Source organism: Streptomyces sp. NPDC047049, assembly GCF_040643995.1.
Taxonomy (GTDB): Bacteria; Actinomycetota; Actinomycetes; order Streptomycetales; family Streptomycetaceae; genus Streptomyces; species Streptomyces mooreae.
In genome coordinates, this window is sequence record NZ_JBEYVM010000011.1 from 1 (window position 1) to 112044 (window position 112044).

Annotated in this window: 111 protein-coding genes, 2 rRNA genes and 1 pseudogene (1 of these 114 only partly in view); 77 read left to right on the plus strand and 37 right to left on the minus strand. The window is 69.7% G+C overall.

Annotated elements, in window-relative coordinates; genetic code table 11:
* The 10 genes from ABZ851_RS23160 to ABZ851_RS23205 form a co-directional block, all read left to right on the plus strand.
* Window positions 1–74, plus strand: a 23S ribosomal RNA gene (locus ABZ851_RS23160); the annotation flags it as partial.
* A 74-nt stretch (window positions 75–148) separates the two neighbouring features.
* Window positions 149–265 (plus strand): 5S ribosomal RNA (gene rrf, locus ABZ851_RS23165).
* 77 nt (window positions 266–342) lie between these two features.
* Window positions 343–1044, plus strand: coding sequence for an HAD family hydrolase (locus ABZ851_RS23170; protein ID WP_361130729.1), 702 nt, complete (start codon window positions 343–345; stop codon window positions 1042–1044).
* Window positions 1045–1145: 101 nt separating this feature from the next.
* Window positions 1146–2384, plus strand: a complete 1239-nt coding sequence (locus tag ABZ851_RS23175; protein WP_361130732.1) for an MFS transporter — start codon at window positions 1146–1148, stop codon at window positions 2382–2384.
* Entirely contained in the window at window positions 2353–3528 is a 1176-nt protein-coding gene (locus tag ABZ851_RS23180; protein ID WP_361130735.1) for an acetoin utilization protein AcuC, read from the plus strand. Before ABZ851_RS23175 ends, ABZ851_RS23180 begins: the two co-directional genes overlap by 32 nt.
* A gap of 185 nt (window positions 3529–3713) precedes the next feature.
* Window positions 3714–4529 (plus strand): phosphatase, encoded by an 816-nt coding sequence (locus ABZ851_RS23185; RefSeq protein ID WP_361130738.1) that lies wholly within the window; start codon window positions 3714–3716, stop codon window positions 4527–4529.
* A gap of 128 nt (window positions 4530–4657) precedes the next feature.
* On the plus strand, window positions 4658–4867 hold the full coding sequence (locus tag ABZ851_RS23190; protein ID WP_006604741.1) for a helix-turn-helix domain-containing protein: 210 nt from the start codon (window positions 4658–4660) through the stop codon (window positions 4865–4867).
* A 119-nt stretch (window positions 4868–4986) separates the two neighbouring features.
* A complete protein-coding gene (locus tag ABZ851_RS23195) occupies window positions 4987–5085 on the plus strand; it encodes an AURKAIP1/COX24 domain-containing protein (RefSeq protein ID WP_003948845.1) in 99 nt (32 codons plus the stop codon).
* Window positions 5086–5284: 199 nt separating this feature from the next.
* Window positions 5285–6334, plus strand: a complete 1050-nt coding sequence (locus tag ABZ851_RS23200; RefSeq protein ID WP_328386011.1) for an NAD-dependent epimerase/dehydratase family protein — start codon at window positions 5285–5287, stop codon at window positions 6332–6334.
* A gap of 14 nt (window positions 6335–6348) precedes the next feature.
* Complete coding sequence (locus ABZ851_RS23205; RefSeq protein WP_361130743.1) at window positions 6349–7344, plus strand: lysophospholipid acyltransferase family protein; 996 nt, start codon at window positions 6349–6351, stop codon at window positions 7342–7344.
* Between the two features lie 51 nt (window positions 7345–7395).
* Here ABZ851_RS23205 and ABZ851_RS23210 read toward each other — a convergent pair whose 3' ends face one another.
* The 4 genes from ABZ851_RS23210 to ABZ851_RS23225 all read right to left on the minus strand — a co-directional run bounded on the left by ABZ851_RS23210 (window position 7396) and on the right by ABZ851_RS23225 (window position 11856).
* Complete coding sequence (locus ABZ851_RS23210; RefSeq protein WP_361130746.1) at window positions 7396–8610, minus strand: DUF5667 domain-containing protein; 1215 nt, start codon at window positions 8608–8610, stop codon at window positions 7396–7398.
* A gap of 284 nt (window positions 8611–8894) precedes the next feature.
* On the minus strand, window positions 8895–9680 hold the full coding sequence (locus tag ABZ851_RS23215) for an ECF subfamily RNA polymerase sigma factor, BldN family (RefSeq protein WP_088798525.1): 786 nt from the start codon (window positions 9678–9680) through the stop codon (window positions 8895–8897).
* 330 nt (window positions 9681–10010) lie between these two features.
* Window positions 10011–10994, minus strand: coding sequence for an HAD-IB family hydrolase (locus ABZ851_RS23220; protein ID WP_088798524.1), 984 nt, complete (start codon window positions 10992–10994; stop codon window positions 10011–10013).
* A gap of 574 nt (window positions 10995–11568) precedes the next feature.
* Window positions 11569–11856: a glutaredoxin family protein gene (locus ABZ851_RS23225; RefSeq protein ID WP_361130750.1), complete on the minus strand. Its 288-nt coding sequence runs from the start codon at window positions 11854–11856 to the stop codon at window positions 11569–11571.
* Between the two features lie 503 nt (window positions 11857–12359).
* On the opposite strand from ABZ851_RS23225, the gene ABZ851_RS23230 reads away from it, so the two are divergent.
* From ABZ851_RS23230 to ABZ851_RS23245, 4 genes are read left to right on the plus strand one after another with little or no spacing between them, the layout of a single operon-like run.
* The gene (locus ABZ851_RS23230; protein WP_088798522.1) at window positions 12360–13133 is read left to right on the plus strand and encodes a redox-sensing transcriptional repressor Rex; all 774 of its coding nucleotides are present in this window, start codon (window positions 12360–12362) and stop codon (window positions 13131–13133) included.
* On the plus strand, window positions 13130–14497 hold the full coding sequence (locus ABZ851_RS23235; protein ID WP_361130754.1) for a glutamyl-tRNA reductase: 1368 nt from the start codon (window positions 13130–13132) through the stop codon (window positions 14495–14497). The genes ABZ851_RS23230 and ABZ851_RS23235 overlap by 4 nt, the downstream gene beginning before the upstream one ends.
* The gene (hemC, locus tag ABZ851_RS23240) at window positions 14494–15522 is read left to right on the plus strand and encodes a hydroxymethylbilane synthase (RefSeq protein WP_361130757.1); all 1029 of its coding nucleotides are present in this window, start codon (window positions 14494–14496) and stop codon (window positions 15520–15522) included. Before ABZ851_RS23235 ends, hemC begins: the two co-directional genes overlap by 4 nt.
* Window positions 15519–17168, plus strand: a complete 1650-nt coding sequence (locus ABZ851_RS23245; protein WP_361130760.1) for a bifunctional uroporphyrinogen-III C-methyltransferase/uroporphyrinogen-III synthase — start codon at window positions 15519–15521, stop codon at window positions 17166–17168. Before hemC ends, ABZ851_RS23245 begins: the two co-directional genes overlap by 4 nt.
* A gap of 92 nt (window positions 17169–17260) precedes the next feature.
* Here ABZ851_RS23245 and ABZ851_RS23250 read toward each other — a convergent pair whose 3' ends face one another.
* The gene (locus ABZ851_RS23250; RefSeq protein WP_361130762.1) at window positions 17261–18052 is read right to left on the minus strand and encodes an alpha/beta fold hydrolase; all 792 of its coding nucleotides are present in this window, start codon (window positions 18050–18052) and stop codon (window positions 17261–17263) included.
* A gap of 98 nt (window positions 18053–18150) precedes the next feature.
* Between ABZ851_RS23250 and ABZ851_RS23255 the strand changes: the two genes are divergently transcribed.
* Both ABZ851_RS23255 and ABZ851_RS23260 read left to right on the plus strand, forming a co-directional pair.
* Entirely contained in the window at window positions 18151–19098 is a 948-nt protein-coding gene (locus ABZ851_RS23255; protein WP_361130765.1) for a MerR family transcriptional regulator, read from the plus strand.
* Between the two features lie 81 nt (window positions 19099–19179).
* A complete protein-coding gene (locus tag ABZ851_RS23260; RefSeq protein WP_361130768.1) occupies window positions 19180–19554 on the plus strand; it encodes a nuclear transport factor 2 family protein in 375 nt (124 codons plus the stop codon).
* Between the two features lie 80 nt (window positions 19555–19634).
* On the opposite strand, the gene ABZ851_RS23265 is transcribed toward ABZ851_RS23260, so the two are convergent.
* Window positions 19635–20474, minus strand: coding sequence for a Scr1 family TA system antitoxin-like transcriptional regulator (locus tag ABZ851_RS23265; protein WP_361130771.1), 840 nt, complete (start codon window positions 20472–20474; stop codon window positions 19635–19637).
* A 158-nt stretch (window positions 20475–20632) separates the two neighbouring features.
* Between ABZ851_RS23265 and ABZ851_RS23270 the strand changes: the two genes are divergently transcribed.
* From ABZ851_RS23270 to ABZ851_RS23285, 4 genes are all read left to right on the plus strand, one after another.
* Complete coding sequence (locus ABZ851_RS23270; RefSeq protein ID WP_361130774.1) at window positions 20633–21088, plus strand: ATP-binding protein; 456 nt, start codon at window positions 20633–20635, stop codon at window positions 21086–21088.
* A 272-nt stretch (window positions 21089–21360) separates the two neighbouring features.
* Complete coding sequence (locus ABZ851_RS23275) at window positions 21361–22296, plus strand: helix-turn-helix domain-containing protein (RefSeq protein WP_361130777.1); 936 nt, start codon at window positions 21361–21363, stop codon at window positions 22294–22296.
* 78 nt (window positions 22297–22374) lie between these two features.
* A complete protein-coding gene (gene hemB, locus ABZ851_RS23280) occupies window positions 22375–23364 on the plus strand; it encodes a porphobilinogen synthase (RefSeq protein WP_361130780.1) in 990 nt (329 codons plus the stop codon).
* Window positions 23365–23536: 172 nt separating this feature from the next.
* Window positions 23537–23722 carry a CsbD family protein gene (locus ABZ851_RS23285; protein ID WP_244413963.1) on the plus strand — a complete coding sequence of 62 codons (186 nt, stop codon included), beginning with the start codon at window positions 23537–23539 and terminating at the stop codon, window positions 23720–23722.
* A 79-nt stretch (window positions 23723–23801) separates the two neighbouring features.
* Here ABZ851_RS23285 and bla read toward each other — a convergent pair whose 3' ends face one another.
* Complete coding sequence (gene bla / locus ABZ851_RS23290) at window positions 23802–24761, minus strand: class A beta-lactamase (RefSeq protein WP_361130783.1); 960 nt, start codon at window positions 24759–24761, stop codon at window positions 23802–23804.
* A 195-nt stretch (window positions 24762–24956) separates the two neighbouring features.
* Complete coding sequence (gene argS, locus ABZ851_RS23295; protein WP_361130786.1) at window positions 24957–26720, minus strand: arginine--tRNA ligase; 1764 nt, start codon at window positions 26718–26720, stop codon at window positions 24957–24959.
* Between the two features lie 195 nt (window positions 26721–26915).
* Here argS and lysS point away from each other — a divergent pair, with 195 nt between their 5' ends.
* Window positions 26916–28640: a lysine--tRNA ligase gene (gene lysS / locus ABZ851_RS23300; protein WP_361130789.1), complete on the plus strand. Its 1725-nt coding sequence runs from the start codon at window positions 26916–26918 to the stop codon at window positions 28638–28640.
* 227 nt (window positions 28641–28867) lie between these two features.
* Window positions 28868–29095 (plus strand): hypothetical protein, encoded by a 228-nt coding sequence (locus ABZ851_RS23305; protein ID WP_361130792.1) that lies wholly within the window; start codon window positions 28868–28870, stop codon window positions 29093–29095.
* 38 nt (window positions 29096–29133) lie between these two features.
* Here the strand turns inward: ABZ851_RS23305 and ABZ851_RS23310 are convergent, their stop codons facing one another.
* The 3 genes from ABZ851_RS23310 to ABZ851_RS23320 form a co-directional block, all read right to left on the minus strand.
* Window positions 29134–30423, minus strand: coding sequence for a DUF2637 domain-containing protein (locus tag ABZ851_RS23310; protein WP_361130795.1), 1290 nt, complete (start codon window positions 30421–30423; stop codon window positions 29134–29136).
* Window positions 30424–30577: 154 nt separating this feature from the next.
* Window positions 30578–31285, minus strand: coding sequence for a DUF3558 family protein (locus ABZ851_RS23315; RefSeq protein WP_361130798.1), 708 nt, complete (start codon window positions 31283–31285; stop codon window positions 30578–30580).
* 226 nt (window positions 31286–31511) lie between these two features.
* The gene (locus ABZ851_RS23320; protein WP_361130801.1) at window positions 31512–32462 is read right to left on the minus strand and encodes a hypothetical protein; all 951 of its coding nucleotides are present in this window, start codon (window positions 32460–32462) and stop codon (window positions 31512–31514) included.
* A gap of 162 nt (window positions 32463–32624) precedes the next feature.
* Here ABZ851_RS23320 and ABZ851_RS23325 point away from each other — a divergent pair, with 162 nt between their 5' ends.
* Entirely contained in the window at window positions 32625–33818 is a 1194-nt protein-coding gene (locus ABZ851_RS23325) for an RtcB family protein (protein ID WP_361130804.1), read from the plus strand.
* 658 nt (window positions 33819–34476) lie between these two features.
* Complete coding sequence (locus tag ABZ851_RS23330) at window positions 34477–35430, plus strand: hypothetical protein (RefSeq protein WP_361130807.1); 954 nt, start codon at window positions 34477–34479, stop codon at window positions 35428–35430.
* A gap of 131 nt (window positions 35431–35561) precedes the next feature.
* Here ABZ851_RS23330 and ABZ851_RS23335 read toward each other — a convergent pair whose 3' ends face one another.
* Window positions 35562–36920, minus strand: coding sequence for a serine hydrolase domain-containing protein (locus ABZ851_RS23335; protein ID WP_361130809.1), 1359 nt, complete (start codon window positions 36918–36920; stop codon window positions 35562–35564).
* Between the two features lie 400 nt (window positions 36921–37320).
* Between ABZ851_RS23335 and ABZ851_RS23340 the strand changes: the two genes are divergently transcribed.
* Together ABZ851_RS23340 and ABZ851_RS23345 are read left to right on the plus strand one after the other, a co-directional pair.
* Window positions 37321–37686, plus strand: a complete 366-nt coding sequence (locus ABZ851_RS23340) for a hypothetical protein (RefSeq protein ID WP_361130812.1) — start codon at window positions 37321–37323, stop codon at window positions 37684–37686.
* A gap of 692 nt (window positions 37687–38378) precedes the next feature.
* A complete protein-coding gene (locus ABZ851_RS23345) occupies window positions 38379–38591 on the plus strand; it encodes a type A2 lantipeptide (protein WP_361130815.1) in 213 nt (70 codons plus the stop codon).
* Between the two features lie 354 nt (window positions 38592–38945).
* Here the strand turns inward: ABZ851_RS23345 and ABZ851_RS23350 are convergent, their stop codons facing one another.
* Window positions 38946–39704, minus strand: coding sequence for an SDR family oxidoreductase (locus ABZ851_RS23350; protein ID WP_361130818.1), 759 nt, complete (start codon window positions 39702–39704; stop codon window positions 38946–38948).
* Between the two features lie 92 nt (window positions 39705–39796).
* Window positions 39797–40132 carry a YnfA family protein gene (locus ABZ851_RS23355; RefSeq protein ID WP_361130821.1) on the minus strand — a complete coding sequence of 112 codons (336 nt, stop codon included), beginning with the start codon at window positions 40130–40132 and terminating at the stop codon, window positions 39797–39799.
* 224 nt (window positions 40133–40356) lie between these two features.
* On the opposite strand from ABZ851_RS23355, the gene ABZ851_RS23360 reads away from it, so the two are divergent.
* Complete coding sequence (locus tag ABZ851_RS23360; RefSeq protein ID WP_361130824.1) at window positions 40357–41097, plus strand: AAA family ATPase; 741 nt, start codon at window positions 40357–40359, stop codon at window positions 41095–41097.
* Here ABZ851_RS23360 and ABZ851_RS23365 read toward each other — a convergent pair.
* Window positions 41054–42676 (minus strand): FAD-dependent monooxygenase, encoded by a 1623-nt coding sequence (locus tag ABZ851_RS23365; protein ID WP_361131151.1) that lies wholly within the window; start codon window positions 42674–42676, stop codon window positions 41054–41056. The two genes, ABZ851_RS23360 and ABZ851_RS23365, sit on opposite strands and share 44 nt — an antisense overlap.
* A gap of 204 nt (window positions 42677–42880) precedes the next feature.
* Here ABZ851_RS23365 and ABZ851_RS23370 point away from each other — a divergent pair, with 204 nt between their 5' ends.
* Complete coding sequence (locus ABZ851_RS23370) at window positions 42881–43522, plus strand: TetR family transcriptional regulator (protein WP_361130826.1); 642 nt, start codon at window positions 42881–42883, stop codon at window positions 43520–43522.
* Between the two features lie 90 nt (window positions 43523–43612).
* Here the strand turns inward: ABZ851_RS23370 and ABZ851_RS23375 are convergent, their stop codons facing one another.
* Window positions 43613–44464 (minus strand): helix-turn-helix domain-containing protein, encoded by an 852-nt coding sequence (locus ABZ851_RS23375; protein WP_361130829.1) that lies wholly within the window; start codon window positions 44462–44464, stop codon window positions 43613–43615.
* Window positions 44465–44576: 112 nt separating this feature from the next.
* On the opposite strand from ABZ851_RS23375, the gene ABZ851_RS23380 reads away from it, so the two are divergent.
* From ABZ851_RS23380 to ABZ851_RS23390, 3 genes are all read left to right on the plus strand, one after another.
* Complete coding sequence (locus ABZ851_RS23380; protein ID WP_361130831.1) at window positions 44577–45248, plus strand: TIGR03086 family metal-binding protein; 672 nt, start codon at window positions 44577–44579, stop codon at window positions 45246–45248.
* 213 nt (window positions 45249–45461) lie between these two features.
* Complete coding sequence (locus ABZ851_RS23385) at window positions 45462–45953, plus strand: cupin domain-containing protein (protein WP_361131154.1); 492 nt, start codon at window positions 45462–45464, stop codon at window positions 45951–45953.
* A 115-nt stretch (window positions 45954–46068) separates the two neighbouring features.
* Window positions 46069–46929 (plus strand): SDR family NAD(P)-dependent oxidoreductase, encoded by an 861-nt coding sequence (locus ABZ851_RS23390; RefSeq protein WP_361130834.1) that lies wholly within the window; start codon window positions 46069–46071, stop codon window positions 46927–46929.
* A 57-nt stretch (window positions 46930–46986) separates the two neighbouring features.
* Here the strand turns inward: ABZ851_RS23390 and ABZ851_RS23395 are convergent, their stop codons facing one another.
* Window positions 46987–47577 (minus strand): hypothetical protein, encoded by a 591-nt coding sequence (locus tag ABZ851_RS23395; protein WP_088798496.1) that lies wholly within the window; start codon window positions 47575–47577, stop codon window positions 46987–46989.
* Between the two features lie 306 nt (window positions 47578–47883).
* On the opposite strand from ABZ851_RS23395, the gene hemL reads away from it, so the two are divergent.
* The 7 genes from hemL (at window position 47884) to ccsB (ending at window position 55678) form a co-directional block, all read left to right on the plus strand.
* The gene (hemL, locus tag ABZ851_RS23400; RefSeq protein ID WP_361130837.1) at window positions 47884–49209 is read left to right on the plus strand and encodes a glutamate-1-semialdehyde 2,1-aminomutase; all 1326 of its coding nucleotides are present in this window, start codon (window positions 47884–47886) and stop codon (window positions 49207–49209) included.
* A 58-nt stretch (window positions 49210–49267) separates the two neighbouring features.
* The gene (locus ABZ851_RS23405; protein WP_361130840.1) at window positions 49268–49948 is read left to right on the plus strand and encodes a histidine phosphatase family protein; all 681 of its coding nucleotides are present in this window, start codon (window positions 49268–49270) and stop codon (window positions 49946–49948) included.
* A gap of 146 nt (window positions 49949–50094) precedes the next feature.
* Window positions 50095–51324 carry a hypothetical protein gene (locus ABZ851_RS23410; protein ID WP_361130843.1) on the plus strand — a complete coding sequence of 410 codons (1230 nt, stop codon included), beginning with the start codon at window positions 50095–50097 and terminating at the stop codon, window positions 51322–51324.
* Between the two features lie 76 nt (window positions 51325–51400).
* The gene (locus ABZ851_RS23415) at window positions 51401–52015 is read left to right on the plus strand and encodes a TlpA disulfide reductase family protein (RefSeq protein ID WP_361130846.1); all 615 of its coding nucleotides are present in this window, start codon (window positions 51401–51403) and stop codon (window positions 52013–52015) included.
* Between the two features lie 4 nt (window positions 52016–52019).
* The gene (locus ABZ851_RS23420) at window positions 52020–52781 is read left to right on the plus strand and encodes a cytochrome c biogenesis protein CcdA (RefSeq protein WP_088798491.1); all 762 of its coding nucleotides are present in this window, start codon (window positions 52020–52022) and stop codon (window positions 52779–52781) included.
* A gap of 3 nt (window positions 52782–52784) precedes the next feature.
* A complete protein-coding gene (locus ABZ851_RS23425; protein ID WP_361130850.1) occupies window positions 52785–54593 on the plus strand; it encodes a cytochrome c biogenesis protein ResB in 1809 nt (602 codons plus the stop codon).
* On the plus strand, window positions 54590–55678 hold the full coding sequence (gene ccsB, locus ABZ851_RS23430; protein WP_361130853.1) for a c-type cytochrome biogenesis protein CcsB: 1089 nt from the start codon (window positions 54590–54592) through the stop codon (window positions 55676–55678). The genes ABZ851_RS23425 and ccsB overlap by 4 nt, the downstream gene beginning before the upstream one ends.
* Before the next feature lie 149 nt (window positions 55679–55827).
* On the opposite strand, the gene ABZ851_RS23435 is transcribed toward ccsB, so the two are convergent.
* The 3 genes from ABZ851_RS23435 to ABZ851_RS23445 form a co-directional block, all read right to left on the minus strand.
* A complete protein-coding gene (locus ABZ851_RS23435) occupies window positions 55828–57255 on the minus strand; it encodes an alkaline phosphatase family protein (RefSeq protein ID WP_361130856.1) in 1428 nt (475 codons plus the stop codon).
* 214 nt (window positions 57256–57469) lie between these two features.
* The gene (locus tag ABZ851_RS23440; protein WP_361130859.1) at window positions 57470–57967 is read right to left on the minus strand and encodes a DUF4291 domain-containing protein; all 498 of its coding nucleotides are present in this window, start codon (window positions 57965–57967) and stop codon (window positions 57470–57472) included.
* Entirely contained in the window at window positions 57928–58575 is a 648-nt protein-coding gene (locus tag ABZ851_RS23445) for a hypothetical protein (RefSeq protein WP_361131157.1), read from the minus strand. Before ABZ851_RS23445 ends, ABZ851_RS23440 begins: the two co-directional genes overlap by 40 nt.
* Window positions 58576–58799: 224 nt before the next feature.
* On the opposite strand from ABZ851_RS23445, the gene ABZ851_RS23450 reads away from it, so the two are divergent.
* Window positions 58800–59720, plus strand: coding sequence for an aminoglycoside phosphotransferase family protein (locus ABZ851_RS23450; RefSeq protein WP_361131159.1), 921 nt, complete (start codon window positions 58800–58802; stop codon window positions 59718–59720).
* 6 nt (window positions 59721–59726) lie between these two features.
* On the opposite strand, the gene ABZ851_RS23455 is transcribed toward ABZ851_RS23450, so the two are convergent.
* The gene (locus ABZ851_RS23455) at window positions 59727–61100 is read right to left on the minus strand and encodes a sporulation protein (protein WP_361130862.1); all 1374 of its coding nucleotides are present in this window, start codon (window positions 61098–61100) and stop codon (window positions 59727–59729) included.
* 235 nt (window positions 61101–61335) lie between these two features.
* Here ABZ851_RS23455 and ABZ851_RS23460 point away from each other — a divergent pair, with 235 nt between their 5' ends.
* From ABZ851_RS23460 to ABZ851_RS23480, 5 genes are all read left to right on the plus strand, one after another.
* Entirely contained in the window at window positions 61336–61632 is a 297-nt protein-coding gene (locus ABZ851_RS23460; protein ID WP_361130865.1) for a hypothetical protein, read from the plus strand.
* Complete coding sequence (locus ABZ851_RS23465; RefSeq protein ID WP_361131162.1) at window positions 61626–61967, plus strand: hypothetical protein; 342 nt, start codon at window positions 61626–61628, stop codon at window positions 61965–61967. The genes ABZ851_RS23460 and ABZ851_RS23465 overlap by 7 nt, the downstream gene beginning before the upstream one ends.
* A 733-nt stretch (window positions 61968–62700) precedes the next feature.
* On the plus strand, window positions 62701–63135 hold the full coding sequence (locus ABZ851_RS23470) for a hypothetical protein (protein ID WP_361130868.1): 435 nt from the start codon (window positions 62701–62703) through the stop codon (window positions 63133–63135).
* A 569-nt stretch (window positions 63136–63704) separates the two neighbouring features.
* Window positions 63705–64424, plus strand: a complete 720-nt coding sequence (locus tag ABZ851_RS23475; protein WP_361130871.1) for a DUF6232 family protein — start codon at window positions 63705–63707, stop codon at window positions 64422–64424.
* Window positions 64424–64786, plus strand: a complete 363-nt coding sequence (locus ABZ851_RS23480; protein ID WP_311626098.1) for a hypothetical protein — start codon at window positions 64424–64426, stop codon at window positions 64784–64786. Before ABZ851_RS23475 ends, ABZ851_RS23480 begins: the two co-directional genes overlap by 1 nt.
* Window positions 64787–64868: 82 nt before the next feature.
* Here ABZ851_RS23480 and ABZ851_RS23485 read toward each other — a convergent pair whose 3' ends face one another.
* Both ABZ851_RS23485 and ABZ851_RS23490 read right to left on the minus strand, forming a co-directional pair.
* Window positions 64869–65447, minus strand: coding sequence for a nucleoside deaminase (locus ABZ851_RS23485; RefSeq protein ID WP_361130874.1), 579 nt, complete (start codon window positions 65445–65447; stop codon window positions 64869–64871).
* A 27-nt stretch (window positions 65448–65474) separates the two neighbouring features.
* Window positions 65475–65927, minus strand: coding sequence for a PLD nuclease N-terminal domain-containing protein (locus ABZ851_RS23490; protein ID WP_361130876.1), 453 nt, complete (start codon window positions 65925–65927; stop codon window positions 65475–65477).
* 87 nt (window positions 65928–66014) lie between these two features.
* On the opposite strand from ABZ851_RS23490, the gene ABZ851_RS23495 reads away from it, so the two are divergent.
* Window positions 66015–67469: a menaquinone biosynthesis decarboxylase gene (locus ABZ851_RS23495; protein ID WP_361130879.1), complete on the plus strand. Its 1455-nt coding sequence runs from the start codon at window positions 66015–66017 to the stop codon at window positions 67467–67469.
* A complete protein-coding gene (gene mqnP / locus ABZ851_RS23500; protein ID WP_361130882.1) occupies window positions 67466–68368 on the plus strand; it encodes a menaquinone biosynthesis prenyltransferase MqnP in 903 nt (300 codons plus the stop codon). The genes ABZ851_RS23495 and mqnP overlap by 4 nt, the downstream gene beginning before the upstream one ends.
* 19 nt (window positions 68369–68387) lie before the next feature.
* Here the strand turns inward: mqnP and ABZ851_RS23505 are convergent, their stop codons facing one another.
* Entirely contained in the window at window positions 68388–69056 is a 669-nt protein-coding gene (locus tag ABZ851_RS23505; protein ID WP_361130885.1) for a DUF4870 domain-containing protein, read from the minus strand.
* A gap of 119 nt (window positions 69057–69175) precedes the next feature.
* The gene (locus ABZ851_RS23510) at window positions 69176–69772 is read right to left on the minus strand and encodes a rhomboid family intramembrane serine protease (protein ID WP_361130888.1); all 597 of its coding nucleotides are present in this window, start codon (window positions 69770–69772) and stop codon (window positions 69176–69178) included.
* Window positions 69773–69888: 116 nt separating this feature from the next.
* Here ABZ851_RS23510 and ABZ851_RS23515 point away from each other — a divergent pair, with 116 nt between their 5' ends.
* The gene (locus ABZ851_RS23515) at window positions 69889–70617 is read left to right on the plus strand and encodes a UbiX family flavin prenyltransferase (protein WP_361130891.1); all 729 of its coding nucleotides are present in this window, start codon (window positions 69889–69891) and stop codon (window positions 70615–70617) included.
* On the opposite strand, the gene ABZ851_RS23520 is transcribed toward ABZ851_RS23515, so the two are convergent.
* Window positions 70614–70745: a hypothetical protein gene (locus ABZ851_RS23520; RefSeq protein ID WP_256331844.1), complete on the minus strand. Its 132-nt coding sequence runs from the start codon at window positions 70743–70745 to the stop codon at window positions 70614–70616. The genes ABZ851_RS23515 and ABZ851_RS23520 overlap by 4 nt on opposite strands.
* Window positions 70746–70873: 128 nt before the next feature.
* Here ABZ851_RS23520 and ABZ851_RS23525 point away from each other — a divergent pair, with 128 nt between their 5' ends.
* The 7 genes and pseudogenes from ABZ851_RS23525 to ABZ851_RS23555 all read left to right on the plus strand — a co-directional run.
* Window positions 70874–71332 (plus strand): Lrp/AsnC family transcriptional regulator, encoded by a 459-nt coding sequence (locus ABZ851_RS23525; protein ID WP_042155701.1) that lies wholly within the window; start codon window positions 70874–70876, stop codon window positions 71330–71332.
* Between the two features lie 246 nt (window positions 71333–71578).
* Window positions 71579–72742: an aminofutalosine synthase MqnE gene (mqnE, locus tag ABZ851_RS23530; RefSeq protein ID WP_088798476.1), complete on the plus strand. Its 1164-nt coding sequence runs from the start codon at window positions 71579–71581 to the stop codon at window positions 72740–72742.
* 43 nt (window positions 72743–72785) lie between these two features.
* Window positions 72786–73310, plus strand: a complete 525-nt coding sequence (locus ABZ851_RS23535; protein ID WP_361130894.1) for a GNAT family N-acetyltransferase — start codon at window positions 72786–72788, stop codon at window positions 73308–73310.
* A gap of 159 nt (window positions 73311–73469) precedes the next feature.
* Window positions 73470–73760, plus strand: a complete 291-nt coding sequence (locus ABZ851_RS23540; RefSeq protein ID WP_361130897.1) for a DUF4229 domain-containing protein — start codon at window positions 73470–73472, stop codon at window positions 73758–73760.
* Between the two features lie 463 nt (window positions 73761–74223).
* Window positions 74224–75579: a dicarboxylate/amino acid:cation symporter gene (locus ABZ851_RS23545; protein WP_361130900.1), complete on the plus strand. Its 1356-nt coding sequence runs from the start codon at window positions 74224–74226 to the stop codon at window positions 75577–75579.
* A gap of 423 nt (window positions 75580–76002) precedes the next feature.
* The gene (locus ABZ851_RS23550; RefSeq protein WP_361130903.1) at window positions 76003–77706 is read left to right on the plus strand and encodes a helix-turn-helix domain-containing protein; all 1704 of its coding nucleotides are present in this window, start codon (window positions 76003–76005) and stop codon (window positions 77704–77706) included.
* A 294-nt stretch (window positions 77707–78000) separates the two neighbouring features.
* Window positions 78001–78300 (plus strand): annotated as a pseudogene (locus ABZ851_RS23555) (aminoglycoside phosphotransferase family protein); the annotation flags it as partial.
* Between the two features lie 126 nt (window positions 78301–78426).
* On the opposite strand, the gene ABZ851_RS23560 reads toward ABZ851_RS23555, so the two are convergent.
* From ABZ851_RS23560 to ABZ851_RS23575, 4 genes are all read right to left on the minus strand, one after another.
* Complete coding sequence (locus tag ABZ851_RS23560; RefSeq protein WP_361130906.1) at window positions 78427–79023, minus strand: hypothetical protein; 597 nt, start codon at window positions 79021–79023, stop codon at window positions 78427–78429.
* Window positions 79016–81283, minus strand: a complete 2268-nt coding sequence (locus ABZ851_RS23565; RefSeq protein WP_361130909.1) for a hypothetical protein — start codon at window positions 81281–81283, stop codon at window positions 79016–79018. Before ABZ851_RS23565 ends, ABZ851_RS23560 begins: the two co-directional genes overlap by 8 nt.
* Window positions 81284–81351: 68 nt before the next feature.
* Window positions 81352–81696: a hypothetical protein gene (locus ABZ851_RS23570; protein ID WP_361130912.1), complete on the minus strand. Its 345-nt coding sequence runs from the start codon at window positions 81694–81696 to the stop codon at window positions 81352–81354.
* 425 nt (window positions 81697–82121) lie between these two features.
* Entirely contained in the window at window positions 82122–83000 is an 879-nt protein-coding gene (locus tag ABZ851_RS23575) for an alpha/beta hydrolase (protein WP_361130915.1), read from the minus strand.
* 224 nt (window positions 83001–83224) lie between these two features.
* On the opposite strand from ABZ851_RS23575, the gene ABZ851_RS23580 reads away from it, so the two are divergent.
* Window positions 83225–83929: a TetR/AcrR family transcriptional regulator gene (locus tag ABZ851_RS23580; protein WP_361130918.1), complete on the plus strand. Its 705-nt coding sequence runs from the start codon at window positions 83225–83227 to the stop codon at window positions 83927–83929.
* A gap of 566 nt (window positions 83930–84495) precedes the next feature.
* Window positions 84496–86427, plus strand: coding sequence for an AMP-binding protein (locus tag ABZ851_RS23585; protein WP_361130921.1), 1932 nt, complete (start codon window positions 84496–84498; stop codon window positions 86425–86427).
* Between the two features lie 99 nt (window positions 86428–86526).
* Here the strand turns inward: ABZ851_RS23585 and ABZ851_RS23590 are convergent, their stop codons facing one another.
* On the minus strand, window positions 86527–86907 hold the full coding sequence (locus tag ABZ851_RS23590; RefSeq protein ID WP_361130924.1) for an ATP-binding protein: 381 nt from the start codon (window positions 86905–86907) through the stop codon (window positions 86527–86529).
* Window positions 86904–87122, minus strand: a complete 219-nt coding sequence (locus tag ABZ851_RS23595; protein ID WP_361130927.1) for a hypothetical protein — start codon at window positions 87120–87122, stop codon at window positions 86904–86906. Before ABZ851_RS23595 ends, ABZ851_RS23590 begins: the two co-directional genes overlap by 4 nt.
* A 116-nt stretch (window positions 87123–87238) precedes the next feature.
* On the opposite strand from ABZ851_RS23595, the gene ABZ851_RS23600 reads away from it, so the two are divergent.
* Entirely contained in the window at window positions 87239–88090 is an 852-nt protein-coding gene (locus ABZ851_RS23600) for a helix-turn-helix transcriptional regulator (RefSeq protein ID WP_361130930.1), read from the plus strand.
* Entirely contained in the window at window positions 88071–88292 is a 222-nt protein-coding gene (locus ABZ851_RS23605) for a DUF397 domain-containing protein (protein WP_361130933.1), read from the plus strand. Before ABZ851_RS23600 ends, ABZ851_RS23605 begins: the two co-directional genes overlap by 20 nt.
* Window positions 88293–88304: 12 nt before the next feature.
* Here the strand turns inward: ABZ851_RS23605 and ABZ851_RS23610 are convergent, their stop codons facing one another.
* The 3 genes from ABZ851_RS23610 to ABZ851_RS23620 form a co-directional block, all read right to left on the minus strand.
* Window positions 88305–88616 carry a hypothetical protein gene (locus ABZ851_RS23610; protein ID WP_361130936.1) on the minus strand — a complete coding sequence of 104 codons (312 nt, stop codon included), beginning with the start codon at window positions 88614–88616 and terminating at the stop codon, window positions 88305–88307.
* 17 nt (window positions 88617–88633) lie between these two features.
* Window positions 88634–88771 (minus strand): hypothetical protein, encoded by a 138-nt coding sequence (locus ABZ851_RS23615; protein ID WP_176956267.1) that lies wholly within the window; start codon window positions 88769–88771, stop codon window positions 88634–88636.
* Window positions 88772–89174: 403 nt separating this feature from the next.
* The gene (locus ABZ851_RS23620) at window positions 89175–89378 is read right to left on the minus strand and encodes a cold-shock protein (RefSeq protein ID WP_003984261.1); all 204 of its coding nucleotides are present in this window, start codon (window positions 89376–89378) and stop codon (window positions 89175–89177) included.
* A 249-nt stretch (window positions 89379–89627) separates the two neighbouring features.
* On the opposite strand from ABZ851_RS23620, the gene ABZ851_RS23625 reads away from it, so the two are divergent.
* From ABZ851_RS23625 to ABZ851_RS23640, 4 genes are all read left to right on the plus strand, one after another.
* Complete coding sequence (locus tag ABZ851_RS23625; protein WP_361130939.1) at window positions 89628–90521, plus strand: menaquinone biosynthesis protein; 894 nt, start codon at window positions 89628–89630, stop codon at window positions 90519–90521.
* A 121-nt stretch (window positions 90522–90642) separates the two neighbouring features.
* A complete protein-coding gene (gene mqnC, locus ABZ851_RS23630) occupies window positions 90643–91842 on the plus strand; it encodes a cyclic dehypoxanthinyl futalosine synthase (protein ID WP_093492387.1) in 1200 nt (399 codons plus the stop codon).
* A 38-nt stretch (window positions 91843–91880) separates the two neighbouring features.
* The gene (locus ABZ851_RS23635) at window positions 91881–92480 is read left to right on the plus strand and encodes a hypothetical protein (RefSeq protein WP_361130942.1); all 600 of its coding nucleotides are present in this window, start codon (window positions 91881–91883) and stop codon (window positions 92478–92480) included.
* 130 nt (window positions 92481–92610) lie between these two features.
* A complete protein-coding gene (locus ABZ851_RS23640; protein ID WP_336049276.1) occupies window positions 92611–93312 on the plus strand; it encodes a demethylmenaquinone methyltransferase in 702 nt (233 codons plus the stop codon).
* Window positions 93313–93426: 114 nt separating this feature from the next.
* On the opposite strand, the gene ABZ851_RS23645 is transcribed toward ABZ851_RS23640, so the two are convergent.
* Entirely contained in the window at window positions 93427–93936 is a 510-nt protein-coding gene (locus ABZ851_RS23645) for a GNAT family N-acetyltransferase (protein WP_336049346.1), read from the minus strand.
* Window positions 93937–94014: 78 nt separating this feature from the next.
* Here ABZ851_RS23645 and ABZ851_RS23650 point away from each other — a divergent pair, with 78 nt between their 5' ends.
* Window positions 94015–95379, plus strand: coding sequence for a geranylgeranyl reductase family protein (locus ABZ851_RS23650; protein WP_107421131.1), 1365 nt, complete (start codon window positions 94015–94017; stop codon window positions 95377–95379).
* A 243-nt stretch (window positions 95380–95622) separates the two neighbouring features.
* On the opposite strand, the gene ABZ851_RS23655 is transcribed toward ABZ851_RS23650, so the two are convergent.
* Window positions 95623–96420, minus strand: coding sequence for an NlpC/P60 family protein (locus ABZ851_RS23655; protein ID WP_361130945.1), 798 nt, complete (start codon window positions 96418–96420; stop codon window positions 95623–95625).
* Window positions 96421–97145: 725 nt separating this feature from the next.
* Here ABZ851_RS23655 and ABZ851_RS23660 point away from each other — a divergent pair.
* The 14 genes in view from ABZ851_RS23660 to nuoN are tightly spaced (at most 35 nt apart) and all read left to right on the plus strand, a layout consistent with a single transcriptional unit that may run on beyond the window.
* Window positions 97146–97505 carry an NADH-quinone oxidoreductase subunit A gene (locus tag ABZ851_RS23660; protein WP_336049279.1) on the plus strand — a complete coding sequence of 120 codons (360 nt, stop codon included), beginning with the start codon at window positions 97146–97148 and terminating at the stop codon, window positions 97503–97505.
* 9 nt (window positions 97506–97514) lie between these two features.
* On the plus strand, window positions 97515–98069 hold the full coding sequence (locus tag ABZ851_RS23665) for an NADH-quinone oxidoreductase subunit B family protein (protein ID WP_336049280.1): 555 nt from the start codon (window positions 97515–97517) through the stop codon (window positions 98067–98069).
* Window positions 98066–98833, plus strand: coding sequence for an NADH-quinone oxidoreductase subunit C (locus ABZ851_RS23670; RefSeq protein WP_361130949.1), 768 nt, complete (start codon window positions 98066–98068; stop codon window positions 98831–98833). Before ABZ851_RS23665 ends, ABZ851_RS23670 begins: the two co-directional genes overlap by 4 nt.
* A complete protein-coding gene (locus ABZ851_RS23675) occupies window positions 98833–100209 on the plus strand; it encodes an NADH-quinone oxidoreductase subunit D (RefSeq protein WP_361130952.1) in 1377 nt (458 codons plus the stop codon). Before ABZ851_RS23670 ends, ABZ851_RS23675 begins: the two co-directional genes overlap by 1 nt.
* A gap of 35 nt (window positions 100210–100244) precedes the next feature.
* On the plus strand, window positions 100245–101102 hold the full coding sequence (nuoE, locus tag ABZ851_RS23680; protein WP_361131166.1) for an NADH-quinone oxidoreductase subunit NuoE: 858 nt from the start codon (window positions 100245–100247) through the stop codon (window positions 101100–101102).
* Window positions 101102–102484, plus strand: coding sequence for an NADH-quinone oxidoreductase subunit NuoF (gene nuoF / locus ABZ851_RS23685; protein ID WP_361130955.1), 1383 nt, complete (start codon window positions 101102–101104; stop codon window positions 102482–102484). Before nuoE ends, nuoF begins: the two co-directional genes overlap by 1 nt.
* Window positions 102481–105015 carry an NADH-quinone oxidoreductase subunit G gene (locus tag ABZ851_RS23690; RefSeq protein ID WP_361130958.1) on the plus strand — a complete coding sequence of 845 codons (2535 nt, stop codon included), beginning with the start codon at window positions 102481–102483 and terminating at the stop codon, window positions 105013–105015. Before nuoF ends, ABZ851_RS23690 begins: the two co-directional genes overlap by 4 nt.
* Window positions 105015–106397, plus strand: a complete 1383-nt coding sequence (gene nuoH / locus ABZ851_RS23695) for an NADH-quinone oxidoreductase subunit NuoH (protein WP_361131169.1) — start codon at window positions 105015–105017, stop codon at window positions 106395–106397. Before ABZ851_RS23690 ends, nuoH begins: the two co-directional genes overlap by 1 nt.
* Window positions 106390–106980 carry an NADH-quinone oxidoreductase subunit NuoI gene (gene nuoI, locus ABZ851_RS23700; protein WP_361130961.1) on the plus strand — a complete coding sequence of 197 codons (591 nt, stop codon included), beginning with the start codon at window positions 106390–106392 and terminating at the stop codon, window positions 106978–106980. Before nuoH ends, nuoI begins: the two co-directional genes overlap by 8 nt.
* Entirely contained in the window at window positions 106977–107846 is an 870-nt protein-coding gene (locus ABZ851_RS23705) for an NADH-quinone oxidoreductase subunit J (RefSeq protein WP_361130964.1), read from the plus strand. Before nuoI ends, ABZ851_RS23705 begins: the two co-directional genes overlap by 4 nt.
* Window positions 107843–108142: an NADH-quinone oxidoreductase subunit NuoK gene (nuoK, locus tag ABZ851_RS23710; RefSeq protein WP_018090964.1), complete on the plus strand. Its 300-nt coding sequence runs from the start codon at window positions 107843–107845 to the stop codon at window positions 108140–108142. Before ABZ851_RS23705 ends, nuoK begins: the two co-directional genes overlap by 4 nt.
* 13 nt (window positions 108143–108155) lie before the next feature.
* Window positions 108156–110039: an NADH-quinone oxidoreductase subunit L gene (nuoL, locus tag ABZ851_RS23715; protein WP_361130967.1), complete on the plus strand. Its 1884-nt coding sequence runs from the start codon at window positions 108156–108158 to the stop codon at window positions 110037–110039.
* Between the two features lie 3 nt (window positions 110040–110042).
* Window positions 110043–111701, plus strand: a complete 1659-nt coding sequence (locus tag ABZ851_RS23720; protein WP_361130970.1) for an NADH-quinone oxidoreductase subunit M — start codon at window positions 110043–110045, stop codon at window positions 111699–111701.
* Window positions 111698–112044: the start of an NADH-quinone oxidoreductase subunit NuoN gene (gene nuoN / locus ABZ851_RS23725; RefSeq protein WP_361130973.1), read on the plus strand. The gene runs 1306 nt beyond the window's last position; the window shows 347 of its 1653 coding nt (coding positions 1–347); the start codon lies at window positions 111698–111700; its stop codon lies off the right edge, out of view. The genes ABZ851_RS23720 and nuoN overlap by 4 nt, the downstream gene beginning before the upstream one ends.

A 112044-nucleotide genomic window follows, 5' to 3' on the forward strand; every position in this document is an offset into this window, starting at 1 on the left:
GGTTGATAGGCCAGATATGGAAGCCCGGTAACGGGTGGAGTTGACTGGTACTAATAGGCCGAGGGCTTGTCCTCAGTTGCTCGCGTCCACTGTGTAGGTTCTGAAGTAACGACCTGTGTCATGTCCGGGTTGGTTAACTTCATAGTGTTTCGGTGGTCATTGCGTTAGGGAAACGCCCGGTTACATTCCGAACCCGGAAGCTAAGCCTTTCAGCGCCGATGGTACTGCAGGGGGGACCCTGTGGGAGAGTAGGACGCCGCCGAACAATCATTGTGGGAAAGCCCCGCACCTCATGGTGCGGGGCTTTTCTGCGTTTACGGGCCGCTCGGTACGCTCAGGACCATGCGCTATGACCTGGTCATTTTCGATAACGATGGCGTTCTGGTGGACAGTGAGCCGATCGCTAATCAGATCCTGGCCGCCTACCTCACCGAGCTGGGCCATCCGACGACCTATGAAGAGTCGCTGCGTGACTTCATGGGCGGTGCGAAGCACCGCATTCACGAGACGGTGCTGGAGCGGTCGGGAAAGCGGCTGCCGGCCGGATTCGACGCGACCTTTGATGCGCGGGTCTTCGAGGAATTCCGCGGGGGGCTGGCGCCCGTGGCGGGTGTGGCCGAGGTGCTGGACAAGCTGGCTGCCGACGGGGTGCCGTACTGCGTCGGGTCGTCGGGGAGCCATGAGCGTATCCGGGTCGCGTTGACGGAGACCGGGCTGTTCGAGCGCTTTGCCGAGGGGCGGACCGGTGGAGACAGTGCGGCCGGGCGCATTTTCTCCTCGGAGGATGTGGGGCGGGGGAAGCCGACGCCGGATCTCTTTCTGCATGCGGCGCGGGAGATGGGTGTGGCACCGGAGCGGTGTGCGGTGGTCGAGGACAGTCCGCTGGGGGTGCGGGCCGCGATCGCCGCGGGGATGGACGTGTACGGCTTCACGGCGATGACGCCGGCGGGGAAGCTGACGGAGGCCGGGGCCACCACGCTGTTCGGCGATATGGCGGAGCTGCCGGCGCTGTTGCAGGAGAGCCGGAGAGCGGTGCAGCGGTAGAGCAGCGGAGCCGGAGAGGCCCCGGCGCTCGGCGAGCCCGCCGAAATTGGTGCGGAGATCCATCTACCCAGTGGTAGGGGGGAGTCCTAGGCTGAGCGGCCATGACGGTCCCCCGGGTACCAGGAGCGCGGTTACGGCACGGCAGGGTCTCGCTCGCCCTCAGCTTCTTCGTCCAGGGGGCGGTCTTCGCTCTCCTCGTGACCCGTATCCCCGCGATCCAGGAGCGCTACGGGATTTCGGACGGTCTGCTGCCGGCCTTCCTCGCGGCGGTGCCGGTCCTCGCGGGGGCCGGCAGCTTCGTTGCCGAGCAGGTGGTGAAGCGGCTACGGGCCGGCCGGGTCCTGCGGTGCGTGCAGCCCGTGGTGTGTCTGGCGCTGCTGGCGGTCGGGTCGGTCGGGTCGATGGCGCAGGCCGCCGTGGCGCTGGGGGTCTTCGGGCTGTCCGTGGGGGCCCTGGACGCCTCGATGAACATGCTCGGGGTGAGTCTGCAGCGGGCGTACGGGCGGAGCATCATGCTCGGGTTCCACGCGGCGTACAGCCTGGGCGGCATTGCGGGTGCCTCGCTGGCCTGGGCGGGCGCGCACTGGAAGCTGTCGCTTGCGCTGCTGTACGGGCCGGTGGTGGCGGTGCTGGTGCCGCTGGCGCTGCTCGTGGGCCGCTGGTTCGTGGACCGGGACCGCCAGGATCCGGTGGCGGGCGGGGCGGGGCCGGCGGCGGCCGTTGCGCCCGTCGCGATGCGGGTGTTGTTGCCGCTGTGTCTGGTGATGGCGTGTGCGTATATCGGGGACTCGACCGTCTCCAATTGGAGCGCCAAGTATCTGCAGGACGTCCTGGGGAGCTCGGAGCAGCTGGCCACCGTCCCGTACAACGTCTATATGGTCACCACGCTGCTCGGGCGGGCGGTCGGGGATCTGGGTGTGCGGCGGTTCGGGGCGGTCGCGGTGGTGCGGACCGGGGCGGTGGTCGCGGCGGGCGGTTTCGCGGTGGTGGCGGCGGCTCCGGGGGCCTGGGCCGGGATGGCGGGGTTCACGCTGCTGGGGTTCGGGCTGTGTGTGATCGTGCCCCAGACGTTCGCGGCGGCGGGGCGGTACGCCGGTGAGCAGCACGGCCCCGGGGCCTCGGACCTGGCCGTCGCGCGGCTGAACATTTTCAACTATGCGGGCTTCCTGATCGGCTCTCCGCTGGTCGGGGCGCTCGGTGATTCCTGGAGCTATCGGGGGGCGATGCTGGTACCGATGGCCCTGGTGCTGGTGACGTTGGTGTATGCCCGATCGTTCGGGACGCCGAAGGCCCGATACGGTGACCGATATGAGCGGCCGCGCACAGCTGATGTGGGATGAGGCAGTAACGGGCTACGACTTCGGGTCCGGGCACCCGATGGACCCGGTCCGGCTCGCGCTGACCATGCGTTTGGTGGAGGCGTACGAGCTGGACCGCGGGCCGCTGGAGGTGGTCGCGGCCAAGCCTGCCGGGGACTCCACCCTGCGGCTGGTGCATCGCGAGGACTACATCGGAGCGGTCCGCAGAGCCTCGGCGGACCCTGCTGCCGCGGATCTCTCATACGGGCTGGGAACGGCGGACGATCCGGCGTTCGCGGGGATGCATGAGGCGTCCGCGCTGATCGCGGGCCAGTCGGTGGGGGCGGCGGAGGCCGTCTGGCGCGGCGACGCGGCGCATGCGGTGAACTTCGCCGGCGGGCTGCACCACGCGATGCCGGGTGGGGCGGCCGGATTCTGTATCTACAACGACGCGGCGCTAGCGGTCGCCCGGCTGCTGGAGCTGGGCGTCGAGCGGGTCGCGTACGTCGATGTGGACGTGCACCACGGCGACGGGGTGCAGGTGGCCTTCTGGGACGACCCGCGGGTGCTGACGATCTCGCTGCACGAGCATCCGCGGACGCTCTTCCCGCAGACCGGCTGGCCGGAGGAGACCGGCGGCGCGGACGCGGAGGGCAGCGCGGTGAATGTGGCGCTGCCGGCCGGGACCGGGGACGCGGGGTGGCTGCGGGCCTTTCATGCGGTGGTGCCGGAGCTGCTGGGGGCCTTCCGGCCGCAGGTGCTCGTGACGCAGCACGGCGCCGACACCCACTTCGAGGATCCGCTGGCGCACCTCGCGGTGAGCCTGGACGCGCAGCGCGTGGCGGCGGAGGCCTGTCACGACCTGGCGCACCGGTACGCGGACGGCCGCTGGGTCGCGCTCGGCGGGGGCGGCTATGCGGTGGTGGACGTGGTGCCGCGCAGCTGGACGCATCTGGCCGCGATCGCGGCGGGCCGGCCGATCGAGCCGACCTCCATGGTTCCGGAGGCGTGGCGGCACGAAGTGTTCCGCAGGACGCGGCAGTTGGCGCCACAGCGGATGACGGACGGCCGTACGCCGCAGTGGCGGGACTTCACCGACGACGGCTATGACCCGGCCGACCGGCTGGACCAGGCGGTGCTGGCGACCCGTCGGGCGGTGTTCCCGGCGCATGGGCTGCTTCCGTAGGTCCCTGTAGGGGCGAGGTCCTGCCCTGTGGGCGCGAGGCTCTGTGGTCCCGCCTGTCGCGCTGTTGCGGCTCCGGAGAGGCACGGCGCGGTGCCCTGCGGCCGTACCGGTGCCGTGCCCCCAAAGGTGTGACTACCCGTCGGTCAGGGCATCCGTGGGCCGACCAACCGGACAGTATGGGACGCGTGTTGGGCACCGGGGCGCTGCGGGCGCACCTGATCGAGGCCAGGCTCGCGGGGACGATCGCGACCCGGCGGGAGAAGAGTCTGGCGCGCTACCGGCTCTTCGCGGCGCGCGATCCCCGGGCGCTGCTGGGGCTGGATCCCGAAGGGGACTGGCCGGTCGGTGAAGTGCTGAGACTGATGGGGCGGAAGTGCGGGGTTTCGGTCGATCTCGCACATACTTCCGGACCGGATGAGATCGATCCCGACCGCACCCTCGCGGCGCTGGACCGGTTCGCCGAACGGGTCGGAGAGGCGGCCGGCCGCCGGGCGCCGGTGCTGCTCGGTACCGGCCATCCGGACCGGCTGGTGGGGTTCTACGCCGCCCTCGCAGACGCTCTCTCGTCGGCGGGCTGCCCCGTTCTCACCCCGGCGTATGGCGCTCGTGTCGACATAGCGACCCGGTTCGGCGTACGTACCTGCACACTCGACTACGTACGGGGAGTCGCGGTGATGCGAGAAACCGGCGTGCGGGGCGCGCCGGGGACGGGGGGCGTACACACCCATTCACCGCTCCCGGTACGGACCGCTCTGGCAGCCCTGGGGGGCATCGCCGGGCCGCCGCCGAGTCTGGTGATCGGGGACCACGGATGGGCCTGCGGGGCAGGTCAGCTGGGCATCGAGGCGATCGGGCCGGCGGATGCGGACGATCCGGCGCTGTTCGTCGGCGAGGCCGAGGGACGGGTGTCGGTGGCGGTGCCGCTCGACGATGGCGTGCCGAGCGCGCACTACCAGCCTCTGGCGCGCTATGTGCTTAATCGTGCATATCTGTCCCGATAGGGGGCTGTTCGCTGCTCCTCTTCCCCACTCGCATCACCCGCCCCTAATCTGGGGAGTGAGCGCATAGCGACGAAGAGTCACCGGAGGGGAAGCCGGTGACCGTCTTATGCGGAAGGTGCAGGTGTGGCATGGCTGCAGACCAGAGGCCTCTGAACGAGGTCGTGTTCCTGACAGTGGCGGAAGTCGCCACGGTGATGCGGGTGTCGAAGATGACCGTGTACCGCTTGGTGCACAGTGGCCATCTGCCCGCGATTCGGGTGGGGAGGTCTTTCCGGGTTCCGGAGCAAGCGGTTCACGACTATCTCCGGGAGTCCTTTGTGGGGGTGGAATCAGCCTGACGAGACCTCGCCGACCCTCGGATTACGCCGTACGCCCGTCGCCGGGTAGGCTGGCCCGATGTAGGTAGTGTGGGCTCGGACGCCCCGCACCGAGTGATTCGAAGTGAGCGAGGGTAGTCGTGGGCTCTGTTATCAAGAAGCGGCGCAAGCGGATGGCTAAGAAGAAGCACCGCAAGCTGCTCAAGCGCACCCGTGTTCAGCGTCGTAACAAGAAGTAAGCGACGCTGATCGCGAATTCGCAGCCCCCCATCGCCTTGGTGCGATCGGGGGCTGCGGTGCGTTGTGGGCCGTATGGACGGTGGTCGGACGGAAATGTGGCCACGGGCATCCCGCGGACATCACCGCGCAACACCTACCCGATAGCGTGGCCTGCACAGCTCGGCCACGGCGGTCGCGGCGGGTAAGGAAGGGCTGATCTTGGGCAAGGTCGTGCTCGTCACGGGAGTCGCACGGCAGCTGGGCGGCCGGTTCGTCCGCCGCATCCAGCGCGATCCCGACGTCGACCGGGTGATCGGGGTCGACGCCGTGGCCCCGGAACACCATCTGGGCGGCGCCGAATTCCTCAAAGCCGATATCCGGCACCCGGCCATTGCCAGGGTCCTGGCCGAGACGGGCGTCGACACCGTCGTCCACATGGATATCAACGGCACGCCGTTGAGCAAGCGCGGCGGCCGCGCCTCGGTGAAGGAAACCAACGTCATCGGGACGATGCAGCTGCTCGGCGCCTGCCAGAAAGCCCCGAATGTGCAGCGCCTGGTCATCAAGTCCAGCACCAGCGTCTATGGCTCCGCGCCCCGCGACCCCGCCGTCTTCACCGAGACCACCACGCCGAAGTCGCTGCCCAGCGGCGGCTTCGCCAAGGACGTCGTCGAGGTCGAGGGGTATGTCCGCGGCTTCGCCCGGCGCCGGCCCGATGTGGCGGTGTGCGTGCTGCGCTTCGCCAACATCCTCGGGCCATGCGCGGATTCCCCGCTCGCCGAGTACTTCTCGCTGCCGGTGTGGCCCACCGTCCTCGGCTACGACCCGCGGCTGCAGTTCGTCCACGAGGGTGACGCCATCGAGGTGCTGCGGATCGCCGCCGCCGCGCCGCGCCGCGGGACGCTCAACAGCGGCACCTTCAACATCGCCGGGGACGGCGTCCTGCTGCTGTCGCAGACCTCCCGGCGGCTGGGGCGGCCCACCGTGCCGCTGCTGCTGCCGACCGTAACCTGGGCCGGTACGGCGCTGCGGTCCATCGGCATCTCGGACTTCTCGCCGGAACAGATCCGGCTGCTCACGCACGGCAGGGTCGTGGAAACGACGCAGATGCGCGAGACACTGGGGTTCCATCCGAAGTACACGACGGCGGAGACCTTCGCGGAATTCGCCCGCAGCCGTGGACCCGGGCTGCTGCCGCCCGAGTCCCTCGCCCGCACCGTCGACCGGCTCGCCGAGGCGCTGCCGGCCCGCGGTGGCCCGACCCAGTGAGGAGTTCATCCACGATGGCGGACGCCAAGGTCATCCCCTTCGGCGAGGAGCCCCGGGCGCGCAGGAAGGCCAGGAGAGCCGGGCGCACCGGGCAGGGTACGGCGCTGGCGCCGGTGCCGGAGGCCCGGACCGAGCACCCTCCGGCGGCGGTGCCGCGGCCGAACCCCGGGCGGTCCCTGGACGAGCGGATCGCGGGCGGCCTGGCCTTCCTGCGCCGGCGGATCACCGGCGACTACGAGGTCGACGACTTCGGGTACGACGAGGAGCTGACCGACCAGGTCCTGATGTCGTTGCTGCGGCCCTTCTACGAGAAGTACTTCCGGGTCGAGGTGAAGGGTGTCGAGAACATCCCCTCCGACGGCGGGGCGCTGATCGTCGCCAATCACTCCGGGACGCTGCCCCTGGACGGTCTGATGCTGCAGGTCGGGGTGCACGACAACCACCCGGCGCAGCGTCATCTGCGGCTGCTGGCGGCCGATTTGGTGTTCGTCCTGCCGGTGATAAACGAGCTGGCGCGCAAGGCCGGGCACACCCTGGCCTGTGCGGAGGACGCCCAGCGGCTGCTGGAGCGCGGCGAGATCGTCGGGGTGATGCCGGAGGGCTTCAAGGGCATCGGCAAGCCCTTCTCGGACCGCTACAAGCTGCAGCGGTTCGGGCGCGGCGGCTTCGTCTCGACGGCGCTGAAGGCCGGGGCGCCGATCGTCCCGTGCTCGATCGTGGGCGCCGAGGAGATCTACCCGATGATCGGGAACGCCAAGACGCTGGCGCGGGTGCTGGGGCTGCCGTACTTCCCCCTCACGCCGACCTTCCCGTGGCTCGGGCCGCTGGGCGCGGTGCCGCTGCCGACGAAGTGGACGATCCAGTTCGGCGAGCCGATCCCGACGGCCGGCTATCCGCCGGAGGCGGCGGACGATCCGATGCTGATGTTCAACCTGACCGACCAGGTGCGGGAAACGATTCAGCACACCCTCTACAAGCTGCTGGTACAGCGACGCTCGGTGTTCTTCTGAGGGAAGGACCAGAGGAACACCGAGCGCCGGAGGGACTGCTTCGCTGCTGTGCTACTTCGGGAGATCCTCGCCGTCGATGCCCAGGCCGGGAAGCAGCCCCGGGATCAGCGGCGGGAGGGTGACATCGGGCTGGCCGCCGGTGTCCCGGCCGCGGTGCTGGTGGCCGCGGTCGTGCGGGGACGCGCTGCCGCTCTTGGACGGCGGGTCGAGCAGGCCGCCCGTATTGCCGCCGAGCAGGCCGTCCTCCTGGGACGGTGAGGCCGCCGGGCGGGGGGCGTGCGAACCACCGGCGTGTTTGCCGGGGGCGGACCTGCTGCCGGACGGGGCGGGGTGCCCGTCGGACCGGGAGCCGGTGCCCGCGGAGGCGGGCGTGTTGCGGTGGTGGCTACGGCTTTCCGGGGTGGGCGGCAGCAGCGGGCGGAGCGGACCGACCTCTTTGTCTATGGCGTCGAAGACCGAACTGACCTTGTCACGGACGTCCATCAGCTGCACCGGGAGCTTGTCGCGCAACTGCGACCAGGTGCGGCGGTGGGACTTGGTGAAGGAGTTCAGCGCCTGGATGGGGTCGAGCGAGCCGTCGCGCTCGTAGGCCTGGTGCAGCAGGCGGTGGCCCTCGCCCGCATCGTGGGTGACGCCGGCGAGCGCCTTGCGGACCTCGCCGAGCGCTTCGTGGTCGAGGTCGGCGACCCGGGCGCGCTCCATCAGGCGGCGCGCCTCCATCATCCGGATGGCGGCCTGGTCGAGGTAGAGCCGGCCGCGGTCGGAGTCGTCGTCGGCCATGCCGAGCTTCAGGTCCTCCATGCCGCGCTTGAGGCCGTAGAGGGAGTCGCCGGGCAGGGCGTCGGTGCTGGCCGCGGCGACGCCGGTGAACGCCCCGGCGGCGACGCCGACCGTCAGCCCGCCGGCCGCCAGGCCCTTGGTGAGGCGGGAGCGCGGACGCAGCCTGCCGATGGATTTCGTGGCGCGGTGCGCGCCACGGTGTTCGCGCTGCTCGGGCACCCTGGCACCGTCGGACGGAGCGCCTTCGGCGAAGGCGGACTCCATCGCGGCGATGAGCTGGGCGCGCTGGACAGTCTTGACCTCGGCTGCCATCTCCGGCCTCGGGAGTTTCCCGAGGCCGTCGGCGACCGCCAACAGCCGTGCTTCGCCCGGCGCTTGGGCCGGATCTTCGACCTGGTCCTCGGTCGCCGTGCCCTCGAGGACCTGCTCCTCAAGGGTCTGGGCGAAGGCGTTGGCCCGCCGGTGCACCGAGACATTCGCGATCACGGGCGGCACCTCCTCTCGTCATCCCGCTCGACTCCCCGGACTGGCTTTGACTGTCCAGACGGACCGGACGGTTGCAAGCCGTTGTCCGCGACCACTCGATCGAGTGAGAGGCAGCGGGCAAGGCATGACCGCATGGAGCCTGCATCCCGCACAACGAGCGGCGCGGCACTCGGGTTACGCACTCACGATGATCTGACCGACCGGGTAGGGAAGGTCACCAAGGGTGATCGGATGTGGCACGGAACCGGTCAGCGGAATCTGCGGACAGGGGGCGGGTCAGCGGGTCAGCGGGCGTCTTCGGGGAGCAGCCGCGCCAGGGTGCGTACGGCGCGGTACTGGAGGGTCTTGATCGCGCCCTCGTTCTTGCCCATGACGCGGGCGGTCTCGGCGACCGAGAGGCCCTGCAGGAAGCGCAGCGTGACGCACTCCTGCTGCTGGGGGTTGAGCTTGCGTACCGCCTCCAGCAGGGCGGCGTTGGAGAGGGATTCGAGGACCGAGTCCTCGGGGCTGCGCTCGACCTCGTTGGCGTCGAGCATCTCTCCGGTGGTGACTTCCAGGCGGAAGCGGGAGGACTTGAAGTGGTCGGCGACGAGGTTGCGGGCGATCGTCACGAGCCAGGCGCCGAAGTCGCGGCCCTGCCAGGTGAAGGTGCCGATGCGGCGCAGGGCCCGCAGAAAGGTCTCGCTGGTGAGGTCCTCGGCCGTGGCGCGGCCGCCGACGCGGTAGTAGATGTACCGGTAGACGGTGTCGGCGTACTGGTCGTAGAGGCGGCCGAAGGCGTCGGCCTCGCCCGCCTGGGCTCGTTCGACGAGGTCCATCATGCGACGGCTGTCGCTGTCGGCGGGGCGACGGGCGGTGGTCGTGCCGGTGCCGGAGCGGCGGGTTCTGCCGGCGGCCTTGCCGACCGCAGCGCTCCCGTCGGCCAGGGCGTAGCAGGGTCCGGCGGCGGGGACGGCTGAGGCGAATGCGGGGACGGCGTACGCGGTGGGGACAAAACTGCGCAGGTGGTCGACGAGTGTCGTACGCAGCGTAGCCAGGCCCGAGGCGTCAACCCCGACGTGTGGGTACACGGGACTCCCAGAGGCAGAGCTTCCATCACGTGCAGTGCGGGACCGTTCACTCGTCGTAGGGACGTGTGGGTTCCGGATTGCGTCTGAGGAGAATAACGCTTCGTACAGGCAGCGCTACACCCAGTTGCTCAAATCATCGATTAGTTACGGTCCGTGCCGGGTTGGTGGCAGATCAAGTATCGATTACTGAGCAACTTCTGATCGGAAGGAAACGCAATCTGCCTGGTTGGAGGGCGTGTTGTGGTTAACCGGCAGCAAAGGGACTGAGGGGACGGCGGAGGGGGTAGGAAGCCGGGATGGTCCGCCGTCCCGTAAGGCGATCAGGCCTGGTCAGCGGCGTCGGCGCTGTAGTGCGACCGCGGCCGCGGCACCGCCCGCCAGGGCGCCCACACCGGCCGCCGCGGGGATGCCGATCTTGGCGGCCTTGCGTCCGGTCCGGTAGTCGCGCAGCCGCCACCCCTGCTCCCGGGCGTGCTTGCGCAGCCGGCTGTCAGGATTGATCGCATAGGGGTGCCCGACGAGCGAGAGCATCGGGATGTCGTTGGCGGAGTCGCTGTAGGCCGCGCAGTGCGAGAGGTCCAGGCCCTCCGCGGAGGCCAGGGCGCGTACGGCCTCGGCCTTGGCCGGTCCGTGCAGCGGCTCGCCGACCAGTTTGCCCGTGTAAACGCCGCCGACGGACTCGGCGACGGTGCCCAGCGCGCCGGTCAGGCCGAGGCGGCGAGCGATGATCGTGGCGGTCTCGACCGGGGCCGCGGTCACCAGCCACACCTTCTGACCTGCGTCGAGGTGGGCCTGGGCGAGCGCGCGGGTGCCGGGCCAGACCCGCTCGGCCATGTACTCGTCGTAGATCTCCTCGCCGATGGACATCAGCTCGGCGACGCGGTGGCCCTGGACGATGGACAGGGCGCTGTTGCGGACGTCCGCCATGTGCTCGGGGTTCTCCGAGCCGGCCAGCCGGAAGTAGATCTGCTGCCAGGCGAAACGGGCCAGATCGCGCTTGTGGAAGAAGTGCCGCTTGTACAGGCCGCGGCCGAAGTGGAACAGCGCGGCGCCCTGCATGACGGTGTTGTCCAGGTCGAAGAAGGCGGCGGCGGCCGTGTCCCCGACGACCGGGAAGTCGGGCTCCGCCGGGGTCTCGGTCTCCTCGGCGGGCGGCGCTTCCTGGGAGGACTTGCGGGCGGCCTCGGCGGCGGCCTCGCCGGCCAGCACACTGCGGGCCGTGGCGGGCCGTCTGCGGCGGGGGAGCCAGCCCAGGGAGAAGAGTGCCCCGGTGGGGCTCCAGCGGGGGCGGTGAGCGGGCGACGGGCGGGCCATGGCGCTAGCGTAGCCAGTTTGTTCGGTGCAGCCGGTTACGGGCGCGTGTCAGGAGGGCCTGGAGAGGGGGAAGTGTGCATTACGGCCACCTCTGCGGGGGCCTTGGCGAGGGCGCTGCGGGGCCTTAGGGGGCGGGCGAACACTTCCCGTAGGGGGAGGGAGTGCCCCCTGCGGGCCACAACGTGGCGGGGGGAGGGGGTATTCCGGGGGTGGGCCACGGCGCGGCGGGGAGAGGGGGCTCCCGAGGGGTGACACGCGGCGGCGGGGAGAGGGGGCTCCCGAGGGGGTGACGCTGGGCGGCGGGGAGAGGGGTATTCCCGACGGGGCGGCCGCAGGGCGGGGGATGGGAGCCGAGGGAGCTCCGGTGCGGCAGGGCGGGGGAGGGAGCCGAGGGAGCTCCGGTGCGGCAGGGGAGGGGGGTGCTGAGGGGGCTGCGGTGCGGTGAGGGGAAGAGGGTTCGACGGGTTGCCACGCGGCGGGGGCACGAGGGGCTGCGGCGTGGCGGGGGAGAGGGGTCTTCCCGGCGGGGCTGCGGCGCGGCGGGTGGGGGCCGGGGTGGGGCGGTGGTTCGGGGTCAGGCGCCCAGGGCTGTGCGGAGGCGCTTGGGGTCGACTCGCCAGAAGTCGTGCTGGGCGCCGTCGACGAGGATGACCGGAATCTGCTCCCAGTACTTGCGGTGCAGGTCGGCGTCCTCGGTGATGTCCTTCTTCTCCCAGGACGCGCCGGTCTCGGCGCACACCTTCTCGATCACGGCCTGGGCGTCGTCGCAGAGGTGGCAGCCCGGCTTGCCGACGAGGGTGACCATCCGGTCGGCGGGGTTCTTGCGGGAGCTGCGGCTGAACGAGTTGAACAAGGGGGCCATGGAGTCATTGTGCCGGGTTGCGGTGTGGGGGTGGGTGGGCGTGCTGGCGTGGCGGCCGGCCCCGGGTCGGCCCCCGGCCCCCAGCCCCCCAGCCCCCGGCCCCCCCGCCACCGGCCACTGGCCCCGGCCACCGGACCCCCAGCCCCCCGAGCCCTCGGCGCCCCGGCCCCCGCCCGCCGTAGCCCACGATTGACGCGCGCTTCCGGTCGTCCGGGTCGATTACCATCGATGGGCGATTTGTAGGTGTCCGGGGGTATAGCGGTGAGGAGTGAGGGCGCGTGCTCCCGTGGGTGCTGCCGTGTTTCGCAGGTGGCGCGAGCGAACGGTGTGACGTGGGAGTTGGTTCCGCGGCGGCTTGTAATAGGCGCGTGAGCCCGGTCACTTTGGGCGGACAAACCGGACACCATCTTTGTGCACGCGTTCACAAAGACATAGCCTGCAGAAGACAGGGCGGTCGGGTTCCATGCGGTCGCCCGCAGCCCCGCTCTACCCGCAGGAGCACCGTGGCAACTGGCCGAACTCACCGACCGGCGACCCGCAGCCGAGGCATTCCCGAGGCCACCGTCGCCCGGCTTCCGCTGTATCTGCGTGCACTGACCGCGCTGTCCGAGCGTTCGGTCCCCACGGTCTCCTCCGAGGAACTTGCCGCCGCCGCGGGAGTCAACTCCGCCAAGCTGCGCAAGGACTTCTCGTACCTCGGCTCCTACGGGACCCGCGGTGTCGGCTACGACGTGGAGTACCTCGTCTACCAGATCTCGCGCGAGCTGGGGCTGACGCAGGATTGGCCGGTTGTGATCGTCGGTATCGGTAACCTCGGCGCCGCGCTCGCCAACTACGGCGGTTTCGCCTCCCGTGGCTTCCGGGTCGCCGCGCTGATCGACGCCGACCCGGCGATGGCCGGCAAGCCCGTCGCGGGCATCGGTGTCCAGCACACCGACGAGCTGGAGCACATCATCGAGAGCAACGGCGTGTCGATCGGTGTCATCGCCACGCCGGCCGGGGCCGCCCAGCAGGTCTGTGACCGGCTGGTCGCCGCCGGCGTCACCTCGATCCTCAACTTCGCGCCGACCGTGCTGACCGTCCCCGACGGGGTGGACGTGCGCAAGGTCGACCTGTCGATAGAGCTGCAGATCCTCGCCTTCCACGAGCAGCGCAAGGCGGGCGAGGAGGCCGGGCCCGAGAGCGGCGCCCCGGCCACGGCCGCCCGTGCCGCCGCTGCCGTGGCCGGTGACCGCAAGGGACCTGACGGGGACATGCCCGCCGTGATGCCGGCATGACCCTCCTGGTCGTCGGACTGAGCCACCGCAGCGCGCCGGTGAGCGTGCTGGAGCGGGCCGCGCTCGCCCCCGAGGCGCGCGGCAAGCTGCTGCAGGACGCGGTGTCGGCCGAACCGGTCACCGAGTCCGCGGTGCTGTCCACCTGCAACCGCATCGAGCTCTACGCCGACGTGGACAAGTTCCACGCCGGTGTCGCCGAGCTCTCCACCCTCCTGGCCCGCCACAGCGGCGCCGGCCTGGAAGAGCTCACCCCTTATCTCTACGTCCATTACGAGGACCGCGCGGTCCACCACCTCTTCTCGGTGGCCTGCGGCCTGGACTCGATGGTCCTGGGCGAGGGCCAGATCCTCGGGCAGATCAAGGACGCGCTGGCCGTCGCCCAGGAACTGCACACCGCGGGACGGCTGCTGAACGACCTGTTCCAGCAGGCCCTGCGGGTCGGCAAGCGCGCCCACAGCGAGACCGGTATCGACAAGGCCGGACAGTCGCTGGTCACCTTCGGGCTGGAGCAGCTCGCGGGCGGCCGGGACGTCGAGGCCTGGGCGCGTGGCAAGCGGGCGCTGGTCATCGGCGCCGGATCGATGTCGTCGCTGGCCGCCACCACCCTGGTCCGGGCCGGTGTCGGCGAGCTGGCCGTCGCCAACCGCACCGTCGAGCGCGCCGAACGGCTCGTGCAGATCCTCACCGAGCCGGGCGGACCCGGTGCGGCGAACGGGCTCCGGGCCCGTGCGGCCGCCATGACCTCCGTTCCCCAGGAGCTGGCGCTCGCCGACATCGTGGTCTCCTGTACCGGCGCGACCGGTCTGGTCCTGGCCGGCGAGATGGTCGCGGCCGCGCGCCAGGGCAGCACAGCGCCGCTGGCGCTGCTCGACCTCGCGATGCCGCGGGACATAGACGCCGCGGTCCACCGGATCGAGGGCGCGCACCTCGTCGACATCGAATCGCTGGCCGACGCGTCCGCGGACGCGCCGATGGCGGCCGACGTGGACAAGGTGCGCGGCATCGTCTCCGACGAGGTGGCCGCGTTCGGCGCCGCCCAGCGGGCCGCGCACATCACCCCCACCGTGGTCGCCCTGCGCACCATGGCGGCGGATGTCGTCGCCGGCGAGATCGCCCGGCTCGACGGCCGCCTTCCCGACCTGGACGACAAGCAGCGCGCCGAGATCACCCAGACCGTGCGCCGCGTCGTCGACAAACTCCTGCACGCGCCCACCGTCCGGGTCAAGCAGCTGGCCAGCGAGCCCGGCGGCGCCGGGTACGCGGACGCCCTGCGGGAACTCTTCGACCTCGACCCCCAGACGGTCGCCGCCGTCAGCCGGGCCGACACGCGCGCCGACAGGCACGATGCACGGGAGCGGGCATGACCGACAGCACCACGAGAGCACTGCGGCTGGGCACGCGGCGCAGCAAGCTCGCCATGGCCCAGTCCGGGCAGATCGCCGAGGCGGTCCGCGAGCTGACGGGCCGTCCCGTCGAGCTGGTGGAGATCACCACCTACGGCGACACCTCCCGGGAACACCTCGCGCAGATCGGCGGCACCGGCGTCTTCGTCTCCGCGCTGCGTGACGCGCTGCTCGCCGGGGAGATCGACTTCGCCGTCCACTCCCTCAAGGACCTGCCGACCACGCAGCCCGAGACCCTGGCCCTGGCCGCGATACCCGTACGGGAAGACCCCCGGGACGCGCTGATCGCCAGGGACGGGCTCACCTTCGAGCAGCTGACCGCCGACGAGGACCGGGTGGCCCGTATCGGCACCGGCTCCCCCCGGCGGATGGCGCAGCTCAACGCCTGGGCCAGGTCGCTGGGCCGGCGTGTGGAGACCGTGCCGATACGCGGGAACATCGACACCCGCATCGGCTTCGTCGAGAAGGGGGAGCTGGACGCGGTCGTACTGGCCGCCGCCGGACTCACCCGGATCGGCCGGATCGACGAGGCGACGCAGCTGCTGTCGCCCGACATGGTTTTGCCCGCCCCCGGCCAGGGGGCACTGGCGATTGAGTGCGCTGCGGTCAACGTGGACCTCATCGCCCGGCTCGCCGAGCTCGACGACCCGGACACCCGGGCCGCCGTGACCGCCGAGCGTTCCCTGCTCGCCGCCCTGGAGGCCGGCTGTTCCGCACCCGTCGGAGCACTGGCCGACCTTTCCCCAAACTCTCGACTTCGGTCGAGCGGGGGAGGCCCCAAGGCCGACGAGCAGGTTGTCACCGAATTGCATCTGCGTGGTGTCGTCGGCACGACCGACGGCAGCACGCTGGTGCAACTGTCCACCACCGGGCACGTACCCGCCTCTCCCGACGACGTGTTGACCCCGCTGAACATGGGTCGTGAACTCGCCGCCGAGATGCTCGCAAAGGGTGCGGCCGGTCTTTTGGGGGAGCGAGCACTTTGAACCCCACCGCCCCAAACCACTCCGCCGCCGGTCAGGTCACCTTCCTGGGTGCCGGGCCGGGAGACCCGGGTCTGCTGACGCTGCGTGCCGTGGAGGCGCTGGCCTCCGCGGACGTACTCATTGCCGACCCGCAGGTGCTGGACGTCGTGCGCGTGCATGCCCGCGCACAGGTGGACACACCACTGCAGGCATCAGCTGACGAGGCGTCAATCCCCGCCGACGTCCACACCCTTCGGGACACCGCCAATCTTGTCATGGCGGCCGCCCGTGCGGGCAAGCGGGTCGTACGGGCCGTCCCCGGGGACCCCGGTCTCGACGGTGATGTCGCCGAGGAGATGCTGGCGTGCGCCGCCGAGGGCATCGTCTTCGAGGTGGTGCCCGGTATCGCCGCGGCCGTCGGCGTGCCCGCGTACGCCGGTGTCCCGCTGCGCGACGCCGAGGGCACCGACGTGCGTTTCGTCGACGCCCGCAGCGCGGATGCGCGCTGCTGGTCCGAGGTCGGTGCCAGTGACGCCACCGCCGTCGTCTCCACCACCCTTGACTCGGTGGCCGCGGCCGCCGGTGAGCTGGTGTCCGGGGGCCGCAAGCCGGACACCCCGATGACCGTCACCGTCGCCGGTACCACCACCCGCCAGCGCACCTGGACCGCCACCCTCGGGTCGGTCGCCCAGGTCCTCAAGGCCGCCAAGGTGCTGCCCTCGGCGGACGGCGGCCAGCCGGTCATAGCCGTGGTCGGCGAGCGCAGCGCCGCGGCCCGGCGCGACCCGCTGTCGTGGTTCGAGTCCAAGCCGCTCTTCGGCTGGCGGGTGCTCGTGCCGCGGACGAAGGAGCAGGCCGCCTCGCTCTCCGACCAGCTCGTCTCGTACGGCGCGGTGCCGCACGAGGTCCCGACCATCGCCGTCGAGCCGCCGCGCACCCCGCAGCAGATGGAGCGCGCGGTCAAGGGCCTGGTCACCGGCCGCTACGAGTGGATCGCCTTCACCTCGGTCAACGCCGTCAAGGCCGTCCGGGAGAAGTTCGAGGAGTACGGCCTCGACGCCCGCGCCTTCGCCGGGATCAAGGTCGCCGCGGTCGGCGAGCAGACCGCCAAGGCGCTGGTCGCCTTCGGTGTGAAGCCCGACCTGGTGCCGAGCGGTGAGCAGTCGGCCGCCGGTCTGCTGGAGGACTGGCCGCCCTACGACGCGGTCTTCGACCCGATCGACCGGGTCTTCCTGCCGCGCGCCGACATCGCCACCGAGACCCTGGTGGCCGGCCTGATCGAGCTGGGCTGGGAGGTCGACGACGTCACCGCCTACCGGACGGTGCGCGCCTCGCCCCCGCCGGCCGAGACGCGGGAGGCCATCAAGGGCGGCGGCTTCGACGCCGTGCTGTTCACGTCGTCGAGCACCGTGCGGAACCTGGTCGGCATCGCGGGCAAGCCGCACAACGTGACGGTCATCGCCTGTATCGGTCCGGCCACCGCCAAGACCGCCGAGGAGCACGGCCTGCGGGTGGACGTCATGTCGCCCGAGCCGTCGGTCCACAAGCTGGCCGAGGCGCTGGCGGACTTCGGGGCGGCGCGGCGCGATGCCGCCGTTGAGGCCGGGGACCCGGTCACGCGGCCGAGCGAGCGGCGGCCGGGGTCGCGTCGGCGGGCTCGTAGCTGAACGGAGCGGTAGCGGCAGGAACGGCTGAAGGGCGCCCCTTTGGGGGCGCCCTTCGCGCGTGGGCGGACGGCTGCCGCCCGCGCTGAGCGGGACTACGCACTCACCCGCTGCCCTTCGCCGGCGGCGGCCCGGAGCAGCACCCCGGCGAGCTCGTCCGGGACCGAGAGCATCGGCCAGTGCCCGGTGCCGAGTTCGAAGAAGCCCACCTGAGGCTCGGCGAGCACCTGGAAGCGCGGTTCCCCCGACCGCACCAGGGACTCGACCATGGCGATGTTCATCCCCGTGCCGGTACAGAAGACGCCGCTCATCGGCAGCTCGGCGGCGGCCCCCGACAGCCGGAGCGGCTGGGTGAGCGTTCCCAGCGGCTGCGGCGCGGCCAGGCGGACGAGCCGGGCCAGCGCGTCCGCGGGAACGTCCGCGACGCTGTTCTGGGCCTGCACGCCGTCGAGTGACGGCGGGGGGATCCGCCAGCCGTCCTCGGCCTGTTCGGCCCGTTGCCGCCACCCGTCGCGGACCGCGGGATCGGGCTCGAACGCGTCCACCAGGCCGTGCACCGAGAAGCCGTCCATCGGCAGGGGCGCCGACACGTACACGATCCGGGAGACCCGTTCCGGGCGCCGGTCGGCGGCGCCCAGCGCCGGAAAGCTGCCGTGACAGTGGGCGACGAGCACCACCTCGGGCGCGTCCAAGTGATCGATGAGCTGTACCAGATCCTCGATATGCGTCTCCAGGTCCGTTTCCGGGCCCGCCAGATGGCGGCGGTCGCCCATGCCCGTGAGCGTGGCCGCGTAGGCCTCGGCTCCCCGCTCCCGTAGCCGGTCCACCACGTCCCGCCACAGCCAGCCGCCCATATGACCGCCCGCCACCAGCACATACGCCGTCATCAACGCCTCCTCGTACAGCTCGGCCGCGCGGTCGGCCCCCGTTGACCCGGCCGCGCATGCCGTTACGGTAGGAACTCCCCCTGAGGGAGGTTCAAGGCATGACCGGGTCCGCGTCCCCTGACGGCATGTGGGGCATCGGCGAACTCGCCGCGCAGGCAGGTGTCACCGTCAAGACCGTGCGCTTCTACTCGGACCGCGGACTGCTGCCCGAGGCCGTCCGCAGCGCCGGGGGCCACCGCCGGTACGGCCCCGAGGCCCTGGACCGGCTCCGCCTGATCCGTTCGCTGCGCACCCTCGACCTGCCGCTGCCGCAGGTCGACCGGATCCTCGCCCAGGAGGACGTGCCGGGCGCGCCGGACGCCCTGGAGGATGCCGTCGCGGGGCAGCTCCGCGAACTCGGCACGCAACTGTCCGCCCTGCGCTGGCGGGAGGCCGCCCTTCACCTTCTCCGCGACTGCACTCCCGAGGAACGTGCCGACCGCCTGCGCCTGATCGGTGCCGTGAGCATCCCGCCCACCACGGACGCCCTGGCCCGCTTCTGGCGTCACGTACTCCCCGCGCGGCTCCCGGCCCGCCTGCTCGCCACGCTGCTCGAAGCGGCGGTGCCGCAGCTCCCCGCCGACCCGACCCCGTCCCAGGTGCTGGTCTTCGCCCGGCTTCACGCCGTCGCCACCGACCGCCGCGTCGTCGACATCGACGTCCGCCGCCTCGCCCCCCGAACCTCTGACGAGGCCTGCCGTCCGGTCGTCCTCTATGAAGGGCTGATCGAGGCGTGCGCGCTCGCCTCGCCGGACGTACGGGACCGGCGGCCCCCGCAGGCGGGCGAAGCCCTCGACTGTTTCGTCGCCGCCCACGCCGGCTTGCGCAACACGCGGGACACCCCCGCCTTCCGCCGCCAGCTCAGCGCCCAACTCAGCCGGATCGCGCATCCCCTCCTGGACCGCTACTGGCAACTCGTCGGCGAGCTCCCCTCCGCTAACCGGCAGCCGACCATCGGCGCCATGGACGACTGGCTCCGTGCGGCGCTGGAGGCGCAGGTCGCCTAGCGCTGTGACCGGGATGGTCCACCGTGATCGGAAGGCGGCTCGCGGGACGAGCGCACGCGCAACGGCTGGTATTACTGGGGCATGCAGGAAGAGACGGCACGCTCCGCGATCGACACGTTCATCTCCGCGTTCAACGCCTCGGACGACAGCTATGTGACTGCCCTGCTCTCCCAGGCCCTGACCTCAGACGTGGTCTTCTGGGGGCCGTTGGGTCGCAGCGAAGGAATCGCGGCGGTCGAGCGGTTCGTGCTGGACATCCGGCGCCACCCGGCCGGGACCGGCACGATGGTGCGCTGCTCAGCGGTGGACATGCCTCACGAGTGGGCCCGGTACCAGTGGGTCTTCACCACGCCGGATGGAGGCCCCCGCCTGGCGGGAACTGACGTCGTCCATCTGCGGCGGAGCCTTATCGACCAGGTCATCGTCTTTGCGGGGGAGATCGAGCCGTCCGCCTGAGCGGAGGCGCAGCCACCACACCTCCAGCGGTCGAATGGACGTCACGACCACCAACCCGGCGAACCTACGCGGTCACAGCACTAGGCGTGCTGTCCGGTGCCGCGCACAACCGTGGGGGCGGATGCGGATGCGTACGGCAGGAAGCCGGCCCAGGTGGTGGGGGTGAAGGTGAGGCGGGGGCCGTCGGGGTTCTTGGAGTCGCGGATGAGGATGGTGCCGGGGGTGGCGGCGACCTCGATGCACTCGCCCCCCTTCAGCCGGCGCAGGCTGAACGAACCGCTGAGGCCCGGGTTCACTTCCCGCGCCAGTGGGAGCACCTGGAGGTCGACGTTCCGGAACCGGCCTACCTCCAGCAACCGTTCGAGCTGCCTGCGCATCACCGGTTTGCCCCCGAGGGGGCGGCGCAGCGTCGACTCGCACTGAACAAAGCTGAAGATGGGCGGAGTCGCTGAACTGTCCAGGATCTTCTGGCGGGCCATGCGGCCCGCGACCCGCTCCTCGATCTCGCGTGGCGTGAAGAACGGGCGGCGGTTGCCGATGAGTGCTCGTGCGTACTCCTCGGTCTGCAGCAGGCCGTTGAAGACGGAGCTCTCGTAGCAGCACAGCTCAACCGACGCCGCTTCCAGCTTCGTCAGGTCCCGGACCTTCTTCGGGTAGCGGACGAGTGCCACGTCCTCCTTCAGTGCGGCGAGTCGGCCACCGGCTCCCAGTACCTCGTCCGCCAGGTCCAGGTACTCCGGCTGGGGAACCCGGCGTCCGCGCTCCACCGCGGCCACCGACTCCTCGCTGTACCCGATCCCTTTCCCGAATTCGGCCTGGGTGAGCCCGGCCGCCTCGCGCCACAGCTTGAGCTGCCGCCCGACGATTTTCATCACGGCCCCGGCTTCCTCGTCCTCCGGACCCGTATCCCATTCGCTCATGCCTGACGCCCCTTCGTCGTGCTGACCATGTTCAACGTGCGCCGTCCGTGAGCGCTACGCCGCACGGCCCGGACAAGAGCCGTACCAACCCGGACAGTTGCCGCCTGTCCGGCTCCCGGTCCTTCTCAGGCCAGATAGGCGCGACCACTCTGTGTGACGTGACTCAGCGAATTACTCGACCCAGCACTTCCGTTACCGCCCTCGCCCCGGCGTCCCGGTACTCCGTTCCGCTCTCCGCCACGCCCCGGGGAGCCCGGCTGGCGCGCATTCTGGCCGTGGAGCAACTTGCTTCGTGGGGGCTGCTGTTGGACCAGGCCCGGCTGCTCGTCGCCGAGCTGGCGGCGAACGCGGTGCAGCACGGCCGCGTCGCCGGGCGGAGTTTCCGGCTCACTCTCGCCGTCGCCCCGTCCGCCACGCTCCGTATCGAAGTGACCGACACTCGCGGTGACCGGCTGCCCGTCCGTGTGCCGGGCCTCGGTGGTGTCCTGGCCGAGTCCGGGCACGGGCTGCTGCTCGTCGAGGAGTTGGCGGACCGCTGGGGTGTCGAGGAGGGGCCGGTGCCGTGCAAGACCGTCTGGGCGGAGGTGGACCTCGTCCGGGTGGCTGGGTGCTGACCGTCTTACCGGAGCCCGGAAAGGCGGGACCCGGTGGGCCGGGCGGCGGTGCGGCGGGCGGCCAAAGACAAAGAACCCCCGGGAAAGAACCTCTCCAACCCGCCAAACCCCGTGTACGTCACCCATGGGGGTGAACTAGCGCAACTCGGCTGGCGCGGCGATGACTTGGGTGGGCAGGCTCGGGCCTGACCACCGCAGACATGCGACGGCCCCCGCCGGGACGGCAATCCCAGTGCGAGGGCCTGACCACCAGAGGAAGACGGACCTTCCCGATGGCTGAACAGAAGCCTAGCGCCGCCGCGCGCCCGTATAGCCGTGTTCGGCGAAGTGCCACCCACAGTGGGGTGACGCATATCCGGCAGTACCAGCCGGACCGGTACACGATCATCGGCAATCACCTCGCTCAGCACAGCGATCTCTCCCTGACCGCGATCGGGGTGGGCACCCACATCCTGTCGCTGCCCGAGGGCGCGTCGGTCGATATCCGTACGCTCGCGGCTCGCTTTCCCGAGGGGCGGGACCGGATCGCCTTCGCGCTGCGGGAGTTGGAGGCCCATGGCTATGTCGAGCGGGTGCGGGAGCGGACTCCGGACGGCCGGGTGATCACCCGTACTTACGCCCACAGTGCTCCGGGCGCCCATACGGAGGTCCCGGCGGCAGGGGCCGACGCTCCGTTGTCGCCCGCTCCGGCCGAGCCGCCCGCCCCGCAGCAGGCCCCGCCCCCCGCCGCGGAAGCGCCCGCCGGTGAGCACCACGCCGGCGCCGTCGCCCTGCTCGCGGACCTGCGCCGTACCGATGACCGGCTCACGCTCTCCCGGCGGGACGTGCGCCGCCTCGCCTCCGCCGTCGCCGCGTGGTTCGAGAACGGGGCGACCGTCGCGGCCGTGCGGCGCACGCTGACCGCGGGCCTGCCGTGCGAGCTGAAGAACCCGGCGGGGCTGCTCGCCCACCGGCTCCGGGAGCTGCTGCCGCCGCCCCTTCCGGCGGGCGGGGAAGTCCCACCGGGCGGGGAAGTCCCACCGGGCCACGAGGTCCCGCCGGACCCCGGCGCGGAGGGCCGTCGTCGGCCCGCGCCGCCGGATCCGTTCCAGACCTGCGACGGCTGCGAGCGGGCGTTCCGTGCCCGGGGACCGGGGCGCTGCCGGGACTGCCGGGGCGGAGCGGTGGCCGGGGAGCGGGCGGTCGGAGATCCCGCCGCGGCGGCCTGAACGGGGGCGGCGGAGGGGCCGGGACTGCCGACGATGCGTCGGCAAAGGCAGGGGCAAAGCGGGCGTAGCGTGGGCGGTATGACGAAGTACGGAAGCTTCCCCGGTGCGCGGCCCCGGCGGCTGCGTACCACCCCCGCCATGCGGCGGATGGTGGCCGAACACCGGCTGCACCCCGCCGACCTGATCCTTCCCGCGTTCGTACGGGAGGGGATCGCCGAGCCGGTGCCGATCTCCGCCATGCCGGGCGTCGTCCAGCACACCCGCGACACGCTCCGGAAGGCCGCCGTCGAGGCGGTCGAGGCGGGGGTCGCCGGGATCATGCTGTTCGGGGTGCCGGAGGACGCCAAGAAGGACGGCGCCGGTACGGCGGGCACCGATCCCGACGGGATCTTGCAGGTCGCCATCCGTGACGTGAAGGCCGAGGTCGGCGACGATCTCGTGATCATGTCGGACCTGTGCCTGGACGAGTACACCGATCACGGGCACTGCGGTGTCCTGGATGCCGAGGGCCGGGTCGACAACGACGCGACGCTGGAGCGGTACGCCGAGATGGCGCAGGTGCAGGCCGACGCGGGCGTCCATGTCGTGGCCCCCAGCGGCATGATGGACGGGCAGGTCGGCGTCATCCGTGACGCGCTCGACCAGACCTCCCACGAGGACGTGGCGGTCCTCGCCTACACGGCGAAGTACTCCTCCGCCTTCTACGGGCCCTTCCGGGAGGCCGTCGGATCCTCTCTCCAGGGTGACCGCAAGACCTACCAGCAGGACCCGGCCAACCTCCGTGAGTCGATGCGCGAGCTGGCGCTCGACCTGGAGGAGGGCGCCGACATGGTGATGGTCAAGCCGGCGCTGCCGTACCTCGACGTGCTGGCGAAGGTCGCGGACACGGTGGACGTGCCGGTGGCCGCGTACCAGATCTCCGGTGAGTACGCGATGATCGAGGCGGCCGCCGAGAAGGGCTGGATCGACCGGGACAAGGCGATCCTGGAGGCCTTGACCGGCATCAAGCGGGCCGGTGCCGACATGATCCTGACGTACTGGGCGACGGAGGTCGCGCGGGGGCTGTGAGCCGCCCCGGCCGGCGGTATCGGCTCTGCCGGCTGTGTCTGCCGTTGCCGAAGCTCCTGCCCCCGGACCGCGGGGGCGGGAGCTTTGTCGTGGGCGCGACGTTTTGTCCGGCGCCTGCCGGGCACGCGCCGGGTGTCAGGGAAGGCCCCGACCGACCGAGGAGCGGGTAACCATGACTGCCAAGCGCAAGATGCAGGCCAAGGGCGCGCAGGTCATCGGCGCCATGAAGGAAGTCGTCGGCCGGGCCACGCACAACCGCAAGCTGGAGGCCGAGGGCAAGGCCGAGAAGACCGCGGGCCACGGGCTGGACGCGAGCGAGAAGGTCAAGGACGCGGTACGCAAGCCCTGGCAGCACTGAGGCGCCGTTCCTGAACCGCGGCCCCTGAACCCTGGCCCCTCCGCCCCCGCCCCCTGAACCGCCCGGCCGCCCGGTCCGCTCAGCCCGCCACGGCCCGCGCGAGCACCTTTGTCACGTCCGCGATCAGCGCATCGTCGGCGGACGCGGCCTGCTCCGGCTTGCCCGTCAGCACGGCCAGCACGACCGGGGTGCCGTCCGGGGTCCAGGCGACGCCCACGTCGTTGCCGGTGCCGTACGAGCCGGTGCCCGTCTTGTCGGCGAGGGCCCAGTCCTCGGGCAGCGCGGCGCGGAAGCGGTCCGTGTTGGTCTCGTTGGCCTTCATCCATGCCGTCAGCCGGGCCCGGTCCGCGGGCGTGAGCGCGTCGCCCACGAGCAGCCGGGTGTAGGTGTGGGCGATGGCGGCGGGGCTGGTGGTGTCGGTCCTGCGCCCGGGCTCGGCCGAGTTCAACTCCGTCTCCCAGCGGTCGAGGCGGGTGGTGCGGTCGCCGAGGGAACGGGCGAAGGCGGTGACGGCGGCCGGCCCGCCGAGCTCGCGGAGCAGGAGGTTGGCGGCCGTGTTGTCGCTGCGCTGGAGGGCGGCGGCGCACAGGTCGGCGACCGTCATGCCGGTGGCCAGGTGCGCGCCGGTGACGGGGGAATTGTCGACGAGGTCGGCGCGGGTGTAGTGGATGCGGCGGGCCAGTGTCTCGCCGTGGTGGTCGAGGTCGCGCAGCACCGCGCCTACGGCGAGGGTCTTGAAGACCGAGCAGAGGGGGACGCGGGTGTGGGCGCGGTAGGCGACCCTCGCGCCGGTGGCGAGGTTGTGGGCGAACGCGCCGACGCGTGCCCGGTGTTCGTGTTCCAGGCGGCGCAGCGTCCGGTGCGGATCGGCGGCGGTGCGGGGCGGTGCGGCGGCCGCGGGCGGGGTGGCGGACGCCAGGAGACCTGCCGCCAGCAGTCCGGCTCCGGTGCCCAGCGCGGCACGCCGGGCCGGGGCGGCGGGCGCGGGTGTGGGCGCGGGTGCGGCCGGCTGATCGGTCGTGCGTGGTACGTGGTGCATGGCTGTTTGCCCTCCCCTGGAGACCGGAACGGCCCCGTACCCGACCTCGGGTACGGGGGTCGGGTGTACGGGGCCGCAGTGGCTGGAGAGTAAGCGATCACGGGACCCCGCCGTCGGCCGGACGACGCGGACCACGCAGAGCCGCTCGGGCCGGAACCGCTCAGGCCGGAACCGCTCGGGTCAGAGTCGCTCGGGTCAGAGCCGCTCGGGCGTCCGGATGCCGAGCAGCGCCATGCCCTGGTGGAGGGTGCGGGCGGTCAGCTCGCACAGGAACAGCCGGTTCGCGATCTGGTCCGGGCCACCCTCGGCCTTCAGGACCGGGCACTGGTCGTAGAAGGTCGTGAAGAGCGAGGCGAGGCCGTAGAGGTACGCGGCGAGCTTGTGCGGCTCGTACGACGCGGCGGCCTCGGCGACGGTCTCGCCGAACTGGTCGAGGTGCAGGCCCAGCGCCCGCTCGGCCGGGGCCAGCGGCAGCTCCGGGTGCGCCGCGGGGGTCGCGTCACCGGCCTTGCGGAAGATCGACCGGATCCGGGCGTAGGCGTACTGGAGGTACACCGAGGTGTCACCGTTGAGCGAGACCATCTGGTCCAGGTCGAACTTGTAGTCGCGGCTCGGCGATGTCGACAGGTCGGCGTACTTCACCGCGCCGATGCCCACCTGCGCACCGTTCTCGGTGATCTCCTGCTCGGTCAGACCGACCGCCGCGCCCTTCTCGCGCACCACCGTGGTCGCCCGCTCGGCGGCCTCGTCGAGCAGGTCCTCCAGGCGTACGGTCTCGCCCGCACGGGTCTTGAACGGCTTGCCGTCCGCACCGAGGACCGTGCCGTAGCCCATGTTGTGCGCGGTGACGTCGTCGCTCAGCCAGCCCGCCCGGCGGGCCGTCTCGAAGACCATCCGGAAGTGCAGCGACTGGCGGACGTCGACGACGTACAGGAGCGTCGTCGCCTTCAGGTCGAAGACGCGGTTGCGGATCGCGGAGAGATCGGAGGCCGCGTAGCCGAAGCCGCCGTCCGCCTTCTGCACGATCAGCGGCACCGGCTGGTCGTCCTTGCCGCGGATCTCGTCGAAGAAGACCACCAGCGCGCCCTCGGAGCGGACGGCGACACCCGACTCCTCCAGCAGCCGCGCCGTCTCGGCCATCATGTCGTTGTACGCGGACTCGCCGACGATCTCGTCGTCGCGGATCTCCATGTCCAGCTTCTCGAAGACCGAGTAGAAGTAGACCTTCGACTCGTCCACGAACCGCTGCCACAGGTCAAGGGTCTCCGCGTCGCCGGACTGGAGCGCCACGACCCGCTTGCGGGCCCGCTCCTTGAACTGCTCGTCGGAGTCGAAGACGGCGCGCGAGGCCTTGTAGACGCGGTTGAGGTTGCTCATCGCCTGCTCGCCGTCGACGTCGGCCGCCGGGGCCAGCTCGCCGGGGTTCTCGATCAGGTACTGGATGAGCATGCCGAACTGGGTGCCCCAGTCGCCGATGTGGTGCCGGCCGATGGTCTGCTCACCGGTGAAGTCCAGGATGTGGCGCAGGGCGTCGCCGATGACCGCCGAGCGCAGGTGCCCGACGTGCATCTCCTTGGCGACGTTCGGCTGGGCGTAGTCGATGACCGTGACGCCGGGCTGATCCTTGAGCGGAACGCCGAGCCGGTCGTCGTCGGCGCGGGCGGCCAGCGTCTCGGTGATCGCCCGGTCGGCGATCGTGATGTTGAGGAAGCCGGGGCCGGAGACCTCGATCTCCTGGAGGAGGTCGCTCTCGCCGATCTCCTCGACGACCTTGGTCGCCAGCTCCCGCGGATTGCCCTTGAGCTTCTTGGCCAGCGCCAGCATGCCGTTGGCCTGGAAATCCGCCCGGTCGCTCCGTCGCAGCAGCGGGTCCGCGGCGCCGGCCTCCGGCAGGGCCGCCGAGAGGGCGTCCGCGACGCGCTGGTGAACCGAAGCTGCGAGGGGAGTGACCGAGGCCATGGAGAAGAGCTCTCTTCCGGAGGGAGGTGAGGAGGTGTCGTCGGAGCGGAATGGGGGCGGAAAGGGTTTGCCAACGAGTATCCCACGGCAGTACCACTGATTTTCCGTCTGGGACAATGGGCACCGTCAGGCATTTGTGCGTCGCACGCGCAAGACGGCGCAATCAGGAAGCACCAGGAAGAGGAAGGGCCGATCGTGGCTCAGCAGAGCACCGAGACCGACTGGGTCTCCAGGTTCGCGGACGAGGTCATTGCCGAGGCGGAGCGCCGCGCCCCGGGCAAACCAGTCGTCTGCGCCTCGGGCCTGAGCCCGTCCGGCCCTATCCACCTCGGCAACCTCCGCGAGGTCATGACCCCGCACCTCGTCGCCGACGAGATCCGCCGCCGCGGCTACGAGGTCCGTCACCTCATCTCCTGGGACGACTACGACCGCTACCGCAAGGTCCCCAACGGCGTGCCGGGGGTCGACGACTCCTGGGCCGAGCACATCGGCAAGCCGCTGACCGCGGTGCCGGCCCCGGCCGGTTCGGCGTACCCGAACTGGGCGGAGCACTTCAAGGCCGCCATGAGCGAGGCGCTGGCCGAGCTGGGCGTCGAGTACGACGGCATCAGCCAGACCGCGCAGTACACCGCCGGTGCCTACCGCGAGCAGATCCTGCACGCGATGAAGCACCGCGCGGACATCGACGCGATCCTCGGCCAGTACCGCACGAAGAAGGCGCCGGCCAAGAAGTCGCAGAAGCCGGTCGACGAGGCCGAGCTGGAGGCCGCCGAGGGCTCGGGCGCGGCCGCCGAGGACGACGGCAGCGGCGGCTCGGCCGGCTACTTCCCGTACAAGCCCTACTGCGGGCAGTGCGAGAAGGACCTGACCACGGTCACCTCGTACGACGACGAGACCACCGAGCTGTCCTACACCTGCACGGAGTGCGGCTTCGGCGAAACGGTCCGGCTGAGCGAGTTCAACCGCGGCAAGCTGGTCTGGAAGGTCGACTGGCCGATGCGGTGGGCCTACGAGGGCGTGATCTTCGAGCCGTCCGGTGTCGACCACTCCTCGCCGGGCTCGTCCTTCGTCGTCGGCGGCCAGATCGTCCGGCAGATCTTCGGCGGCGACCAGCCCATCGGCCCCATGTACGCCTTCGTCGGCATCAGCGGCATGGCCAAGATGTCGTCGTCGCGGGGCGGGGTGCCGACGCCGGGTGACGCGCTGAAGATCATGGAGGCGCCGCTGCTGCGCTGGCTGTACGCGCGCCGCAAGCCCAACCAGTCCTTCAAGATCGCCTTCGACCAGGAGATCCAGCGGCTCTACGACGAGTGGGACAAGCTGGAGGCCAAGGTCGCCGACGGCACCGCGCTGCCGGCTGACGCCGCCGCCTATGCCCGTGCGGCCCGCACCGCCGCCGGTGAGCTGCCGCGCACGCCGCGGCCGCTGCCGTACCGCACGCTCGCCTCGGTCGCGGACATCACCGCGGGCCACGACGAGCAGACGCTCCGGATCCTCGGCGAACTGGACCCGGACAACCCGGTCACCTCGCTGGACGAGACCCGGCCGCGGCTCGCCAAGGCCGAGTACTGGATCAACACGCAGGTCCCGGCCGAGCAGCGCACCATCGTCCGCGACGAGCCCGATGCGAAGCTGCTCGGCACGCTCGACGAGCAGGCCCAGGGCTCGCTGCGGCTGCTGCTCGACGGCCTGGACGAGCACTGGTCGCTGGACGGTCTGACCACCCTGGTCTACGGCGTTCCGAAGGTGCAGGCGGGCCTGGAGCCGGACGCCAAGCCGACGCCGGAGCTGAAGGTCGCCCAGCGCGCCTTCTTCGCCCTGCTCTACAACCTGCTGGTCGGCCGGGACACCGGGCCGCGGCTGCCCACGCTGCTGCTGGCCGTGGGGGCGGACCGGGTGCGCAAGCTGCTCGGTGGCTGACCGGGCTTCGTGGCCGACGGGCTTCCGTTGGCGGCTGACGGACGTCGTCGGGGGCTGACGGACCGGGTGGCTGACGGGCCGGCAGTGACTGACGGGCCGGCGGAGTGTCGTCGTCGGGGAGTCGTAGACACCTAGGGGTGGTCTCCGACCGACGGACGACAGCGGGACGAGAAGGGTTCGGCCCCGGGAATGACGATTCCCGGGGCCGGACCCTTCACGCTGGAGCCATGAGGGGAATCTTAGGTTTCATCATCATGATCCAGGGCGTGATGGGATTCGTCGGGCAGGTCTTCTTCGACCGGGCCTGGGGATTGCTGCCCCACTGGTTCGATCTGCCGTCGGCCGCCTATGTCGGGCTCTTCGCGGCCGGTGCGGCACTGGCCGTCTGGGGGGACGCCGACAAGAAGCGCAAGGCGAAGCGGCTGAAGGACCAGACGGGGGCCGGGGCGGTCTAGCGGCCCAGGGCCCGTTGCCGTACGGATCCGGCCTGGGGTCAGGCGATGTGCTCGTCCATCATTTCCGCGTTGAGGCGGTCGCTGAACTGGTCCATGTAGCGGTTCAACTCCCGTGACCGCAGGCGCATCCCGTACTGGGCATCCAGGTTGGCCGCGAACGCGCCCGGTGTGGGCATGCCTTCGCCCTCTATCGAGTGGCGGAACACCTGGTACAGGTCCTCGTCGGTCGGGGTTGCGGCCGGTGCCTGCGCCTGTGCCGGAGCGGGCTGCGGGGCCGCCTCCGGGGTCCCGGTGCCGAGCGGGCGCGTTCCGCCCGCGCCGTTCGGCACCGGGACCTGGGGGCCGGGCTCCGGGGCGCGCGGCGGCGGTACGGGGGCCTGCTGCTGTGCGTCGTGAGGGGGCTGGGGCTCCTGCTCCGGGACGAACGTCGGGTCGTAGTCACCCTGGTAGGTCACCTGCTGCGGCGCCGCGAACCACTGGTTCGGCAGGTCCTCGGCTCCCGCCGGATCGTGGGCCACGGCCGGATCGTGGGCCTCGACCGGCGCCTGGGTGCCGGCCGGCTCCTGGGGCTCGGCATGCTCCTGGGCCTTCGGCTCCACGGCGCGTGTCGCGGCCCGCGGGGGCGCCGGGAGCAGCTGCGGTTCGATGCCCGCGGCGGCCAGCCCCGCGGGAGCGGTCTCCGCCAGCGGCACCCCGAACCGGGCGAGCCGCAGCGGCATCAGGGACTCCACGGGAGCCTTACGGCGCCAGCCCCGTCCGAACCGCGACCGCAGGCGTGCCTGGTACACGAGCCGTTCCTGCTCCAGCTTGATCACCGCGTCGTACGACCGCAGTTCCCACAGCTTCATCCGCCGCCACAACAGGAACGTGGGGACGGGCGCCAGCAGCCAGCGCGTGATCCGCACACCCTCCATGTGCTTGTCCGCCGTGATGTCGGCGATCCGCCCGACGGCGTGCCGGGCGGCCTCGACGGTGACGACGAACAGCACCGGGATGACGGCGTGCATGCCCATGCCCAGGGGGTCGGACGCGGCCGCGGCGTTGAACGCCACCGTGGCGACCGTCAGCAGCCAGGCCGTCTGCCGCAGCAGCGGGAACGGCATGCGGATCCAGGTCAGCAGCAGATCCAGCGCGAGCAGGACACAGATGCCCGCGTCGATGCCGAGGGGGAAGAAGTAGGCGAAGGTGCCGAAGCCCTTCTTGAGGGCCAGTTCCCGCACGGCCGCGTAGGAGCCGGCGAAGCCGATGCCGGCGATCACCACCGCGCCGGCGATGACCACTCCGATGAGTATCCGGTGTGTGCGTGTCAGCTTCAGTGGCGCGGCCACCCGAGGACCCCTCCCAGTCGGTCTGTTGCGGGCGACAGCCTGGCACATGCCTACCGGTGGGCGAAGTTCCGGTAGGGGCGGAGAGGCGGAGCCGGGGCACGAGAGGGCCCGCACCGTCCACGGTGCGGGCCCTCTCCGGGCGGCGTCGGTGGGGTCAGCCGTTGGCCTTGGTGGCGGCGGTGACCGCCTCCTTGGCGGCGGCCTGTACCTGCTTGAGCAGGTCGGCGGTCTTGGGGGCGTCCGCACCCGCCAGGCCCGCGCCGTTGTAGTTGATCGACACGACGATGTTGGAGGCGCGGGCGACGACGGTGGTGTTCTTGAAGTTGGTGCCGTCCCGCTTCACGTCGTAGGTGATCGCGGTGGCCTCGTCGCCGGTGCCGGAGGTCTGGACGGTCGCGAGCTTCTTGGCGCCCTTGGTGGCCTTCGCCTCGGATATCTGCTTGGTGTAGAAGTCCGTGGCGCGCTTTTCGCCGCTGCCGACGCCCGGGTCGGAGTCGTAGCGCTGCAGGCTGGTGTCCAGCCAGCGCCACTGGGTGCCGTCGACGCCCTTCTCGTCCGCGCTGGTCCAGGAACAGGTGCCGTGGGAGGCGTTGTCCGAGGACTTGCCCCGGTCCCCGGCGGCCTCCTTCACCTTGGGCAGCATCTTCTTGATGCTGTCCTTGGAGAACAGCTCGCACGGGTTCGGCAGCGTCTTGTACTTGGCGGGCGCGACGGTCGGCGAGGGCTTGGCCGCGCTCTTGGAGGCGGAGGAGGAGGCGTCACCGGAGCTGTCGCTCTCCGAGCCGGAGCAGCCGGCGACGAGCAGCACCGGTACTGCTGCGCAGGTGAGGAGGCTGGCGAGACGCTTGGCTGAACGGTGCATGGTTCCTTCGCTGTTCGTCGTCGGGCCGGTCCGCCGGGTCGGCGGTCGGCGGGCGCGGCCGTGGTGGTGGCCGTGGGGCCCGCCCCGCCTCGCGTACGGGGCAGGGCTAGACGGCACGGTACGCGGCGCGGCGAGGTGGGTGACCGATTCATGTCGATGAGCGCAACACTTACATCGGGCGTTTCCACCTCTTGTCCGGCGACTCGGGCAAGAGGCCCCATCCGGGCTATTCGCTGAGGCTGTCGGAGAGCTCGGTGGCCAGGGAACGGGCCTTGTCCTGCAGTTCCTGGCTGTCCGGCAACATCGACTTGTCCGTGGACCACTGGTCGTAAGTGAGCTGCACGATGACGTTCGACGTGCGAAAGACCACAGTGACATCGCGGTGCACGCCGGAGTCCGCTGTGACCAATTTGTCATTGAGGAACGCCGCGTCGCCGAGGTCGTCCAGGACGCGCGGGGCGGTGGAGCCGCCGGGGTCCGTGCTCGGCTCCGTGCTGGGGTCCGCACTGGGGTCGGATGCCTGCGAGGGGCTGCCGGACGGGGCCTTGCCCGACTTCTCGGCGGCGCTCCCGCCCGGGGTGCTCTCGCCTGCGGCGCTCCCGCCCGTGGCGTCCTTTTCCTTCGCGTTGTTCGTGGCGGTTCCTTCGCCCTTGTCCTTGCCCTTGGGGGTGGACGACGGGGACGGGGCGGCGGGCGAGGGGGAGCCGGCGCCGCCGGACGGTATCTGCGCGGCCAGCTTCTTCTTGTCGTAGATCCCCTGCGCCTTGTCCTCATCGCTGGTGGCGGCGTCGTACGAGACCACGCGCTGGATGTCCAGGCCCAGGTGGCGGGTGCCCGCGGTGGTCTCGCGGGTCCAGCGGCAGCCGACCCGGCGGTCGGTGTCGTAGGTGATGTCGGCCACGCCGCCGTAGATCTTCCGGGCCTCGGCGTCCGACAGGTCCTGGCCGTCGCCGGGGAGCATGCTGCGGAGGGCCTTGCGTGAGGGCAGGCCGCAGGCCTCCGGGAGGGTCTGGTAGCGGCCGGGCTCGGCGGCCTGGCTGGAGGAGGAGGCGTCGCCGCTCTTGGCGTCGGCGGCGCCGCCCTCGGGGCTGGAGTCGCCGCTGCAGCCGGTGAGGCCTGCGGCCAGCGCCGCGGCCACCACCAGTGCGGCACCGGGTACGAACGGTTTCCGTGGCATCGCTCGCGGCTCCTTCCCCTACGAAATGCGGTTGCCGCCGGTCGGCGGCCGATGGACACAATGTCTATCGCACGTCTTGCCGCAAACGCCGGTTCGCCGTCCAAGATCAGATAAATTGTCCGGCTTTTGCGTTTTTCATAAGTTCGGGGGAATGAGGAAGTTATGCCGTACGTCGAGGTGCCCGGTGCCCAGGTACCGATCCGGATGTGGACGGATCCGGCCACGGTCGAGGGGGTCGCGATGCAGCAGCTGCGCAATGTCGCCACCCTGCCGTGGATCAAGGGTCTGGCCGTGATGCCGGATGTCCATTACGGCAAGGGCGCCACCGTCGGCTCGGTGATCGCCATGCACGGCGCGGTCTGCCCGGCGGCGGTCGGGGTGGACATCGGCTGCGGGATGAGCGCGGTGAAGACCTCGCTCACCGCCGATGACCTGCCCGGTGATCTCTCCCGGCTCCGCTCGAAGATCGAGCAGGCGATTCCGGTGGGGCGCGGGATGCACGACGATCCGGTCGACCCGGGACGGCTGCACGGCTACCCGACGGCGGGGTGGGGCGACTTCTGGTCGCGGTTCGACGGGGTGGCTGATGCGGTCAAGTTCCGTCAGGAACGCGCCACGAAGCAGATGGGTTCGCTGGGAAGCGGCAACCACTTCATCGAGTTCTGCCTCGACGACACCGGCGCGGTGTGGCTGATGCTGCACTCCGGCTCCCGGAACATCGGCAAGGAGCTCGCCGAGTTCCACATGGGACAGGCGCAGAAGCTGCCGCACAACCAGGGCCTGGTCGACCGCGATCTCGCCGTCTTCATCGCGGACACCCCGCCGATGGCGGCGTACCGCAACGACCTGTTCTGGGCGCAGGAGTACGCCAAGCACAACCGGGCCGTGATGATGGCGCTCTTCCAGGACGTCGTCCGCAAGGAGTTCAAGAAGGCGAAGCCGACGTTCGAGCCGGTGATCTCCTGCCACCACAACTATGTGGCGGAGGAGCGGTACGACGGCATGGATCTGCTGGTGACCCGTAAGGGCGCGATCCGGGCGGGCAGCGGCGAGTACGGCATCATTCCGGGCTCGATGGGCACCGGCTCGTACATCGTCAGGGGGCTGGGCAACGCCGCGTCCTTCAACTCCGCCTCCCACGGGGCCGGCCGCAAGATGAGCCGGAACGCCGCCAAGAAGCGGTTCTCCACCCAGGACCTGGAGGACCAGACACGGGGTGTGGAGTGCCGTAAGGACTCCGGTGTGGTGGACGAGATCCCGGGTGCCTACAAGCCGATCGAGAAGGTCATCGACCAGCAGCGGGACCTGGTCGAGGTTGTCGCCAAGCTCAAGCAGGTCATCTGTGTGAAGGGTTGAGACCCAGCCCTTCACCTGATCCACCGGAACCGGGACCAGCCGGCGGGCGTTGTCCTCTATGCACCCAGTAGGGGAGGGGGAGCTGACCGCGCATGGGATACCGAGAGACATACAAGACCAGATATCTCTTACGCGTTGTCGCTGCCGCCGGAGCGCTCATCGTCGCGTCAGGTTGCGCACACGGTGGTTCCGGGGGATCCGGATCCGTACGGCCGACGGCATCCTCCGACTCCTCCCCGACGGCTGGTGAGGCAGTGGGTGGCGTGGAGTCCGGCGGGACGCTGGGAGGTACGCAGGGCGAAGGTTCGTCCGGGGGCGGTGCGCAGGGGGATGACCCCACCGACGGCGACACCAGCCATGGCAACACCAGCCATGGCGGACCCAGTTACGGCGGACCCAGTTACGGCGGGGACCCTGTGCCGCCGTACAAGGTACCGCCCAAGGGGCACGGCAGACCGCCGGCGGGCGGCGGCGTGGATCCGGGCGGCGGCACGGAGGGTGGCACGTCCTCCGAGGGTGGCGAAGGCGGACGGGGCGACGAGACCTGCCCGCCCCCTGACGGCTCGCCGTCCCCGTCCGCGTCGTCCGAAGCAACGGGCTCGGCATCCCCGGAGGACACCCCTTCGCCGAGCGAGACTTGTCCGTCCCCGTCCGGCACATGAGCGGCCATCCGGCGCGCCCGCCCTCCGGGCCACCCGTAGCGTCGTCCGCACCGGCCGGTGAGGAGCGTACGGCGGCTGGCCTCCTCGGCATCGTCGTCGCCCAGGCATCCTTCCTCGTGGCCATCATGTACTTCCTGGGTGCGGTCTATATGACGGCCTACTACGGCTACTTCCGCCTGGACGCCTTCAGCCTCGGCCTCGGCTTCGCGGAGATGGCGATGCAGAGCCTGAATGTCGTCACCGCCCCGACGGCGATCGTCTGCGTCCTCGCCGTCCTGATAGCCCGTCACCTGGCTACGGCCCCCGCCCCCACCACGCAACCGGACACCGACGAGGACGGCCAGGAACGCCTCAGACGCACACTGGAGAGCGCTCTGCGAGCCGTCGCCAGGGCACACCTCTACATTGTCGGCTCCAGCCTTGCCCTCCTGCTCCTCTGGCCCTGGCTCGGTGCCGTCAGATGGGTAGCCCCACTCCTGCTGGGGGTCGGCGTACTCCTCGGCCAGAGCACATGGGCCCAAAGCCGGGCCACGGACGGGGACGCCGCAGCCCTGTCCAGAACGTGGAGCCGGGCGGTACCGGTCTTCACAGCCGGTCTGCTGGTGATGTGGGGGCTCAGCCTGGCCATCGGTGCACTGGGCGAGCAGGAGGCCCGGCAGACCGCCGCCAACCTCGACCGCCACCCCGCCGTCGTCCTCCTGAGTACCGACCGCCTCAGCCTGGCCGGGCCCGGCCTGGAGGTGAAGGACCTGGGGGCCAAAGCCCACTACCGGTACCGCTACACCGGCCTCCGCCGCCTCATCGAACGCAACGGCCGCTACTACCTCCTCCCCCTCGGCTGGACCTACCGGACCGGTCCCACCTACGTCATCCAGGACGGCGGCGACCTCCGCATTGAACTCTTCCCCGGTACCCAGGAAGAGTGCGGCGCCTGGTGCATGGAGGGGTAGGCCCTGTCGTGGCGCATACCGAAGCACGTCTGACTGCGCGTACGGGCCCCCGTGGCGCTCGCCTTCCTGCGCCGTCGCCACCATGACCCTCGAACCGCCGGTGGAATACGGAAGCCGGCGGACGTCCCGGGTCAGCGCCCCGGCGACAGCGGAGCCAGCGGACGGGTGAGCGGGACGGACCGCCCTTCGAGGGCCTTCGGCGCGGCCGGGTGCGCGAACCGCCGCGGCTCGGCGGGCACATCGCGGTCGCACATCGCCTTCGCCTCGAAGGCCCAGGTCGCGGCGTCTATCGGGCCCGGCTTGATGTGACCCGTCGCATCGAGCTGCTGGTACTTGGTCCGGTTGAGTCCGAACGTCATCTGGCGCTTGCCGTCGGGCGTCGAGTACGTCACCGTCTCGGCGCCCCACACCGAGCCGGTGTGTCCCCAGAAGCGCCCGCACACGGTGTCGATCGCCTCAATGCCGAGGCCGTAGCGCGACAGCAGATTGCCCTCTTCGTCCTTGGACTCGACGGTGGTCTGCATCTGGCGGAGTTCGGCGGGGGCGAGCAGTCGGCCGGTCAGCAGCGCCCGATAGAAGTCGTTCACGTCCTCCACCGTCGATACCAGCGCCCCGGCGGTACCGGCCCAGGACATGTCGTACGTGCTGTAGTCACGGGCCGGGTCGACCAGTCCGTAGAAGGATTCGTACATCTTGGAATGCGGCCCGGATATCCGTGCGGAGGCCGGGAAGTAGGTGTGCTTCAGCCCGGCCTTGCGGATGACCTCGCGGGTGATGTACCGCTGCGGATCCTCGCCGGTGACCTTCTGCAGCAGCATTCCCGCGATGATGTAATTGGTGTTCGAGTAAGACCACTTCTCGCCGGGCTTGCCCGTCGGCGCCGCCTGCAGGCCTAAGCGTGCGAGCTCCTCAGGGGCGAAGTGGCGGTAACGGTTGGCGTCGATGCTCTCGGTACTCCCCTTGAGGAGGGAGGGAAAGGCACCAGTGATGTAGTCGGCGATGCCGCTGGTGTGGTTGAGCAGCATCCGGATGGTGATCTTCCGGCCGCGTTCACCGGGGGCGAGGCCGGGGAGGTACCGGGCAAGAGGGGCGTCCAGATCGATCCGGCCCGCGCCGGCCTGTTGCAGCACGGCGACGGAGGTGAACGCCTTGGTGAGGCTGCCCACGCGCTGCTGCATCCGCGGCCCGACGGGGCGGTTGGTGGCGATGTCGGCGACACCGGCCGCACCCCGCCATTCGTCCCGGCCCTCCCGGACGGCCGCGTAGGCACCGTACATACCCGCTCTGGGTAGTGCTGCCAGCTTTTCGTCCAGCGCTTTGTGGTCGAGACGGCCCGGGTGGGCCGTCGTTCCTGCGGTGGCATGGGCGCCGGGCGCGGGGGCCGTTGCGGCCTGGGCCGGTGCCGCCGCTGCCACCAGCGAGAGCATCACGGCCGTGGTGGTGCCGGCGATTCGTACACGGCGGCGGCGGGCCGGGTAGGGCAGGGACATGTCTTCTCCCGTCACAACTTCCTGCTGATGCGGCCGATCACGCATGTGATCTTGTTCGCGTCGATTCTCTCGACCGGCCGTCGTCTCCGGAGTCCCCCCGCAGAACGAGCTGTCTCATCAACACTGATGACATTTGTCAGGCACCTACGAGTCCGAAGTGTGCATGCCTGCAGTGCAGTTGGCGGAACGGTGACTACCGGAACTGTGGCTGCCGAAGGGGCGGCACACTCGCCTTATCGGAAAGCATCGCTTATGCGTCTTTCTTCGGAACTGGAAGCCGCGGGAGCAAGAAGCGAGGTGCGGTGGTAAGGGCCGACGCGTGATCCAAGATCCGCAACCGATATGAAATCGCAGGTTTGAAAGAGGTTTCGGGTATCCGCGCGAGGCAAGCAAGGAGGTCATGAGCAATCCCCATGACCCCATACCCGCACATGACACCTACCAGCCCTATGGCCATAACGGGGGCGCCTATGGGCGTAACCAGAAGGGCACCGGGGCAAACCGGGCAGCATTGATCATTCATACGCTCGCGGACATCGCGGCAGGATTTCTGGGCCTCTGGATCCTGCTGTACCTGCTCGAGGCAAACCAGGGAAACGTCTTCGTCGGATTCGTGCACGGTATGGCCGACTTCCTCGCCGGCTGGTCTCAGGACATCTTCACCATGAAGCTCGAAGGCCTGCGGGTTTTCCTCAATTACGGCCTGCCTGCCGTGATTTACCTTCTGCTCGGTCATGGGATCGCTGCGCGGGTACGCCGCCTCTGACCGCATTCCGACCGGAGTTCACAGGCGTGGCCGGGCCGCCGGCGCCCGCTCGCCGTCCCGGATACCGGGGCTCGGCCACGCCTGCCACGCACCGGACGCCTCTCGCCGCCACCCGGATCAGCCACTGGCGGCCGGTCATTCATGCCGCCGGTCCGCGGTCGCCTTGGCCTGCTCGTCGGTGGCGGGCGGTCACTCGTCCGGCACGGACGGGGCGGTGCGGCACGGGCGGGGCGGTGCGGCACGGGCGGGGCGGTGCGGCACGGGCGGGGCGGTGCGGCACGGCCCACCCTGCGCATTCTCTTCGCAGAATGGGCACGTACTCGCTGCCGCATCCCGTTTCACAGAGGGTGTGCGTGCTCCGGGGGCTGATATGTCCTTCGCGCGGCACTGCCAGTACCTCCCGACAATCCCTGGTCGGCGAAAAGTACGTGAAGGAGTCGTCACCATCCCGTCGAAAATCCCGCCGGGCGACACCGTGCGATACCGGACCGTCTGCAGAAATGACCGACGGGTGGGGGTAGCCGGGCGGCCGTGGACGTGGTTTGATCTCGCGTCAATCGGAAGTTGCGAATCCGCTTCCGGGTATCAGGGGTCGTAAAACCGGCAGGAGCAGCTTTCCACCGGGCCGGCCGATACCGCTCATTGATCACCGCGAACCACCAAGTGAAGGGCCAGCCATGCGTAAGGACTCCATGCCCCAGAACGAGGCTCACGAGATCGCCGACAGCGAACTGGACAACGTCTCCGGCGGAATTCTCGGGGCCGAAAACCTGGTGGGCGGAGCACCCGCCCTGCCCGCCCTGCCTGCGCTGCCCGCTCTGGGCGGCTCGGTCTCCGGCGGCGTGAGCGGTCAGCTCGGCCCCGTCTCGGGCCACGCAGGGTTTTCCGGTGGCGCCGGCATCTGACGCCACCTTCACCCGGTGATCGCCGGTCCACAGCATTCGCCCTGCCGGGCCCTCCGCATGCCGGCGGAGTGATCACGGGCCAGGCGCGCCGGGCGGGCCGGGCGGTTCCCAGGGATCGTCGCAACGGTCGAGGTCGTCGCCATGCTCCAGCAGGTGGTGTGTGAAGAGCTGGGCGGCTGAGGGACGGAGCGGGCTGAGTGGCCTGTGAGGGCTCAGTCCCGGGGCGGTCCGGCGCAGTGTGCGCCGGGCCGCTCTTCGTATGCCGCCGGGCCGCCCATGTCTGCGTGGGGCGTGTCTTACGTGGCGCCTGCCCCGGGTGGGGCACGTGTCTGACGTGGGGCAGGCCGGCGTGTCTCAGGTGGTGCGGTGGACCTTGGAGTTGGAGGCCTGGGCGCGGGGACGGACCACCAGCAGGTCGATGTTGACGTGAGCGGGGCGGGTGATCGCCCAGGTGATGGTGTCGGCGACATCGTCCGCGTTCAGCGGCTGGTCGACGCCCTCGTAGACCTTGGCCGCCTTGGCGCTGTCGCCACGGAAGCGTGTGGTGGCGAACTCGTCGGTCTTGACCATGCCCGGGGCGACCTCGATGACGCGCACCGGCTCGCCGCACAGCTCCAGGCGGAGGGTTTCGGCGATGACATGGGCGCCGTGCTTGGCGGCGACATAACCGCCGCCGCCCTCGTAGGTGCCGTGGCCGGCGGTGGAGGAGAGCACGACGACGGTGCCCTCGCCGGAGGCGGTGAGGGCGGGCAGCAGCGCCTGGGTCATGTGGAGCACGCCCAGCACATTGACCTCGTACATCGCGCGCCAGTCGGCGGGGTCGCCGGTGGCGACCGGCTCGGCGCCGTAGGCCCCGCCGGCGTTGTTGACCAGGACGTCGACGGAGGGGTAGCGGCCGAGGCCGGCCGCGAAGGCGTCGACGGCGGCGCGGTCGGTGACATCGAGGGCGTAGGCCTCGGCGTCCGGCAGCTCGGCGGCGAGCGCTTCGATGCGGTCCTTGCGGCGGGCGGTGAGCACCACGCGGTAGCCGGCGGCGGCCAGGGCCCGCGCGGTGGCGGCGCCGATGCCGCTGCTCGCTCCGGTGACGACGGCGGTACGGACCTCGGCGGTCATGGCACTCTCCTCGGGGCGGTGGGGTCCCCCCGCTGCTCAAGGGCTCGGGGGAGGGCGGTCTGCGGCCAGGATATGCAGGCGCCCCGGTGGCCTCAGCGGCCCCTGGGGGCGTACATGATCACTGCCATTCCGGCCAGGCAGATCAGTGCGCCGGTCACGTCCCAGCGGTCGGGGCGGTAGCCGTCGGCGATCGCGCCCCACGCCAGCGACCCGGCGACGAAGACACCGCCGTACGCGGCGAGGATCCGGCCGAACGCGACGTCCGGCTGGAACGTGGCGACCCAGCCGTACGCCCCGAGCGCGATCACTCCGGCGCCGATCCAGACCCAGCCCTTGTGTTCGCGGACGCCCTGCCAGACCAGCCAGGCGCCGCCGATCTCGAAGAGGGCGGCGACGAGGAAGAGGGCGGCGGAGCGGACGAACAGCATGCGCGAAGCCTACGGAAGGAGGGGCGTGCTCCGGCCGGGGCGGGCTCCGGGCGGGCTCCGGGCGGGGTTCGACGGGGCGGGCGGGGGGCTTTCAGGGCCGGCGGGGATTCGTCGGGGTCGGGCAGGAGGCCTCCGGGGCCGGGCGGGGATTCGACGGGGCGGGCAGGGGGCTTCGGGGTGCGGTGAGCGGACGGCTGTCAGTGGGGTGTGAGAGCTTCGGGGGCATGCTGATCGAACGGGCTTACGTGGACGTTCCGGAGGGGGAGGGGACGGCCGGGGACGGCTGGCCCTGGACGGTGCCGTGTGTGCGCCAGCTGGCCGACGAGGGGCTGGCCTTCCGCGCTCCGGTCACTTTTCTGGTGGGGGAGAACGGTTCGGGCAAGTCGACGCTGGCCGAGGCGCTGGCGGAAGGCTTCGGGCTGGATTCATATGGCGGATCGGCGGGATACAAGTACGCGAGTTCGCGGGAAGCGTCGCTGCTCGGCGGTCTGATGCGGTTCGATCCGACGCGGGAGGGGCGCCGGATGGTGCGCGGACCGCGGGTCCGACGGCGGGGGTTCTTCCTACGGGCCGAGACGGCGCTGGAGGCGCTGAACGGGGAGCGGAGGTCGAACCGGCTGTCCCGGTCCCCGGACGAGATGAGCCACGGGGAGGGCTTTTTGCTGGCCTTCCGCGAGCGGTTCTCGCAGCAGGGCCTGTATGTGATGGACGAGCCCGAGGCGGCCCTGTCCTTCTCCTCCTGTCTGGAGCTGGTCGGGCTGATGGACGAGTTGGGGAGCGGCGGCGCGCAGATCATCTGCGCCACGCACTCGCCGCTGCTGACGGCACTGCCCGGCGCGGCGATCGTCGAGGTCGGCGAGCACGGGATGCGGAGCGTGGAGTGGGCGGAGCTGGGGCTGGTCGACCACTGGCGGCGCTATCTCAACGATCCCCGGGCGTATCTGCGGCATGTGCTGGAGGGGTGAGGGAGGTGGGCCGGCCCGTGCCTATGGAGTCGCCGTCCTCGGGCGCGGCGCCGGTCCAGTGGAGGAGGGCGGAGCGTAGCGCCGCGGCGCGTGCGGCGGGGGCCGTGGCGTCGGTCGCCCAGGCGATGTAGCCGTCGGGGCGGATGAGCAGCGCCGTGCGGCGGCCGCTGCGCCAGGAGGCGGTGATGACACGGCCGGCGGCGGGCCGGGGGCAGTCCTCCTTGCGCGGCGGAGTGTGGGGGATGCCGGGCTCGTCGGCGGGGGTGAGGAGGACGAACGTCCCCTGGCGCAGGAGGGCGTAGAGGCGGCTGCCGTCGGCCAGGTGGATGTCGGGGGCGCGCCGGCCGGCGAGGGGGTGGGCGCCGTACCCGGCCGGGTAGGCGATGCCGATGCCGGAGATGGCGCGGATCGCGTGGCCGGACAGCGGCCGCAGATGGTTGACGAGCCGGGCGGCGAGCGTGCGGACGGCGCGTCCGGGGGCGGTGTGCAGCAGGGCGAGCCGGATGAGGGCGCCGCTGCTGCGCAGCACCTGCTTGCCCACCGGGTGGCGCTCGGTCTGGTAGCTGTCCAGGAGGCTGTCGGGGGAGTGGCCTCGCAGCACCGCGGCGAGCTTCCAGCTGAGGTTGGCGGCGTCCTGGAGGCCGGTGTTCATGCCCTGGCCGCCGGCGGGGGAGTGCACATGCGCGGCATCGCCGGCGAGGAACACGCGGCCCACGCGGTAGCGGGGGACCTGGCGCTCGTCGCTGTGGAAGCGGGAGACCCAGCGGACTTCGGGGACGTCGTACGCACTGCCGAGGGCGAGCCGGGTGAACTCGCGGACCTCGTCGAGACCGACGGGCGCGTCGTCGTCGGCCTGGCGGTGGCGGTTCCAGCCGATGACGCGGTACCAGCCGTCGCCGAACGAGCCGACCAGGGCGAAGGCGTCGCCGTCGGCGGTGACGGTGAAGGGGGACTCGGGCTCCCGGCTCAGCCGGATATCGGCGAGCACCAGGGAGCGGATCACGGACTTGCCGGGGAACGGCAGGCCGAGGGCTTCGCGGACGGTGCTGCGGACGCCATCGGTGCCGACGGCGTAGGCGGCGCGGATGCTGCCGAGGCCGTCGGCGGTACGGAAGCGCATGGTCACGCCGTCGGCGTCCTGATCGAGGCCGAGCACTTCGGAGTCGTAGCGGAAGACGACCCCGGCCCGGCGGGCCCGCCGCTCCAGCACCCGCTCCACCTCGAACTGCGGGGTGATCAGCACGAACGGGAAGCGGGAGCGGAGCCGGGTCGCATCGAAGGTGGCGTCCCCGAACAGGCGGATGGCGGGGACCCGGTGGCCGCCGGCGACCAGCTCGTCGGCGAGGTCCCGGGCGTCCAGTTGCTCAAGGGTGCGGGCATGGACCGCCAGGGCTCGGGTGAGGTTGCTGATCGTGGCGGGACGGCGCTCCAGGAGCGTGACACCCAGGCCCGCCTCGGCGAGGTCCCCGGCGAGCAGCAGGCCGGTCGGGCCCGCGCCTACGACGATGACGTCCGTGTCGCGGGGCGTCCGATCGCGGGCGTCGTGGTCGTGGCCGTCGTGACCGGGCTTGTGGTTCATGGCATCCATGGCTTCCGCCTCCTGTGCCTATGTCTATGCCTTTGTCTGCGCCTGTGCCGGTTTCTGCTTCTGCGCCGTGCCTGTGTGGGTGTCTGCTGCTGCCTGCGCCTGCCGCAATGCCAACGCATGTTGGTCAACGCTTGTTGGCAAGCGTAAGGCGAGCGGATCTGGTGTGTCAACAGGTGTTGGCCTACAGTTGTTGACATGGCCGAACACGCTCCCTCCGCCGCCGATGCCACGCCTGTCACGCCCGCAGCCCCTGCCGCACCCGACGGCCCGGCGGACCCCGCCCGCCCCCGCCGCTCCGCCGCGACGCGCGCCGCGATCCTGGCCGCCGCCCGGGACCGCTTCGCCGCGGACGGCTACGAGCGCGCCACCATCCGCTCCATCGCCAGGGACGCGGACATCGACCCGTCGATGGTGATGCGCTACTACGGCAACAAGGCCGGTCTCTTCGCGGCCGCCTCCGAGATCGAGGTGCACGCCCCGGACCTCACCCACGTGCCGCGTGACGAGGCCGGCGCCCGGCTCGTGCGCCACTTCCTGGAGCGCTGGGAGTGCGATGAGACGCTGACCGGCATGATGCGCGTCGGCGTCACCAACGAGGCGGGCGCGCAGCGGATGCGAGGCGTGTTCGCCGAACAGATCAAGCCGGTCCTGGCCGCGGTCTGCCCGGTGCCCGACGAGGCGCCGACCCGCGCCGCGCTGATCGCTTCCCAGATACTCGGCATGGCGCTGTGCCGCTATGTGCTGCACATCCCGCCGGCCGTGAACCTCAGCCACGACGAACTCGTCGCCTGGCTGGCCCCCACCGTCCAGCGCTATCTGACGGCCGAACAGCCCTGATGTCCCCGAACGGCCCTGATGCTCCAAGGGCCATGACGTCCGGCAGTCCTGATTGCCGAACAGCTCTGAGGGCCCCGGCGGCGGCCCGAGTCAGCGGGCGTAGGCGGTGGGAGAGACCCCGACGGTGGCACTGACGTCGCGGATCAGATGCGCCTGATCGCTGTAGCCCAGCTCGGCGGCGAGCGCGGCCCAGTCGACCTCCGCGTCGGACGCGGCGCGCTCCAGGGCCTCGTGCACCCGGTAGCGCAGCAGTACCCACTTGGGGCTGACCCCGACGTATCCGGCGAACAGCCGCTGCAGGGCCCGTACGGACATGCCCTCGGCCTGCGCGAAGTCCGCGACCCGGCGGATCGTGCGGTCCGTGCGGATCCGGTCGGCCAGCCGCATGGCGAGGTCGGTCTGGGCGAGGATTCGGGGCCCGGCCCGCACGCGGGGGATCAGAAACGCGTCGAGCGCGGCCACCCGCGCGTCCTCGTCGTCCGGCTCCAGCACGGCGGCCGCGGCGTCGGGAGCCGCGGTGTCAGGGGCAGCGGTGCCGGTGGCCGCGGTGTCGGGGGCCCCGAACACCGCCGCCAGCGGCAGCCGGCGGTCCGTCCAGTCCGTGGCGGGCCGCTCCGGGGTGAACGGCCGGAACCCGCCGGGCCGGAACTGCACCCCGCACACCCGCCCGCGCCCCGTCAGCTTCTGCGCGAACAGCTCCAGCCCGACGCCCGCGACCTCACCGGAACCGGGCCGGTCGGCGTACCGCTGGAAGACGAGGTTCACGCAGGGGTGCGGAACGACATGCGTGGCGTACGGCTCGGACAGGTCCCAGTCGATCAGCCAGTAGTGCTCGACATAGGGGCGCAGCGGCGCGGCGGGGGTGCGGCGGCGGAACTGCACCCGCGTGAAGAGTCCGGGGGCGTCGACGATGCCCCGGGTATCGCGCCGTGGAGCGGCCATGCCTGGATTTTAGGGGGTGCCGGAACGGGCTGCCGGGTGCCCGGTCTGCCGGGTGCCCGGGCTGTCGCATTTTTTCAAGCCGCCGCCGGCCGCGGCCCGTAGCGTCATCGCCATGACCGACATGCAAGACATTACGGATGAAACGTCCGCGAAGGAAACATCCGCGAACGAAACACGACCGGCCCCCGCGGTCTCACCGGCCCCCGTGCCCCCACCGATCAGTGCGCTGCTCGAAGCGGCGGCCGGCGCGGCGCTCCCCGTACTGCGCGGGGTACGCGACGACCAGCTGGAACTGCCCACGCCGTGCGCCGAGTACGACCTGCGGGCGCTGCTCAACCACCTCTTCCAGGTGGTCGTCGCCTTTCAGACGCCGGCCGCCAAGAAGGACGTCGACTTCAGCACCACCCCCGACCGGCTCGGCGAATACGGCGCGCGGTGGCCCGACCGGTTCGCGGACGAGACGGCGCGGCTGGTCGAGGCGTGGGCGGCGCCGGGCGCGGAGGACGGCCTGACCGGCGGCATGAACCTGCCGGCCCGGACCGTCGGCGCGATGGTGCTGCTGGATCTGACGGTGCACGCCTGGGATGTGGCGCGAGCGACCGGCCGGCCGTACGCACCGGCCGCCGGGTGCGTGGCCGAGCTGCGGACGCTGGTCGCGCAGATGGCCCCGACGGCCCGGAAGATGAACGTCTTCGGCGACCCGCTCCCGGTCCCGTCCGGCGCCTCCGCTCTCGACGCGCTGCTGGCGGAGACCGGCCGCGACCCGTATTGGACGGCCGGCTGACGGGCCGTCGGCCGCCGCCGGGCAGCACCCTGGCCGGCCAACGCCTCCGCCCGCGCTCGGCCACCTGGCTCGAACGGGCCCGCACGGGATTGCCGTCGCCCCTAGCCTGGTCCACGACCCGGCAGCCGGCAGACCGAGGGGAGGCAGCCGCGGATGGACGAGCGGCGGATGAACGAGCAGCCAACGGGTGAGCAGCGCACGGACGAGCAGCCGATGCCCCCTGACCGGCTCCCCGAGGCGCTGGTCGATTTCTACGGGCTGGCGCCGCTGTCCCGTGAAGGCGGGCGGTTCCGGCGTACCTGGGCGGGCCCCGAGCGTGCCGACGGACGGCCCGAGGGCTCGGCGATCGTGATGCTGCTGACCGCCGAGCCGGGCGATTTCTCCGCCCTGCACCGGCTGCCCACCGACGAGATCTGGCACTTCTACCGCGGTGATCCGCTCGCCCTGTTCCTGCTCCCGGAAGACGGTGGTGCCCGTACGGTCATCCTCGGCCCGGACGTGCTCGGCGGGCAGCACGTCCAGTTCACGGTGCCGGCCGGTACGTGGATGGCCGCCGAGGTCGCCGACGGCGGCTCCTGGACGCTCTTCGGCTGCACGATGGCGCCGGGTTTCACCTTCGAGGACTACGAGCACGGGGACGCCGCCGAACTGGCCGCGCGCTTCCCCCGGGAGGCAGCGCGGATCGCCGCCCTGAGCCGACCGTGACCGAAGGGTCCATGACGGACCCGACGGTGACCGACCCGTCCACGACGGACCCGACCGTGACCGACCGGTCCACGACGGACCCGCCCACGACCGAACCGAAAACGAGGGGTCGACCATGACCGAGACCGCACCCGACGCCCCCGGCCACTCGCCGCTCCCCGGCCAGTCCCCTCATCCCAGCGACTCCCCGCTCCCCGGCCACTCCCCTCACCCCGGCCTCCCCGACCTCCGCGGCCAGGTCGCCCTCGTCACCGGCGCCGCCGGCGGTCTCGGCCGCGGTATCGCGCTGCGGTTCGCCGCCGCCGGGGCCGCCGTCGTGGCGCATTACCGTACGGGCGCCGAGGCGGCGCGGGACCTGGTCGAGCGGATCGAGTCGGAGGGCGGGAGCGCGCTGGCGCTGGCCGCCGACCTGGCCGCCGAGGAGGAGTGCCACGGCCTGGTGACCGAGGCGGCCGGCTGGCGCGGGCGGCTGACCGCGCTGGTGAACAACGCGGGGGTGCAGCCGACGCAGGAGCTGGCGGGGATGTCGCTCGCGGACTGGCGGGCGGTGGCGGACGTGAACGTGCACAGCGTCTTCGCCTGCACCCAGGCCGCGGCGGCCGTGATGCGGGCGGGCGCCGGAGGGTCGGTGACCCATATCGCCTCCATCGAGGCGGACCGGCCGGCGCCGCGGCATGCCCACTACTGCGCGTCGAAGGCGGCGGTGGTGATGCATGCGCGCACGGCGGCTCTGGAGTACGGGGCGTACGGCATCCGCGTCAACAGCATCTCGCCCGGTCTGATCGACCGGCCCGGTCTGGCAGGGGACTGGCCGGAGGGGGTGCGCCGCTGGCAGGCGGCGGCACCTGCCGGGCGGCTGGGCACGCCGCAGGACGTGGGCGATGCCTGCGTCTTCCTCGCCTCGCCGATGGCGTCCTGGATCACCGGGCACGATCTGGTCGTGGACGGCGGTGTGTCGGCCCGCCCCACGTGGTGAACGGCGGCCCGGCACGGCGCCCCGGCCGGGCACCGCGCCCCGCCCGGGCCCGAACCGTTACGGCCAGACCAGGCAGTACGCCTGGTGCCCCGCTTCGTGCAGCCGGTGGCTGAAGTCCTGCCACTCGTGCAGCAGCTGGTAGACGGTGAAGGCGTCGCGCGGGCCGCCGCGGTCGGGGACCGTGGACCAGATGAAGGCGGCCGCGCCGACCGACTCCTCGCCGACGCCGCGCAGCGGGTCGACCACGGTCATCGGAAGCTTGACGACGGCGTAGTCGGGGTGGAGGACGACCAGTTCGAGCGGCGGAACCTTATGGAGCGGTATGCCCTCTATACCGGTGAGGACCATGGCGGCCATCGTCTCCGGCTTGATCTTGCTGAACATGCCGCCCATGCCGAGCTCGTCACCGCCGAGCTCTTCGGGGCGCATGGAGACGGGGACACGGGCCGCCGTCGCGCCGTTGGGCGCGCCGAAGTACCTGTACGTCACCCCCATGCGGCCGCCTCTGATCTCCCCGCCCGTGGTCTCGCTCGTGATGTCCTCGCGCGTGGTCTCGCCCGTGGTGTCCTCGCGCCGGTGACGGCCGCGCTGGGCGCGCTCGGGACCCCGGTCATTGGTTCCCTCGCCCAGTTCGCCACCGCGATGCATATCTCCACCCGACCACTCGCAGCCCCAGCCGCGCAACCCGATCATCGTCTCAGAGACCTCCCCCGTCACCGGCGCGTGAAACGCCCGGCCGCGCGCCCCCGTGCGCCTCTGAGACCATTGCTTGCGTGACTTACTCGTACGTCGGCCCAGTTTCGCAGACGAGTGGGGGCTGACGCCCGGTCGAAAGCGAGAGGAATCAAAAAAGGAGCGAGGGTGAACCGAGCGGCGCCCGCAGGCGTATCGCGAGGAAGATTCCCGCCTCCCTAGTCAGCAGGGCCGCGCCCGAGCGCCGCCCACCCGCCGTTTATGCAGGTCAGGATCACAGTGCCTTTTCCGTATGAAGCCCCTGTTTCGCAGTCGCTCTTCGACCGTGCGTCCGCCGTGACGCCGGGCGGCGTCAACTCTCCGGTGCGGGCGTTCCGCGCCGTGGGGGGTACGCCCCGGTTCATGGTGTCCGGTACCGGTCCGTACCTCACCGACGCCGATGGCCGTGAGTATGTCGACCTGGTGTGCTCCTGGGGGCCGATGATCCTCGGCCACTCGCACCCCGAGGTGATCGCCGCGGTCCAGGAGGCGGTCGCCCGCGGTACGTCCTTCGGTACGCCCGGCGCGGGCGAGGTCGAGCTGGCCGAGGAGATCGTGGCCCGGATCGAGCCGGTCGAGCAGGTGCGGCTGGTCTCCAGCGGCACCGAGGCGACGATGTCGGCGATCCGGCTGGCGCGCGGGTTCACCGGCCGGCCGAAGGTGATCAAGTTCGCGGGCTGCTACCACGGGCACGTGGACGCGCTGCTGGCCGCGGCCGGTTCGGGCGTGGCGACCCTCGGACTGCCCGACACGCCGGGGGTGACGGGGGCGCAGGCCGGCGACACGATCGTGCTGCCGTACAACGACCTCGAAGCGGTGCGGGCCGCGTTCGCCGCGCACCCGGGCGAGATCGCCTGTGTGATCACGGAGGCGGCGCCGGGCAACATGGGCGTGGTGCCGCCGCTGCCGGGCTTCAACCAGGGCCTGAAGGACCTGTGCGCCGGCAACGGGGCGCTCTACATCTCCGACGAGGTGATGACCGGCTTCCGCGTCAGCAAGGCCGGTTGGTACGGCATTGACGGGGTACGTCCGGATCTGATGACCTTCGGCAAGGTCATGGGCGGCGGCTTCCCGGCCGCGGCCTTCGGCGGCCGTACGGACGTCATGGCGCACCTCGCGCCGGCCGGCCCGGTCTACCAGGCGGGCACCCTGTCCGGGAACCCGATCGCCACCGCCGCGGGCGTCGCGCAGCTGCGGCTGCTGGACGACGCCGCGTACGAGAAGGTCGACGCGGTCTCCGCGGAGGTGCGGGGCCAGGTCACCGCCGCGCTGGCAAAGGAGGGCGTGGCGCACCGGGTCCAGACCGCGGGGAACATGTTCACGGTCTTCTTCACGGACGCCGAGGTGACCGACTACGACGCCGCCAAGGCGCAGGAGTCGTTCCGCTTCACCGCCTTCTTCCACTCGATGCTGGCGCAGGGCGTCTACCTCCCGCCGTCCGCCTTCGAGTCGTGGTTCGTCTCGACCGCGCACGACACGGCGGCCGGCGAGCGCATCGCCGCCGCCCTGCCGGCCGCCGCACGTGCCGCGGCCGCGGCGACGGCCTGAGGACACCTCCGGCGCACGGGCCGGCGACCGCTTGCCGACGACTGAATGAATGGGTGACATGAGCAGCGAAGACATCACCGTGGTGCATCTGATGCGGCACGGCGAGGTGCACAACCCCGACGGCGTGCTCTACGGGCGCCGGCCCGGCTACCACCTCTCCGAGCTGGGGCGGAAGATGGCCGACCGGGTGGCGGAGCACCTGGCGGGGCGGGACATCACGCACGTCGTCGCCTCGCCGCTGGAGCGTGCGCAGGAGACCGCGACGCCGATCGCCGGGGCGCACGGCCTGGAGCTGGCCACCGACGAGCGGCTGATCGAGGCGGCCAACGTCTTCGAGGGGAAGACCTTCGGGGTCGGTGACGGTGCGCTGAAGAAGCCGGGCAACTGGAAGTACCTGACGAATCCGTTCCGGCCCTCCTGGGGCGAGCCGTACCTCGAACAGGTCGTGCGGATGATGGCGGCGCTGGGCGCGGCACGGGACGCGGCGCGCGGGCACGAGGCGGTGGCGGTCAGCCACCAGCTGCCGATCTGGATCGTGCGCAGCTTCGCGGAGCGGCGGCGGCTGTGGCACGACCCGCGGAGGCGGCAGTGCACGCTGGCCTCGCTGACGTCGTTCACCTTCCACGGCGACAAGATCGTTTCGGTGGGGTACAGCGAGCCCGCGCGCGACCTGGTTCCCTCCCATCTTCTGGCCGGCGCCAAACCGGTCAAGGGAAAGGCCAAGGCTTTTGGTGCCTGACGGCGCATCACTTGGCGGAATGTCATATGCAGGCGAAATGACCTGTCCAGGCGAATGACTCGTCACCCCGACGCTCGACATGCCCTCCTCTCCGATGTCCGTTTATATGGATATCGAGTTCGGCGAGCACGGATGGGGACGAGGGTATGCGCGCGATCAGCCGGCGAAAGCTGCTGGGCATGGGAGTCGGTGCAGCCGCCGCGCTGGGCGTCGCCGGCTGCTCGTCGACGGACTCGGACGGCGCGGGGGCGGACAGGCAGCGGGTCAAAGGGTCGGTCCAGGCGCGGGCAAAACTCATCGGTGACGGTTCGACAGCATATTCCGGCGTGCAGCCCCATCAGCCCAAGGCGCCGGAACGGCTCGAACCCGGTCAGACCCCGCCGCAGTTCGTGGTCTTTTCCTGGGACGGGGCCGGAGAGGTCGGCAACGGCCTCTTCCCCCGTTTTCTCCAGCTCGCCAGGGATCACGGTGCGGCAATGACCTTCTTCCTCTCCGGCCTGTATCTCCTGCCCGAATCGCAGAAGCACCTCTACGACCCGCCGAACAACGAGCAGGGAGCCTCCGATATCCCCTACCTCAGCGATGTCCACATCAAGGAGACCCTGAGGTACGTGCGCGAGGCCTGGCTGGACGGCCACGAGGTCGGCACCCACTTCAACGGGCACTTCTGCGGCAACGCCCCGACCTCGGTCAAGCACTGGACACCCCGGCAGTGGCAGTCCGAGATCGGCCAGGCGATGGACTTCGTCACACAGTGGCGCACGAACACCGGCTTCACCGATCTCGAACCGCTGCCCTTCGACTACCGCAAGGAATTGGTCGGCGGCCGCACCCCCTGCCTGCTGGGCCAGAAAAACCTGCTGCCCACCGCCCAGGAACTCGGCTGGCGGTACGACGCCAGCTCGCCCGGCGGAATGCAGATGTGGCCGAGGAAGAAGCGGGGCCTGTGGGACTTCCCGCTCCAGCTGATTCCGTTCCCGGGGCACGGTTCCCAGGTGCTCTCGATGGACTACAACATGCTCTTCCACCAGTCGAAGAACTCCACGCAGGCTCCGCCGGCCAACTATCCGGGCTGGCGGCAGCAGGTCACCGACGCCTACATTTCCGGATTCCGCCGGGCCTACGAGACCAATCGCGCGCCGTTCTTCATCGGCAACCACTTCGAACAGTGGAATGGCGGCATCTATATGGATGCCGTCGAGGAAGCCCTCAAGCACATTGCCAATGAGCAGAACAAAGATGTCCGTCTGGTGTCGTTCCGGCAGTTCACCGACTGGCTCGACGCACAGGACCCGCAGGTGGTGAGCAGGCTCCAGGAGCTGCCCGTCGGAGCGCGGCCGGGCGGCGGCTGGAAGTCGTATTTGTCGGCGGTCTGACGGATACCGCCGGGGGCGGCGGGCCGTCGGAGGGGGGCGCGGAAGATCCGGAATGGGCCCATGCGAAACTTTTCACATGAGTGCTTGCCGCGCCCCACGCCGCCTCACGAGCCGCCGCCGCATCGCCCTGCTCGCCGCAGGGGCGGCGGCCGCGTCGCTGACGCTCAGCGCCTGCGGCGACGGCGCCTCCGGCGGCTCCTCCCAGACCCGGTTCGTCCAGGGCAAGAACGGCATCGACACCGTCACGAAGGACGAGCGGCAGCCGGCCCCCGATCTTTCGGGTGAGACCACCACCGGCAAGAAGCTGGACATCGCCGACTACAAGGGCAAGGTCGTCATTCTCAACGTCTGGGGATCATGGTGCGGGCCCTGCATCGCCGAGGCGCCGAACTTCGCCAAGGTCGCGAACGAGACCAAGAGCAAGGGCGTCCAGTTCGTCGGGATCAACACCCGCGACTCCGAGAAGTCGCAGGCCACCAGCTTCGAGGAAGAGCACAAGGTGCCCTACCCGAGCCTGTTCGACCCGACCGGCCGGCTGATGCTGCGCTTCCCCAAGGGCAGCCTCAACCCGCAGTCCATCCCCTCCACGATCGCCGTCGACCGGCACGGCAAGATCGCCGCCCGCTCGATCGGCCCGGTCACCGAGGCCGACCTCCGCAAGATGATCACCCCGCTGATCGCCGAGAAGTGATCACGTGATCGCGCTCGCCGCCGCCGCGGAAAACCAGACCGTCCTCAACGGGACCCTGCTCGCCGCCGTCCCCCTCGCACTCGTCGCCGGACTCGTCTCCTTCTTCTCGCCCTGCGTGCTGCCCCTGGTTCCGGGCTATATGTCGTACGTCACCGGCGTCACCGGCACCGACCTCGGCGAGGCCCGGCGCGGCCGGATGCTGGCCGGCGCCGCGCTCTTCGTCCTCGGCTTCACCGCCGTCTTCGTCTCCGGCGGCGCGCTCTTCGGGTTCGCCGGCCAGACCCTGCAGCAGTACAAGGACGTCGTCTCGCGGGTCCTCGGCGTGCTGATGATCCTGCTCGGGCTGGCGTTCGCCGGTGTCCTCAAGCGCTTCGGACAGCGCGAGGTGCGCTTCCACATGAAGCCCGCGATGGGACTGGCCGGCGCGCCGGTGCTCGGGGTGCTCTTCGGCGTCGGCTGGACGCCGTGCCTCGGCCCCACCTTCGCCGCCGTCAGCGCCCTCGCGTACTCCGGCGCCAGCGCCGGCCGCGGTGCCCTGCTCACCGTGGCGTACTGCCTCGGCCTGGGCGTGCCGTTCATCGTCGTCGCGCTGGCCTTCCGCCGGGCACTCGGCGCCTTCGGCTGGGTCAAGCGGCACTATCTGTGGGTGATGCGGATCGGCGGCGGAATGATGGTCGCCCTCGGCATCCTCCTCGTCACCGGCATCTGGGACAGCCTGATGTCCGAGCTCCAGAGCTGGACGCAAAGCTCCACCGTTGGGATCTGATTGATGGCCACCAAGACCGACACCCCCCGCGACCCGGGCTCCGCGGCCGAAGCGGGCAGTGATCTCGGCGCGGCCGGATCCCAGCTCTCCACCGCGCCCACGGAAGACGTCACCTTCCCCTCGCTCGGCCCGCTCGGCTGGGCGCGCTGGTTCTGGCGGCAGCTGACCTCGATGCGGGTCGCGCTGCTGCTGCTCTTCCTGCTGTCCATCGGCGCGATCCCCGGCTCGCTGATCCCGCAGACCAGCGTCGACCCGGTCAAGGTCGACCAGTTCAAGGCCGACCACTCCACCCTCGCGGGCATCTACGACAAGCTCGGGATGTTCCACGTCTACAGCTCGGTGTGGTTCTCCGCGATCTACCTGCTGCTGTTCATCTCGCTGATCGGCTGCATCGTGCCGCGCAGCTGGCAGTTCGTCGGACAGCTCCGCGGCCGCCCGCCGGCCGCCCCGCGCCGCCTGACCCGGCTGCCCGCGTACACCACCTGGCGCACCGAGGCGGACCCCGAGGAGGTCCTCGGCGCGGCGCAGCGGCTGCTGAAGAAGCGGCGCTTCCGTGCCCACCGGGACGCCACCGCGGTCGCCGCCGAAAAGGGCTACCTGCGCGAGGTCGGCAACCTCGTCTTCCACGTCGCGCTGATCGTGATGCTGGTGGCGTTCGCCGTCGGCAGCCTGTGGAAGTCCGAGGGCAACAAGCTGATCACCGAGGGCGACGGCTTCGCCAACAGCCTCACGCAGTACGACGAGTTCAAGTCGGGACCGTTCTACGACACCGACGACATGGACCCGTTCGGCTTCAAGCTCGACCGCTTCGACGCGACGTACGAGCGGACCGGGCCGCAGCGGGGCACCCCGCGCACCTACCGGGCGCAGATCTCCTACTACCTGGGCGCGGACGGCAAGCAGCACCACACCGCCATCGAGGTCAACAAGCCCCTCGACATCGCGGGCAACCGCGTCTACCTGCTCTCGCACGGCTATTCCCCCGTCGTCACCGTCAAGGACGGCCGCGGCAAGACCGTCTTCCACGGCGCCACGGCCTTCCTGCCCGCCGACCCGAAGAACCTCACCTCGACCGGTGTGGTGAAGGTGCCCGGCGCGCAGACCAAGGAAGGCAAGCGCAACCAGCTCGGCTTCCAGGCGATGTTCGTCCCGACGTTCGGCGGCCGCGGCACCGGCTCGATGTTCTCGCAGTTCCCGGCGCTGGACTTCCCCGTGCTCTCGGTCAACGCCTACCACGGTGACCTGGGCCTGGACTCCGGCCTGCCGCAGAGCGTCTACAAGCTGGACACCAAGCGCCTGAAGAAGTACCAGGACGGCAAGGGCGGCATCCTGAAGAAGATGCTGCTGCCCAAGGACCGCGTGGACCGGCACGCGGGCGGCTCCAAGAACAAGGCCGCCGTCCGCGCCGCCGAGGCACAGACCACGATGCAGCTGCCGAACGGCGAGGGCTCCATCACCTTCGAGGGCGTCAAGAGCTGGGCCAGCTTCAAGGTCTCCCACCAGCCCGGCAACGGCCTGGCGCTGACCGGCGCGGTCGCCGCCCTGCTGGGCCTGGCCGGGTCACTGTTCATCCAGCGCCGCCGGATGTGGGTCCGGGCCGAGAAGGGCGCCGACGGCGTCACCGTCGTCGAGATGGCCGGGCTCGGCCGCAGCGAATCGGCCCGGCTGCCGGAAGAACTCGGCTCGCTCGCCGGGGACCTGTTCCCCCAGGCCCCGCCCGCCCCCGACGCCCCAGCCCCCGATACCGAAGACCCCGCGGAGCCCACTGACTCTGACGGACCTGCTGACCCCTCCGAAGGAGCGCGCGCGTGAACATCGCGGCCGCAGCCAACGAGACACTGGCGCACAACAGCAACCTGCTGGTCTATTCCGCGATGGCGGTCTATACGCTCGCCTTCCTCGCGCACATGGCCGAGTGGGTGTTCGGCAGCCGCAGCAAGGTCGGCCGCACCGCCGCCGCCCTGACCGCACAGTCCACGGCGTCCGTGACGGTCTCCGCCCGGAAGTCCCAGCAGGGCGGCGCCACCGCCGTACTGGAGCGGCCCGAGGTCGTCACCAAGTCCGTCGCCGGCAACCGCGACGTCCCCGACGGGCCGGGCGCCGCGGGCGACACCGAGAAGGGCGACCTCTACGGGCGGATCGCCATCTCGCTGACCGTCCTGGCCTGGGCGCTGCACGTGGGCGGCGTCCTCACCCGCGCCCTGTCCGTGGAGCGTGCCCCCTGGGGCAACATGTACGAGTTCTCCACGACCTTCGCCGCGGTCGCCGTGGGCCTCTACCTCCTGCTGCTCGTGCTCGGGAAGAAGGTCCGCTGGATCGGGCTGCCCCTGGTCACCACCGTCCTGCTCGACCTCGGGCTGGCCGTCTCGGTGCTCTACACCGCCAGTGACCAGCTGGTGCCCGCACTGCACTCGTACTGGCTGTGGATCCACGTCAGCTGCGCGATCATCTCCGGCGCGGCGCTCTACCTCGGCGCCGTCTCCACCCTGCTCTTCCTCTTCCGCGACTCCTACGAGAGCAAGCTCGCCGACCCCGCGGGCAAGCAGCCCGGCGCCTTCGCCTCGTCCGTCCTGGAGCGCCTGCCCTCGGCCGCCTCGCTCGACAAGTTCGCCTACCGCGTCAACGCCACCGTCTTCCCGCTGTGGACGTTCACCATCATCGCGGGCGCCATCTGGGCCGAGGCCGCATGGGGCCGCTACTGGGGCTGGGACCCCAAGGAGGTCTGGGCCTTCATCACCTGGGTCGCCTACGCCAGCTACCTGCACGCCCGCGCCACGGCCGGCTGGAAGGGCCGCAAGGCCGCCTACCTGGGCCTGATCGGTTTCGCCTGCTACCTGTTCAACTACTACGGCGTGAACATCTTCGTGACGGGCCTGCACTCCTACGCGGGAGTCTGACCCGGTCCGACGCGATCCGGCCCGGTCCCACCCGGTCCGGCCCGGTCCGGTCCGATCCGCACACCCCCCGGTGCCGTACGGGACGCCTCCACACGAGGGCGTCCCGTACGGCACCGTCGTTTCCCGGGGAGAGAGGGACATCCGGCCGGCTACCGCCGCCTGCGCCGCCCCCGCTCCTGGCGCGGCGGCTGCTGCCCCGCCCCCGGCAGCGTCGGCTTCGGCAGGTTCGCCACCTCCCACTGCGCCTCGACCAGCTGCTCGGCGGTGTCACGGGGCAGCCGCGGCGGGCGGGGCGCCCGGTGCCGGAAGCCGAACGCCGAGGTCAGATCGCCGAAGGTGGCCCGTCGCCAGTCGCTGATGTTCGGCTCTTCGACACCCGTCCAGCACTCCAGGAACTGCAGCACCGAGGTGTGGTCGAAGGGATCGCCGGCGGCCCAGCCGCCCACCGTCCACGGCGAGATGATCAGACACGGCACCCGGAACCCGCCGCCGATCGGCAGCCCCCGGACGAACTCGTCCTTGGTCCCGGCCGGCGGCACCGGCGGCGGCACATGATCGAAGAGCCCGTCGTTCTCGTCGTAGTTCAGGATGAAGACGGTCTTGGCCCACAGCCTCGGGTTGGACGCGATCGCCTCGATCTTCCGCGCGACATAGTCGGCGCCGGCGGCCGGCAGATAGTCCGGGTGCTCGGACTGGTGGCTGGTCGGGATCAGCCACGACACGGCCGGCAGCCGGCCGGCCCGGGCATCGTCCTCGAACGTCCCGGCCGGCTGCGCCCGCATCCCGCGCTCGTACAGCGGCTCACCCGGCTTGGCGTCCCGGAAGGTCTGGAACTGCTCCAGCAGGTTGCAGCCGTAGTCGTCCTCCTCCTGGTAGACCTTCCAGCTGATCCCGGCCGCCTGCAGCCGCTCGGCGTAGGTCTTCCAGCGGTACGGCTTGGGCGCGGTGTTGTTCAGCACCGGACCGCCCAGCGTGCCGCCCGGGTCGAGGGTGCCGGTCATCCAGTACAGCCGGTTGGGCCAGGTCGGACCGAAGACCGAACAGAAGTAGTTGTCGCACAGCGTGAACGCCTCGGCGAGCGCGAACTGGAACGGGATGTCCGCACGCGTGTGATAGCCCATCACATACGGTCCGTTGACCCCGTCGGCCTTACGGTGCGCGGGCAGCCAGCGGTCCATCTTGCCGCCGTTCCACGCGTCGTGCTGCACCGACCAGGCATGGCTGGTGGAGGGGATGGCCTGGGCGCTGGTGGTGTGCGTGTTGAGGCGGAACGGCAGCAGATAGCCGTCCGGGTTCTCCGCGTCCGGCTGATGGAAGACGGACCGGCCGTCCGGCAGCGTCAGCGCGTCCGGGTCGGCGAAGCCACGGACGCCGCGCAGGGTGCCGAAGTAGTGGTCGAAGGACCGGTTCTCCTGCATCAGCATCACGACGTGCTCGACGTCGTGCAGCGAGCCGTGACGCGCCGGTCCGGCGGCGACGGCCTTTTGCACGCTGGGCGGCAGCAGCGACAGCGCGGCGGCGCCGCCGACCGCGCCGGCCGCCGAGCCGAGGAGTCTGCGTCGGGTCATGTCGGGCATATGTGCCACTCTCCCTGAGTCGCGTGAGCCCTCAGTGGGCCGACATGACTGTGGCGGCGGGCGAGTTTCCCGGGCAGGGGGAGGTTGCTGAACGACGCCTCAATTGGCTGTGAACGATCGAGAGTTGGCCGGGGACCCCTACGTCCCGTACGTCACCCGCACCAGTGCCCGCCGGACCGAGTGGCGGCCGGATTTACGCGTCCGGGAAGGTGTATCAGGACATGCGGCCGAGGCCCGGAGTTCCCCCGGGTGCCGGGTAGGGACGCTCCTCGGGCAGCAGCGCGGCGGCTGCCGCCATCTCCCCGGCACGCACCAGCGCATGGACCTCCCGGGCCAGCGGCGTCACATCCGTGATCGCCACCGTCCACTCATCGGCATACCGGCGCGACGCCTCCCCCGCCAGCCCCAGCTGCAGCGACCGGTACGGCAGCGCCCGCAGCCGCAGATCCCGCTCCGGATCCCACTGCACCCGCGCCGGCGCCCCCTTCAACTCCCGCCGCCAGACCGCGCGGTCAGCGTGCTCGCCCGGCTCGTAGTGCGACAGACAGGCACGCCCCAGCGCCCAGTCGAACCCACCCCGCTCGATCTCGACGGCGAGCACGGTCTCCTGGTCGGCCTTGGCGCCCCAACCGCAGCGGTACATCATCCACAGGAACGACGGCTTGATCCATGTCAAGCAGTGTTCGTAGTCCTTTCTGGTTCCGGTGCGCACTGCGAGTGACCTTGGCCCGTCTTGCGTGTCCACAGTGAAATGTCGCTGCTCGTCGCGACGGCGAGAGTCTGCCCGGAGGGGGAGAAGCCGGCTGCCCGGAATTCGGAGTAGTCCGCGTGGAAGATGTGCCACCACCGCTCGCCGTGGGGGCCGGAGTGAGGCAGCCCGCCGTCACGGGAGAGCAGGACCCGATCATTGGGCCACGCCGGGGTGACGACCTCCAGATACCAACCGTCTGCGGTGGTGGTGTGGAGTCCTCCGCCGAAGAGCCCCGCTATGTGTACCCGGCTTCCGGTGATCGGTCCCAGGCCAGGGCAGGACAAGTCCGGCGCGCTGTCGGGAGTATCGTCCTCGGGGTCGGGTTCGCGGTCCCTGGCGATCTTCTCCCCGGTGACGGCGTCGAAGAGGCCGTGACCGTCGCGTGAGACGACCATCACCAGATCGCCGCGGTCCTCGGGATGCGACGCGAAGCCGATTCCGAGGAGCCCGCCGACGGGGACAAGGGCAACGGATTGCCAGGGTTCGGGTGCAGGCACCATGGGGGCTGCGAGGAGCCGTTCCCGCATCGCCTGTTGGTAGGCGGAGAGCTTTGGTTCAAGATCTGGCATGTCGACCGGGGGCGTCTTCTCCGTTGACTTCGTCACGGCCCTCATGATCCACGCTTCGGCGCGCTTGCCCAGAGGGTTGCCCCAAGAGCGGTCGCTCGACATGCCCCGGCCCCGTCTGCCGTCACTGCCCGCGGGTACGGTCGCCTTGATGTCTGTTGCCGGCCGCTGCCTGCCTCGGCGGTCTGCGCTACCGGGTTGGCGGTGTTGAGGGAGTGGATACGGGCATGCCGTCTGATGCTGAGCGAGGCACAGGAGAGAGGTTCACGTCGGGCGCCGCTACACAGGTGTTGGCCGCGGCGTGTCAACGGGCGGGGCTCGACGGCGACGGAGCGCGCCTGATCCGCTTGGGAGAGAACGCGCTGTTCCGGCTGGCTGCTCACCCTGTGGTGGTGCGGATCGCCCGGTCGGCCGAATACCTGGACTCGGCCCGGGGCGAGGTTCAGGTGTCGCGCTGGCTGTCGCGCGAGGGCTTCCCCGTGACACGCGTGGTTGAGGACCTGGAGCAGCCCATGGTCGTCGACGGCCATCCGGTGACGTTCTGGCACCTGATCGAGGAGGGGGACCGCAAGGCAACGTACGGAGAGTTGGGCGCGGTCCTCCGGGATCTGCACTCGCTCAGCCTGCCGGACACGCTGAATCTTCCTCCGTACCCCGTCCTGGACCGGACCGACCGACGGATCAATGCGGCAGTCGACATACCGGAGGACGACCGCGCGTTCCTGCGGAAGCGCGCGTGTGAGTTGCGGGACCGTGTGGCGGACCTTCGGTTCGAGTCCGAGAAGGGGCCCGTACACGGGGACGCTCATGTGCAGAACCTGATGGTGGACCGGAACGATCAGGTGATCTTGATCGATCTGGAGCGGTTCAGCTTCGACCACCCTGAGTGGGACCTGATGGTCACCGCCACCGAGCATCACAGCCTGGGATGGCAGACCAAGGAGCAGTACGGTGCCTTCGTCGGTGCCTACGGGCGGGATCTCCGCACGTGGTCGGGCTTCTCCACCCTCCGCGCAGTGCAGGAATTCAACATGACGACATGGCTCATGCAGAACGTGTCCGAGAGCGCCGAGACGGCTGCGGAGTACGCCCGTCGTATCTCCTCGCTCCGGAACGAGGACGCACCGCGCGACTGGACCCCGGGGTGACCTCGGCTACTCGTCGTCCAGCCGGTTCATCGCGTCCCGTACCTGCCCGCTGAACTGCTGGACGGCAGGGTGCGTCCCGTACGCGGACACCTCACGCTGGAAGTCGCCCACGTACCGCTGGAACCGAGCGGACTCCAGGGCGTCCCCGGCTTCGACAGCGAGACCGGCGGTCGTCACGGCGGCGTCAAGGTCGCCGTTCAGCAGTTGGCTCTGTGCGAGCACCACGCGGCAGAACCCGAGCGTACGGGCGTATTTGGGGTCGGTGAGTTCGACAGCGCGTTCGGCGAAGCGGACGGCTTCGGCGCCCTGTCCGAGATCGCGGAAGCAGTGGCAGAACTCCCCGATCAGCTCGGCTTCGTCCATGTACGAGAGCCATTCGGGATCGTCTGCGCCCTCGGCACGCTCGAAGAACCTCTCGGCCTCGCTCATCGCGCGGGCAGCACCCTTGTGGTCCTGGGCCGTGGACAGGGCACGTGCCTCATGGGCGGAGAACAGGGCCATCGCGCGGGGCGTGGAGCCGGCCTTCCCCCCTTCCACCGACGCGCGGGCCAGCGTCAGAGCCCGGGGCACCTGGCCCAGGTAATTGGCCTGGTGGCTCATATTGGCCAGGATGCGTGCACCCATCATGCGGTCGCCCGCCACCTGGGTCAGCCGCAGCGTCGAGAGCATGTAGCGGTCGGCAAGGGCATGGTTTCCGCTGTCGTACGCGGTCCAGGCGAGAAGCTGTGACATCTCCGTTGCGGCCTGGAACAGCGCCTCGCCCACCTTGGCGCTGTAGCTGGCTCCCAGCAGGGGCAGTACGTCTTCCCGGAAGTAGTGCCGGAACGCCTTGTGCGCGTGTCCGCCGCCGAACTGGAAGTCCAGCTGCATGAAGAACCCCGCAGCGGTCCGGATCGCGGCGACGTCACGCGTGCCGACCCGTCGAGTAGCGGGGGCATCGGTGGGCATACCGTCCGGGCGGGAGACGAGCCACGAGAGGGCAGCGGACTGCACGTCGGCGTCCGGAAGCTGGGGTTCGTCCGACGGCCCGTCCTCCGGACGCCGGTGCGTAAGACCGTCAAGGGCGCTCAGCGTCTCGGCCAGCGAGTCGGCGTATCCCATGCCGACCGTGGGCGTCGGGGCCTGCGCAGCACCCGGGAATCCCAGATCTTGCGGCGTGACCCTCCGCCGTAACTTGTCGCTCAGAGCCTCGGCGACGAACACGGCTGTCTGCCGCTGGATGCCGCTGCCGTCCAACCATCGCTGAACGGCAACGTGCGTCGTCCCGAGGTGTTCACCGTGCCGCTGCGCGACCTCGCGGACTCGTCTGGCCAGTCCCTTGTTGGAGGCTCCAGCCTCCGTCATGACGGTGGCCAACTGGTGGTTGGGTTCTCTGCTCACGTTCTGCTGGCACCCCCGGCGTCACGTCAAGTGTTCATCGTGTCACACCAGATTTGGCCGTAGGGGGTTCATCGCGAACCCCCTGGAGCGAAATCTTGAACCCCTCGTGTGCACATGAACCCCCGCATGAACGCTGCCTCTTGGCCAAAGACGGTCGTTGACTGTCGAGACAAGACACCCCGGCGGTGCGTGACGGCACCCCGGGGCATGGCCAACCTGATGGAAGCAGGTCGACATGCGGAACCATATCGCCAGGGCTTTCGAGTTGCTGCTGAAAGTCTTACTGCCCGCTCCGGGGCACCACCGCGCGGTGGGGACGAGCCCAGTGGTGGGCTGCGTGGACACGCCGACGATCAGTTTCAGTGTGCCGCGGGTCCCTGACCCGCACCTCTGGGGCCCGATCCGCGGTGAGGACGTTCAGCTCGTCCGCCCCTACCTCGTTGCCCACGAGCAGCAGGTGCAGCGCCGGGCCGAGCCGGGCTGCTACGCCGGTTCACTGTGCGACTCGCAGTGGATGGCGGTGACATTGTGAGCGCCAATCCGCGCCTCCTCCCGTGGCCCGGTCCGGCCGGACAGCGCTCGTACCTGGCGACCGACGACGGCAATAGTCCGCTCTCACAGCTCGCCGACGAAATGGAAGAGGTCCAGCTCCAGACGGGCGCCGAACTGCTCGACCACGCGGCGAAGATGCTCGAAAACCAGAAGGCCAACGCCCTGGAACTCCGATTCCTGAGTGCCCGGTTGTGTGAGGCACTTCGGGACGCGCTGAGGGTGGCTGAGAGCAGAGGCGAACGACTGCCCGAACCCGGTGACGAGGATGCCGAACGGCGGGGGCTGCCGACGTCTGCGAGCGGGACAAGCGGATGAGCCGGACCGCACGGGAGACACCGGGATGGGAGATCACGCCGGTAGCGAGCAAGTCAGTGAACCGTGGACCGGACGGACGGATGGCGTTGACGCTCCAGATCACCCGCCATGGAGGCCTTGTCGCAACCGCTCCGCTGCGGCTGACCGTAGCTGAGGCGGAGCGGGTCCATGCTGCGCTCTGTCATGCGCTCGACCAAGAGCCCGTGCCCGACGATGCGCCGGAGTGCCGCAAGCCGATCCAGTACCCCGGCCGCCGACAACGCTTCTGACCCCTGCCGGCTTGCGACCGGCCAGAGGCGCCACGCGCAACAACCGCAGACATGACGCCGGACCACCCCTCAAACCCTGGCAGGCGCGGGGTGGTCCGGCAGGGGATCGCTCCCAAACGATCACGAACCCTGGTGCCGATGGTACCGGGGCCCTCGTGGGCTCTGACCTGGGGTTTTGATGCTGGCCGCTGAGCCTCGTCCGTCTGCCACTGTCGATCACCGCTGGTCGCCCTCGGGCACCCTCGCACGGCCCAGGGAAGGCCCGGAGCTGATCACGAGGGACCGGCTGGTTGATCGACGGCGGCCTGCATCACCCGTCTGCACTGCGTGGATCGACAGCGAGCGGTTGCCCGCTGAGGCTCGGAGTGACACGGGGGCCGTGCGTTGCCTGTTCAGGAGCCAGCCAGAGGTGACTGTGGCACGACAGGTTCCGCAGCCCTGAAAGAAGGAGAAGGTGCCTTCACATGTCACACCGCACTGCCATGGTGCCGGAAGCCACCTGGGTGGCCCGGTGGGCGGGATCTCTGCTGTGCCTTGTGGTGGCCGGTATCCACGTTGTGGACCAAGGCGGCATCACGGCAACGAGGGACCCCTCTTACATAGGCATCGCCTACCACGTCCTGGAGATCGCGGCTGTGGTCGCGGCGGTACTGCTTCTCCTCGGCCTCATACGAATGGGATGGCTGCTGGCGGTCGGGGTCGCCCTCGGCCCCCTGGTGGGCTACATCCTCTCCAGATGGTCAGGGCTGCCCGACTACAGCGATGACATCGGCAATTGGACAGAGCCGCTTGGGTTGGTCAGCCTGGCCGTCGAAGGAGCCCTGCTCCTGTTGTCGGTGCCGCTCTTCGTGCGGAGCTTGCGCCCGGAACCAAGAGCTTCCGGAAGCATCGGAGACTAGTTTGGAAGATCGCGTATGCGGATGCCGTCTGACCTGGTGAGACGCTGACCTGTGCGTTCCTGGGGCGCTCACCGGCGTTCCCTGCCGCTTGCTGCCGGATCGGGCACGTAGGGGACACGTGCGGCCTTGTGCCGCGCCTGCGCCCCGGAACCCCCAGCGCGGGGGAGTACGCCTGATAGACGGTGATGGTCGTGTCGGTGTGGAGGGCGCGGATGCGGCGGGGCGGTCCGGTGGGGCGGGCAGAGGAGTGCGCGGTCTCTGCGGGGGCGCCAGGGCTTCGGGGGTGGTGCGCATGGCTGGTCATCCGGGCGGAGGGCGGGGGGTGCGGGCCAGTGAATTGCGGGGCGGGGGAGCGTCGGGGGCTTCTGGACAACAAACGAAGGCCCAGGCCTTTGACCTGGGGCTTCGTCGTGGAGTGGGGGCGGTCGCACGGACCGTCGTGTGACGCCATGCGACGGGTCATCAACACCCGTCTGTGGTAACACTTTTCCTGAGGGACGTGATTGCGTCGGTGAGACGCGTTGAGGTGAACGGCCTTCACCCGGCAAGGCTGAACAAGGGGGAATCGCGTGACGTCAGCAGATCCGGAGGGGCAGGCGTGGAATACGTCTGCCGACGCCGAAACCACACCCGGGGGCTCGCCGCCGCCTCCGGTCCCGCCGCAGCCGCCGGCTGCCCCGCCGCCCGCTGCCGACGTGTATCCCGATGTGCCGCCGGCGGCCCCGGCGCGGCCGGCCATGGGGGTCAGCCTGCGGGTCAGCAGGCGGCTGCTCTGGGTCGGTGAGGCCTACTACCCGCTGCACAACATCGCCCGGGTGCACACGCTCACCATCCACCCCCGGCGCAAGGACGCCGTCCTGCTCTTCGTGAAGCGGCTGCTGATCATCGGGGTGGTGGTGACGCTCCTCGGCCTGCTCGCCGGTCTGATCGACTCGTCCAGCGGATTCGGAAGCAGCGACAGCGGCGGTTCCCCCGGGCTCACCGCGCTCGTGGTGATCATCGCGCTCGGGTCGCTGATCTATTGCCTCGTGGAGATGCTGAAGGTACTCGGCGCGCCGTCACACTACGTCCTGGCCGTCGAGACGTCCGGCCCCTCGACCGCCGTGGTGACCAGTCCCGACCAGGCCCAATTGAGGCGGCTCGCCCAGCAGATCGCCGATGCGATCGAGAACCCGAAGGCGGAGTTCGAGGTGCGGGTGGACACCATCACGATCAGCCCCAAGCACTATTACTTCGGAGACAACGTCAACATGTACGGCGGCACCGGCAACGTAGGGATGGCGGGCTGATGAGCGGCGGAGACCAGCACTACTACTTCGGCAGCGGCGACCACGTCACCATGCACGGTGGCTCCGGCAACGTCGGCATCGACAAGCGTGTCACTCCGGCTCAGGAGCTGCCCCCGGCGGTCCAGGAGGCCCTTCGCGAGCTCCTGGTCCTGGCCCGGGACCTGCGCGCGCAGGTCCCGCCGGTCAGCGCCGACGCCCTCGACACCGCGCTGCCTGCGCTCCGCGTCGAGTCGGACGTACCACCGCAGGAGCGGCACCGCGCCCTGCTCGCCGTCGCGGGCATCGCCGCGACCGCGGGCACGCTCGGCACGCCGATCGTCGAGGTCATCAACAAGATCCTCGAACTCATGGGAGCGAAGTGAGTCCCCGGGGGTGACGGTGCCGGTGCCGGTAGGGGGCCCGCCCGTGCCGGCCTGCGTGCCCGGAGGACTTGCCCTCGGCTGCTCACTCCCCCCCGATGTCCTCCCGCCACAACTCCGGCCGTTCCCCGATGAAGTCCCGCATCATGGCCGCGCACTCGGGGTCGTCCAGCAGCACGATGCGGACGCCGTGCCGGGCCAGCCAGTCGTGGCCGCCGTGGAAGGTGCGGGCCTCGCCGATGACGACGCGGGAGATGCCGAACTGGCGGACCAGGCCGCTGCAGTACCAGCAGGGGGAGAGGGTGGTGACCATGGTCGTGCCGCGGTAGCCGGGCCGGCGGCCGGCCGCGCGGAAGGCCGCGGTCTCGGCGTGCAGGGTGGGGTCGTCGTCCTGGACGCGGCGGTTGTGGCCGCGGCCGAGGAGGGTGCCGTCCGGGCCGTAGAGGGCCGCGCCGATCGGGATGCCGCCCTCGGCGAGACCGGTGCGGGCCTCGGCGAGCGCCGTTGCCAGCATGGCGCGGGCCTGTTCCTGTACATGGGCGGGGTGGCCGGCCGGGTCGCCGTGGCCGCCGCTGTGGCCGCCGAGGTGCCCGTCGACGTGGCCGTGCGGGCCGAGCTCGTCGCGGTCCCGGCCCCCGTCCTGCGTACGGTCCATACGGTCCATGCCGTCACCGTACGCCGGGCCGCACGCTCAGGGAGTCTCTTCGGGGCCGTTGGCGGTACCGCCGTTGGCCGTACCGCCGTTCGCCGTACCCCCGTCCGCGGTGCCACCGCTCTTGCGCCGCAGCTCCTCCTCGCGGCGGCGCAGGTCCGCCTCCCAGTCCTTGAGCAGCGCCTCGTCCTTCTTGTTCTCGTGCTGGAGGGAGCGAAGGAACTCGGGGTTGTCGTCGGGCGCGACGAACTTCGTGCGGTGGTTGCGGTGCCAGGCGGAGGGCGTGGAGCCGCCGTCCGCCGCCGGCTGCCGCTGCTTGCCCGCCACCAGCCAGGCGACCGGGCCGACCAGCACCTCGCCGAAGAGCAGGATGATGATCACCCAGATCACCTTGGGCAGTCCGCGCACCTGGGACTCGGGGGTGTTCAGGCAGTCGATGAACGCGTAGATCCACAGTGCGAGCACCAGGAGGAACGGCAGATACCTGAGCATTGCGGACGAGCCCCCTGCACACGACGGCGGGCCCGCGGCGGGGCCCGGTGACCCGTCCAGGGTAGTGCGTACCCGATACTGGAGGGCATGGCTTACGACGATCTTCGCTCGTTCCTGCGTGCACTGGAGCGGGAGGGTGACCTGAGGCGCATCAAGGCCGAGGTCGACCCGTATCTGGAAGTCGGCGAGATCGTGGACCGGGTGCAGAAGTCCGGCGGCCCGGCGCTGCTCTTCGAGAACGTCAAGGGCTCGGCGATGCCGCTCGCCATGAACGTCTACGGCACCGACCGCCGGCTGCTCAAGGCGCTGGGCCTGAAGGCCTACGAGGACATCAGCGGCAAGATCGGCGGACTGCTCAAGCCGGAGCTGCCGCAGGGCTTCGTCGGCGTACGCGAGGCGTTCGGGAAGCTCGCGGGCATGGCGCACGTACCGCCCAAGAAGATCAAGGAAGCGCCCGTCCAGGAGGTGGTGCTCCGGGGCGACGACGTCGATCTCGACCAGCTCCCGGCGCTGTTCACCTGGCCCGAGGACGGCGGCTCGTTCTTCAACCTGGGGCTGACGCACACCAAGCACCCGGAGACCGGGGTGCGCAACCTCGGTCTGTACCGCCTGCAGCGTCACGACAAGCGCACCATCGGCATGCACTGGCAGATCCACAAGGACAGCCGCAACCACTACCAGGTCGCCGCCAAGCGCGGGGAGAAGCTGCCGGTCGCCATCGCCTTCGGCTGCCCGCCGGCCGTGACGTATGCCTCGACCGCGCCGCTGCCCGGCGACATCGACGAGTACCTTTTCGCGGGCTTCCTCCAGGGCAAGCGGATCGAGATGGTCGACTGCAAGACCGTGCCGCTGCAGGTCCCGGCGCACGCCGAGGTCGTCATCGAGGGCTGGCTGGAGCCCGGCGAGATGCTGCCCGAGGGCCCGTTCGGCGACCACACCGGCTTCTACACGCCGCAGGAGCCGTTCCCGGCGCTGACCATCGACTGTGTGACGATGCGTAAGCGGCCGCTGCTCCAGTCGATCGTCGTGGGGCGCCCGCCGACGGAGGACGGGCCGCTGGGCCGGGCGACGGAGCGGTTCTTCCTGCCGCTGCTGAAGATCATCGTCCCGGACATCGTGGACTACCACCTGCCGGAGTCCGGCGGCTTCCACAACTGTGCGATCGTCTCGATCGACAAGAAGTACCCCAAACACGCCCAGAAGGTCATGCACGCCATCTGGGGCGCGCACATGATGTCGCTGACCAAGCTGATCGTGGTCGTGGACGCGGACTGCGATGTCCACAACCTTCACGAGGTCTCCTGGCGGGCGCTCGGCAACACCGACTACGCCCGCGACCTCACCGTCGTCGAAGGCCCCGTCGACCATCTCGACCACGCCTCCTACCAGCAGTTCTGGGGCGGCAAGGCGGGGATCGACGCGACGGAGAAGTGGCCCGAGGAGGGCTATACGCGCGACGGCGGCTGGCCGCACATGGTCGAGTCCGACCCGCGGACGGCGGCGATGGTCGACCGCCGCTGGAAGGAGTACGGACTCTCATGAGCAGTGCATCCGCCGCGGTCCCGCAGCCGGGCCGCACCAAGGCCTTCCTGCGCCTGGTGATGATCGAGCACTCGGTCTTCGCGCTGCCCTTCGCCTACATCGCGTCCCTGACCGCGATGTACGAGTGGGACCGGCACATCCACTGGGCGCGGCTCTTCCTCGTCACCCTCGCCATGGTCGGGCTGCGTACGTTCGCGATGGCCGCGAACCGGATCATCGACCGCGAGATCGACGCCCGGAACCCGCGCACCGCACACCGCGAACTGGTCACCGGCGCGGTGTCGGTGAAGTCGGCGTGGACGGGCGCGGTGATCGCGCTCGTCGTCTTCCTGGGCGCGGCGGCGCTGCTGAACCCGCTGTGCCTGGCGCTGGCGCCGCTCGCGGTGGTGCCGATGGTGGTCTATCCGTACGGCAAGCGGTTCACGGACTTCCCGCAGGCGATCCTCGGCCTGGCCCAGGCGATGGGGCCGATCGGCGCCTGGCTCGCGATCACCGGGTCCTGGTCCTGGGACGCGGTGATCCTCGGCCTCGCGGTCGGCATCTGGATCGGCGGCTTCGACCTGATCTACGCCTGCCAGGACGTGGAGACGGACCGTGAGGTCGGCGTGAAGTCGGTGCCGGCCCGCTTCGGCATCCCGGCCGCGATCCGGGGCGCCCGCGGCTGCCACCTCGTCACGACGGCGCTCTTCGTCTGGTACGCGCTGGCAACCGGGGCGGGCGTGTTCTTCTGGCTGGGCCTGGTGATCGTGGCGGCGGCCTTCCTGTACGAGCACACGATCGTGAAGCCGCACGACCTGACCCGGCTGAACCGGGCGTTCTTCCAGGTCAACGGCTTCATCGGGATTGCGCTCTTCGTGTGCGCGCTGCTGGATCTGCTGGTGCGGGGGCTGACGGTGTGACGGCTTCGGGCCGGTTCTCTCAGCCCTTGCTCAGCGGCCAGGCGATCAGCCGCGGATAGGTCCACAGCTCACCGCGGTTCGCCTTCACCGTGCCGATGATCGCGCAGACGATGCCGGCCAGGGCGTAGCCGCCGAAGATGACGATCAGGGTCAGCAGCGGGACCGCCAGGCCGGAGCTGTTGCGCTGGGCGTCCGTTTCGGCGGCCGCGGCGAAGATGACGGCGCTGGAGAAGTAGAGCACCGTGCCGAGCGCCGCCATGACGGCCTGGGTGATGCCGAAGTTCATGGCCTGGGTGGCGTGGTGGCGGACGTACGGGTCGTGTTTGTGGCGGTCGTTGCTGCGGACGGACAGCGGGAAGATCCAGCCGAGGAGGGCGCCCAGCCCGCAGCACATCGTCGAGCCCACGGTCACGGTCAGCAGCGTGCCGAGGTGGGCCCACATGGCGGGGCCGGTCGAGGGCGCGGGGGGCGGGGTGCCGGGGCCGTAACCGGGTCCTGGCGGCTGCTGTTGGGCGCCGGGGTAGCCGTAGCTTCCGGGCCCGTGCCAGCCCTGCTGCGGCGCCCCGTACCCCTGCTGCGGCGTCCCGTACGGATCCTGTGGGGTCCCGTACCCCTGCTGTGGTGCCCCGTACGGCTGCTGTGGTCCGCCGGCCGGAGGGCCGTAGCCGGGCTGGTGGTAGTCGGACATGGTCTGCTCACCCCGTATGTACTGCGTATCGCGGCCGCCTGCAGCGCGCCGCGCCGTGCCACGGCGCCGTGCGTGCTGCGAGGCCGTGCGCGCGCCCGTGAATCCCGTTCATGACGAGGCTACGTGACGGGTCGGACACCGGCCCCGGCAAGGTCGTCGCCGCGAAGGCGCTCCCGGAAGACGAAGGCCGCCAGCACCCCGCCGATCAGCCCGAACAGATGCCCCTGCCAGCTGATCCCGTTGTCGGACGGCAGCGCGCCCCACAGGATCGAGCCGTAGAGCACACCGATGACCAGGCCGATGCCGATGTCGAGGGCGCTGCGTTCGATGAAGCCGCGTACCAGCAGATAGCCGAAGAGGCCGAAGACGACGCCCGAGGCGCCCGCGGTGTTGCTGTCCGGCGCGGCGGTGAGCCATACGCCCAGCCCGCTGGCGAGGATGATCAGCAGGACGACCGCGAGCAGGCGGCGCACCCCGCTGCGCAGCGCGGCGACGAAGCCGAGCAGCAGCAACGGCAGGGTGTTCGCGGCGAGATGGGCGAAACCGAAGTGCAGGAAGGCGGCGGGCACCACATCGAGGAGTTCGGCGGGCTCGCGCGGCTGGATGCCGAAGGTGTCCAGGCTGCCGCCGGTGGCGACGTCGACGCCCTCCAGCAGCCACAGCAGTGCGACCCAGCCCAGCATCAGGCAGAGCGCGGGCTTCGCGCGTGATCTCATCTCCGGCCGTCCCTTCTCGTCCCCCGGTGGGGCGGCCCTCGGCGGGGCCGCGCGCGGGGCGCACAGGTAAGAACGGCCGTGGTGGGGTCCGCGGTTCCGCCGGATAGGCTCGATGCGTGGAGCCGCCGCACAACGACACCAGTAAGCAGGGCCCCGGCCGACGCCGTCCGTGGGTCGTGGGGATTTCCGGCGCGTCCGGGACGCCGTACGCGGCGTCCGTATTGCGCGGGCTGCTCGCCGCCGGGGAGGCGGTGGATCTGATCGTCAGCCGGGCGTCGCGGCTGACTCTGCTGGACGAGACCGGCATCGCCTTCCGGGATGCCCACTGGCGCGTCGACCTGCGGGAATGGCTGGCGCGCGGGGCGGACGGCAAACCGTCGACGTTTCCGGTGACGGAGGCGGACCTGGCGGATGTGCGGTACTGGCCGGCCGGGGATCTGGCGGCCGGGCCCTCGTCGGGTTCGTATCCGGTGAAGGGGATGCTGATCGTCCCGGCGAGCACGGCGTGTGTGGCCGGGGTGGCGCTCGGGCTCTCGAAGGATCTGCTGCAGCGGGTGGCGAGCGTGACGCTCAAGGAGCGGCGGCGGCTGGTGGTCGCGGTGCGCGAGACCCCGCTGAACGGTCCGACGCTCAAGCATCTGGTGACGCTGGACGAGGCGGGCGCCGTGGTGCTGCCCGCCTCACCGGCGTTCTATGCGGGGGCGACGCACATCCAGGATCTGGTGGACTTCGTCGCCGGCCGGGCGCTCGATGCGGCCGAGGTGCCGCACGGGCTCTACCGGCGCTGGGAGGGGGAGCTGCGGGGCGGCTCCAAGGAAGCGGAGGAGGCCCCGGACGCCGGCTAGCGCTTCTTCGCTGCGGCGGCGCGGCCGAAGAGGCGGGTCCGCGGTGCCGCGGCCCGGTGGGCACGTGAACGATTGGCCTGGTCCTGCAGCTCACGCATGCGGGCGTAGGCCATCTCGATCGAGTACACGGTGACAACTCCTGAGATCGTCTGTGATTGTCGCGATTGGCTGAAAGATTCACAGGGTTAAGGCCCTGTATGCCTTAGATTCTACATGCAGAACCCGAATATGCGTAAAGATTGGAAGGCTTGAGGGCATGGACGCGGTGGACAGGCAGCTCATCCAGGCACTTCGCGAGAACGGCCGGGCCTCGTACGCGGAGCTCGGCCGGCTCGTCGGCCTCTCCGGGCCCAGCGTCACGGACCGGATCAACCGCCTCGAAGCGGCGGGTGTGATCACCGGCTACCGCGCGACGGTGGACGCCGCCTCGCTCGGCCTCGGCGTCACGGCGCTGGTGGGCATCTCGCTGTCGGACGCCACCGACCACGAGGACGTCGCGCAGCGGCTGCGCGACCTCGAGGAGATCGAGGACTGCTGGTTCATCGCCGGCGACGACTCGTACATGCTCAAGGTGCGGGTGGGGGACGTCGACGGGCTGGAGCGCACCATCCGGCGGCTGTCCGGCACCAAGGGTGTCTCCCGTACGCGCACCACGATCGTGCTCTCCACCAAATGGGAGAACCGCGTCGGCCAGCTGCCCGAAGAGGCGGAGTAGGGCGCGCGGGGCGGACAAGCCCGGTCAGCCCGGTCAGCCGGGGAGGACGAGCAGGCCCCGCCGGGCGGCGCGAGCAGGCCCGCCGGGCGCCGGGCGGCGCCCGGGAGCGGACGGGCGCGCCAAGGGGCCCCCGTCCGCCCCTGCCATGGGGGAGTACGCTCGTCGGAGCCCGTTTCCGGCTCCGGACAGGCACCGGAACGGCACCGAATACGGCAGAGACTGGGAGGCGACCGGATGGCTGCGTCGATGGATGTGGGCCTCAAGCGTGAGCTGGAGGCGAAGGTCCACGCCGGGGAGCGGCTGACCCGCGAGGACGGTATCGCCCTCTACGAGTCCGACGACCTGGCGTGGCTGGGCGGCCTCGCCCATGAGGTGCGTACGCGCAAGAACGGCGACGTCGTCCACTTCAACGTCAACCGCCACCTCAACATGACGAATGTGTGCACCGCGTCGTGCGCCTACTGCTCCTTCCAGCGCAAGCCGGGCGAGAAGGACGCGTACACGATGCGCATCGAGGAGGCCGTCCGCCTCGCCAAGGCGATGGAGAACGACAACCTCACCGAGCTGCACATCGTCAACGGGCTCCACCCCAACCTGCCGTGGCGCTACTACCCGCGCTCGCTCAGCGAGCTGAAGAAGGCCCTGCCGAACGTCTCCCTCAAGGCCTTCACCGCCACCGAGATCCACCACTTCGAGACCATCTCGGGCCTGACCGCCTCCGAGATCCTCGACGAGCTGATCGACGCCGGCCTGGAGTCGCTGACCGGCGGCGGCGCCGAGATCTTCGACTGGGAGGTCCGGCAGCACATCGTCGACCACCGCACCCACTGGGAGGACTGGTCGCGGATCCACCGCCTCGCCCACGAGAAGGGCCTCAAGACCCCCTCGACGATGCTCTACGGGCACATCGAGGAGCCGCGCCACCGCGTCGACCACGTCCTGCGGCTGCGTGAGCTCCAGGACGAGACCGGCGGCTTCCAGGTCTTCATCCCGCTGCGCTACCAGCACGACTTCGTGGACATGCAGGACGGCAAGGTCCGCAACAAGCTCCAGGCCCGTACGACCATGGCGACCGGCGCCGAGGCCCTGAAGACCTTCGCGGTCTCCCGCCTCCTCTTCGACAACGTCCCGCACGTGAAGTGCTTCTGGGTGATGCACGGCCTGCAGACCACCCAGCTCGCGCTGCAGCACGGCGCGGACGACATGGACGGCTCGGTCGTCGAGTACAAGATCACGCACGATGCGGACAACTACGGCACGCCCAACAAGCTGACCCGTGAGGACCTGCTCGACCTGATCCGTGACGCCGGCTTCCGCCCCGTCGAGCGCAACACCCGCTACGAGGCGATCCGCGAGTACCCGGGCCCCGACCCGGACCGCCGCGAGTCCCCGCAGCCGATGCGGGTCTGACCTGCGCGGAAGCGCTGCCGGCGGCAGAGTTAGGGTCCGGGTCATGGACGTGCGTTTCGACCTGGACCCTTCCGTCACCCCCGGACTCCGTGACGGGATATGCGCGTTGTGGGCCGATGTCTCCAACGCCGGGGGCGCGGTCGGCTTCCTCCCGCCGGTGTCTCCCGCGCAGGTCCGTCCCGATCTGCTCACGCACCTGACGGCCATGGCCGAGGGCCGCACCCGTCTGATGGTCGGCCGCGACGCGGACGGCCGGGTGCTGGCCACGGCCTTCCTCACCTTCAACGGCCACCGCCTGATGACGCACTGGCTGTGGGTCTACACGGTCATGGTCCACCCCTCCCTCCAGGGGCAGGGCGCCGGCCGCCGGCTGATGGCCGCGGTCGCCGATGCCGCCCGCACCTTCGACGGCGTCAGCGCGCTCCGTCTCACCTGCCGCGGCGGCACCGGCGTCCACCGTTTCTACGAGGCCTGCGGCTACCAGGAGGTCGGCCGCGTCCCCGGCGCGATCAAGCTGGCCGACGACGACTTCCGCGACGACATCACCATGTGGCTGGAGCTGGACTGAGCGGGGGCCGGGGCGGGCCGTCCGGTCCGGGGCGGCCGGCCGGGGCACGGGCCGTCCGGTCCGGGGCGGGTCGCGGCAGGGGCCACGAAGATCGCCCGAAGCGCTGTGCTTGACTGGATGCAGACCCTTTAGGTTGCCGTTGAGGAGAAGGTCCCATCCGTGAGTAGCCACAACTTCGCCACCCTCCGCTACACCGCCCTTCGCATCGGCCTCTTCGTCGCTTCGTTCGCCGTGGTGTGGGCACTGGCGTACGTCCACGTCATCCCGATCGCCATCGGTGCCTCCAACACCGTCTGGCTGCTGCTGCTCGCCATCGTGATCTCCGCGCCGCTCAGCTTCGTGCTGCTGCGCAAGCAGCGGGATGCGATGTCCGAGCAGATCGTCGCCAAGGTCGACCGGCAGCGCGAGCGCCTTGCGGCCAACGCAGGCCAGGAAGACGGAGCCCAGTAAAGGTCTGGACCTTATGTAAGACGCCTCACAGCAGCTTCTTCACGACAGGCGCCCGCCGCCATGGATTCCGCTCCATGGCCGGGCGCCTGCCGTGTTTTTGACAGAGGGTCCGGTGCGCCCGCCTCGCCGCCGGTCTCTCCGGAACCCAAAGATTTTCTTTGGGTTCCTCAAAGTTCAAGTGTTAATGTACTTGCCATGAAGACAGCAGCCGCGCCCTCGTCCCCCAGGAGCACTCCGCTCGTGGCGCGCCTGCACGTCGATCTCTGCCGCTGTATGTCCGCGGCCTGTTGCCGCCGCTGACCGCTTTCCCCAGCGGCCGGAGATCTTCTCCCCGACCCCTCCGGGCGGGAGAGGCCCCCGTCGCGCCTGCCCCGCAGCCGCTCTCCTCCCTGACGCGCTTCCTTTCGCCGTCCCCGCCGTCCTTGACGTCCCCGACGTCTCCCCTGCCCCCGGAGTGTGTCCGTTGTCCACGTCCGCCGAGACCGCCGAGCCCCCACAGGCTCCCCAGACCCCCAAGTCGTCCCGCATACCCAAGGTCCCGTTCTGGGTGCAGATCCTGGCCGGCCTCGCCCTGGGCGTGCTGCTCGGCTGGCTCGCCAAGAGCGGTGACCTCGGCTGGCTCACCACCACGCTGCAGCACCTCGGCGACCTCTTCGTCCAGCTGCTGAAGCTCGCGGTGGCCCCGCTGGTCTTCTTCGCGATCCTGGTGTCGATCACCAATCTGCGCCAGGTCAACAACGCCGCCCGGCTGGCCACCCGCACCCTGCTGTGGTTCATGGCCACCTCGCTGATCGCGGTCGCCATCGGCCTGGCGATCGGCCTGCTCACGAACCCGGGCGCGGGCACCGGCCTGACCCCCAAGGACGGCAAGCTCCCCGATCACGCGGGCTCCTGGATCGACTTCCTGACCGGCATCGTCCCCACCGACATCATCACGCCGTTCACCGAGCTCAACGTCCTGCAGATCGTCTTCATGGCCGCCGTGGCCGGCATCGCGGCCCTCCAGCTCGGCGAGAAGGCCGAGCCGGTCCTCACGCTCAGCCGCTCGGTCCTCGAACTGCTCCAGAAGGCCCTGTGGTGGGTCATCCGCCTCGCCCCGATCGGCACCGTCGGCCTCATCGGCAACGCCATCGCCACCTACGGCTGGAACCTGATCGGCAAGTACGCGACCTTCACCGTCGACATCTACGCCGGCTGCGCGCTCGTCCTCTTCGGCGTCTACCCGCTGCTGCTGTCGACCGTCGCCAAGGTCAACCCGCTGCAGTTCTTCCGCGGCGCCTGGCCCGCCATCCAGCTGGCCTTCGTCTCCCGCTCCTCGGTCGGCACCATGCCGGTCACCCAGCAGGTCACCGAGCGCCTCGGCGTGCCACGCGAGTACGCCTCCTTCGCGGTGCCGTTCGGCTCGACGACCAAGATGGACGGCTGCGCCTCGATCTACCCGGCGATCGCCGCGATCTTCATCGCCCAGATCTTCGATGTCCCCCTCGGCATCGGCGACTACGTCCTGATCGCCTTCGTCTCCGTCATCGGCTCCGCCGCCACCGCCGGCCTGACCGGCGCAACGGTGATGCTGACGCTGACCCTCTCCACCCTGGGCCTGCCCCTGGAGGGCGTCGGCCTGCTGATGGCCATCGACCCGATCCTGGACATGATGCGCACGGCCACCAACGTGGCCGGCCAGTCGGTCATCCCGATCCTGGTCTCCGCCAGGGAGAAGATCCTGGACCGCGAGGCGTATGACGGCGCCAAGAGCATCAGCCTGGAGACAGCCAGCGCTGATGACGCGGAAGAGAAGGTCGCTGTAGCGGCTGCTGCCTAGCCTGGGCTTGTCCTACGCCTGTGCCCCGATCTCGTCGAGGTCGGGGCACAGCCGTATGTACTGACTCCTGCGGGTTGTAGCCCGAGAGCCACTTACCTGCTGGACACAAGCAACGTCTTCGTCCAGGCAGCGAGTTGGCGCATGATGTCCCGGGCCCTTGAGCTGTGCTGCGGCAGGAAGGGGAGCACCAGCAAGGCCGGCGCCGAAGCTACCGTCACAACGAGCATGGGCACGAGCGCGAGCGCGACGATGACGGCTCGCTGCGCCCAGCGTGCGCCAGCCAAGGCCGTAGACCAACGAGGAGCCACTGAGGTCCGTCCTTTCCGGAACGTCTGATCGATGGCCCAAGCCTGGTGAGACCGGATAGGTTGCGACAGTCGCAACCGTTGCCAATGCCAAGTCAAATCGTCACGGGGGACGTCGGTGACCGAGATCTCGCGCGTACCAGCAACTTCGTCGGCAGTTGAGCGGGGCGACGTGCCCGAAGTTGCGGCGCTCGGCAAGGAGTTATCCGAGCTGTTCAACGCTCTGGGGATCACGCAACGTGCCTACGCCCAGAAAACTTCCTGGAGCGATTCCCTGGTTTCCCGTTGCTTGAGTGGGAAAAAGCTGGCGACGCAGGACTTCATCGATCGCCTCATCCGTGCAGTCGAAGAGCACCGCAACACCCCGACACGCCCAGAGGTAGGGCAACACCTGCGCGAGCTGCGCCTGGCAGCCTTGAAGGTCACCAACCCCGCCGAATACCGGCTTGAGGCCCTGCGCGACGAACTGGCTCGATCCAATCGCAAGGTCACGCGTCTTGCTCATCGAGAGGAGGCACTCCACCTCCTTATCGAGAAGAAGGAAGGCGAGATCCAGAACCTGCGGGGCGAGATAGTCCAGACGCACAGCGACTGGGCCGCAGAACAAGCCGAGAATGAGCGAAAAGAAGACAGTTGGAATGGGCAAATCTGCGGACTCTCGGCAGAACGCGATGACCTTGTTACAGAGCTCGAAGAACTACGGGAAGACCTGCGCGATGCACTACGCCTCCGTGAGCAAGCAGAGCACCAGAGTTTCGAACTGAGAGAGCGCGTTCGAGTGCTTGAAGAGAAGCTTGCGGAACGAGAAATATTGGACGATTTGACTGAGGCTTCTCTGGAAGAATTCCGAGCTGCGCTGTCCCGGAAGTGGGCGAGCGAGAGAATTCACGAGGTGTCGAAGGGTCTGACCGCGGCGGCGTGGTCACGTGAACTTGACGAAGTAATAGCACTAGTTGAATGGCTGCAGAGGATCGGGGATAACACGCTCCGGAGGACCTTTGTGCAAAATGTTGCCCGCTTGAGGCCCGTTGAGGAAGTTATCTCCGCAGGCTTGGCGCTTGCCGAGCTCGCCGAGGACTTGACTGACTTTATGCAAGTTCTTCGGAGGGAAGAGCCCGTTGTCGTTCTGGCTGATGCCGCCGCAACGTCGCGGCCCTGGATTGAGATTTCGCAACTGGCCAAGGCTTGGCAACAGATCTCCTTTGGGCCGCTGACGCTAGGCAGAAGGCTTTTGGCGCGTGCAGTCAACATGCGGACAGTAAAGGATGAGCTTCTGGCTGTATGGGAAAGATTGCAGTCGGTAAATGTTCCAGAGAGTGAAATTGTCGCTGCTCTATCATCCATTCCGTGTAGGCAGGTCGTTCCGAAGCTGCCGCAACTCCTTAGGAATGGCGTCGAGGGTCGCGCACTCCAGCTTTTGATTTCTGTAGTTGATTACCAGCGAACGGTAGATGCGTCGGCATTCATGAGATGCCTGAAGGATATTCCAGAGGTGCATCGAAATGAGATTTCTGAGGCAATCGCGAACGACGTTCCCGCTATCACTGCGGCGAAGTATGTATACATGTGCACGCGGGGCATGTGTTATGGCGAAATCGGATTTATCGCTCAGGGCTTCGCCTCTCGCGGAAAGTTGCAATCCCTCCTTGACGGCATGACTGAGCTGCAAGAGCGAGATGATCGCCTAAGGAATGGACTGGAGAACGTTCGCGGAGACCTGACCGTTTGGGGTCAGAAGGGCTGCCCAGTCGACTGGGATTTCGATCTGCTTATGCGGCATACGAGGGGCTCGTCATTCGGGAGAACCGCTGACCTGCCTTAACTGACGAAGAGTTTTGTGAGCATTGGTGGGGAGGCGTTTCTGGGCCAGGGCTCTCTTTGAGGTCGGGGCGCATCCGTGTGCGGTGCGGTAGCTGTGATTAGTCGTCGTCTGGGTACCGCCAGTTGATCGATCTGTGCCTCGGCCGTCGTGGTTGGGCGCTGTGCGGCGGCTGCGCCGTCCCCTCGTCTGAGTTCGGGACGAGTCTGTACGGCCGTGGTCGTGTCCGGCGCGCGTGGGGTGGTCGCCATGGCGTGCGCCGGTTGATCGCGCGCGACTGGGGGAGCTGGTTCGGGCATGGCGGTTGACGCTGCTCGGGGTCCGGAAGAGGGGTTCACGTCGGCGGGGGCGGCGAGGGTGATGGCTGCCGCGTGCCGGGCTGCGGGGCTCGATGACAGAGGGGCGGAGCTCATCCGCTTCGGGGAGAACGGACTGTTTCGGCTGGCGTCGGCGCCGGTGATCGTGCGCGTGGCCCGTGGAGAAGAGTGGATGCCCAAGGCCCGTACGGAGGTGGCCGTTTCGCGGTGGCTGACGGGTGAAGGGTTCCCTGCTGCGCGCATCGTCGCGGGGCTGGAGCAACCGTTCCTGATAGACGGCAGGTCGCCGTAGCGCGGCTGCTGCTGCCTAGCCTGGGCTTGTCCTGCTGCTGGGCCCCGACCTTTGGGGTCGGGGCCCAGCAGTTGTGTGGGGGGCGAAGGGAGCCGCACGTGCCGGAGACGTCGGTCAGCAGCCTCTGGCGTGAGCCGCCTTGGGCAGCAGAGTGTTCATGAGCTTTTCCAGCCTAGGACGCACTGCGTTCGTGCTGGTGAAATGGGTCACGGCGATCTCCAGGGCGAAGCTGCGGGCCGGCTGGCCGTCGCTTTCGGAGGGAGTTCCGGAACAGCTGCTGGTCCCGAAGACGTTTCCGGAGTAGCCCGCTATGCGCCCGTCGGACCGGGTCCAGTACTTGATGTGTGCATGACTGGCGAAGCGTTTCACCTTCTGTGCTGCGGTTGCGTTCTCCGAACTCCGTTTGCCGTCCACCCACAGCGCGGTGTTCCCGTCGACGTAGTACTGGCAGAAGGACTTGGCCTTCGTGTCGCCGGGGAAAGAGTCACCGTCGAACTCGACCCGGTCACCTGGGGGGAAGAAGGGGCGCAGCAGATCCCGGCCGACGTGGATGCCGCAAAGGCTGCTCGGTATGGAGTAGTTGACCTTTGGGCCTCCGCAACCTGAAGTGAGCAGGAGGAGCGAGAGCATGGCTGCAGTCGTTGCCATCAGTCTTTGCGATGCCGTCGTATGCGGTGCGCGTTTGCGGAACTTGCCCACATGGTCAGCCATGACGAGAGTCCTCCCACTGGGCTCCTGCGGTGTGCCCGTCCATAGCGGCGTCTGAGGCGGTGTTCTTCAAGTCGTTCAAGGTGGACTGATTGAAGTGACCGCGCTCAGCAGCCTGAGCGACGGCTGCCCGTGCTGACTCCTGCGCCAATCCCATTCCATTGCTGTACTTCTGTCCCGCTTCGTATTGTGCGGCCGGAGTGGTGTCGTGCTTGAGGCGGGCCATGGCCTCTTCGGTTATTTCATTCACGCCATGGTTGATGATGTTTCCGCCGATATTGCCGGCAGCGCCCGGAATTGAGCCGGTGGCTATCATGGAGACCCTGTTCACGAGCCTACCGCCCTTCACCACTTGGTCGTTGAATTCCTTGTCTTCGGCGGCGTGGGTTTCGTGGACGGCTTCGGCGCGGGCCTGGCTCATAATTCCCGATATGGTCGCGCCGGGGTGGGTGGCGTTGGCGACCCGCTGTTCCATGCCCACGGTGGAGTCGGTATGGGCATTCATCGCCTGGTCGACCTGAACGGCGGTGTATGCCTGCTGGGACGCGCTGATGGAGGCATACGCGGCCGGGTCCTGGCCGACTTTGCCCAAGAAGGTGCGCGCCGAGTCGGCGTCCAGGTGGGCGGGCGCTCCGTATGACGGCAGGTTGCCGTGCGCGGACAGGGACTGCTGGAAGTCGCCCATGTACCCGGCGGTCATATTACCGAGGCTGCCTGTCATGTGTGCCAGTAGAGGCTTTTCCTCGCCGGCCTTGGGGACGATGAGTTCAGGGTGGTGGCCGAACTTGTCGACAACCTTGCGCATCAGGCCGGCCTCTTGTGCGGTGTGCTTCGCCGGCTGGGCACTGTCGTCATCGTATGGATTTCCGGACACCGCTGCTTCCAATGCGTGTCCCAGGGAAATGGGCCCGTTCTTCGATGCATCACTAATCGACTTGTCGACTGCATCCCAGTCTCCCCAAATGAAAGTGGGGGACTCCGGGTGGGTTTCCGGATTCCATTGGTGGCCAGGGTCGGTAAAATAGTCCAGGTAGTTATGTATGGGCTTCCCGTTTTGCCCCTTTCCGAGATCAGGCGCTCCATGTTGCGGGGTGCCGTCCTCGCTGTAAGCATGCATGGGGCCGTTGAAGAAGTCCGTAGACGCCTGGGGGCTGTGCCCTAGCGCATCAAGAATTCCAGCGGTCGGAAGCATATCTTCAGGATGTTGTGCTTGTATCTGCGTGGCATGTTCGGCGACCGGAACGAGGAAGTGCGGATCGTAGTTGCCTTCCCTGAGGATCTCGCCGAGTGCTTGATATCCGTAGTAAGGGATGTGCTCATTTTCCCACGGACGATCCAGCTTCCCGGACCCGGCTTTGCGTAGGTCCGCATTCCATGCATCGCTGAGGTGTGGTTTGTTGTCCGGGTCGGTGGCGGTGGCCAGCGACCGGCCCATCTCCTTCTTTAGTTCTTTGTATATGTCCCGACGCCCCTCGCTTGCATGAGGCATTCCCGCGGACAGTTTCGCGATGGTTTCAATCGTCTTCTTCGGCCCGAGGTTCTTGTAGAAGTAGGTAGCGAACTCCGGGTCCTTGCGGTTGCGATGCATGATCTCTTGCAATTCCGACATCTGCCGGTCCGTCATCTTGTTGCCGTGACGAATCAACTGCACCGCGTGCTGAGCGTCTGCTGAATCAAGGCTGGTGGTGACGTCCTTGCTGTTGAAGGCGTCGGCGTGCTTTCCTCCAACGTCCTTCCGCAGCCCCCAGCAGGCGGTCTCGTCCGCCTCCGCCGCTCGGTCCAGAACGTCCTGGATGTCCTGCGCCAAGGCATCCACCTGTTCCAGGTTCTTGGACCTGGGGCCGAGGCCGATCGAAGCCGGATCGGTATCCGCAGGAAGATCTTCTGGTTTCGGGTCACGGATGTGGACAACGCCCTTGGCGGTTACGTAAAGCCCTTGTGCGGGAGCCTTCACGTCGGCAAGGTGGTGCAGGTCTTCCTTGGCCTTCTTGAGCTCACCATAAACGTCGGCCAGAATCCCGTGTATGCCCTTGGCCTCAACCCCGGCAGCATCGAAGTCTTTGTGGCACATGGTCAGCTTCATCCGGGCCGCCTGTGCGGTCAGCATCGGAGAGATCCACTCAGCCGCATTGAACGGCTTCTCGACGTGATCCGTGAAAGAGGTGAGCAAGGCTTTCATGCGCGTCGGCATATCGGCCCAGCGCTCCACTGCTTCCTTGAGATTTCGCAGTTCCAGGTGGTAGAGCTGTTCATAGGTGGGCATCGGCAATCCCCCGTGCACTCAATAAATGATGAAGGTGGCGCTATCGGATGGAACGTAGGAGGTGGGATTCACCCAAAGGGTGACCGTGCACCCTTGTCTACGTTCTGAACGACCGAAGTGTTCTCCGTCTCGGTGGAGGAGTAGCTTGCTGCGGTTTCTTTGCACTGACTGCCCACAGTCACGCAGATCGCCTGCAGCCCCGAGGATTGCCTGGACCAGGTTTCGGCAACGTCGGTCAATGCCTTTCCCAGCCCGCCCTCCCAGTTGCTTCCGGTGAAATCCCTGGCGGCGGCCCGGGTCTCGTCAACCGGCCGGTTTCCGACTGCCTTCGTTTCGCCCGCAAGCTCCGTCGCGCCCACACCGGCCTTGCTTAAGGAATGGGGGTCCCCGATTTGTGTGTCCTCGAATGTCACTGCTATCCCCCTGCGTTGTTCCTGCCGGATCGGCAGCGTGAGGTGGCCCGTTCTGATCATGGACCCTAACAGTCCTATGCCTGCTGACTCCGTAGATTTCAGCCGAAACATCGCATGCTGATCAGTGGTATTCATTGCCTCGATCGCGGCATTTTTCGTGACAGGCCGGGTTGTGAGCAGGGGGACTCGCCGCGACCGGTCCACTGGTATTCGAGGCTGAAAACGCGGTGCCGTGGAACAACGCCAATCCTTGAGCGCGATGTGCATGACGGCGTGAAGAGCACCGACCTCGACAACAACGTTGGCGCGGGGCCCGGGAGCGCGGTCGTTGCTGTGCGGTGGCAACGGTCGCCCGGCCGGCCACAGCCGCGCTCCCGGGCTTCACGAAAGGCGGGAGTGCGGCTGTGTGTTGTTGTCGGGCGCCGTCAGCCGTTTGCCGCTCCCGTATGGCCCAGGATCGCCGCGGCGAGTGGCTTCAGTACGGCGGGCGGCAGTGCATGTCCCATCCCCGGGATCTCGACGAGGGAGGCGCCGCGGACGCACTGGGCGAGGTGCTGGGGGTGCGGCGGTGGGAAGACCGGGTCGGCGGGGGCGCAGATGACGAGTGCCGGCACCTCGTTCGTGGCGAGCTGATCCGTGCGGAGCATCCCGTCGTGTTCCGCACGGCCGTGTGCGGTGCTCGTCCGGTAGTGCCCCGTGTGCTCGATGACGCGCTGTGCAAGCGTACGGAAAGAGTCGGTGTCGAAAGGCAGTTGGCTACCGGCGAGTACCCGACAGTGTTCGATCTGGCGCTGTACCTCGGCCGCCTGGCCGTGATCCTCGACCGGGCGGGCCCACAGCTCCAGGAGCTCGGGCGCGATGCCCGGCAGCTCGTCGACCGGGACCGTGCCGCCGTCGGGGCGGATGTAGGGGGTGCTGCTGAGGGCTCTGGTGCTGATGAGAGTGGCGCTGAGCAGTCGGTCGGGGTGGTCGGCGAGCACCATCTGGGCCAGCATGCCGCCCAATGACATGCCGACGATATGAGCCCGGCCGATGCCCAGTCCGTCCAGGACCGCGATCACGTCATCCGCGAGGTCGGCGATCCGGTACGGCCGCTCCTCGAAGGGCCAGGTCGAGCGGCCGGTGTCGCGGTGGTCGTAGCGGATGACGCGGTGGTGCGCGGCAAGCGCATCCACCAGGGGCTCCGGCCAGCCGAGGCCGCTCGCCTGGGCGCCCATGATCAGCAGCAGGGGGTCCGTGTCGGCGGCACCGCGCTGCTCGGTCCACAGGTGGATGCCGGGGGCGGCGTCGATGAACTGCTGCATGGGGCTGACCTCCAGGAAGGGAGCGGAACACGGGCATCGCATCGCATCCGCATCTGCGTCCGGACATGCAGGCGTGCAGGCGTGCAGACAGACGTGTCCGTATCGGAAGGCGCGACGAGACGTATCGTCTCGCTATGGCGGGAACGCGTCAAGGGAGAGGGGTCGGGAGGCGAAGATCGTAAACTTACTTTGCAGTAAAGGGGCGGGATGGAGGGACCTTCAGGGTGGGAGCTGTGAAGAGCAAGCGGGTGCCGCGCGCGATCCGGGAGCAGCAGATGCTGGACGCCGCGGTGCTGACGTTCGCACGGCGTGGTTATGCGGCGGCCTCGATGGACGAGATCGCCGAGGTGGCGGGGGTCTCCAAGCCGCTGGTCTACCTCTACCTGAATTCGAAGGAAGACCTGTTCAGCGCGGTGATCCGGCGGGAGTCGGAGGCGCTGGTGGCGGCCGTGACGGCGGCTGTCGAACCGGGGGCGACGGCCGACCGGCAGCTCTGGAGCGGTCTGCGCGGGTTCTTCGCGCACACCGCCGAGTATCCCGACGGCTGGGCCGTACTCCATCAGCAAGCACGGACGCACGGGGAGCCGTTCGCGCGCGAAGTGGCTGTGGTGCGGGCGGAGATCGTCGCCTTTGTGACGGAGCTGATCGGTGCGGCTGCAAAGGAGGCGGGCTGCGCCGGCGAGCTGGCCGAACGGGAGGTGGCCGGCCTTGCCCACGCCCTGGTCGGTGCGGCCGAATCCCTTGCCGGGTGGGCCAATGTCCGTACGGACGAAGGGCCTTCGGGCGAGCGCGAGCATCCGTCGGCGGAGGACACGGCGGCCACGATGATGAACTTCGTCTGGGCGGGCCTCGGCCGGCTGATGGCGGGCGAACGGTGGGCGCCCGGCGGACTCGTCGGCCGGCAGGGGCGGTCGGCCGCCAGGGGGTGAGGCGGCCGGGCGCGGCGGGGCACGGGCTGCGGCAGATCGGGACGGTCGGGGGCGAGGCGGGCGAAGAGCCGGTCCAGGGGCGGCCGATGGGGCGGTCGGCAGGGCGGCCGGAGGGGCGGCCTGCCCCGGAATTGCCGAGATCAAGGGCGTGACGGCCATTGGCCAACGCCCGCCCCTGGCGTAAATTTACTTCGAAGTAAGGTTACTGCCAGGTCAGGAGCTGGGGCGAGGACGTGGTCCAGGGAATCCCCCGCCGGGTGCGGGCCTTCCGCCACCGGTCGTTATCGCCGTTCCCGCGCTACCCGTAACGCGCGCCGCTCCAGCGGGTGTCCGGACTTGACGCTTCCCAACGCACGCTGTTCCACCGGGTGTCCGGACCTGACATCCCCAACGCCACGATGATTCCCGGCTGTCCGCCGTCGCGGACAGCCGGGCACGGGCTCGGTCCGCCGCTGCCCGGTGGTGCCCGGCGCCGAACGGGCGCTCCGGTGTCCCGCGTCCGCACCCCGTGTTCTCCCCCCTGACACCCCCTCCCCGCACTCCACAGGAGAAACGAGGCCCCACTCGTGTCCAACCAGGAAAGTGCACCCCCCGCCTCACTCGCCGCCCACCCGGCCGACACCCCCACCCTCGTAGAACCACGGAAAACCCTGGTGGACGGCACGGTCCGCGAGGTCTACGTCCCGGCACTGGCCCCGCCCGTCCACAACGGCTCGCTCGGCGACCTCCCCTTCCGCAACGCGGCCGAGGCACCCGCCGACATCGTCCTGGCGCGTAAGCAGCCCAGCGGCACCTGGCGCGACATCACCGCGGCGGAGTTCGCCGTCGAGGTGCGCGCGGTCGCCAAGGGGCTGATCGCGTACGGTCTCCGCCCCGGCGACCGGCTCGCGATCATGGCCCGTACGACCTACGAGTGGACCCTCATCGACTTCGCCGCGTGGGCGGCCGGCCTGGTCTCCGTTCCCCTCTACCCGACGTCCTCCGCCCGCCAGGCGCAAGGGATCCTGCACGACTCCGGCGCCCGCGCCTGCGTCGTCGAGAACGTCGAGGAAGCCCGTCTGATCAGCGGCGTGCGCGCCGAGCTTCCCGGCCTCGACCACCTCTGGCAGTTCAACACCGGCGCCGTCGCCCAACTCGTCGCCGAGGGGCGCGCCCTGCCGGACTCGGTGGTGGACGAGCGCCGGACCGCCACCGGCCCGTACGACCTCGCCACGCTCATCTACACCTCGGGCACCACCGGCCGCCCCAAGGGCTGCGCCCTCACCCACGCCAACTTCTTCGCCGAGGTCGACAACGCCGTCGAACTCCTCCACCCCGTCTTCAAGTCGGTCAGCGAGGAGCCCGCCGCCACTCTCCTCTTCCTGCCCCTGTCGCACGTTTTCGGCCGGATGGTCGCCGTCGGCTGCCTGCGCGCCCGGGTCCGCCTCGGCCACGCCCCCAGCATCCGGACCGACGACCTGCTGACCGACCTGGCGGGCTTCCGGCCGACCTTCCTCCTCGGCATCCCGTACGTCCTGGAGAAGGTCTACAACACAGGCCGGGCCACCGCGGAGAAGATGGGCCGCGCCGCCTCCTTCGACCGCGCGGCCCGTATCGCCCGCTCGTACGGCGAAGCGGTGGAAGCCAAGGAGCACGGGACGGGCTCCGGCCCCGGTGTCGCGCTCAAGGCCGCCCGCAAGCTCTACGACCCGCTCGTCTACCGTCGTATCCGCGCGGCCCTCGGCGGCAAGGTCCGCTACATCCTCAGCGGCGGCTCGCCCCTCGGCCACCGCCTCGCCGCCTTCTACACCGGCGCCGGCATCGAGATCTTCGAGGGCTACGGCCTGACGGAGACGACGGCCGCGACGACCGTCACCCCGCCCCTGCGCCCCCGCATCGGCACGGTCGGCTGGCCGCTGCCCGGCACCGCGGTACGCATCGCCGGGGACGGCGAGATCCTGGTCCGCGGCGGCCATGTCTTCTCCGGCTACTGGGACGCGGCGCTCGGCGCGGCCCGTCCCGTCACCGACCAGGGCTGGCTGGCCACCGGCGACCTCGGCGCCCTCGACGCCGACGGCTACCTCACCATCACCGGCCGCAAAAAGGAGATCCTGGTGACCACGGGCGGCAAGAACGTCGCCCCGGCGCCCCTGGAGGACCGCCTCCGCTCGCACCCCCTCGTCGGCCAGTGCCTGGTCACCGGCGACAACCGTCCGTACATCACCGCCCTGATCACGCTGGAACCGGACGGCCTCGCCCACTGGTGCCAGATGAACAAGAAGCAGAATCTGCCGCTGGAGCGCCTGGTCCACGACGCGACCCTGCTCGCCGACCTCCAGCGCGCCGTCGACGACGCCAACGAACTGGTCTCCCGGGCCGAATCCATCCGCCGGTTCGCCGTCCTCCCGGTGGACTTCACCGAAGAAACCGGGCATCTCACCCCGTCCCTGAAGCTCCGCCGCGCCGCCGTCACCCGCGATTTCGCCAAAGACATAGCGGGCCTTTACGAAAGCAGGTGACCCCTGCTCTGGAGCCCGAGCCCTCGGCGCGTCAAACTGGAACCCCGTGTCACCTCTGTGGGGGAGGTGGCACGGGGTCTGACGCGTGCGCCCGCGCGGCTATGCCTCGCCGAGATCGCACCAGACGGTCTTGCGGCCCTCTTCCCGCCGTACGCCCCACCGCAACGAGACGGCATCCAGCAGCGCCAGGCCCCGCCCGTATTCGTCCTCGCCGCGCGCCCGCAGCAGTACGGGCAGCGCCCGCGCGTCGGAATCTGTGACCTCCACCCGGACGCGGCCGTCGGCCCCGCCGCTGACCCGGACGACGACCGGAGTGCCCTCCCCGACATGCCGGATCACATTGCCGAGCATTTCGCTGACACAGAGCTGGACGTCGGCACACGGGCCGCCCAGGTAGTCGCGCACGGTGCGCCGGAGCAGGGGCACTTCCTTGGGCAGGGCGATCAGCTCCAGCCTGAGCGGCGCGGGCGGCGGTGTCACCGCGTCGCCGCCCTGCGGAGCGCCTCGGCCAGCGTGCGGGCGGTCGCCGTGTTGCAGTTACCGAGGGCGACGAGCGGCGCCGCATACGTGCCGGCGAAGCTCGGCAGATCCACCCCGAGGGACGGCAGCGTGATCCCGTTGTCCCTGAGCGCGCCGCGCAGCAGCTCGGTGCACTCGTGCACGTCGTCGTGGGGGTGGTGGAGATGGCTGGGCATGGCCGTACGCCTTCCTGTGCGCATGGTGACGAAGTGCTCACAGCGTGACGTCACGCGGCGTAGCGTGGAAGGGAATCGGGTTGCGCAAAGCAACCGGCAATCAACGGTGGTGAGTTATGCCTCCTCGTAAGGATCCGGACGCCTCGGCGAACGTTCCCTCCTTCTACGGTGCCGAGCTGCGCTACAAGCGGGAAGCTGCGGGCCTCACGCTTGAACAACTGGCGGAAGGGAGCTACCGAGGCATCCCGTTCCTCAGCCAGATCGAACGTGGTGAGCGGCGGATGCCACTGGACCTGGCCCGGCATGCTGACGTAAAGCTCGGGACGGACGGCTTTTTCGAGCGGCGTTGTGAAGATGCACGCAAGGCCCGCCAGGGAGGGCATGCCGAGTACTTCGCGGACGCCGCAGAGATGGAGCAGTTCGCGGAGACGATCGAAGACTGGGCGCCGATGTTCGTGCCAGGGCTCCTGCAGACGGGGCCGTACGCGAGGGCGCTTACGCGAGCGGCGATGCCTCGGACCTCGGACGGCGAAGTCGAGCAGAAGGTGGCCGCGAGGCTGAAGCGGGCGCAACTCTTCAACCGGGAGCGGCCTCCGGCGTTCTGGGCGATCCTGGACGAGAACGTGATCCGTCGTCGGGTTCTCCCGCCAGAGCCGATGGCAGAGTTGCTGGAGCACATCGTGGATGTGGTCACGTCCACGCGATCCATTCTGCAGATCGTGCCGGAAACGCCGGCTGTTCACCCGTACATGATGGGCATGACCCGGACCATGACCTTTCCGGACGCTCCACCTGTGGTCTACACGGAGGGGCTGCACAGTAGCCAACTCATCGACTACCCGGCGCTCGTGCAGCAGTACAGGCAGTCGTACGATCTGCTCAGGGCCGCCGCATTGCCGCCTGAGGCGTCCCTGGCCATGGTCGAGGCAGCGGCAGAGGACTATCGAAATGGCAGACAAGGAGCCTGACTTGAGCGCGGCGCGCTGGCGCAAGAGCAGCTACAGCAATGGCACCGGCGGCGAGTGCGTCGAGACTGCCACCGACTTCCCCGGTGGCCTGGTCCCGGTCCGGGATTCCAAAATGGCGCCCCATGGTCCGGCCCTCATCATCTCCGCCGCGGCCTGGAGCCGCTTTGTGTCGGCGGTCAAAGCCGACTCGCTCGGAGCCTGAAGGCACGCCCCATTAGGTCGGCGGCAGGGCCACAGCCGTCTGCATCTCACAAGAGTTGCACCAGAACGCCCACCCGTTGGCGTCCACGGACCGCGACCCGCACGCCAGGCACGGGTCGCCCACGAAGCTGGCCGCCACCCACGTGCCGGCCGTCGCCGCGCGGCGCCCCGCGGTCGCGCACTCATCCGCATAGCAGGGGATGCACAACCCGCCCTGCTGACCGGGCAGTTTCATCGACCGTATCCCGCAGGTCGCGCACGGAAGCCGGCCGACGTACTGCGCATCCAGGCCGACCGGCTTGCCGTTGCTCTCGAAGGCCGCCACGCCTGCCTCCGCCTCCTCTACGCCAGGACGGTTCCGGTGCCACCGCACCCGGAACACTGCGTGGTGACCGCATCGCCCATCGGCGTCTCCCACTCCACGGTGCCTTGGCCGCCACAGTCGGGGCAGGGCTTCTGTGGGGGCATGTCCTCGCTCATCTTGCCCAAGATAGGCCGCTCCATGTTGTCATGTGAGCACTTTCCGTGATCACTTCGTCATGAGCGGTATGCCGGCGGCGTCGGCGGAGCGTGGCCCGCGCGCAGTGCCGTCAGGGCGTGCCCCTCGCGCCACGGCTCCCGCTTGCCTCCGGTATTCCGTTCCTCGGTGCGGCAAGAAAAGTTCCCGGCGTGGGTGCCTGGGCCTGCGCGCTGAATGCCGCAGCAATTCTGTTTTGCGCCCGCCATTCGGGTGTGTCAGGTACCCGACGATGAAAATTCATGCGGTTGACATTTACCCCCTGCCGCAAAAAAGGCAGGAGCCCCGCTCGCCACCGAAGTGGCGGAGCGAGGCTCCTTGGGTACTGCTTAGGGGCGACCTGGAAGGAATTCCGGGCCGGGCAACTTAGACCGGCGTGACGTTCTCCGCCTGCGGACCCTTCGGGCCCTGCGTGACGTCGAAGTTCACCTGCTGGTTCTCCTCCAGGGAGCGGAAGCCAGAGGCGTTGATCGCCGAGTAGTGGACGAAGACATCCGGGCCGCCGCCGTCCTGGGCGATGAAGCCGAAGCCCTTTTCAGCGTTGAACCACTTGACGGTTCCGGTAGCCATAAGCCCTCCTTGGGCCAAAGGGTTGCCCTGCTCCAGAACCTGCAAAGAAGTCTGAAACTACAAGAGCCTGCGGGGTCACATGCTCCGCAGGCTCTGTACTGCAAGGGAAACCAAACTGCAACTTGCGCTGAGCGTAGCATGTGCTGCTCCTGAGGCGGAAGAGCCAAAGATCACGTTTAACCGATGGCACTAACGTCCAAGCGCCGCCCCGCCGCTCTGGCCCCGTGGACACGGGTCTAGCCTCCGCATGTGGACAATTCAACCTTCGGAGACGCACCCGCGGGAGCCGACGCCGGCCACCGTCGCAGCCGGCCGCGAGTGGGCCACATCCAGTTCCTGAACTGCCTGCCCCTTTACTGGGGCCTCGCCCGTACGGGCACCCTGCTCGATCTCGACCTCACCAAGGACACGCCGGAGAAGCTCAGCGAGCAGCTGGTCCGCGGGGAGCTCGACATCGCGCCGGTCACCCTCGTGGAATTCCTGCGCGCCGCCGACGACCTCGTCGCCTTCCCGAATCTCGCGGTGGGCTGCGACGGCCCGGTCATGTCGTGCGTGATCGTCTCGCAGAAGCCGCTGGACCAGCTCGACGGTGCCCGGGTCGCGCTCGGCTCGACCTCGCGTACGTCCGTACGGCTGGCCCAGCTGCTGCTGGCCGAGAAGATCGGTGTGCGGCCGGACTACTACACCTGCCCCCCGGACCTCGGTCTGATGATGCAGGAGGCGGACGCGGCGGTGCTGATCGGTGACGCCGCGCTGCGCGCCAATCTGCACGACGGGCCGCGGCTGGGCCTGGCGGTGCACGACCTCGGCCAGATGTGGAAGGACTGGACGGGCCTGCCGTTCGTCTTCGCCGTCTGGGCGACCCGGCGCGAGTACCTGGAGCGCGAGCCGGCCGTGGTGCACAAGGTGCACGAGGCGTTCCTCGCCTCGCGCGACCTGTCGCTGGAGGAGGTCGCCAAGGTCGCCGAGCAGGCGGCCCGCTGGGAGACCTTCGACGAGCCGGTCCTGGAGCGGTACTTCACCACGCTCGACTTCCGCTTCGGGCCCGAGCAACTGGGCGGTGTCACGGAATTCGCCCGGCGGGTCGGGCCGACGACCGGGTTCCCGGCCGATGTGCGGGTGTCGCTGCTGGACACGCCGTAGGCGGGGTGCCGGGCGCCGCCGGAGCCCCGGCCGGGCGCCCGGCTGACCGGCGGCGAGGCTGTCGTACCCCTGACGTACGCTGGTTCAGTTCGTGATGCCCGCCTGCGAAAGGGACGCCCCGGTGACCGAGAACGCCGACCTCCAGTCCGTACTCGACCGCGCCGCGCAGGGCGGCCGCATCACACCCGAGGAAGCGCTCGACCTGTACCGCTCCGCTCCGCTGCACGCGCTGGGCCAGGCCGCCGACGCCGTGCGCCGCCGCCGCTACGCCGGCACCGAGCACATCGCGACGTACATCATCGAGCGCAACATCAACTACACCAATGTGTGTGTGACGGCCTGCAGGTTCTGCGCCTTCTACGCCGCGCCGAAGGACACCGCCAAGGGCTGGACCCGCGACCTCGACGACATCCTGCGCCGCTGCGCGGAGACCGTCGAACTGGGCGGCACCCAGATCATGTTCCAGGGCGGCCACCACCCGGACTACGGCGTCGAGTACTACGAAGAGCACTTCTCCGCCATCAAGAAGGCGTTCCCGCAGCTGGTCATCCACTCCCTCGGTGCCTCCGAGATCGAGCACATGGCGCGGATCTCCAAGGTGTCGGTGGAGGAGGCGATCCAGCGCATCCACGCCGCCGGCCTGGACTCCTTCGCGGGCGCCGGCGCCGAGCTGCTGCCGGCCCGCCCTCGTAAGGCCATCGCGCCGCTGAAGGAGTCCGGCGAGCGCTGGCTGGAGATCATGGAGGCGGCCCACAAGCTGGGTGTCGAGTCCACCTCCACCATGCTCATGGGCACGGGCGAGACCAACGCCGAGCGGATCGAGCACCTGCGGATGATCCGGGACGTCCAGGACCGTACGGGCGGCTTCCGCGCCTTCATCCCGTACACCTACCAGCCGGAGAACAACCACCTGAAGGGCCAGACGCAGGCCACCCTCTTCGAGTACCTGCGCATGATCGCCATCGGCCGGATCTTCCTCGACAACGTCGCGCACATCCAGGGCTCGTGGCTGACCACCGGCAAGGAGATCGGCCAGCTGTCGCTGCACTACGGCGCCGACGACCTGGGCTCGATCATGCTGGAGGAGAACGTCGTCTCCTCCGCCGGCGCCAAGCACCGCTCCAACCGCATGGAGATCATCGACCTGATCCGCAAGGCGGGCCGGGTCCCGGCGCAGCGCGCGACCACGTACGAGCACCTGCTCGTGCACGACGACCCGGCCAACGACCCGGTCGACGACAAGGTCGTCTCGCATCTGTCGTCGACGGCGATCGAGGGCGGCACGGCGCATCCGGAGCTGAAGCTCGTCGAGGCCAACTAGCGGCCTGCGAGCGGCGTCGGAAGCGAGCTGAGCCTGCCGTGCTGACGATTCACCGGGTGCGGGCGGTCCGCCTGGTCGCCGACGATCCGGAGCACGGCGGTCCGGAGCACGACGGTGGTGCCGGTGCCGGTGCCGGGGCCGGGGCCGGGTACGCGGTCGTCGTCGAAGGCGACCGGTTCGCCGCCGTCGGGCCGTACGACGAGCTGCTCGCGCAGTACGGGGCGCGGGCCCGGGTGCGGGAGTGGGACGGCGTGCTGACGCCCGGCCGCTACGAACCGGAGGGCGCCGCCCTGCTGGAGGCGGCGTACCACCCCGACCCGCGCGAGGCGGACGCCCTCGGCAGCGAGCCGGTCACCGGGGAGGCGCTGGCCGCCCTCGACATGACCGAGGCCCGCTGGGGCGGCAGCGCCCGGCGCGGACTGCAACGGCTGATGGCGACCGGGACCACGGCGCTGACCGGGCCGTTTTGCCGGCCCGCGGTCCGCACCGCCGTGGAGCGGTCCGGCCTGCAGGAGCTGGCGGGGCGTCTTCCCCGTGCCCTGGCCGTCGGCGGCCCCGCCCACTTCGCGGTCTTCGCCGAGGACGGCAGCTGCCTGGCCACCGCGCTGCACGGCCGCCTCGTCTTCCGCCGCCGCTGACCCCGTCAGGCGCGGCCGGCACCGTCAGGCGCGGCCGACCCGACTGACACGCCATGCGCCAGATGCCATGCCCGCCGCTCAGGCCGTGCCCGGTGCGGGGCCGGGCCCCGGCACGGTGGACAATGGCCGGGTGACCCGAGCATCCCTGGACAAGCAGCCGCACGAAGTCGCCGCGATGTTCGACGACGTGGCGGCACGGTACGACCTCACCAACGACGTGCTCTCCCTGGGGCAGGCGCGGCTGTGGCGCAAGGAGGTGGACCGTGCGGTGGCCGCCCGGCCCGCCGAGCGGGTGCTCGACCTCGCGGCCGGTACGGGCACCTCCTCACTGCCGTTCGCGCGCACCGGCGCGTACGTCGTGCCGTGCGACTTCTCCGTCGGCATGCTGGGGGAGGGCAAGAAGCGCCGTCCGTGGCTGCCGTTCACGGCCGGTGACGGCACCCGGCTGCCGTTCGCGGACGGGGTGTTCGACGCCGTCACCATCTCCTTCGGGCTGCGCAACATCCAGGACACCGACGCCGCGCTGGCCGAGCTGTACCGGGTCACCAAGCCCGGCGGCCGGGTCGTGATCTGCGAGTTCAGCGAGCCGACCTGGGCGCCGTTCCGGACCGTCTACACCGAGTACCTGATGCGTGCACTGCCGCCGGTCGCCCGCGCGGTCAGCAGCAACCCGGACGCCTATGTCTATCTCGCCGAGTCCATCCGCACCTGGCCCAACCAGCCCGAACTCGCCGCCCGGCTGCAGGGCGTGGGCTGGACCGAGGTGGCCTGGCGCAATCTGACCGGCGGCATCGTGGCGCTGCACCGGGGACGGAAGCCGGCCGGGAGCTGACGGCGAGGGCTGACGATCAGGAGCTGACGGCCGGGAATTGACGGCGGGGGCTGATGGCCGGAGCTGACGGCGGCCGCCGGCCCCGCCGCCCGCCTTCGGCCCCCCGCCGACCGCTCACACCTCCAGCCGGTGGCAGTACGCCGTCCGCTTCCCCTCGGGCTTGATCACCATCTCCGCCTGCCGCATCCCCAGCCGTCGGGTCACCGCGATCGACCGCTCGTTACGTGCATCGATCACGGAGACCACACGGGGGACGCCGGCCGCGCGGACGGCCTCCAGCGCCGCCTGCGCCGCTGCCGTGGCGTAGCCCTTGCCCCAGGAGGCGCGGCCCAGCCGCCAGCCGATCTCGATCTCGCCCGCCGGGCCCCAGTCCCACGGCCACGGCTGGGCGCCGGTGAAGCCGAGGACCGCACCGTCCGCCGGGTCCACCAGCGTGTACAGGCAGAATCCGCGCTCCGCGTGGTGCCGGCGCTGGCGCGCGGTGAGTTCCTCGTAGACGGAGAGCTCGGCCGGTGCGCCGCCGTGGAACTCCATGACCTCCGGGTCGTTGAAGACCCGGTGCCAGTTCAGCGCGTCCTCCTCGGTGGGCACGCGCAGTTCGACGGCGGGAACCGGCCGCTTCACGGGCGGGGTGTTCACAGGCTTCACGGCACAACCCTTCAGGTTCTGATCACCACGGCCCCCATAGACTGCACGAGCGCGGTGCCGGTCGGCACCCAGAATTCCCTTTACCGACTTCCGGGAGACAGCACCGTGACCGAATCCGCGTCCGTGACCGATTCCGTGACCAGCGCCCGCTCGGAGCACAGCGCGGATGTGATCGTCGTCGGTGCCGGGCCCGCCGGCTCGGCGACCGCCTACCACCTCGCCAAGTCAGGTCTGGACGTGCTCCTTCTGGAGAAGACCGCGTTCCCGCGCGAGAAGGTCTGCGGCGACGGGCTGACCCCGCGCGCCACCAAGCAGCTGGTCGCGATGGGGATCGACATCTCCGAGGAAGCGGGCTGGCTGCGCAACAAGGGCCTGCGGATCATCGGCGGCGGCTCCCGCCTCCAGCTCGACTGGCCGGAGCTGGCCTCGTACCCCGACTACGGGCTGGTCCGTAAGCGCGACGACTTCGACGAGCAGCTGGCGCGGCAGGCGCAGAAGGCCGGCGCGCGGCTGTACGAGCGCTGCAACGTGGGGGCGCCGATCGTCCACGAGCTGACCGGCCACATCACCGGTGTGCACGCCAAGCTCGGGGAGGAGAAGACCCCGGTCACCTTCCACGCCCCGCTCGTGGTCGCCGCCGACGGCAACTCCACCCGGCTCTCGCTGGCCATGGGGCTGCACCGGCGGGAGGACCGCCCCATGGGCGTGGCCGTGCGGACGTACTTCACCTCGCCCCGGCACGACGACGACTACCTGGAGTCCTGGCTGGAGCTGTGGGACCGCCGCGGCGCCGAGGACCGGCTGCTGCCCGGCTACGGCTGGATCTTCGGCATGGGCGACGGGACCAGCAACGTCGGCCTCGGCATCCTCAACTCCAGCTCCGCCTTCAAGGAGCTGGACTGGCGCGAGATCCTCAAGGCGTGGTGCGCCTCGATGCCCGCCGACTGGGGCTACACGCCGGAGAACATGACCGGCCCGATCCGCGGCGCCGCGCTCCCCATGGCCTTCAACCGCCAGCCGCACTACACCAAGGGCCTGCTGCTGGTCGGCGACGCGGGCGGCCTGGTCAATCCGTTCAACGGCGAGGGCATCGCCTACGCCATGGAGTCCGGCGCGATCGCCGCCGAGGTCATCGTGCAGGCGCACGCCCGCGCCACGTACGCGCAGCGCGAACTGGCCCTGCAGCGCTACCCGAAGATCCTCAAGGACACCTACGGCGGCTACTACTCGCTGGGCCGCGCCTTCGTGAAGCTCATCGGCAACCCCAAGGTCATGAAGATCGCCACCCAGCGCGGTCTGACCCACCCGCTGCTGATGCGCTTCACCCTCAAGATGCTCGCCAACCTCACCGACCCCACGGGCGGCGACGCGATGGACCGCATCATCAACGGCCTGAGCAAGGTCGCGCCGAAGGCCTGACCCCCAGGGCGTCAGGCTTCACCCCAGGGCGTCCTCAGACATCACGGGGCTCCGGCGCCGGGCGGGAGCCCCGGTGCCGGCCCCGGCCCGGGACGACGCCGCGGCCGGTGGGGACGCACGCGGCGGCACGCGACGCACGCGCACACGAGGCACAGGGCGCACGCGACGCACGCGCGCCAAAGGGCCGTCCCTCCCGAGCGGCGAGAGGGACGGCCCTCATGGGGCACTGAGCGTGCGGTGGTCCTAGAGGACGCGCACCGCGCCGGTCGGCATGTCGTAGTCGAGCGGGCGCTCGACGATGCCGGTGCTGGAGTTCTGGGCGCCGATGAACTTGCCGTCGCCGACGTAGACGCCGACGTGGTAGGCGCTGCCCGCGCTGCCCCAGTACAGGATGTCGCCGACCTGGAGGTTGTCCAGGCCGACCTGCTTGCCGGCGGTGGACTGGTCCTGGGAGACCCGCGGCAGGTCGATGCCGATCTGGTTGAACGCGGCCTGGGTCAGGCCGGAGCAGTCGTACGACGAGGGGCCGCTGGAGCCCAGCACGTAGGCCTTGCCGAGCTGCGCCTTCAGGAAGGAGACCAGCGTGGCCGTGCTGCCGGTGGCGCTGGACGTGGGGGCGGACAGCGTCGAACGCTCGGAGGAGCGCGAGGCACGGGCCTGCGCGGCCTCCTTGGCCTTACGGGCTTCCTCGGCCTTCTTCTTCGCCTCGGCCTTGGCCTTCTTCACGGCCTCGGCCTTGTCCTTCTCGGCGGCCTTGGCGGCCTTGGAGAAGGCACTGTCCTGGAGAGCCTGGCGCTCGTAGTTGAACGCGACCTGCTCGGCGGTGTCGGCGCTCCTGGCGGCGCTGGTGGCCAGCGCCGTCGTGATCGTCGGCATCTCCTGGGTTTCGGAGACGGGCTTTTCCGCGGCGTTGGCCGGCACGGTGGCGCCGGTCACCGCAAGGGTGAGGAAGCCACCGGTCACGCCCGCGCGCAGCGCCCGCGAGGACGCGGAAGGACGGCGGGGCTTCCGGTGGCTGGGTATGAGTGCGTTCGGGGACATGGCAATAACGGCTATCAGGAGCCGCAGGTTGCTGCCAAGAAAGGTGCAGTGCGCCACACTTGACGTGTACGCGGCGAATAAAACGGACTTTTGGTCGCCCGGAGAGCCGGCGACGGGATGTCCGAATTTCGCGATCATGTTCCTACGCATGGCATTTGCTGCTCGATGCGGGGGCGGCGGGCGCCTATCACTTCCTCATCCGCCACGCCAAGGCTTCCCGGGCGTCAAGGACTTAGTGCTGGAAATAGCGTGGGATAGGTCACTCTTGAGTGTCCGTTATGTTCCCGTGACCTGACGTCGGCCGGGCGTTCGTGAACCGATGCACGTACCGATGATCACGGTCAGGTCACGAGCGGATCACGCCTGCGGGCCGCCCGCGTATAGCAGTTGGCCGCGTCCGGCGCCAATTTGCCTGTAGCGGCATCCACTTGATAGTGGCAACCCCGCCCTGACCAGCGGTAACCCATGCGAATGTCACCTCTCGTGATCACTCGCGCGCTTCACGTATGAAGATCACCGCTCATCCGACTTCATGATCCTTCGCCGGGTGGTGGAGATCACAAAGGCGTTCGTCACTCCCGTGTCGCAGATCACAGACCAGCGGGCATAAGATGCTGGCGGTTCGGGCTTGTGAACTGCCTCACATGTGCACGATCTCCATGGGGCGGCCGGAGGGCCCGAGCGGACCGCCATCCAGTCATCGTCGACTGAAGGGAGCGAGGACGGTGAACGCTTACGCGCCCATCCTCGTACTGGGAGCCCTCGGGGCAGGCTTTGCGATCTTCTCCGTCGTGATGGCCACCCTCGTCGGGCCCAGGCGCTACAACCGGGCCAAGCTCGAGGCGTACGAGTGCGGAATCGAGCCGACGCCATATCCGTCCGGTGGCGGTCGCTTCCCGATCAAGTACTACCTGACGGCGATGCTCTTCATCGTCTTCGACATCGAGATCGTCTTCCTCTACCCCTGGGCAGTCACCTTCGACGCCCTGGGGCTGTTCGGGCTCGTCGAGATGCTCCTCTTCGCGCTCACCGTCTTCGTCGCCTACGCCTATGTCTGGCGTCGCGGCGGCCTGGAATGGGACTAGGGGGCACACATGGGACTGGAAGAGAAGCTGCCCAGCGGCTTTCTGCTGACCACCGTCGAACAGGCCGCGGGCTGGGTGCGCAAATCATCGGTCTTCCCCGCGACCTTCGGGCTGGCCTGCTGCGCCATCGAGATGATGACGACCGGCGCCGGGCGCTACGACCTGGCCCGCTTCGGCATGGAGGTCTTCCGCGGCTCCCCGCGGCAGGCGGATCTGATGATCGTGGCCGGCCGGGTGAGCCAGAAGATGGCTCCCGTGCTGCGGCAGGTCTACGACCAGATGCCGAACCCGAAGTGGGTGATCTCCATGGGGGTTTGCGCATCGTCGGGCGGAATGTTCAACAACTACGCGATCGTGCAGGGCGTCGACCACATCGTTCCCGTCGACATCTATCTGCCGGGCTGCCCGCCGCGTCCCGAGATGCTGATGGACGCCATCCTCAAGCTGCATCAGAAGATCCAGAGCACCAAGCTCGGGGTCAATCAGCAGCAGGCCGCCCGCGAGGCGGAGGAGGCGGCGCTCAAGGCACTCCCGCTGATCGAGATGAAGGGGCTGCTGCGATGAGCGAGCAGAAGAACCCCGGCGAGCCGAACGGCGAGAACGGCACGGACGACGCCGTCCCCGCGCAGCGCGACGACACCGGCGAGGCGATCGCCACCCGCCGCGGGATGTTCGGCGCCGACAACGGCGGCGACACCAGCGGCTACGGCGGGCTGGTCCGGACCGTCCGGCTGCCCGGCGCGAGCACCCGGCCGTACGGCGGGCCCCGCGGCGACGCGGAAGGCTACGGCGAGTTCGACGAGATCGCCGACGAGCTGGAGGGCGCCCTCGACGAACAGGGCCTGGTCCCCGAGAACGTCATCGAGAAGACGGTCGTGGACCGCGCCGAGCTGACCTTCCACATCGAGCGCAGCCACCTGCCGGCGGTCGCCAGGATCCTGCGCGACGATCCGGCGCTGCGCTTCGAGCTGTGCACGGGCGTGAGCGGAGTGCACTTCCCCGGCGACACCGGCCGCGAGCTGCACGCCGTCTACCACCTGCGCTCGATCACCCACAACCGGCTGATCCGGCTGGAGGTCTGTGCCCCGGACGCCGATCCGCACGTGCCCTCGCTGGTGGAGGTCTATCCGACCAACGACTGGCACGAGCGCGAGACCTACGACTTCTTCGGAATCGTTTTCGACGGCCATCCGGCGCTGACCCGGATCATGATGCCCGACGACTGGCAGGGCTTCCCGCAGCGCAAGGACTACCCCCTCGGGGGCATTCCCGTCGAGTACAAGGGCGCCAAGATCCCGGCTCCCGACCAGCGGAGGTCGTACAGCTGATGACTACTGCACCGCACTCCCACTCCCCGAACGGCCACCGCACCTCCAGCGACTTCGACACGACGGAGTCCCTGGCCCGGGAGACCACCGAGGGCACCGTCTACAACGTCTCCGGTGGCGACTGGGACGAGATCGCGGCCGCCGCCGTGAAGTCCGACGACGAGCGGATCATCGTCAACATGGGGCCGCAGCACCCCTCCACCCACGGCGTGCTCCGACTGATCCTGGAGATCGACGGCGAGACCGTCACCGAGGCCCGCTGCGGCATCGGCTATCTGCACACCGGCATCGAGAAGAACCTCGAATTCCGGACCTGGACGCAGGGCACCACCTTCGTCACGCGCATGGATTACCTCACCCCCTTCTTCAACGAGACGGCCTACTGCCTCGCCGTGGAGAGGCTGCTGGGGATCACCGACCAGGTCCCCGACCGGGCCTCCGTCCTCCGCGTGCTGCTGATGGAGCTCAACCGGATGTCCTCCCACCTCGTGGCGATCGCCACCGGCGGGATGGAGCTGGGCGCCACCACGATCATGATCTACGGCTTCCGCGACCGTGAACTCATCCTCGACCTCTACGAGCTGATCACCGGCCTGCGGATGAACCACGCCTACATCCGGCCCGGCGGCCTCGCCCAGGACCTGCCGCCGGGCGCGGTCGACCGGGTGCGCGAGTTCGTGAAGACGATGCGCAAGAACATCGGCGAGTACGACAAGCTCGCCACCGGCAACCCGGTCTTCAAGGGCCGGATGGAAGGCATCGGCTACCTCGACCTGGCCGGCTGCATGGCCACCGGCGCCACCGGGCCCATCGTGCGCTCCGCCGGACTGCCGCACGACCTGCGCAAGACCCAGCCGTACTGCGGGTACGAGACCTACGACTTCGAGGTGCCGACCGCCGACACCTGCGACGCGTACGGCCGGTTCCTGGTCCGGCTGGAGGAGATGCGCCAGTCGCTGCGGATCGTCGAGCAGTGCCTGGACCGGCTGGAGCCCGGCCCGGTGATGGTCGCGGACAAGAAGATCGCCTGGCCCGCCCAGCTGGCCCTCGGGCCGGACGGCCTGGGCAACTCCCTCGACCACATCAAGAAGATCATGGGTACCTCGATGGAGGCCCTGATCCACCACTTCAAGCTGGTGACCGAGGGCTTCCGGGTCCCGCCGGGGCAGGCGTACGCGGCCGTCGAGTCGCCCAAGGGCGAGCTGGGCGTGCATGCGGTCAGCGACGGCGGCACCCGCCCCTACCGGGTGCACTTCCGCGACCCGTCCTTCACCAATCTCCAGGCCATGGCGGCGATGTGCGAAGGCGGCCAGGTCGCCGACGTCATCGTCGCCGTCGCGTCCATCGACCCCGTGATGGGAGGCGTCGACCGGTGAGCGCCGCTGAGGCAAACCATGACGTGCAGCTGGGGATGCCCGCACTCCCCGCCCCCGACTACCCGGTGGACGTACGGGCCCGGCTGGAGGCGGACGCCAAGGAGGTGATCGCCCGCTACCCCGGCGCGCGCTCGGCGCTGCTGCCGCTGCTGCACCTCGTCCAGGCCGAGGAAGGGCATGTCACCCGCACCGGTATCCGCTTCTGCGCCGAGATGCTCGACCTCACCACCGCCGAGGTCACCGCGGTCTCGACCTTCTACTCCATGTACCGCCGCAAGGCGGGCGGTGACTTTCAGGTCGGGGTCTGCACCAACACGCTGTGCGCGGTGATGGGCGGCGACGCCATCTTCGAGGACCTGAAGGAGTACCTGGGCGTCGGGAACGGCGAGACCACCGAGGACGGCGCCGTCACCCTCGAACACATCGAGTGCAACGCGGCCTGCGACTTCGCCCCGGTCGTGATGGTCAACTGGGAGTTCTTCGACAACCAGACCCCGCAGTCCGCCCGGCAGCTCGTCGACGACCTGCGGGCCGGCCGGAGCGTGGAGCCCACCCGCGGCGCGCCGCTGTGCACCTTCAAGGACACCGCCCGGATGCTCGCCGGCTTCCCGGACGAGCGGCCGGGCGCCGTCGAGGCCACCGGCGGAGCGGGCCCCGCCTCGCTGATCGGGCTGCGGCTCGCCAAGGGCGAGGCCGCCCCCGGCCGCGGCACCGACCACGTCATCGCGCCGCGCACCGCCGAGACCACCGACGCGACCGGCGGCGAACCCCCGTCCGGCCACCCCGCCGAGGAGCCGCCCGCCGGGCACCCCAGCTCCCATGACGCGCCGCAGCAAACGTCGGCGTCCGATGACCAGCACCCTGCCGGACCCGCAGCAGAGGAGGGGGAGTGATGACAGTGGCAGCCGCACACGGGGGTGCCTCCCGGCCGGAGGCCGGCGGGGAGACCAACCCCGAGAAGCTTCTGACGCCCGTCCTGTCCGCCTTCTGGGACCAGCCCCAGCCCTGGACGCTGGAGACCTACCGCCGGCACGAGGGCTACGAGGGCCTGCGCAAGGCGCTCGCGATGCCCCCGGACGACGTCATCGCGTACATCAAGGACTCCGGGCTGCGCGGCCGCGGCGGCGCGGGCTTCCCGACCGGGATGAAGTGGCAGTTCATCCCGCAGGGCGACGGCAAACCGCACTACCTCGTCGTCAACGCCGACGAGTCGGAGCCCGGGACCTGCAAGGACATCCCGCTGCTCTTCGCGAACCCGCACTCCCTCATCGAGGGGATCGTGATCGCCTGCCACGCGATCCGCTCGAACCATGCCTTCATCTACCTGCGCGGCGAGGTCGTGCCCGTCCTGCGGCGGCTGCACGAAGCGGTGCGCGAGGCCTATGCGGCGGGCTTCCTCGGCAGGAACATCCTCGGCTCGGGCCTCGACCTGGACGTGATCGTGCACGCGGGCGCCGGCGCGTACATCTGCGGTGAGGAGACCGCGCTGCTGGACTCGCTGGAGGGCCGTCGCGGACAGCCCCGGCTGCGTCCCCCCTTCCCCGCGGTGGCGGGCCTGTACGCCTGCCCCACCGTGGTGAACAACGTCGAGTCCATCGCCTCGGTTCCCGCGATCATGAACCGGGGCAAGGACTGGTTCCGGTCCATGGGCAGCGAGAAGTCCCCCGGTTTCACGCTCTACTCGCTCAGCGGCCATGTCGCCCGCCCCGGCCAGTACGAGGCCCCCTTGGGCGTCACCCTGCGCCAGCTGCTGGACATGAGCGGCGGCATGCGCCGCGGCCACCGGCTGAAGTTCTGGACGCCGGGCGGCTCCTCGACGCCGATGTTCACCGACGAACACCTCGATGTCCCTCTGGACTACGAGGGCGTCGGGGCGGCCGGCTCGATGCTCGGCACCAAGGCGCTGCAGTGCTTCGACGAGACCACCTGTGTGGTGCGGGCGGTCACCCGCTGGACCGAGTTCTACGCACACGAGTCCTGCGGCAAGTGCACGCCCTGCCGCGAAGGGACCTACTGGCTGGTGCAGTTGCTGCGCGACATCGAGGCCGGCCAGGGCCGGATGGACGACCTCGACAAGCTGAACGACATCGCCGACAACATCAACGGCAAGTCCTTCTGCGCCCTCGGCGACGGCGCCGCCTCGCCGATCTTCTCCTCGCTGCAGTACTTCCGCGAGGAGTACGAGCAGCACATCACCGGCAAGGGCTGCCCCTTCGACCCGGCCAAGTCGACCCTGTGGGCCGACAACGACGCTCACCTGGGGGTGAACGCATGACCGTCACCACAAGTGCTCCCTCGGGAGGCGGCGAGGCGGCGATCCCGCCGGAAGACCTCGTCACCCTGACGATCGACGGCATCGAGATCTCCGTCCCCAAGGGGACGCTGGTCATCCGCGCCGCCGAACTCCTCGGCATCGAGATCCCGCGGTTCTGCGACCACCCGCTGCTGGACCCGGCGGGCGCCTGCCGGCAGTGCATCGTCGAGGTCGAGGGCCAGCGCAAACCGATGGCCTCCTGCACCATCACCTGCACCGATGGCATGGTCGTCAAGTCGCAGCTCACCTCGCCGGTGGCCGAGAAGGCCCAGCGCGGCGTGATGGAGCTGCTGCTGATCAACCACCCGCTGGACTGCCCGGTCTGCGACAAGGGCGGCGAGTGCCCGCTGCAGAACCAGGCGATGCAGGTCGGTGACCCGGAGTCGCGCTTCGAGGGCAAGAAGCGCACCTTCGCCAAGCCGGTGCCGATCTCCACCCAGGTGCTGCTGGACCGCGAGCGGTGCGTGCTGTGCGCGCGCTGCACCCGCTTCAGCAACCAGATCGCCGGCGACCCGATGATCGAGCTGGTCGAGCGCGGCGCCCTCCAGCAGGTCGGCACCGGGGAGGGCGACCCCTTCCAGTCGTACTTCTCCGGCAACACCATCCAGATCTGCCCGGTCGGCGCGCTCACCTCCGCCGCGTACCGCTTCCGCTCCCGCCCGTTCGACCTGGTCTCCTCGCCGTCGGTGTGCGAGCACTGCGCGGGCGGCTGCGCGACGCGTACGGACCACCGGCGCGGCAAGGTCATGCGGCGGCTGGCGGCGAACGATCCCGAGGTCAACGAGGAGTGGATCTGCGACAAGGGGCGGTTCGCCTTCCGCTACGCGCAGCAGCGCGACCGGCTGGAGCAGCCCCTCGTACGCAACCCGGAGTCCGGTGAACTGGAGCCGGTGAGCTGGCCCGAGGCCCTGGAGGCGGCGGCCCGCGGGCTGTCCGCCGCCAAGGGCCGCACCGGGGTGCTGACCGGCGGCCGGCTGACGGTGGAGGACGCCTACGCCTACGCCAAGTTCGCCCGGATCGCGCTGGACACCAACGACATCGACTTCCGGGCGCGGGTGCACAGCGCGGAGGAGGCCGAGTTCCTGGCGTCCCAAGTCGCCGGGCGTGGCCGGGATCTCGGGGGCACCTCCCGGACGGAGCCCGGGGGAGGCGGCGGCGTCACCTACACCGCGCTGGAGCAGGCGCCGGCCGTCCTGCTGGCCGGAATCGAGGCCGAGGAGGAGGCGCCCGGTGTCTTCCTGCGGCTGCGCAAGGCGCACCGCAGGAGCGGCCAGCGCACCTTCGGGCTGGCCGGGTACGCCTCCCGCGGGCTGATCAAGGCGGGCGGCACGCTGCTGCCGGCCGCGCCCGGCACCGAGACCGAATGGCTGGACGCGCTCGCGGGCGGCGTCGGCCTGGACGGCGAGGGGCAGGCGGCGGCCGAGGCGCTGCGGGCCGACGGCGCGGTGATCGTCGTCGGCGAACGGCTGGCGGGCGTCCCCGGCGCCCTGACCTCCGCCGTCCGTGCCGCCCTGGCCACCGGCGCCCAGCTGGTGTGGATCCCCCGGCGGGCGGGCGAACGCGGCGCCGTCGAGGCGGGCGCCCTGCCCGGTCTGCTGCCCGGTGGGCGGCCGGCCACCGACCCGCGGGCCCGTGACGAGGTCGCGGCCGTCTGGGGCGTGGCCGCGCTGCCGCACCGGCACGGCCGGGACACCGGCCAGATCATCGAGGCCGCGGCGACCGGCGAGCTCGGCGCCCTGCTGGTGGCGGGCGTCGAGGTCGCCGACCTGCCGGACCCGGCCCGTGCGCTGACCGCCCTGGACGAGGTCGGCTTCCTGGTCAGCCTGGAGCTGCGGCCCTCGCAGGTCACCGACCGGGCGGATGTGGTCCTCCCGGTGGCGGCCGTGGTCGAGAAGGCCGGCACCTTCCTCAACTGGGAAGGCCGGGCGCGGCTGTTCGAGGCCGCCCTCAAACCGGACCAGATGACCCGCCGGCATCTGCTGCCCGATGCCCGGGTGCTGCACATGCTCGCCGACGCCCTCGACGTCCATCTGGCGCTGCCCGACATCCGCGCGGCGCGCCGCGAACTGGACCGGCTCGGCGGCTGGGACGGCCCCCGCGCGGACGAGCCCCGGGAGAGCGGACGCCCGCTGCCCCGCCCCGAGCCCGGCGAGGCGGTCCTCGCCGGACACCGGCTCCTGCTGGACCAGGGGCTGCTCCAGGAGGGCGACGAGGCGCTGGCCGGCACCCGGCACGCCGCCGTTGCCCGGCTGTCGCGGATCACCGCGCAGGAGACCGGCGTCAAGGACGGTGACCTGCTGGCGGTGAGCGGACCGGCCGGCGCGGTCCACCTGCCGCTCCACGTCACGCCGATGCCCGACCGGGTGGTGTGGCTGCCGCTCAACTCGACGGGCGGTGGCGTCGCCGCCGACACCGGGGCGCAACCCGGTGACCTGGTGAAGATCTCCGCCGCCCCGGGCACCCCGGAGCCGGCCGAGGAGGTGGACGCATGATGCAGCTCGGTCAACTCGCCGCCACCGGTGGTGCGCTGGCACAGGAAGACCTGTCGATGTTCGGCCGCGACCCGTGGTGGCTGGTCGTCATCAAGGCGGTCTTCTGCTTCGCGTTCCTGATGCTGACGGTGCTGTTCTCGATCGTCTGGGAACGCAAGGTGGTCGCCTGGATGCAGCTGCGCATCGGCCCCAACCGGCACGGCCCCTGGGGGATGCTGCAGTCCCTCGCCGACGGCATCAAGCTGATGCTGAAGGAGGACCTGGTCGTCAAGCGGGCCGACAAGGTGGTCTACGTCCTCGCGCCCATCGTGGCGGCCATCCCGGCCTTCATGGCGATCGCGGTGATCCCCTTCGGCCCGGCCGGCAACGAGATCTCCATCTTCGGCGTCCGCACCCCGATGCAGCTCACCGACCTGCCGATCGGCATCCTCTACATCCTGGCCACGGCCTCGGTCGGCATCTACGGCATCGTGCTGGCCGGCTGGTCGTCCGGCTCGACCTACCCGCTGCTCGGCGGGCTTCGCTCGTGCGCGCAGATGATCTCGTACGAGATCGCGATGGGGATGTCGTTCGCGGCGGTGTTCCTCTACTCCGGGTCGATGTCGACGTCGACCATCGTGGAGTCGCAGCAGAACAGGTGGTACGTCCTGCTGCTGCCGGTGTCCTTCATCATCTACATCGTCGCGATGGTGGGCGAGACCAACCGGGCGCCGTTCGACATGCCGGAGTCCGAGGGTGACCTCGTCGGCGGCTTCAACACCGAGTACTCGTCCATCAAGTTCGCGATGTTCATGCTCGCCGAGTACATCAACATGGTCACCGTCTCGGCGGTCGCGATCACGCTCTTCCTGGGCGGCTGGAAGGCCCCCTGGCCGATCTCCACGTTCTGGGCGGGCGCGAACCACGGCTGGTGGCCGCTGCTCTGGTTCACGATCAAGGTGCAGCTGCTGCTGTTCTTCTTCATCTGGCTGCGCGGCACCCTTCCCCGGGTGCGCTACGACCAGTTCATGAAGCTGGGCTGGAAGGTCCTCATCCCGGTCTCGCTGGTCTGGCTGATGCTGGTCGCCACCGTCCGGGCGCTGAAGAACGAGGGCTACGACTTCTCGCAGATCGTGCTCTATGTCGCCGGCGGCGCCGTCCTGCTGCTGCTGATCTCCCTCCTCGTGGACTTCTTCCGGCGCGCCGAGAAGGAGGAGACGGACGGCGACGGGGCCTTCGACCCGATGGCCGGCGGCTTCCCCGTGCCGCCGCTGCCCGGACAGAGCCTGCCACCGGTGCCGCGACGCCGGCCGCGCCGTGAGCGCGAGCTGATTGTCAGTGGCGGGGTGGACACTGTCAGTGACGGAAATGGAAACGACGGAAAGGGGGGCGACGGTGCCTGAGTTCCAGAACCCCGTGGCCGGCTTCGGCGTGACCTTCAAGGCCATGTTCAAGAAGCGGCTGACCGAGCAGTACCCGGAGGAGAAGAAGCCGACGGCGCCGCGTTTCCACGGCCGCCACCAGCTCAACCGCCATCCCGACGGGCTGGAGAAGTGCATCGGCTGCGAGCTGTGCGCCTGGGCCTGCCCGGCGGACGCGATCTACGTCGAGGGCGCGGACAACACCCCCGAGGAGCGCTACTCCCCGGGCGAGCGCTACGGCCGCGTCTACCAGATCAACTACCTGCGCTGCATCCTGTGCGGCCTGTGCGTGGAGGCCTGTCCGACCCGCGCGCTGACCATGACCAACGAGTACGAACTCGCCGACCGGTCCCGCGAATCGCTCATCTACACCAAGGAGGAACTGCTGGCGGGCCTGTCGGAGACGATGGTCGACTCGCCGCACGCGATCTACCCCGGCATGACGGAGAAGGACTACTACCAGGGCCTGGTGACCGAGGCCGCTCCGGGGACCGTCCGTCAGGTCGCGGTCTCCAAGGGCGAGAAGGCCGACGGGAACGCCCGGGAGAAGGGGGCGAACGCATGACCGCACTCGCCGCCGCGGCCTCCATGACCTCCACCGGAGAGGCCGTGCAGTTCTGGATCCTGGGCATCGTCGCCGTGAGCGGCGCGCTGTGCACGATCCTGATGAAGCGCGCCGTGCACAGCGCCCTCTCGCTCGCCGGGACCATGATCGTCCTGGCGGTCTTCTACCTCGCCAACGGCGCGTACTTCCTCGGCGTCGTCCAGATCGTCGTCTATACGGGCGCGATCATGATGCTGTTCCTGTTCGTCGTGATGCTGGTCGGTGTCACCGCGGCGGACTCCCTCAAGGAGACGCTGAAGGGGCAGCGCTGGCTCGCCGCCGGACTGGGCATCGGCTTCGGCATCCTGCTGATCGCCGGGATCGGCAACGCCTCGCTCAAGGAGTTCGACGGCCTGGGCGAGGCCAACGCCGGCGGCAATGTGCAGGGCCTGGCCGCGCTCATCTTCACCAAGTACGTCTTCGCCTTCGAAATCACCGGCGCGCTGCTGATCACGGCGGCCGTCGGCGCGATGGTGCTCACCCACCGGGAGCGTACGGAGCGCGCCAGGACGCAACGCGAGCAGTCCGAGGCGCGGGTCCGCGAGGGGAAGCAGGTGCCGCCGCTGCCCGCCCCCGGCGTCTACGCCCGGCACAACGCCGTCGACATCCCGGGCCTGCTGCCCGACGGCACCACGTCCGAGCTGAGCGTCAGCCCGACGCTGCGGGAGCGCGGCCAGATCCGCGATGTCTCCGGTGAATCGCTCGCCGAGCTGAAGGCGCTGGAGGAGCGCTCCGAGAACTGGCTGGGCCGGGGTTCCGAGGAGCCCCGGCCCTCGTCGTCCGGCGGCGTGGCGCCGAAGGAGCACAAGGAGGGGGCCAAGAAATGAACCCGGTCTACTACCTCTATCTCGCCGCCCTGTTGTTCACCATCGGTGCGGCCGGGGTGCTGATCAGGCGGAACGCCATCGTGGTGTTCATGTGCATCGAGCTGATGCTCAACGCCTGCAATCTCGCCTTCGTCACCTTCTCGCGGATGCACGGGAATCTGGACGGCCAGATCATCGCCTTCTTCACGATGGTCGTCGCCGCGGCCGAGGTCGTGGTCGGCCTGGCGATCATCGTGTCGATCTTCCGCACCCGTCATACGGCCTCGGTCGACGACGCCAGCCTGATGAAGCTGTAAGGGGTCGCACAAAGTGGAGAACTTGATCGCGCTGCTTGTCGCGGCACCGCTGGTCGGTGCGGCCCTGCTGCTGTGCGGCGGCACCCGGCTGGACCGCACCGGTCACCTCATCGGCACGCTGTTCTCGGTGGCGTCGTTCGCCCTCGGGGTGGTGCTCTTCGCCGACATGCTCGGCAAGGGCGCCGAGCACCGTGCCCTGCACCAGCACCTGTTCACCTGGATTCCGGTCGGCGGCTTCCGGGCCGATATCGCCTTCCAGCTCGACCAGCTGTCGATGACCTTCGTCCTGCTGATCACCGGTGTCGGATCGCTGATCCACATCTACTCGATCGGCTATATGGAGCACGACGAGCGGCGTCGCCGCTTCTTCGGCTACCTCAACCTCTTCCTCGCGGCGATGCTGCTGCTCGTCCTCGCCGACAACTACCTCCTGCTGTACGTCGGCTGGGAGGGCGTCGGCCTCGCCTCGTACCTCCTGATCGGTTTCTGGCAGCACAAGCCGAGCGCGGCCACCGCCGCCAAGAAGGCGTTCCTGGTCAACCGGGTCGGCGACATGGGCCTGTCCATCGCGATCATGCTGATGTTCACGACGTTCGGGACCTTCGCCTTCGGCCCGGTGCTCGCCGCCACCGGTGACACGTCCGAGGGCAAGCTGACCGCCCTCGGGCTGATGCTGCTGCTGGCCGCCTGCGGCAAGTCGGCGCAGGTGCCGCTGCAGTCCTGGCTCGGTGACGCGATGGAGGGCCCGACCCCGGTCTCGGCCCTGATCCACGCCGCGACCATGGTCACCGCCGGGGTGTATCTGATCACCCGCTCCGGGGCGATCTTCAACGCCGCGCCGACCGCCCAGCTGGCGGTCGTCGTGGTCGGTGCGGTCACCCTCCTCTTCGGTGCGATCGTCGGTTGCGCCAAGGACGACATCAAGAAGGCGCTGGCCGGCTCGACGATGTCGCAGATCGGCTACATGATCCTGGCCGCCGGCCTCGGCCCGGTCGGCTACGCCTTCGCGATCATGCACCTGGTCACCCACGGCTTCTTCAAGGCGGGCCTCTTCCTCGGCGCCGGCTCCGTGATGCACGGCATGAACGACGAGGTGGACATGCGCCGTTACGGCGGGCTGCGGAAGTACCTGCCGGTCACCTTCGTCACCTTCGGCCTCGGCTATCTGGCGATCATCGGCTTCCCCGGGCTGTCCGGCTTCTTCTCCAAGGACAAGATCATCGAGGCGGCGTTCGCCAAGGGCGGCACCGAGGGCTGGATCCTCGGCGGCGCGGCCCTGCTGGGCGCGGCGATCACCGCGTTCTACATGACCCGGGTGATGCTGATGACGTTCTTCGGCGAGAAGCGCTGGAACCCCGACGAGGTGCATCCGCACGAGTCGCCGAAGGTCATGACGGTCCCGATGATCGTGCTGGCCCTCGGATCGGTCTTCGCGGGCGGGCTGTTCAGCGTCAACGAGGCCTTTGTGAAGTGGCTGGAGCCGGTCACCTCGTTCGCACACGGCCACTCCCCGGTCAGTGCGACCACCGTCACCGCCTCGACGATCGTGGTGCTGCTCATCGGTGTCGGCATCGCCTGGCTGATGTACGGCCGCAAGCCCGTTCCGGCGCTCGCCCCGCGCGGCTCGCTGCTGACCCGGGCGGCCCGCCGCGATCTGCTCCAGGACGACTTCAACCACGTCGTGTTCGTGCGCGGTGGGGAAGAGCTCACCGGCACGCTCGTCCAGCTCGACCGCTCCCTCGTGGACGGCGCGGTCAACGGCACGGCGGCCTCGATGGGCGGACTCTCCGGCCTGCTGCGCCGGTTGCAGACCGGATTCGTCCGTTCGTACGCGGTCCAGATGCTGGGCGGGGCCGCCGTTCTCGTCGCCGCGACCCTGCTGATGAGGGGTGTCTGAGCCATGTCATTTCCCCTGCTGACGGCGGTGGCCGTGGTGCCGGCGGCCGGTGCGATCGCCACCGCCGCGCTGCCCGCCGCCAAGCGCACCGCGGCCAAATGGCTCGCGCTGCTGTTCTCGCTGGCCACCTTCGCGCTGGCGCTGGTGGTCGCGTTCCGCTTCGATCCCGGCGCCAAGGGCCCCTTCCAGCTCACCGAATCGCACGCCTGGATCAGCGACTTCGGCGTCCGCTACGAACTCGGTGTGGACGGCATCGCGGTCGCCCTGATCGCGCTGACCACCCTGCTGATCCCGTTCGTCATCCTGGCCGGCTGGCATGACGCCGACCCCCTGGAAGAGGCCACGCCCAACCGGCGCTGGCGGCCCACCCAGGGCTTCTTCGCGCTGATCCTGGCCGTCGAGGCGATGGTGGTCCTCTCCTTCGAGGCCACCGACGTCTTCCTCTTCTACCTCTTCTTCGAAGCCATGCTGATCCCGATGTACTTCCTCATCGGCGGCTTCGGGGACCGGGCGGGCGGGGACGGCGAGGAACAGGACGCCGGCCGGCGGTCGTCGGCCGCGGTGAAGTTCCTGCTCTACAACCTCGCCGGCGGACTGATCATGCTGGCCGCGGTGATCGGGCTGTACGCCGTCACCGCCGACCAGCTCGGCACCGGCACGTTCTCGCTGCAGCAGATCGTCGAGGCGCGGGCGGCCGGCAAGCTGGACATCGCAGCCGGCACCGAACGGCTGCTCTTCCTCGGCTTCTTCTTCGCCTTCGCGGTGAAGGCGCCGCTGTGGCCGCTGCACACCTGGCTGCCCGGCGCCATGGGCGAGTCGACCTCGCCGGTCGCGGTGCTGATCACCGCGGTCGTCGACAAGGTCGGCACCTTCGCGATGCTCCGCTTCTGCCTCCAGCTCTTCCCCGGGGCCAGCAGCTGGGCCACCCCGGTCATCCTCGTCCTCGCGCTGATCAGTGTGCTGTACGGCGCGCTGCTGGCGGTCGCCCAGCGGGACATCAAGCGGCTGATCGCCTACGCCTCGATCTCCCACTTCGGGTTCATCATCATGGGCATCTTCGCGATGACGTCCCAGGGCCAGAGCGGCGCGACGCTCTACATGGTCAACCACGGCATCTCGACCGCCGCGCTGATGCTGGTGGCCGGCTTCCTGATCAGCCGCCGCGGCTCGCGCCTGATCGCGGACTTCGGCGGCGTCCAGAAGGTCGCCCCGGTCCTCGCCGGCACCTTCCTCATCGGCGGCCTGGCCACCCTGTCACTGCCCGGCCTGGCACCGTTCGTCAGCGAATTCCTGGTCCTGGTCGGCACCTTCAGCCGCTATCCGGTGATCGGCATCATCGCCACCCTCGGCATCGTCCTCGCCGCGCTGTACGTCCTCGTCCTCTACCAGCGGACGATGACCGGGCCGGTGAAGGAGGACGTACGGAGCATGCCGGACCTGCGGGTGCGGGAGCTGGTGGTGGTGGCGCCGCTGATCGCGCTGCTGCTCTTCCTCGGGGTGTACCCCAAGCCGCTCACCGACCTCGTCAATCCGGCGGTCGGCCACACCCTGTCCGTCGTGGACAAGAAGGACCCCAAGCCCCCTGTGCGGGTGGACGCCGTGCCCGGTGGAGACCGGGCCGGCCATACCGTGCGCCCTCAAGACGTGGAGGCCGCGAAGTGAGTTCCGTGGCAAGTGTCCACAGCCTGTGGACAGCGGCGTCCGGTGCGCCGGGCAAGATCCCGGCGCCGCACATCGAGTACGCCCAGCTGTCGCCGACGCTGATCGTCCTCGGCGCGGCGGTGGCCGGCGTCCTCATCGAGGGGTTCGTGCCGCGCCGTCACCGCTACTCCTCCCAACTGCTGCTGACCGTGGTGGCGCTGGCCGCCGCGTTCGCCGCGGTGATCGGCCTGGCGGCCGGCGGCTTCGGCTCGTCCAAGGCGCACCTCGCGGCCATGGGCGCCCTCGCCGTCGACGGCCCGGCGCTGTTCCTGCAGGGCACGATCCTGCTGGTGTCCCTGATCGC

Excerpts from the sequence above, each read along its gene's own strand:
- ABZ851_RS23170 (WP_361130729.1), top strand. The coding sequence starts at position 343 with ATGCGCTATGACCTGGTCATTTTCGATAACGATGGCGTTCTGGTGGAC.
- ABZ851_RS23175 (WP_361130732.1), top strand. The coding sequence starts at position 1,146 with ATGACGGTCCCCCGGGTACCAGGAGCGCGGTTACGGCACGGCAGGGTC.
- ABZ851_RS23180 (WP_361130735.1), top strand. The coding sequence starts at position 2,353 with ATGAGCGGCCGCGCACAGCTGATGTGGGATGAGGCAGTAACGGGCTAC.
- ABZ851_RS23190 (WP_006604741.1), top strand. The coding sequence starts at position 4,658 with ATGGCTGCAGACCAGAGGCCTCTGAACGAGGTCGTGTTCCTGACAGTG.
- ABZ851_RS23205 (WP_361130743.1), top strand. The coding sequence starts at position 6,349 with ATGGCGGACGCCAAGGTCATCCCCTTCGGCGAGGAGCCCCGGGCGCGC.
- ABZ851_RS23220 (WP_088798524.1), bottom strand. The coding sequence starts at position 10,994 with ATGGCCCGCCCGTCGCCCGCTCACCGCCCCCGCTGGAGCCCCACCGGG.
- ABZ851_RS23225 (WP_361130750.1), bottom strand. The coding sequence starts at position 11,856 with ATGGCCCCCTTGTTCAACTCGTTCAGCCGCAGCTCCCGCAAGAACCCC.
- ABZ851_RS23235 (WP_361130754.1), top strand. The coding sequence starts at position 13,130 with ATGACCCTCCTGGTCGTCGGACTGAGCCACCGCAGCGCGCCGGTGAGC.
- hemC (WP_361130757.1), top strand. The coding sequence starts at position 14,494 with ATGACCGACAGCACCACGAGAGCACTGCGGCTGGGCACGCGGCGCAGC.
- ABZ851_RS23250 (WP_361130762.1), bottom strand. The coding sequence starts at position 18,052 with ATGACGGCGTATGTGCTGGTGGCGGGCGGTCATATGGGCGGCTGGCTG.
- ABZ851_RS23255 (WP_361130765.1), top strand. The coding sequence starts at position 18,151 with ATGACCGGGTCCGCGTCCCCTGACGGCATGTGGGGCATCGGCGAACTC.
- ABZ851_RS23260 (WP_361130768.1), top strand. The coding sequence starts at position 19,180 with ATGCAGGAAGAGACGGCACGCTCCGCGATCGACACGTTCATCTCCGCG.
- ABZ851_RS23265 (WP_361130771.1), bottom strand. The coding sequence starts at position 20,474 with ATGAGCGAATGGGATACGGGTCCGGAGGACGAGGAAGCCGGGGCCGTG.
- ABZ851_RS23275 (WP_361130777.1), top strand. The coding sequence starts at position 21,361 with ATGGCTGAACAGAAGCCTAGCGCCGCCGCGCGCCCGTATAGCCGTGTT.
- hemB (WP_361130780.1), top strand. The coding sequence starts at position 22,375 with ATGACGAAGTACGGAAGCTTCCCCGGTGCGCGGCCCCGGCGGCTGCGT.
- ABZ851_RS23285 (WP_244413963.1), top strand. The coding sequence starts at position 23,537 with ATGACTGCCAAGCGCAAGATGCAGGCCAAGGGCGCGCAGGTCATCGGC.
- bla (WP_361130783.1), bottom strand. The coding sequence starts at position 24,761 with ATGCACCACGTACCACGCACGACCGATCAGCCGGCCGCACCCGCGCCC.
- argS (WP_361130786.1), bottom strand. The coding sequence starts at position 26,720 with ATGGCCTCGGTCACTCCCCTCGCAGCTTCGGTTCACCAGCGCGTCGCG.
- ABZ851_RS23305 (WP_361130792.1), top strand. The coding sequence starts at position 28,868 with ATGAGGGGAATCTTAGGTTTCATCATCATGATCCAGGGCGTGATGGGA.
- ABZ851_RS23315 (WP_361130798.1), bottom strand. The coding sequence starts at position 31,285 with ATGCACCGTTCAGCCAAGCGTCTCGCCAGCCTCCTCACCTGCGCAGCA.
- ABZ851_RS23320 (WP_361130801.1), bottom strand. The coding sequence starts at position 32,462 with ATGCCACGGAAACCGTTCGTACCCGGTGCCGCACTGGTGGTGGCCGCG.
- ABZ851_RS23325 (WP_361130804.1), top strand. The coding sequence starts at position 32,625 with ATGCCGTACGTCGAGGTGCCCGGTGCCCAGGTACCGATCCGGATGTGG.
- ABZ851_RS23330 (WP_361130807.1), top strand. The coding sequence starts at position 34,477 with ATGAGCGGCCATCCGGCGCGCCCGCCCTCCGGGCCACCCGTAGCGTCG.
- ABZ851_RS23335 (WP_361130809.1), bottom strand. The coding sequence starts at position 36,920 with ATGTCCCTGCCCTACCCGGCCCGCCGCCGCCGTGTACGAATCGCCGGC.
- ABZ851_RS23340 (WP_361130812.1), top strand. The coding sequence starts at position 37,321 with ATGAGCAATCCCCATGACCCCATACCCGCACATGACACCTACCAGCCC.
- ABZ851_RS23345 (WP_361130815.1), top strand. The coding sequence starts at position 38,379 with ATGCCCCAGAACGAGGCTCACGAGATCGCCGACAGCGAACTGGACAAC.
- ABZ851_RS23350 (WP_361130818.1), bottom strand. The coding sequence starts at position 39,704 with ATGACCGCCGAGGTCCGTACCGCCGTCGTCACCGGAGCGAGCAGCGGC.
- ABZ851_RS23355 (WP_361130821.1), bottom strand. The coding sequence starts at position 40,132 with ATGCTGTTCGTCCGCTCCGCCGCCCTCTTCCTCGTCGCCGCCCTCTTC.
- ABZ851_RS23360 (WP_361130824.1), top strand. The coding sequence starts at position 40,357 with ATGCTGATCGAACGGGCTTACGTGGACGTTCCGGAGGGGGAGGGGACG.
- ABZ851_RS23365 (WP_361131151.1), bottom strand. The coding sequence starts at position 42,676 with ATGAACCACAAGCCCGGTCACGACGGCCACGACCACGACGCCCGCGAT.
- ABZ851_RS23370 (WP_361130826.1), top strand. The coding sequence starts at position 42,881 with ATGGCCGAACACGCTCCCTCCGCCGCCGATGCCACGCCTGTCACGCCC.
- ABZ851_RS23375 (WP_361130829.1), bottom strand. The coding sequence starts at position 44,464 with ATGGCCGCTCCACGGCGCGATACCCGGGGCATCGTCGACGCCCCCGGA.
- ABZ851_RS23380 (WP_361130831.1), top strand. The coding sequence starts at position 44,577 with ATGACCGACATGCAAGACATTACGGATGAAACGTCCGCGAAGGAAACA.
- ABZ851_RS23385 (WP_361131154.1), top strand. The coding sequence starts at position 45,462 with ATGCCCCCTGACCGGCTCCCCGAGGCGCTGGTCGATTTCTACGGGCTG.
- ABZ851_RS23390 (WP_361130834.1), top strand. The coding sequence starts at position 46,069 with ATGACCGAGACCGCACCCGACGCCCCCGGCCACTCGCCGCTCCCCGGC.
- ABZ851_RS23395 (WP_088798496.1), bottom strand. The coding sequence starts at position 47,577 with ATGCATCGCGGTGGCGAACTGGGCGAGGGAACCAATGACCGGGGTCCC.
- hemL (WP_361130837.1), top strand. The coding sequence starts at position 47,884 with ATGCAGGTCAGGATCACAGTGCCTTTTCCGTATGAAGCCCCTGTTTCG.
- ABZ851_RS23405 (WP_361130840.1), top strand. The coding sequence starts at position 49,268 with ATGAGCAGCGAAGACATCACCGTGGTGCATCTGATGCGGCACGGCGAG.
- ABZ851_RS23410 (WP_361130843.1), top strand. The coding sequence starts at position 50,095 with ATGCGCGCGATCAGCCGGCGAAAGCTGCTGGGCATGGGAGTCGGTGCA.
- ABZ851_RS23415 (WP_361130846.1), top strand. The coding sequence starts at position 51,401 with ATGAGTGCTTGCCGCGCCCCACGCCGCCTCACGAGCCGCCGCCGCATC.
- ABZ851_RS23425 (WP_361130850.1), top strand. The coding sequence starts at position 52,785 with ATGGCCACCAAGACCGACACCCCCCGCGACCCGGGCTCCGCGGCCGAA.
- ABZ851_RS23435 (WP_361130856.1), bottom strand. The coding sequence starts at position 57,255 with ATGCCCGACATGACCCGACGCAGACTCCTCGGCTCGGCGGCCGGCGCG.
- ABZ851_RS23445 (WP_361131157.1), bottom strand. The coding sequence starts at position 58,575 with ATGCCAGATCTTGAACCAAAGCTCTCCGCCTACCAACAGGCGATGCGG.
- ABZ851_RS23450 (WP_361131159.1), top strand. The coding sequence starts at position 58,800 with ATGCCGTCTGATGCTGAGCGAGGCACAGGAGAGAGGTTCACGTCGGGC.
- ABZ851_RS23460 (WP_361130865.1), top strand. The coding sequence starts at position 61,336 with ATGCGGAACCATATCGCCAGGGCTTTCGAGTTGCTGCTGAAAGTCTTA.
- ABZ851_RS23470 (WP_361130868.1), top strand. The coding sequence starts at position 62,701 with ATGTCACACCGCACTGCCATGGTGCCGGAAGCCACCTGGGTGGCCCGG.
- ABZ851_RS23480 (WP_311626098.1), top strand. The coding sequence starts at position 64,424 with ATGAGCGGCGGAGACCAGCACTACTACTTCGGCAGCGGCGACCACGTC.
- ABZ851_RS23485 (WP_361130874.1), bottom strand. The coding sequence starts at position 65,447 with ATGGACCGTATGGACCGTACGCAGGACGGGGGCCGGGACCGCGACGAG.
- ABZ851_RS23490 (WP_361130876.1), bottom strand. The coding sequence starts at position 65,927 with ATGCTCAGGTATCTGCCGTTCCTCCTGGTGCTCGCACTGTGGATCTAC.
- ABZ851_RS23495 (WP_361130879.1), top strand. The coding sequence starts at position 66,015 with ATGGCTTACGACGATCTTCGCTCGTTCCTGCGTGCACTGGAGCGGGAG.
- mqnP (WP_361130882.1), top strand. The coding sequence starts at position 67,466 with ATGAGCAGTGCATCCGCCGCGGTCCCGCAGCCGGGCCGCACCAAGGCC.
- ABZ851_RS23505 (WP_361130885.1), bottom strand. The coding sequence starts at position 69,056 with ATGTCCGACTACCACCAGCCCGGCTACGGCCCTCCGGCCGGCGGACCA.
- ABZ851_RS23510 (WP_361130888.1), bottom strand. The coding sequence starts at position 69,772 with ATGAGATCACGCGCGAAGCCCGCGCTCTGCCTGATGCTGGGCTGGGTC.
- ABZ851_RS23525 (WP_042155701.1), top strand. The coding sequence starts at position 70,874 with ATGGACGCGGTGGACAGGCAGCTCATCCAGGCACTTCGCGAGAACGGC.
- mqnE (WP_088798476.1), top strand. The coding sequence starts at position 71,579 with ATGGATGTGGGCCTCAAGCGTGAGCTGGAGGCGAAGGTCCACGCCGGG.
- ABZ851_RS23535 (WP_361130894.1), top strand. The coding sequence starts at position 72,786 with ATGGACGTGCGTTTCGACCTGGACCCTTCCGTCACCCCCGGACTCCGT.
- ABZ851_RS23560 (WP_361130906.1), bottom strand. The coding sequence starts at position 79,023 with ATGGCTGACCATGTGGGCAAGTTCCGCAAACGCGCACCGCATACGACG.
- ABZ851_RS23565 (WP_361130909.1), bottom strand. The coding sequence starts at position 81,283 with ATGCCCACCTATGAACAGCTCTACCACCTGGAACTGCGAAATCTCAAG.
- ABZ851_RS23575 (WP_361130915.1), bottom strand. The coding sequence starts at position 83,000 with ATGCAGCAGTTCATCGACGCCGCCCCCGGCATCCACCTGTGGACCGAG.
- ABZ851_RS23595 (WP_361130927.1), bottom strand. The coding sequence starts at position 87,122 with ATGCCCAGCCATCTCCACCACCCCCACGACGACGTGCACGAGTGCACC.
- ABZ851_RS23600 (WP_361130930.1), top strand. The coding sequence starts at position 87,239 with ATGCCTCCTCGTAAGGATCCGGACGCCTCGGCGAACGTTCCCTCCTTC.
- ABZ851_RS23605 (WP_361130933.1), top strand. The coding sequence starts at position 88,071 with ATGGCAGACAAGGAGCCTGACTTGAGCGCGGCGCGCTGGCGCAAGAGC.
- ABZ851_RS23615 (WP_176956267.1), bottom strand. The coding sequence starts at position 88,771 with ATGAGCGAGGACATGCCCCCACAGAAGCCCTGCCCCGACTGTGGCGGC.
- ABZ851_RS23620 (WP_003984261.1), bottom strand. The coding sequence starts at position 89,378 with ATGGCTACCGGAACCGTCAAGTGGTTCAACGCTGAAAAGGGCTTCGGC.
- ABZ851_RS23655 (WP_361130945.1), bottom strand. The coding sequence starts at position 96,420 with ATGTCCCCGAACGCACTCATACCCAGCCACCGGAAGCCCCGCCGTCCT.
- ABZ851_RS23665 (WP_336049280.1), top strand. The coding sequence starts at position 97,515 with ATGGGACTGGAAGAGAAGCTGCCCAGCGGCTTTCTGCTGACCACCGTC.
- ABZ851_RS23670 (WP_361130949.1), top strand. The coding sequence starts at position 98,066 with ATGAGCGAGCAGAAGAACCCCGGCGAGCCGAACGGCGAGAACGGCACG.
- ABZ851_RS23675 (WP_361130952.1), top strand. The coding sequence starts at position 98,833 with ATGACTACTGCACCGCACTCCCACTCCCCGAACGGCCACCGCACCTCC.
- nuoE (WP_361131166.1), top strand. The coding sequence starts at position 100,245 with ATGCCCGCACTCCCCGCCCCCGACTACCCGGTGGACGTACGGGCCCGG.
- nuoF (WP_361130955.1), top strand. The coding sequence starts at position 101,102 with ATGACAGTGGCAGCCGCACACGGGGGTGCCTCCCGGCCGGAGGCCGGC.
- ABZ851_RS23690 (WP_361130958.1), top strand. The coding sequence starts at position 102,481 with ATGACCGTCACCACAAGTGCTCCCTCGGGAGGCGGCGAGGCGGCGATC.
- nuoH (WP_361131169.1), top strand. The coding sequence starts at position 105,015 with ATGCAGCTCGGTCAACTCGCCGCCACCGGTGGTGCGCTGGCACAGGAA.
- ABZ851_RS23705 (WP_361130964.1), top strand. The coding sequence starts at position 106,977 with ATGACCGCACTCGCCGCCGCGGCCTCCATGACCTCCACCGGAGAGGCC.
- nuoK (WP_018090964.1), top strand. The coding sequence starts at position 107,843 with ATGAACCCGGTCTACTACCTCTATCTCGCCGCCCTGTTGTTCACCATC.
- ABZ851_RS23720 (WP_361130970.1), top strand. The coding sequence starts at position 110,043 with ATGTCATTTCCCCTGCTGACGGCGGTGGCCGTGGTGCCGGCGGCCGGT.